The sequence below is a fragment of the Streptomyces sp. NRRL F-525 genome (assembly GCF_000716605.1).
Taxonomy (GTDB): Bacteria; Actinomycetota; Actinomycetes; order Streptomycetales; family Streptomycetaceae; genus Streptomyces.
This window is the reverse complement of sequence record NZ_JNXE01000031.1, coordinates 1-113,593: the sequence shown is the minus strand read 5'-3', so window position 1 is coordinate 113,593 and position 113,593 is coordinate 1. Positions and strand designations below refer to the sequence as shown.

Annotated in this window: 103 protein-coding genes, 1 tRNA gene and 6 pseudogenes (1 of these 110 cut by a window edge); 38 read left to right on the top strand and 72 right to left on the bottom strand. The window is 69.7% G+C overall.

Annotated elements, in window-relative coordinates:
• On the bottom strand, positions 1–804 hold the start of the coding sequence (locus OO69_RS34560) for a bifunctional metallophosphatase/5'-nucleotidase (RefSeq protein WP_033284830.1). 1,014 nt of this gene lie to the left of the window's left edge; the window shows 804 of its 1,818 coding nt (coding positions 1–804); it begins with the start codon at positions 802–804; its stop codon lies off the left edge, out of view.
• A 175-nt stretch (positions 805–979) separates the two neighbouring features.
• Entirely contained in the window at positions 980–2,263 is a 1,284-nt protein-coding gene (locus OO69_RS34555; protein ID WP_033284829.1) for an adenylosuccinate synthase, read from the bottom strand.
• A gap of 186 nt (positions 2,264–2,449) precedes the next feature.
• On the opposite strand from OO69_RS34555, the gene OO69_RS34550 reads away from it, so the two are divergent.
• Entirely contained in the window at positions 2,450–3,337 is an 888-nt protein-coding gene (locus OO69_RS34550) for a hypothetical protein (RefSeq protein ID WP_033284828.1), read from the top strand.
• Here the strand turns inward: OO69_RS34550 and OO69_RS34545 are convergent.
• From OO69_RS34545 to OO69_RS34535, 3 genes are read right to left on the bottom strand one after another with little or no spacing between them, the layout of a single operon-like run.
• The gene (locus OO69_RS34545; RefSeq protein WP_033284827.1) at positions 3,318–3,926 is read right to left on the bottom strand and encodes a Uma2 family endonuclease; all 609 of its coding nucleotides are present in this window, start codon (positions 3,924–3,926) and stop codon (positions 3,318–3,320) included. The genes OO69_RS34550 and OO69_RS34545 overlap by 20 nt on opposite strands.
• Before the next feature lie 35 nt (positions 3,927–3,961).
• On the bottom strand, positions 3,962–4,729 hold the full coding sequence (gene eutC, locus OO69_RS34540; protein WP_033284826.1) for an ethanolamine ammonia-lyase subunit EutC: 768 nt from the start codon (positions 4,727–4,729) through the stop codon (positions 3,962–3,964).
• Positions 4,726–6,114, bottom strand: coding sequence for an ethanolamine ammonia-lyase subunit EutB (locus OO69_RS34535; RefSeq protein WP_033284825.1), 1,389 nt, complete (start codon positions 6,112–6,114; stop codon positions 4,726–4,728). Before OO69_RS34535 ends, eutC begins: the two co-directional genes overlap by 4 nt.
• A 160-nt stretch (positions 6,115–6,274) precedes the next feature.
• On the opposite strand from OO69_RS34535, the gene OO69_RS34530 reads away from it, so the two are divergent.
• Entirely contained in the window at positions 6,275–7,786 is a 1,512-nt protein-coding gene (locus tag OO69_RS34530) for an APC family permease (RefSeq protein ID WP_033284824.1), read from the top strand.
• Positions 7,787–7,894: 108 nt separating this feature from the next.
• Here OO69_RS34530 and OO69_RS34525 read toward each other — a convergent pair whose 3' ends face one another.
• Complete coding sequence (locus OO69_RS34525; protein ID WP_033284823.1) at positions 7,895–8,389, bottom strand: GbsR/MarR family transcriptional regulator; 495 nt, start codon at positions 8,387–8,389, stop codon at positions 7,895–7,897.
• Positions 8,390–8,463: 74 nt separating this feature from the next.
• Between OO69_RS34525 and OO69_RS34520 the strand changes: the two genes are divergently transcribed.
• From OO69_RS34520 to OO69_RS34500, 5 genes are all read left to right on the top strand, one after another.
• On the top strand, positions 8,464–9,369 hold the full coding sequence (locus OO69_RS34520) for an ABC transporter ATP-binding protein (RefSeq protein ID WP_033284822.1): 906 nt from the start codon (positions 8,464–8,466) through the stop codon (positions 9,367–9,369).
• On the top strand, positions 9,366–10,982 hold the full coding sequence (locus OO69_RS34515; RefSeq protein ID WP_033284821.1) for an ABC transporter permease: 1,617 nt from the start codon (positions 9,366–9,368) through the stop codon (positions 10,980–10,982). Before OO69_RS34520 ends, OO69_RS34515 begins: the two co-directional genes overlap by 4 nt.
• A 50-nt stretch (positions 10,983–11,032) precedes the next feature.
• Positions 11,033–11,248, top strand: a complete 216-nt coding sequence (locus OO69_RS34510) for a hypothetical protein (protein ID WP_033284820.1) — start codon at positions 11,033–11,035, stop codon at positions 11,246–11,248.
• 120 nt (positions 11,249–11,368) lie between these two features.
• The gene (locus tag OO69_RS34505; protein WP_234444602.1) at positions 11,369–12,178 is read left to right on the top strand and encodes a hypothetical protein; all 810 of its coding nucleotides are present in this window, start codon (positions 11,369–11,371) and stop codon (positions 12,176–12,178) included.
• On the top strand, positions 12,175–12,651 hold the full coding sequence (locus tag OO69_RS34500; RefSeq protein WP_199811086.1) for a hypothetical protein: 477 nt from the start codon (positions 12,175–12,177) through the stop codon (positions 12,649–12,651). Before OO69_RS34505 ends, OO69_RS34500 begins: the two co-directional genes overlap by 4 nt.
• Before the next feature lie 38 nt (positions 12,652–12,689).
• On the opposite strand, the gene OO69_RS34495 is transcribed toward OO69_RS34500, so the two are convergent.
• Positions 12,690–14,156 (bottom strand): MFS transporter, encoded by a 1,467-nt coding sequence (locus OO69_RS34495; protein WP_033284819.1) that lies wholly within the window; start codon positions 14,154–14,156, stop codon positions 12,690–12,692.
• Positions 14,157–14,253: 97 nt separating this feature from the next.
• Between OO69_RS34495 and OO69_RS34490 the strand changes: the two genes are divergently transcribed.
• Positions 14,254–14,811 carry a MarR family winged helix-turn-helix transcriptional regulator gene (locus OO69_RS34490; protein ID WP_033284818.1) on the top strand — a complete coding sequence of 186 codons (558 nt, stop codon included), beginning with the start codon at positions 14,254–14,256 and terminating at the stop codon, positions 14,809–14,811.
• 27 nt (positions 14,812–14,838) lie between these two features.
• Here the strand turns inward: OO69_RS34490 and OO69_RS34485 are convergent, their stop codons facing one another.
• The 4 genes from OO69_RS34485 to OO69_RS34470 all read right to left on the bottom strand — a co-directional run bounded on the left by OO69_RS34485 (position 14,839) and on the right by OO69_RS34470 (position 19,437).
• Positions 14,839–16,062: a cytochrome P450 gene (locus OO69_RS34485; protein WP_033284817.1), complete on the bottom strand. Its 1,224-nt coding sequence runs from the start codon at positions 16,060–16,062 to the stop codon at positions 14,839–14,841.
• A 227-nt stretch (positions 16,063–16,289) separates the two neighbouring features.
• Positions 16,290–16,958, bottom strand: a complete 669-nt coding sequence (locus tag OO69_RS34480; protein ID WP_033284816.1) for a response regulator — start codon at positions 16,956–16,958, stop codon at positions 16,290–16,292.
• Positions 16,955–18,355 carry a sensor histidine kinase gene (locus tag OO69_RS34475; RefSeq protein ID WP_199811085.1) on the bottom strand — a complete coding sequence of 467 codons (1,401 nt, stop codon included), beginning with the start codon at positions 18,353–18,355 and terminating at the stop codon, positions 16,955–16,957. The genes OO69_RS34480 and OO69_RS34475 overlap by 4 nt, the downstream gene beginning before the upstream one ends.
• A gap of 200 nt (positions 18,356–18,555) precedes the next feature.
• Positions 18,556–19,437, bottom strand: coding sequence for an alpha/beta hydrolase (locus OO69_RS34470; protein WP_033284815.1), 882 nt, complete (start codon positions 19,435–19,437; stop codon positions 18,556–18,558).
• Between the two features lie 209 nt (positions 19,438–19,646).
• Between OO69_RS34470 and OO69_RS34465 the strand changes: the two genes are divergently transcribed.
• Entirely contained in the window at positions 19,647–20,309 is a 663-nt protein-coding gene (locus OO69_RS34465; protein WP_033284814.1) for a TetR/AcrR family transcriptional regulator, read from the top strand.
• A gap of 15 nt (positions 20,310–20,324) precedes the next feature.
• Here OO69_RS34465 and kynU read toward each other — a convergent pair whose 3' ends face one another.
• From kynU to OO69_RS34445, 4 genes are all read right to left on the bottom strand, one after another.
• On the bottom strand, positions 20,325–21,530 hold the full coding sequence (gene kynU, locus OO69_RS34460; RefSeq protein ID WP_033284813.1) for a kynureninase: 1,206 nt from the start codon (positions 21,528–21,530) through the stop codon (positions 20,325–20,327).
• Entirely contained in the window at positions 21,523–22,362 is an 840-nt protein-coding gene (locus OO69_RS34455) for a tryptophan 2,3-dioxygenase family protein (protein WP_033284812.1), read from the bottom strand. The genes kynU and OO69_RS34455 overlap by 8 nt, the downstream gene beginning before the upstream one ends.
• A 154-nt stretch (positions 22,363–22,516) precedes the next feature.
• Positions 22,517–22,930, bottom strand: coding sequence for a DUF3151 domain-containing protein (locus tag OO69_RS34450; RefSeq protein ID WP_033284811.1), 414 nt, complete (start codon positions 22,928–22,930; stop codon positions 22,517–22,519).
• A gap of 61 nt (positions 22,931–22,991) precedes the next feature.
• Positions 22,992–23,462: an ATP-binding protein gene (locus tag OO69_RS34445; protein ID WP_033284810.1), complete on the bottom strand. Its 471-nt coding sequence runs from the start codon at positions 23,460–23,462 to the stop codon at positions 22,992–22,994.
• A gap of 148 nt (positions 23,463–23,610) precedes the next feature.
• Between OO69_RS34445 and OO69_RS34440 the strand changes: the two genes are divergently transcribed.
• The gene (locus OO69_RS34440; RefSeq protein ID WP_033284809.1) at positions 23,611–24,477 is read left to right on the top strand and encodes a helix-turn-helix domain-containing protein; all 867 of its coding nucleotides are present in this window, start codon (positions 23,611–23,613) and stop codon (positions 24,475–24,477) included.
• Positions 24,474–24,698, top strand: coding sequence for a DUF397 domain-containing protein (locus OO69_RS34435; protein ID WP_033284808.1), 225 nt, complete (start codon positions 24,474–24,476; stop codon positions 24,696–24,698). The genes OO69_RS34440 and OO69_RS34435 overlap by 4 nt, the downstream gene beginning before the upstream one ends.
• Here the strand turns inward: OO69_RS34435 and OO69_RS34430 are convergent.
• Positions 24,686–25,549, bottom strand: a complete 864-nt coding sequence (locus OO69_RS34430) for a helix-turn-helix domain-containing protein (RefSeq protein ID WP_033284807.1) — start codon at positions 25,547–25,549, stop codon at positions 24,686–24,688. The genes OO69_RS34435 and OO69_RS34430 overlap by 13 nt on opposite strands.
• 21 nt (positions 25,550–25,570) lie before the next feature.
• Positions 25,571–26,323, bottom strand: coding sequence for a DUF6879 family protein (locus OO69_RS34425; RefSeq protein WP_033284806.1), 753 nt, complete (start codon positions 26,321–26,323; stop codon positions 25,571–25,573).
• 174 nt (positions 26,324–26,497) lie between these two features.
• On the opposite strand from OO69_RS34425, the gene OO69_RS34420 reads away from it, so the two are divergent.
• Complete coding sequence (locus OO69_RS34420) at positions 26,498–26,701, top strand: hypothetical protein (protein ID WP_033284805.1); 204 nt, start codon at positions 26,498–26,500, stop codon at positions 26,699–26,701.
• Positions 26,698–26,889: a hypothetical protein gene (locus OO69_RS34415; protein ID WP_033284804.1), complete on the top strand. Its 192-nt coding sequence runs from the start codon at positions 26,698–26,700 to the stop codon at positions 26,887–26,889. The genes OO69_RS34420 and OO69_RS34415 overlap by 4 nt, the downstream gene beginning before the upstream one ends.
• Before the next feature lie 24 nt (positions 26,890–26,913).
• On the opposite strand, the gene OO69_RS34410 is transcribed toward OO69_RS34415, so the two are convergent.
• The 8 genes from OO69_RS34410 to OO69_RS34375 form a co-directional block, all read right to left on the bottom strand.
• Entirely contained in the window at positions 26,914–28,389 is a 1,476-nt protein-coding gene (locus OO69_RS34410; RefSeq protein ID WP_033284803.1) for an MFS transporter, read from the bottom strand.
• A gap of 66 nt (positions 28,390–28,455) precedes the next feature.
• Entirely contained in the window at positions 28,456–29,487 is a 1,032-nt protein-coding gene (fbaA, locus tag OO69_RS34405) for a class II fructose-bisphosphate aldolase (RefSeq protein ID WP_033284802.1), read from the bottom strand.
• A gap of 132 nt (positions 29,488–29,619) precedes the next feature.
• Positions 29,620–30,168 carry an orotate phosphoribosyltransferase gene (pyrE, locus tag OO69_RS34400; protein WP_033284801.1) on the bottom strand — a complete coding sequence of 183 codons (549 nt, stop codon included), beginning with the start codon at positions 30,166–30,168 and terminating at the stop codon, positions 29,620–29,622.
• A 10-nt stretch (positions 30,169–30,178) separates the two neighbouring features.
• Positions 30,179–30,967: an aldose epimerase gene (locus OO69_RS34395; RefSeq protein WP_033284800.1), complete on the bottom strand. Its 789-nt coding sequence runs from the start codon at positions 30,965–30,967 to the stop codon at positions 30,179–30,181.
• A 43-nt stretch (positions 30,968–31,010) separates the two neighbouring features.
• The gene (locus OO69_RS34390) at positions 31,011–31,844 is read right to left on the bottom strand and encodes an SRPBCC domain-containing protein (protein ID WP_033284799.1); all 834 of its coding nucleotides are present in this window, start codon (positions 31,842–31,844) and stop codon (positions 31,011–31,013) included.
• A gap of 198 nt (positions 31,845–32,042) precedes the next feature.
• The gene (locus tag OO69_RS34385; RefSeq protein WP_033284798.1) at positions 32,043–33,638 is read right to left on the bottom strand and encodes a polyamine aminopropyltransferase; all 1,596 of its coding nucleotides are present in this window, start codon (positions 33,636–33,638) and stop codon (positions 32,043–32,045) included.
• Between the two features lie 113 nt (positions 33,639–33,751).
• Positions 33,752–34,288, bottom strand: coding sequence for a DUF2617 family protein (locus OO69_RS34380; protein ID WP_033284797.1), 537 nt, complete (start codon positions 34,286–34,288; stop codon positions 33,752–33,754).
• 424 nt (positions 34,289–34,712) lie between these two features.
• A complete protein-coding gene (locus tag OO69_RS34375) occupies positions 34,713–35,021 on the bottom strand; it encodes a hypothetical protein (protein ID WP_033284796.1) in 309 nt (102 codons plus the stop codon).
• 129 nt (positions 35,022–35,150) lie between these two features.
• Here OO69_RS34375 and OO69_RS34370 point away from each other — a divergent pair, with 129 nt between their 5' ends.
• Positions 35,151–36,341 (top strand): pyridoxal phosphate-dependent aminotransferase, encoded by a 1,191-nt coding sequence (locus tag OO69_RS34370; RefSeq protein WP_033284795.1) that lies wholly within the window; start codon positions 35,151–35,153, stop codon positions 36,339–36,341.
• 87 nt (positions 36,342–36,428) lie between these two features.
• Here the strand turns inward: OO69_RS34370 and OO69_RS34365 are convergent, their stop codons facing one another.
• The 14 genes and pseudogenes from OO69_RS34365 to OO69_RS34310 all read right to left on the bottom strand — a co-directional run bounded on the left by OO69_RS34365 (position 36,429) and on the right by OO69_RS34310 (position 58,209).
• Positions 36,429–36,962: a YbjN domain-containing protein gene (locus tag OO69_RS34365; RefSeq protein WP_033284794.1), complete on the bottom strand. Its 534-nt coding sequence runs from the start codon at positions 36,960–36,962 to the stop codon at positions 36,429–36,431.
• 76 nt (positions 36,963–37,038) lie between these two features.
• The gene (locus OO69_RS34360; protein WP_234444601.1) at positions 37,039–37,779 is read right to left on the bottom strand and encodes a 4'-phosphopantetheinyl transferase family protein; all 741 of its coding nucleotides are present in this window, start codon (positions 37,777–37,779) and stop codon (positions 37,039–37,041) included.
• Positions 37,776–39,335 (bottom strand): amino acid adenylation domain-containing protein, encoded by a 1,560-nt coding sequence (locus tag OO69_RS34355; RefSeq protein ID WP_033284793.1) that lies wholly within the window; start codon positions 39,333–39,335, stop codon positions 37,776–37,778. The genes OO69_RS34360 and OO69_RS34355 overlap by 4 nt, the downstream gene beginning before the upstream one ends.
• The gene (locus tag OO69_RS34350; RefSeq protein WP_033284792.1) at positions 39,328–40,956 is read right to left on the bottom strand and encodes an ABC transporter substrate-binding protein; all 1,629 of its coding nucleotides are present in this window, start codon (positions 40,954–40,956) and stop codon (positions 39,328–39,330) included. The genes OO69_RS34355 and OO69_RS34350 overlap by 8 nt, the downstream gene beginning before the upstream one ends.
• A complete protein-coding gene (locus OO69_RS34345) occupies positions 40,953–41,495 on the bottom strand; it encodes a flavin reductase family protein (RefSeq protein ID WP_051801392.1) in 543 nt (180 codons plus the stop codon). Before OO69_RS34345 ends, OO69_RS34350 begins: the two co-directional genes overlap by 4 nt.
• Entirely contained in the window at positions 41,492–42,541 is a 1,050-nt protein-coding gene (locus OO69_RS34340; protein WP_033284791.1) for a MupA/Atu3671 family FMN-dependent luciferase-like monooxygenase, read from the bottom strand. The genes OO69_RS34345 and OO69_RS34340 overlap by 4 nt, the downstream gene beginning before the upstream one ends.
• Before the next feature lie 35 nt (positions 42,542–42,576).
• On the bottom strand, positions 42,577–42,786 hold the full coding sequence (locus OO69_RS34335; RefSeq protein WP_051801389.1) for an MbtH family protein: 210 nt from the start codon (positions 42,784–42,786) through the stop codon (positions 42,577–42,579).
• Positions 42,786–44,114, bottom strand: a complete 1,329-nt coding sequence (locus OO69_RS34330; RefSeq protein WP_051801387.1) for an MFS transporter — start codon at positions 44,112–44,114, stop codon at positions 42,786–42,788. Before OO69_RS34330 ends, OO69_RS34335 begins: the two co-directional genes overlap by 1 nt.
• A 37-nt stretch (positions 44,115–44,151) precedes the next feature.
• Positions 44,152–48,093, bottom strand: a complete 3,942-nt coding sequence (locus OO69_RS34325) for a non-ribosomal peptide synthetase (RefSeq protein WP_033284790.1) — start codon at positions 48,091–48,093, stop codon at positions 44,152–44,154.
• A 43-nt stretch (positions 48,094–48,136) separates the two neighbouring features.
• The gene (locus OO69_RS53995; RefSeq protein ID WP_420707938.1) at positions 48,137–48,391 is read right to left on the bottom strand and encodes a phosphopantetheine-binding protein; all 255 of its coding nucleotides are present in this window, start codon (positions 48,389–48,391) and stop codon (positions 48,137–48,139) included.
• A 78-nt stretch (positions 48,392–48,469) separates the two neighbouring features.
• Positions 48,470–50,279 (bottom strand): annotated as a pseudogene (locus tag OO69_RS53990) (amino acid adenylation domain-containing protein); the annotation flags it as partial.
• A 36-nt stretch (positions 50,280–50,315) separates the two neighbouring features.
• Positions 50,316–54,851 (bottom strand): annotated as a pseudogene (locus OO69_RS52130) (condensation domain-containing protein); the annotation flags it as partial.
• On the bottom strand, positions 54,848–57,964 hold the full coding sequence (locus OO69_RS34315) for a non-ribosomal peptide synthetase (protein WP_033284789.1): 3,117 nt from the start codon (positions 57,962–57,964) through the stop codon (positions 54,848–54,850). The gene OO69_RS34315 and the pseudogene OO69_RS52130, both read right to left, overlap by 4 nt.
• The gene (locus OO69_RS34310) at positions 57,961–58,209 is read right to left on the bottom strand and encodes a phosphopantetheine-binding protein (protein ID WP_078652688.1); all 249 of its coding nucleotides are present in this window, start codon (positions 58,207–58,209) and stop codon (positions 57,961–57,963) included. The genes OO69_RS34315 and OO69_RS34310 overlap by 4 nt, the downstream gene beginning before the upstream one ends.
• 409 nt (positions 58,210–58,618) lie before the next feature.
• Here OO69_RS34310 and OO69_RS34305 point away from each other — a divergent pair, with 409 nt between their 5' ends.
• The gene (locus OO69_RS34305) at positions 58,619–59,551 is read left to right on the top strand and encodes a helix-turn-helix transcriptional regulator (RefSeq protein ID WP_051801384.1); all 933 of its coding nucleotides are present in this window, start codon (positions 58,619–58,621) and stop codon (positions 59,549–59,551) included.
• Positions 59,552–59,668: 117 nt separating this feature from the next.
• Here OO69_RS34305 and clpB read toward each other — a convergent pair whose 3' ends face one another.
• Positions 59,669–62,278 carry an ATP-dependent chaperone ClpB gene (gene clpB / locus OO69_RS34300; protein ID WP_033284787.1) on the bottom strand — a complete coding sequence of 870 codons (2,610 nt, stop codon included), beginning with the start codon at positions 62,276–62,278 and terminating at the stop codon, positions 59,669–59,671.
• Positions 62,279–62,399: 121 nt separating this feature from the next.
• On the opposite strand from clpB, the gene OO69_RS34295 reads away from it, so the two are divergent.
• Entirely contained in the window at positions 62,400–62,825 is a 426-nt protein-coding gene (locus tag OO69_RS34295; RefSeq protein ID WP_033284786.1) for a pyridoxamine 5'-phosphate oxidase family protein, read from the top strand.
• 141 nt (positions 62,826–62,966) lie between these two features.
• Here OO69_RS34295 and OO69_RS34290 read toward each other — a convergent pair whose 3' ends face one another.
• Both OO69_RS34290 and OO69_RS34285 read right to left on the bottom strand, forming a co-directional pair.
• Positions 62,967–63,302, bottom strand: a complete 336-nt coding sequence (locus tag OO69_RS34290) for a hypothetical protein (RefSeq protein WP_026151350.1) — start codon at positions 63,300–63,302, stop codon at positions 62,967–62,969.
• Positions 63,299–63,499: a hypothetical protein gene (locus OO69_RS34285; protein WP_078652686.1), complete on the bottom strand. Its 201-nt coding sequence runs from the start codon at positions 63,497–63,499 to the stop codon at positions 63,299–63,301. The genes OO69_RS34290 and OO69_RS34285 overlap by 4 nt, the downstream gene beginning before the upstream one ends.
• Positions 63,500–63,680: 181 nt before the next feature.
• Here OO69_RS34285 and OO69_RS34280 point away from each other — a divergent pair, with 181 nt between their 5' ends.
• The 3 genes and pseudogenes from OO69_RS34280 (at position 63,681) to OO69_RS49015 (ending at position 66,363) form a co-directional block, all read left to right on the top strand.
• Positions 63,681–64,625 (top strand): helix-turn-helix transcriptional regulator, encoded by a 945-nt coding sequence (locus OO69_RS34280; RefSeq protein ID WP_234444607.1) that lies wholly within the window; start codon positions 63,681–63,683, stop codon positions 64,623–64,625.
• 25 nt (positions 64,626–64,650) lie between these two features.
• Positions 64,651–65,528: pseudogene (locus OO69_RS49020) on the top strand (helix-turn-helix transcriptional regulator).
• Positions 65,525–66,363 (top strand): annotated as a pseudogene (locus tag OO69_RS49015) (helix-turn-helix transcriptional regulator). The pseudogenes OO69_RS49020 and OO69_RS49015 overlap by 4 nt, the downstream one beginning before the upstream one ends.
• Here the strand turns inward: OO69_RS49015 and OO69_RS34265 are convergent.
• Positions 66,326–67,387 (bottom strand): helix-turn-helix transcriptional regulator, encoded by a 1,062-nt coding sequence (locus OO69_RS34265; protein WP_033284783.1) that lies wholly within the window; start codon positions 67,385–67,387, stop codon positions 66,326–66,328. The pseudogene OO69_RS49015 and the gene OO69_RS34265 sit on opposite strands and share 38 nt — an antisense overlap.
• A gap of 262 nt (positions 67,388–67,649) precedes the next feature.
• On the opposite strand from OO69_RS34265, the gene OO69_RS34260 reads away from it, so the two are divergent.
• From OO69_RS34260 to OO69_RS34250, 3 genes are read left to right on the top strand one after another with little or no spacing between them, the layout of a single operon-like run.
• On the top strand, positions 67,650–69,194 hold the full coding sequence (locus tag OO69_RS34260; protein WP_033284782.1) for a circularly permuted type 2 ATP-grasp protein: 1,545 nt from the start codon (positions 67,650–67,652) through the stop codon (positions 69,192–69,194).
• The gene (locus tag OO69_RS34255; RefSeq protein ID WP_033284781.1) at positions 69,191–70,123 is read left to right on the top strand and encodes an alpha-E domain-containing protein; all 933 of its coding nucleotides are present in this window, start codon (positions 69,191–69,193) and stop codon (positions 70,121–70,123) included. The genes OO69_RS34260 and OO69_RS34255 overlap by 4 nt, the downstream gene beginning before the upstream one ends.
• Position 70,124: 1 nt before the next feature.
• Positions 70,125–70,967: a transglutaminase family protein gene (locus OO69_RS34250; RefSeq protein WP_033284780.1), complete on the top strand. Its 843-nt coding sequence runs from the start codon at positions 70,125–70,127 to the stop codon at positions 70,965–70,967.
• A 30-nt stretch (positions 70,968–70,997) separates the two neighbouring features.
• On the opposite strand, the gene OO69_RS34245 is transcribed toward OO69_RS34250, so the two are convergent.
• Positions 70,998–72,104, bottom strand: coding sequence for a substrate-binding domain-containing protein (locus OO69_RS34245; RefSeq protein WP_033284779.1), 1,107 nt, complete (start codon positions 72,102–72,104; stop codon positions 70,998–71,000).
• A 294-nt stretch (positions 72,105–72,398) separates the two neighbouring features.
• Here OO69_RS34245 and OO69_RS50620 point away from each other — a divergent pair, with 294 nt between their 5' ends.
• Positions 72,399–73,787 (top strand): fibronectin type III domain-containing protein, encoded by a 1,389-nt coding sequence (locus OO69_RS50620; protein ID WP_078652684.1) that lies wholly within the window; start codon positions 72,399–72,401, stop codon positions 73,785–73,787.
• Between the two features lie 100 nt (positions 73,788–73,887).
• Positions 73,888–75,594, top strand: coding sequence for a PA14 domain-containing protein (locus OO69_RS34235; RefSeq protein WP_033284778.1), 1,707 nt, complete (start codon positions 73,888–73,890; stop codon positions 75,592–75,594).
• Between the two features lie 59 nt (positions 75,595–75,653).
• On the opposite strand, the gene OO69_RS34230 is transcribed toward OO69_RS34235, so the two are convergent.
• The 5 genes from OO69_RS34230 to OO69_RS34210 all read right to left on the bottom strand — a co-directional run bounded on the left by OO69_RS34230 (position 75,654) and on the right by OO69_RS34210 (position 80,997).
• Positions 75,654–76,106, bottom strand: a complete 453-nt coding sequence (locus OO69_RS34230) for a heat shock protein transcriptional repressor HspR (protein ID WP_033284884.1) — start codon at positions 76,104–76,106, stop codon at positions 75,654–75,656.
• Between the two features lie 5 nt (positions 76,107–76,111).
• Positions 76,112–77,302 carry a molecular chaperone DnaJ gene (dnaJ, locus tag OO69_RS34225; RefSeq protein WP_033284777.1) on the bottom strand — a complete coding sequence of 397 codons (1,191 nt, stop codon included), beginning with the start codon at positions 77,300–77,302 and terminating at the stop codon, positions 76,112–76,114.
• A 60-nt stretch (positions 77,303–77,362) separates the two neighbouring features.
• Complete coding sequence (grpE, locus tag OO69_RS34220) at positions 77,363–78,037, bottom strand: nucleotide exchange factor GrpE (RefSeq protein ID WP_033284776.1); 675 nt, start codon at positions 78,035–78,037, stop codon at positions 77,363–77,365.
• Positions 78,034–79,878, bottom strand: a complete 1,845-nt coding sequence (dnaK, locus tag OO69_RS34215; protein WP_033284775.1) for a molecular chaperone DnaK — start codon at positions 79,876–79,878, stop codon at positions 78,034–78,036. Before dnaK ends, grpE begins: the two co-directional genes overlap by 4 nt.
• 96 nt (positions 79,879–79,974) lie before the next feature.
• The gene (locus tag OO69_RS34210; RefSeq protein WP_033284774.1) at positions 79,975–80,997 is read right to left on the bottom strand and encodes an MraY family glycosyltransferase; all 1,023 of its coding nucleotides are present in this window, start codon (positions 80,995–80,997) and stop codon (positions 79,975–79,977) included.
• 240 nt (positions 80,998–81,237) lie between these two features.
• Between OO69_RS34210 and OO69_RS34205 the strand changes: the two genes are divergently transcribed.
• The 6 genes from OO69_RS34205 to OO69_RS34180 all read left to right on the top strand — a co-directional run bounded on the left by OO69_RS34205 (position 81,238) and on the right by OO69_RS34180 (position 88,504).
• Positions 81,238–83,529 (top strand): (Fe-S)-binding protein, encoded by a 2,292-nt coding sequence (locus OO69_RS34205; RefSeq protein WP_033284773.1) that lies wholly within the window; start codon positions 81,238–81,240, stop codon positions 83,527–83,529.
• A 186-nt stretch (positions 83,530–83,715) separates the two neighbouring features.
• Entirely contained in the window at positions 83,716–84,117 is a 402-nt protein-coding gene (locus OO69_RS34200; protein ID WP_033284772.1) for a hypothetical protein, read from the top strand.
• Positions 84,118–84,161: 44 nt separating this feature from the next.
• The gene (locus tag OO69_RS34195; RefSeq protein WP_033284771.1) at positions 84,162–84,593 is read left to right on the top strand and encodes a hypothetical protein; all 432 of its coding nucleotides are present in this window, start codon (positions 84,162–84,164) and stop codon (positions 84,591–84,593) included.
• Positions 84,594–84,641: 48 nt separating this feature from the next.
• Entirely contained in the window at positions 84,642–85,418 is a 777-nt protein-coding gene (locus tag OO69_RS34190) for a phosphotransferase family protein (RefSeq protein WP_033284770.1), read from the top strand.
• Positions 85,419–85,902: 484 nt separating this feature from the next.
• Positions 85,903–87,387: an FG-GAP and VCBS repeat-containing protein gene (locus OO69_RS34185; protein WP_033284769.1), complete on the top strand. Its 1,485-nt coding sequence runs from the start codon at positions 85,903–85,905 to the stop codon at positions 87,385–87,387.
• Between the two features lie 88 nt (positions 87,388–87,475).
• The gene (locus OO69_RS34180) at positions 87,476–88,504 is read left to right on the top strand and encodes a Yip1 family protein (protein WP_078652683.1); all 1,029 of its coding nucleotides are present in this window, start codon (positions 87,476–87,478) and stop codon (positions 88,502–88,504) included.
• Positions 88,505–89,460: 956 nt separating this feature from the next.
• Here OO69_RS34180 and OO69_RS34175 read toward each other — a convergent pair.
• The 3 genes and pseudogenes from OO69_RS34175 to OO69_RS34170 form a co-directional block, all read right to left on the bottom strand.
• The gene (locus OO69_RS34175) at positions 89,461–89,931 is read right to left on the bottom strand and encodes an SMI1/KNR4 family protein (RefSeq protein WP_051801382.1); all 471 of its coding nucleotides are present in this window, start codon (positions 89,929–89,931) and stop codon (positions 89,461–89,463) included.
• A gap of 180 nt (positions 89,932–90,111) precedes the next feature.
• Positions 90,112–90,237 (bottom strand): annotated as a pseudogene (locus OO69_RS53985) (IS5/IS1182 family transposase); the annotation flags it as partial.
• A gap of 56 nt (positions 90,238–90,293) precedes the next feature.
• The gene (locus OO69_RS34170) at positions 90,294–91,973 is read right to left on the bottom strand and encodes a pentapeptide repeat-containing protein (protein WP_033284767.1); all 1,680 of its coding nucleotides are present in this window, start codon (positions 91,971–91,973) and stop codon (positions 90,294–90,296) included.
• Between the two features lie 504 nt (positions 91,974–92,477).
• On the opposite strand from OO69_RS34170, the gene OO69_RS53625 reads away from it, so the two are divergent.
• A complete protein-coding gene (locus tag OO69_RS53625; protein ID WP_267885230.1) occupies positions 92,478–92,600 on the top strand; it encodes a DUF6221 family protein in 123 nt (40 codons plus the stop codon).
• Positions 92,601–93,318: 718 nt separating this feature from the next.
• Here OO69_RS53625 and OO69_RS34165 read toward each other — a convergent pair.
• Positions 93,319–93,828 (bottom strand): phosphoribosyltransferase, encoded by a 510-nt coding sequence (locus OO69_RS34165; protein WP_405842312.1) that lies wholly within the window; start codon positions 93,826–93,828, stop codon positions 93,319–93,321.
• A gap of 2 nt (positions 93,829–93,830) precedes the next feature.
• Positions 93,831–94,406, bottom strand: a complete 576-nt coding sequence (gene dcd / locus OO69_RS34160; protein ID WP_033284765.1) for a dCTP deaminase — start codon at positions 94,404–94,406, stop codon at positions 93,831–93,833.
• A gap of 540 nt (positions 94,407–94,946) precedes the next feature.
• Here dcd and OO69_RS34155 point away from each other — a divergent pair.
• Positions 94,947–95,020, top strand: a tRNA-Gly gene (locus tag OO69_RS34155).
• Between the two features lie 49 nt (positions 95,021–95,069).
• Here the strand turns inward: OO69_RS34155 and OO69_RS34150 are convergent.
• The 13 genes from OO69_RS34150 to OO69_RS34090 all read right to left on the bottom strand — a co-directional run bounded on the left by OO69_RS34150 (position 95,070) and on the right by OO69_RS34090 (position 103,603).
• A complete protein-coding gene (locus OO69_RS34150) occupies positions 95,070–96,263 on the bottom strand; it encodes a tyrosine-type recombinase/integrase (protein WP_033284764.1) in 1,194 nt (397 codons plus the stop codon).
• Positions 96,263–96,478, bottom strand: coding sequence for an excisionase family DNA-binding protein (locus tag OO69_RS34145; RefSeq protein ID WP_033284763.1), 216 nt, complete (start codon positions 96,476–96,478; stop codon positions 96,263–96,265). Before OO69_RS34145 ends, OO69_RS34150 begins: the two co-directional genes overlap by 1 nt.
• On the bottom strand, positions 96,475–97,755 hold the full coding sequence (locus OO69_RS34140) for a replication initiator (protein ID WP_033284762.1): 1,281 nt from the start codon (positions 97,753–97,755) through the stop codon (positions 96,475–96,477). The genes OO69_RS34145 and OO69_RS34140 overlap by 4 nt, the downstream gene beginning before the upstream one ends.
• 152 nt (positions 97,756–97,907) lie before the next feature.
• Entirely contained in the window at positions 97,908–98,159 is a 252-nt protein-coding gene (locus tag OO69_RS34135) for a hypothetical protein (protein ID WP_033284882.1), read from the bottom strand.
• 17 nt (positions 98,160–98,176) lie between these two features.
• A complete protein-coding gene (locus tag OO69_RS34130; protein ID WP_033284761.1) occupies positions 98,177–98,371 on the bottom strand; it encodes a hypothetical protein in 195 nt (64 codons plus the stop codon).
• A 9-nt stretch (positions 98,372–98,380) separates the two neighbouring features.
• The gene (locus OO69_RS34125; protein WP_033284760.1) at positions 98,381–98,572 is read right to left on the bottom strand and encodes a mobile element transfer protein; all 192 of its coding nucleotides are present in this window, start codon (positions 98,570–98,572) and stop codon (positions 98,381–98,383) included.
• Positions 98,572–98,772, bottom strand: coding sequence for a hypothetical protein (locus tag OO69_RS34120; RefSeq protein ID WP_033284759.1), 201 nt, complete (start codon positions 98,770–98,772; stop codon positions 98,572–98,574). Before OO69_RS34120 ends, OO69_RS34125 begins: the two co-directional genes overlap by 1 nt.
• A 20-nt stretch (positions 98,773–98,792) precedes the next feature.
• Positions 98,793–99,380 (bottom strand): DUF2637 domain-containing protein, encoded by a 588-nt coding sequence (locus tag OO69_RS34115; RefSeq protein ID WP_033284758.1) that lies wholly within the window; start codon positions 99,378–99,380, stop codon positions 98,793–98,795.
• Positions 99,381–99,463: 83 nt separating this feature from the next.
• Positions 99,464–100,837, bottom strand: a complete 1,374-nt coding sequence (locus OO69_RS34110) for an FtsK/SpoIIIE domain-containing protein (RefSeq protein WP_033284881.1) — start codon at positions 100,835–100,837, stop codon at positions 99,464–99,466.
• Positions 100,838–100,842: 5 nt separating this feature from the next.
• Entirely contained in the window at positions 100,843–101,199 is a 357-nt protein-coding gene (locus tag OO69_RS34105; protein ID WP_033284757.1) for a hypothetical protein, read from the bottom strand.
• Between the two features lie 134 nt (positions 101,200–101,333).
• On the bottom strand, positions 101,334–102,062 hold the full coding sequence (locus OO69_RS34100) for a GntR family transcriptional regulator (RefSeq protein ID WP_033284756.1): 729 nt from the start codon (positions 102,060–102,062) through the stop codon (positions 101,334–101,336).
• Between the two features lie 86 nt (positions 102,063–102,148).
• On the bottom strand, positions 102,149–102,586 hold the full coding sequence (locus tag OO69_RS34095; RefSeq protein ID WP_033284755.1) for an ATP-binding protein: 438 nt from the start codon (positions 102,584–102,586) through the stop codon (positions 102,149–102,151).
• Positions 102,587–102,862: 276 nt separating this feature from the next.
• The gene (locus OO69_RS34090) at positions 102,863–103,603 is read right to left on the bottom strand and encodes a GntR family transcriptional regulator (protein WP_033284754.1); all 741 of its coding nucleotides are present in this window, start codon (positions 103,601–103,603) and stop codon (positions 102,863–102,865) included.
• Positions 103,604–103,684: 81 nt separating this feature from the next.
• On the opposite strand from OO69_RS34090, the gene OO69_RS34085 reads away from it, so the two are divergent.
• From OO69_RS34085 to OO69_RS53980, 4 genes are all read left to right on the top strand, one after another.
• Positions 103,685–104,803, top strand: a complete 1,119-nt coding sequence (locus tag OO69_RS34085) for a DUF1152 domain-containing protein (RefSeq protein ID WP_078652681.1) — start codon at positions 103,685–103,687, stop codon at positions 104,801–104,803.
• Positions 104,800–105,024, top strand: a complete 225-nt coding sequence (locus OO69_RS34080; RefSeq protein WP_033284752.1) for a hypothetical protein — start codon at positions 104,800–104,802, stop codon at positions 105,022–105,024. The genes OO69_RS34085 and OO69_RS34080 overlap by 4 nt, the downstream gene beginning before the upstream one ends.
• Positions 105,025–105,398: 374 nt before the next feature.
• Positions 105,399–105,770 (top strand): hypothetical protein, encoded by a 372-nt coding sequence (locus OO69_RS52120; RefSeq protein ID WP_158713457.1) that lies wholly within the window; start codon positions 105,399–105,401, stop codon positions 105,768–105,770.
• 35 nt (positions 105,771–105,805) lie between these two features.
• On the top strand, positions 105,806–106,636 hold the full coding sequence (locus OO69_RS53980) for a zeta toxin family protein (protein WP_420707937.1): 831 nt from the start codon (positions 105,806–105,808) through the stop codon (positions 106,634–106,636).
• Between the two features lie 182 nt (positions 106,637–106,818).
• Here OO69_RS53980 and OO69_RS34075 read toward each other — a convergent pair whose 3' ends face one another.
• Together OO69_RS34075 and OO69_RS52115 are read right to left on the bottom strand one after the other, a co-directional pair.
• Positions 106,819–108,195, bottom strand: a complete 1,377-nt coding sequence (locus tag OO69_RS34075; RefSeq protein ID WP_158713456.1) for a sugar transferase — start codon at positions 108,193–108,195, stop codon at positions 106,819–106,821.
• Positions 108,195–108,827 (bottom strand): hypothetical protein, encoded by a 633-nt coding sequence (locus OO69_RS52115; RefSeq protein ID WP_033284751.1) that lies wholly within the window; start codon positions 108,825–108,827, stop codon positions 108,195–108,197. Before OO69_RS52115 ends, OO69_RS34075 begins: the two co-directional genes overlap by 1 nt.
• 1,100 nt (positions 108,828–109,927) lie before the next feature.
• Between OO69_RS52115 and OO69_RS52110 the strand changes: the two genes are divergently transcribed.
• Positions 109,928–110,530, top strand: a complete 603-nt coding sequence (locus OO69_RS52110) for a hypothetical protein (protein WP_158713455.1) — start codon at positions 109,928–109,930, stop codon at positions 110,528–110,530.
• Between the two features lie 235 nt (positions 110,531–110,765).
• Here OO69_RS52110 and OO69_RS34065 read toward each other — a convergent pair whose 3' ends face one another.
• Complete coding sequence (locus tag OO69_RS34065; protein ID WP_051801378.1) at positions 110,766–111,179, bottom strand: very short patch repair endonuclease; 414 nt, start codon at positions 111,177–111,179, stop codon at positions 110,766–110,768.
• Between the two features lie 84 nt (positions 111,180–111,263).
• Positions 111,264–112,226, bottom strand: a complete 963-nt coding sequence (locus OO69_RS34060) for a DNA cytosine methyltransferase (RefSeq protein WP_234444600.1) — start codon at positions 112,224–112,226, stop codon at positions 111,264–111,266.
• 453 nt (positions 112,227–112,679) lie between these two features.
• On the opposite strand from OO69_RS34060, the gene OO69_RS52105 reads away from it, so the two are divergent.
• Positions 112,680–113,486, top strand: coding sequence for a DUF6602 domain-containing protein (locus tag OO69_RS52105; RefSeq protein WP_158713454.1), 807 nt, complete (start codon positions 112,680–112,682; stop codon positions 113,484–113,486).
• Positions 113,487–113,506: 20 nt separating this feature from the next.
• Here the strand turns inward: OO69_RS52105 and OO69_RS51500 are convergent.
• Positions 113,507–113,593, bottom strand: a pseudogene (locus OO69_RS51500) (IS5/IS1182 family transposase); the annotation flags it as partial.

Here is a 113,593-nt window from a genome sequence, read left to right as displayed (position 1 = left end):
GTAGGACGAACTGCCGTCCAGGCCCGAGTGGTCGGTGAGGAAGACGACGTCACAGCCGAGGGCGCGCAGCCGCGGGACGTACTTCTTGGCCTGCTCGACGAGGCCCGGGAAGACCATCTTGCCGCTGACGTTGTCCTTGTCCCAGAGCGCGATGCCCGGGTTGGTGAGGCCGAGGATGCCGACCTTGATGTCGGGGGCGCCGGGGACGCGGATCTTCTTCACGGTGTACGGGGCGAACGCGGGGCGCAGGGTCTTCGCGTCCAGCGCGTTGGCACCGAGCAGCGGGAAGTGACACTGCTGCTCGAACTTGCGCAGGGTGTCGATGCCGTAGTTGAACTCGTGGTTGCCGAGGGCGGCGGCGTCGTAGCGCATGTGGTTCATGGCCGTGGCCATCGGGTGCTTGGAGCCGCTGGTGATGGGGTCCACGCGCGCGAAGTAGTAGCCCAGCGAGGTGCCCTGGATGATGTCACCGGCGTCGACGAGGAGGACATGCCCCTCGCCCTTCGCCTTGCGCTGCTGCTTGATGAGGGTGGCGACGCGGGCGACGCCGACGGAGTTGCCCTTGGCGTCCGAGTACGCCTTGTCCGAGTAGTAGTCCCAGTCGAAGACGTGGCTGTGCAGGTCGGTCGTGCCCAGGATGGAGAACGACCAGGTCTTGTTCGGCTTCGGGTGCGGGTGCGGCTTGGGGTGCCGGTCGGCGGCCTCGGCCGGGGTCACCGCCGCCGTTCCCGCGACGGCCGCGACAGCGCCGGTGACGGCGGACTTCTGCACGAACTCACGGCGATTCATAGGATTGACGGGCATTCAGGACTCCTGGGAGGGCGCGGAAGGCGGGTGTGTCATGCGGGGCGCGGCGGGCTACCCGCGTAGATGTTGGCCTCCGCCTGTTACCGGCGTAACCACGGACAGCCCAAGGGCCGGTCAAGGATTCCCAAGACCGGCCCAAGGACCTCAGTCGGTTGCCGTGCCAACCGCCGCTCTAGATGAACGAGTTGATCTCGATCGTCTCCGTACGGCCGGGGCCGACGCCGATCGCGGAGATCGGGGCGCCCGACATCTCCTCCAGTGCCTTCACGTACGCCTGCGCGTTCTTCGGAAGGTCCGCGAAGGTCTTGGCCTTCGTGATGTCCTCGCTCCAGCCGGGCAGGGTCTCGTAGATCGGCTTCGCGTGGTGGAAGTCGCTCTGCGAGTACGGGAGTTCCTCGACGCGCTTGCCGTCGATCTCGTACGCCACGCAGACCGGGATCTCCTCCCAGCCGGTCAGGACGTCCAGCTTGGTGAGGAAGAAGTCGGTCAGGCCGTTCACGCGGGTCGCGTAGCGGGCGATGACCGCGTCGAACCAGCCGCAGCGCCGGTCACGGCCGGTGGTGACGCCCCGCTCGCCGCCGATGCGGCGCAGCGCGTCGCCGTCCGCGTCGAACAGCTCGGTCGGGAACGGGCCCGAGCCGACGCGGGTCGTGTACGCCTTCAGGATGCCGATGACCCGGCTGATCTTCGTCGGGCCGACACCCGCGCCCGTGCACGCACCACCGGCAGTGGGGTTGGAGGACGTGACGAAGGGATACGTGCCGTGGTCGATGTCGAGGAGGGTGCCCTGGCCGCCCTCGAAGAGGACCACCTTGTCGTCCTCCAGCGCCTTGTTGAGGATCAGCACCGTGTCGGCGACGTAGGGCTTGAGGCGGTCCGCGTAGGACAGCAGCTCCTCGACGACCTGCTCGATGGCGATCGCGCGCCGGTTGTAGAGCTTGGTGAGCATCTGGTTCTTGATGTCGAGGGAGGCCTCGACCTTCTGCGTCAGGATCGACTCGTCGTAGAGGTCCTGGACCCGGATGCCGACGCGGTTGATCTTGTCCGCGTAGGTGGGCCCGATACCGCGGCCCGTCGTCCCGATCTTCCGCTTCCCGAGGAAGCGCTCGGTCACCTTGTCCACCGTCACGTTGTAGGGCGTGATGATGTGGGCGTTGCCGCTGAGCAGGAGCTTGGACGTGTCGACGCCGCGCTCGTTCAGCCCGTCCAGCTCGGAGAACAGGACCGACGGGTCGACGACGACACCGTTGCCGATGACCGGAGTGCACTCCGGTGTGAGGATCCCGGAAGGGAGCAGGTGAAGGGCGTACTTCTGATCGCCCACGACTACCGTGTGGCCGGCGTTGTTGCCGCCCTGGTAGCGCACCACATAGTCGACGGACCCACCCAGCAGGTCGGTCGCCTTTCCCTTGCCTTCGTCACCCCACTGAGCACCGAGCAGCACAAGTGCGGGCACGCGCGTACACCCCTTCCGGGCGGGGCATGTCCAAGGTCAGAGGCGTACGCGGCACGTGTGTGCCTCGTACGCCGGCGACCCTCGTCGGCCGCAACCCGTCGGACCGGATGCCCCGGAATAGACGAAGCCCCTGGCGCAATAGCGCAAGGGGCTCTTGCACAAAGATGCTACCCGAGGAAGCGAGGCATGGCCGAGGTGGCGACTTTCGCGACTTCCGATCAGCTGCTGATCGTCATCGATCCGGCCGCCCGGCGCACCGACGCGGAGTCCGTCCGTATCGCGAAAGACGTGCTCAGCGCGGGTGCGGCGACGAAGGTGTGCCTTCCGGAGGGGCCCGAGGAATTCGCCCGGGTCCTGGCCCGGCGGGGTTCGCGCCGACCGGTGCTGGTGGGCGACGACCGGGCGCTGATGCGGGCGGTGTCCCTGTTGCACCGGCAGCGGGAGCTGGCCGGATGCGCGCTGTCGATGGTGCCGGTGGGGGGCGGGCTGTCCCTGGCGGGGGCGCTGGGCGTCCCCACGGGGGCGGTGGCGGCCGCGCGCGCGGTGCTCGACGGGGTCGTACGGCGGATGGATCTGCTGGTCGACGACAGCGACGGGGTGGTGCTCGGCGCCCTGCGGATCCCGTCGCTTCCGCCGATGCGGGAGGCTCCGCCGGTGGGAGCGACGCCGCTGCCGTCCGGTTCCGGCTCCGCGCACGCGTCGTGGCTGCGGACGTGCCAGTCGTTGGTACGGACGCTGGTACCGGTACGCCCGTCCCGCGAGCCCCTTGCCCGCGTGACCCGGCCCGGTCCCGCCCGACTGCGGGTCGAGGTGGACGGCGTGACACTCGTCGACCTGGACCAGCCTGTGGAGGGGGTGTCCGTGACGCCGGGGGCCTCGGGGCTGGCCGAGGTGGTCGTACGGCCGGTGTCGGTGGGTGCGGAGGCGTCTCCGCTGTGCGCGCGGGGTCGGTCGGTCACCGTGTCCGGGGCGGATTTCCGGTACCGGGCGGACGCGGTGGTGAGCGGACCGGTGCGGACGCGGACGTGGGTGGTTCGGGAGGGGGCTTGGGGGCTTACGTTGCCGGTGGGGTAGGGGGCTCGAAGCCGGTGGTGTCGAGGGTGCAGTCGAAGGGGGCGGGGATGGGGAGTTCCTCGCCGAACGGCACCGTGCAGTGCGAGTCGTATCCCTTGTCGGAGGGCGTCCAGAAGACGGTCGCCTGCTCCTCCTGCATGTCGAGGACCAGGTAGACGGGGACGCCCGCCTTGCCGTAGACGCGAACCTTGTCGGTCAGGTCGTCGCCACGCGTGGACGAAGAGGTCAGCTCGGCGACGAAGGCGAGGGCCTCGCCGTCCAGGTGATTGCTCAGCGACTCGAACGTCCGCTGGTGTGCGACATAGATGTCGGGCCCGTAAGCCCGCTCATCACCCGGAAAGACGTACAGAAACGGGCTGGAACCGATGCGGTGCTCCTGCGGTGCATGCGGCCTCAGCCGATCACACACCAGATCCATGACACGGAAGTAATACGCCCTCGACCACGGCGACACGACGATGCTCCCCCTGATGATCTCGGCCTTGTAGCCGTCCGGCACATGCAGCTCGTCGAGGACGTCCAGAAGCTCCTCGAAGTCGCTGTGGGGCTCAGTGCCGTCAATCACCGGTCGCTCTGCCATGAGTGTCATGATGCGCCCTCCCCTTGATGCGGACCAGCCGCAACTCAGAGTAGTCGCTCACTTACTTCCATGGGATCGGAATCATCCTTCAGCCCCACCCCCGTGATCTCCAACTCCCGCGCCCTGCCCATCAACCCCGCCAACTTCCCCGCCGCCGTCTCATACGTCAGCCCCAACGGCGGGCGGATGTTGCTGAGGCAGTTCCGGTCCGCGTCTGTCGTAACCCCCGGCTTCGGCCGGTACGTCAGATACGCCCCCAACGAGTCCGCCGCCGACATCCCGGGCCGCTCCCCGACGAAGACCACGACCATCGCCGCACCCATCGCCGAGGCCACGTCGTCGCCGAGGGCAACCCGCGCCTGCTCGGCCAGCACCACCGGGGCCACCTGCCAGGCCGTGGGCAACAACGCCGTCGTCGCTCGGACCATCGCCGCGCCGTGCTCGTGCACCGCCCGGCTGGACAGGCCGTCCGCGACCACGAAGACCACGTCCCACTCCCCCACCGGGAGGTGTGCGCGGTCGGCCGGGTCCAACCGGCGTCCCAGGTCGGGGCGTTGGAGATAGGTGAGCCGGTCGGGAGCCGCGCTGCGGACCCGTACCGTCGGCTCGCCCCGCAGCGCCGCCGCCACCACGTCCGGCTCGAACGGCGAGTGGACCGCGTCCCGCGCCGCCGCGTGCGCCGCCTGCAACTCCAGCCGGTGGTGGGTCGGCAGACCCGAGCCCGCCCGGCCCAGGCCGATCCGGGCTTGCGTGTACTGGCGCAGCGGCGACCACAACTCGCGCTCCACCGAAGCAACGTGACTGAGTGTCATGCCGCCAGTTCCCTTCCGATCGCCGTCAACGGGTGGGCCGTACCGGACACGTCCCTGATCTCGCCGCCCTCGCCCAGCAGGCCGATCGAGGCGAGCCAGGTCTCAAACTCCGGTGCCGGGCGCAGCCCGAGGACCTCGCGGAGGTACAACGCGTCGTGGTACGAGGCGGATTGGTAGTTGAGCATGATGTCGTCGCCGCCCGGGGTGCAGATCACGAAGGACGCACCGGCCACACCGAGCATGGTGAGCATCGTGGCGATGTCGTCGTCGTCCGCGTCGGCGTGGTTGGTGTAGCAGATGTCCAGGCCCATCGGGAGGCCCAGCACCTTGCCGCAGAAGTGGTCCTCCAGCGCCGCCCGGAGGATCTGGCGGCCGTCGTACAGGTACTCCGGGCCGATGAAGCCCACCACCGTGTTCACCAGCAGCGGGTCGTAGCGGCGGGCCACCGCGTACGCCCGTGCCTCCACCGTCTGCTGGTCGACGCCGTGGTGCGCGTCCGCCGACAGCGCGCTGCCCTGGCCCGTCTCGAAGTACATGACGTTCTGCCCGACCGTGCCCCGGCGCAGCCCCTTCGCCGCCTCGTACGCCTCGTCCAGCAGCCCCAGCGTCACGCCGAAGGACGCGTTCGCCGCCTGCGTGCCCGCGATGGACTGGAAGACCAGGTCCACGGGAGCGCCGGCCGCCATCAGGTCCATGCTCGTCGTGACGTGGGAGAGGACGCAGGACTGGGTGGGGATCGCGTACCGCTGGATCACGCCGTCCAGCAGTTCCAGCAGGTCCCGTACCGCCTTCGGGCTGTCGGTCGCCGGGTTGATGCCGATCACCGCGTCGCCGGAGCCGAGGAGCAGCCCGTCGAGGAGGGCGGCGGCGACACCCGCCGGGTCGTCGGTCGGGTGGTTCGGCTGCAGGCGGGTCGCCAACCGCCCCGGCAGACCGATCGTCGACCGGAAGGCGGTCACCACCGTCACCTTCCGCGCGACCGCGACGAGGTCGGCGTTACCCATGAGCTTCGAGACGGCCGCGACCATCTCCGGCGTCAACCCCGGCGCCACGGCGGCCAGTTCACCACTGTCCGCCGCCAGCAGCCACTCCCGGAACCCGCCCACCGACAGCCCCGCCACCGCCGCGAACGCGCCCGCGTCATGCGTGTCGAGGATCAGCCGGGTCACGTCGTCGGTGTCGTAGGGGATCACCGGTTCGGCGAGGAACGCGGTCAGCGGTACGTCCGCCAGCGCCCAGCGTGCCGCGACCCGCTCCTGCGCGGACGCCGCGGCCAGCCCCGCCAGCCGGTCGCCGGAACGCTCCGGGCTCGCGGCGGCGAGCAGACGCGCGAGGGAGCCGAAACGGTAGCTGTGGCCGCCGAGCGTGGAGGTGTACGTACTCATGTCGGCGACCGTACGAGGCGCGTGTTGCCCCCAGATTTCCTCAGATTTCTAAAGGTCTGGTTGACAAACATTTAACGCGCCGCAACCCTTTCCCGACTCATTCGGCCTACAGAGTTCCGGTTCGACACACCAGCCGAGCAGCAGGAGAGGAGCCATCCCGATGGCAGTGGACGAAGGAGTCGCCCCCGCGGCGAACACAAGCGAGGACGGCGCCGTTCACCGGCTCAAGCCCAACGCCATCGGCCTGCTGGGCGTGGTCTTCATGGCCGTCGCGACGGCCGCCCCGATCACCGCGATGACCGGCAACGTGCCCTTCATGGTCTCGTCCGGCAACGGCATCGGCGCCCCGGCGAGCTACCTCGTCGCAATGGTCGTCCTGGCAATCTTTTCCGTCGGCTTCACCTCGATGGCCAAGCACATCACCTCCACGGGCGCCTTCTACGGCTTCATCTCCTACGGCCTCGGCCGCACCGCGGGCCTCGCGTCGGGCCTGCTCGCCACCTTCGCCTACGCGGTGTTCGAGCCGGCCCTCATCGGCATCTTCTCGACCTTCGCCACCGGAACCTTCAAGGACCAGACGGGACTTGACATCCCGTGGTGGGCCTTCGCGCTGGTGATGCTCGCCGTCAACGCGACGGGAACGTGGTTCGGCGTCTCGGTCGCCGAGAAGCTCCTGGTCGTCCTGCTCGGCACCGAGGTGACCGTCCTCGCGGCGATGGCGATCTCGGTCGCCCTGCACGGCGGCGGCCCGCACGGCTTCACCTTCGGACCGGTCAACCCGGTCAACGCGTTCAAGGGGACGTCCGCCGGTCTCGGCCTCTTCTTCGCCTTCTGGTCGTGGGTCGGCTTCGAGTCGACCGCGATGTACGGCGAGGAGTCCCGCGACCCGAAGAAGATCATCCCCAAGGCCACGATGATCTCCGTCCTGGGCGTCGGCGTCTTCTACGTCTTCGTCTCCTGGATGGCCATCATCGGCAACGGCGAGACGGAGGCCGTGAAGGCGGCCTCCTCCGCGAACCCCCTCGCCCTCTTCTTCAACCCCACCGAGCACTACGTCGGCCACTGGGCGGTCGACCTCATGCAGTGGCTGATGATCACCGGCTCGCTCGCCTGCGGCATGGCCTTCCACAACTGCGCCAGCCGCTACATGTACGCCCTGGGCCGCGAGGGCGTCCTGCCGAAGCTCAAGAACACGATCGGCCGCACCCACGCCCGGCACGGCTCCCCGCACATCGCGGGCCTGGTCCAGACGGTCGTGAGCGCGGTCCTGATCCTCGGCTTCTGGGCCACGAGCAAGGACCCGGCCAACGCGCTGTACGTCCTGCTGGCCATCCTCGGCACGATGGCGATCCTCGTCGTGCAGGCGGTCTGTTCCTTCGCGGTACTGGCCTACTTCCGCAAGAACCACCCCGAGAGCCGTCACTGGTTCAAGACGTTCACCGCTCCGCTGGTCGGGGGCGTGGCGATGCTGGCGGTGGTCCTGCTCCTGGTCTCCAACATGAGCGTCGCGGCGGGCTCGGAGTCCAACTCCCCGGTCCTGAAGGCAACCCCGTGGCTGGTACTCCTGGTCGCGGCGACGGGCGTGGGCTACGCCCAGTACCTGAAGCGCCGGGCACCTGAGCGCTATGCGCTGCTCGGACGCACGGTCCTGGAGGAAACAAAGGAGCGCTGAGGATCTTTTTAGGGGCGCGGGGAACTGCGCGACCAGCCCACCACCGCCTGCAGACAAGTACGAATCTGCGGGAGCGTCGTGGCTGGTCGCGCAGTTCCCCGCGCCCCTTTAGGGCGCGCTGCCGAACCGCTCGTCTCGATAGACCCGCCAGCGTTCCATCATGGCCGAGATCTCGCCGTCGACGAATTCAAAGAAGGCCAGGGTCTCGGCCATGCGCCGCCCCGCCGGAGTCTCCGCACCGAGGCTCGCGACCCCCTCACTCAACGCCGCCTCCCACCGCTTGAGAACAGCCTCGCGATTCGTCAGCGCCTCGTACCACTGGTTGCCCTGAACCCGATACCGCTCCCGCCGCGAACCGGGTTCACGCTCACGCGAAACCATGTGCGTCTGCGCCAGATACCGCACCGCCCCAGAAACCGCCGCCGGACTGATCCGCAGCTGCGCCCCCAGCTCACCGGAGGTCATCACACCGGCGTCGGAGGACAGAAGCGCCGCGAAGACCCGAGCCGGCATCCGCTGCATCCCGGCCTCGACAAGCTGCGCCGCGAAACTCTCCACGAACTTCGAGACCGCCTCTTGGTCCCGCTCCGCCTCATCCGTCATGGACTCACCCTAACCCGCGCTTCACACACTTCCTTAACTTCACAAATTTCTGAAAGAAGCGTACGTTCGGCTCCATGACGAAGGCAATCACCGTCTCCGGACTGCACAAGGCGTTCGGCAGGACGCAAGCCCTCGCGGGTCTCGACCTGGACGTCGAGGCCGGCGAGGTGCACGGCTTCCTGGGCCCCAACGGCTCCGGCAAGTCCACGACGATCCGCGTCCTGCTCGGCCTCCTCCACGCGGACTCCGGCGCGGCCCAGCTCCTCGGCCGTGACCCCTGGACCGACGCCGTCGAACTACACCGCCGGGTCGCCTACGTCCCCGGCGACGTCACGCTCTGGCGCAACCTCTCCGGCGGCGAAGTCATCGATCTCTACGGCAAGTTGCGTGGCGGCCTCGACACCACCCGCCGCGCCGACCTGATCGACCGCTTCGAACTCGACCCCACCAAGAAGGGCCGCACGTACTCCAAGGGAAACCGCCAGAAGGTCGCCCTCGTCGCCGCGTTCGCCTCGGACGTCGACCTGCTGATCCTGGACGAACCGACGTCCGGCCTCGACCCGTTGATGGAGGAGGTCTTCCAGCGCTGCGTCGAGGAGGAACGCGACCGGGGCCGCACGATCCTGCTCTCCTCCCACATCCTCAGCGAGGTCGAGGAGTTGTGCGACCGGGTGAGCATCATCCGCAAGGGCCGCACGGTGGAGAGCGGTTCGCTGGCCGACCTGCGCCACCTCACCCGCACCAGCGTCACCGCCGAACTCACCGGCGCACCCAACGGGTTGGCGTCCCTCCCCGGCGTCCACGACCTCGCCATCCAGCAAATTCAGAACAGCCAAGGTCATCGCGTCCGCCTCCAGGTAGAGGCGGACCAACTCACCGCCGTACTCCGGTCGTTGAGCGAGTCGGGCGTACGGTCACTCACCTCCAGGCCGCCGACGCTGGAGGAGTTGTTCCTCCGTCACTACCAGGAGTCGGCATGACGGCCGCAGCGTTCCCCGCACGCACCGGCACCAGGACCGGCACCTCGCGCCAACTCGCGGGAACCAGCGCCCTGTTGAGGTTCAACCTGCGCCGCGACCGGGTCGTGCTCCCGGCCTGGGTGGCAGTGACGGGCCTCCTTGTCCTCTCCCTCCCCGGCTCACTGCGAAGCGTCTACTCCACCCCCGCCGAACGCGCCGACATCGCCCACCAGATGCTCACCAACAGCTCCCTGCGCGCCACCTACGGCCCGGTGTTCAGCGACTCGCTCGGCGGCCTCACCGCGTGGCGCATCGGCGGCTACGCGGCGATCCTCGCCGGGGTCATGAGCCTGATCGTCGTCGTTCGGCACACGCGTGACGAGGAGGAGAGCGGCCGCCAAGAACTCATCTCCTCGGCGATGGTGGGCCGCAGGGCACCGCTGACGGCAGCCCTGTTGACGGCGCTGGTCGCCAACTCCGCGCTGGCGCTGCTGATTTCGGGAGGCATGGCGGGTCAGGGCTCGGCGGGAGCGCTGGCCCTCGGGCTCGGCATCGGCGGCGTGGGCATGGCGTTCGCGACACTCGCGGCGATCGTCGCGCAGTTCACGGACAGCGGCCGCCTGGCGAAGGGCCTGACCGGCGGACTGCTGGGAGCAGCCTTCGTCCTCCGCGCCGTAGGAGACTCGACCACCAACGACGGCTCCTCCCCCGCGACTTGGATCTCCCCGATCGGCTGGCTGGAGAACCTGCGCCCGTTCGCGGCCGAACGGTGGTGGGTACTGGCCCTGTTCGCGGCGGCGATCCTCGTACAAGGCTCGCTGGCCTACGAGTTGGCGGGCCGCCGGGACGTGGGAATGAGCTTCTTCCCGGCCCGCCCCGGCCCGGCCCACGGCCGCCTCGGCACGGCGGGCGCGCTGGCCTGGCGCCTCCAGCGGGGCAGTGTGCTGGGCTGGAGCCTCGGATTCCTCGCGGCCGGGGTCGCCTTCGGCGGCATCACGAAGGGCGCGGCGGACCTGGTCGGGGACAACGCCAAGACCCGCGAGATCATCGAGCGGATGGGCGGCCGGTCCGGCATCGAGAACGCGTTCCTGGCCACGATGGTCGGCATGTTCGGCATGCTCGCCGCGCTGTACGCCGTCTCCTCGGTCCTACGCCTGCACAGCGAGGAGACCGGCCAGCGCGCCGAACCGGTCCTCGCGAACGCGGTCGGCCGCCTGCGCTGGGCGGCGGGCCACCTGACGATCGCCTTCGGCGGCGCGGTCGTCATCATGCTCCTGAGCGGCCTCGGCCTGTCCCTCGGCTACGGCGCCGACCTCGGCCCCATCCTGGCCGCCACCCTGGTCCAACTCCCGGCGATCTGGACGCTGGGCGCGCTCGCGGTCCTCCTCCACGGCCTCTCCCCGCGCCTGTCCCCGGCATCCTGGGCGGCGGCCGGACTGGCCCTCGCGCTCGGCTGGATCGGCCCCGCCCTGAACCTCCCCCAGGCGGTCCTGGACATCTCCCCCTTCGGCCACCTGCCCAAGCTCCCGGGCGGAGACATGGCCTGGGGCCCGGTGATCGCCCTCACCGCGATCGCCGCCGCCCTGGTCGCCGTAGGACTGACGGGTCTACGGCGCCGCGACCTCACCACCTGACCGACGGCGGCACGGGAACCTCCGGCGGCCCGCGCGCGTCCGTCCCGGGCATGGGACAACGCGCGCAGGCCGCCGGAGGATGTCTGACTGCCGTACTCGGCGCGGGAGTTGGGCTCGCGGTGTGGTCGTACGGCGTCCGGGACCGCTTCCACCGCTTCGAGGCGAGCCCCGACTGGAGTGTCCTGTACGCCGAGTTGCCGCTGGCGGTGCTGGGCGGGGTCCTGGTGTCGCTCGGGGTCTGGGCGCTGGTGCAGCGGGCCAGGTAGAACGGCCGGGGCCGCGCCACCCCTCGAACGGACGTTCCGGCCCGGTCGGAGGTGGAGAGCGGGAGCGGTACGGAGACGATCTGGTCGACCGAGTTCCCCCGCCTCCCCCGGAGTTGCCCCTTGCGCGCACACCACCTCGTCGCGGAAGCGGCTTCGGGCACACGTCCGGTGGACGACGTGGAGGACCCCGTCGACCCCACGATGACCGCCGAGGTCTACGGCGTGCTGCGCGAGCACCCCTGGATCGGGCAGGTCAGCGCGGACCACGACCTGGACGAGGACCTGTTCGCACTGGCGGTCAAACGGGCCGCCGCCTACGGCTGGAGTTCCACCCGGTTCAGCGCCGGTGCCGAACTCGGCGGGCAGCGCTGGGGTCACGCGGACGCGGGCGGGGACTGGTCGCAGGACGGCCGGGTGCGGCAACTCGCCTGGCTGACCGTGTATCCCGCGACCGGCCTGCGCGAACAGCACCTGCCTGTGCTGCCGTTGACCCGGGTGATGGTCGATTCCCTGGGCCGGGTCGGCGAGTTGGACTTCACGGGGCTGACGGTGCGGGTGCCGGTGCGGCTCGCGCCGGACACCCGGTTCGACCTGGTGGGGGACGCGGACTGGTTCGCCCTGGCCGCGCCGGACGCCCGGACGGAGGCGGCCGTCTCCGTCCTCGGCGCGGTCGGCACCGAGGCGGAGCAGCTGCGCGAACTCGTCGTCCGGCGCGGGCACGGACAGCTCCGCGCGGAACTCCGGGCCGGCGCGCACGACCGTACGGCCTTCGCGTGCGACCTGCCCGAGTGGACCCCGGACGCGGCGGCCTGGCTCGCGGAGGTCTTCGTCGACGCGTTGCGCGCGGCCGGCGTACGCGACACGGTGGAGATCGCGATCACCCGAGAGCCACGAACTCCCCATCGCCCAGCAGGAGTCAGCCACCCATGAGAATCGGGATCACCGGACACCGCGGCCTGTCCGGCGAGGTCGAGCGGAAGGTGCGCGCGCTCATCGCAGAGGCGGTCACGTCGTACGGCAACACCGGTCTGGTGGGCGTCAGTTGTATCGCCGACGGCCCGGACGTCTGGTTCGCCCGGGCCGTCCTCGACCACGGCGGGCAGCTCGAAGTGATCCTGCCCGCCCGGCAGTACCGCGCCGGCCTGCCCGTCTGGCACCACCCCGCCTACGACGACCTCCTGCACCGGGCCACGCGGGTCCACCACACCGGTCTCGACGTCTCCGGCCCCCACGCCTACATGGCGGGCAGCGAACTCCTCGTGGACAAGGTCGACGCACTCCTCGCCGTCTGGGACAGCCGCCCGGCACGCGGCTACGGCGGCACCGCCGACGTCGTCACCTACGCGCGGCGGCACGACGTACCCGTGACAGTGCTCTGGCCCGAGGGCGCCACCCGCGACTGACGGGCGGGGCCGGGTGACGGACCTCCCTCGTTCGGGGATCAGGGGGTGGTGGGCTCGGCCTGGTTGCCAACTGCCTTGCGGGGCAGGGCCAGGCACAGGGCCGCGCAGAGGACGTAGGCGCCGATGGCCCAGGGAGCCGCGTGGGTCAGCGCGTCCGTGAGGCCCTTGCCGGTGTGGGAGAAGAAGGCGTTGCCGATGACGGCGACTCCGAGGGCTCCGCCGAACTGCTGGGCGGTGGAGAGGATTCCGGACGCGCCGCCCGCGAGATGACCGGGGACCGTGCTCAGGATCGTGTTGACCAGCGGGATGATCAGGAGGATCAGGCCGACACCGGCCAGCACCAGGCCGGGGACCAACGGCCAGGCGCCGGTGTGCAGTTGGGCCGCGTGCTGGGTCGCGTGCCGGACCCAGAACAGGCCGCCCGCCATGACCAGGGCGCCCAGGATCAGTACGTTGCGGCCGAACTTGGCCACCAGCGGGTCGACCCCGGGCGCGGCCAGGATCGAGCCCGCGCTGAAGGCGACCATCAACAGACCGGCCTGCGTGGGGGTGTAGCCCTGGCCGGACTGCAGCCAGATGGTGAAGACCAGGAAGAAGCCGGACATGCCGCCGTAGAAGAGGAGTTGGACAAGCAGGCCCGCGCTGAAGGCGGGCTTCTTGAACAAGTCCGTGGGGAGCAGGGGGTGTTCGAGGCCGCGCCGTTTCTCCGAGGCGGTCAGCGCGGCGATCGCGGCGACACCGGCCGCCAGGCAGAGCCAGCCCCACAACGGCCAGCCGTAGGAACGCCCTTGGACCAGCGGGAGCACGATCGCGACCAGGCCCGCGGCCAGGACGAGGTTGCCGGGCAGGTCGATGCGGCCGGTGAAGGCGCGGTCGCGGGAGGCCGGGATCCACCGGGTGCCGAGGACCAGGACGACGGCCGCGAGGGGGAGGTTGATGACGAAGATCGTGCGCCAGCCCCAGCCGAACAGGTCCCAGTCGGTCAGGACCCCGCCGAGCAGGACGCCCACGGCGGTGGAGATACCGGCGATCGCGCCGTACAGGGCGAACGCCTTGCCGCGTTCCTCGCCGTCGAACATCGTGCGGAACGAGGCCAGAATCTGCGGCATGATCACCGCCGCGGCCACGCCCTGGAGTCCGCGCGAGGCGACGAGCACCCCGGCCGAGGCCGCCAGCGCGCTGGCCAGACTCGTGAGCGCGAACGCGATGACGCCGGCCAGGAACAGTTTCTTGCGGCCGTAGCGGTCGCCCAGGTGCCCGGCGATGATCAGCGTGGCGGCGAAGCCGAGCATGTACGCGGACACGGTCCACTGCAGATCGGCCGGGGTGGCCTTGAGGCCCTTGCCGATGGAGGGCAGCGCGGTGTTCACGATCGAGCCGTCGATCATGTCCAGCAGCGCCGCGAGGATCATCACGAAGGCCGCGGCCCACCGTTTGGGATAGGGCACCGGCCCGCTGCCGCCGTCAGCGGATACGTTCATGGGGTTGGTCGTGCTGGACGACATGGCGTGGACTCCTTGGTCCGGTCAGTTCTGCTTGACTTTCATACATCTTGGCTTTCAAGCTAATAACCGATAGTTACGATGCAGGGAGATATCTCGAATGTCAAGCGGAACGGGGTCAGGCTCGGGCGGCTCGGGCGCAGAGGCGGTCGAAGCGCGGCTGGGCGCGGCCGTGCAGGCCTACCAGAGCGCCGTGGACGACTTCGACCGCGAACTGGCCCGTCTGATGGGCGTCAACGAGACCGATCTGCGCTGCCTGGAGATCCTGCTCTCGGTCGAGGAGACCACCCCCCGCGAGCTGAGCCGGCAACTGGGCCTGACCACCGGGAGCGTCACCACGATGCTCGACCGGCTGGAGAAACTCGCCTACCTCACCCGCACCCCGCACCCCGGCGACCGGCGCAAGACCCTGATCCGCGTCACCCCGGAGGCCGCCCGGCGCGCCTTCGGCCTGCTCGGGCCGTTCCTCGACGACGCCGGCGGGCGGGTGCGCGCCCGCTACACCGCCGACCAGCTGGAACTCGTCATCGACTACCTGACGTTCACCCGCGACGTCCAGCAGGAACACGTCGAACGGCTGCGGAAGACGCCCGCCGCCCACCCGGCCCGGACGGGCGGCCGCCAGTCACCGGGACCGCGGGGCGGGTCGGCGACGTAGGCCCAACTCTGGTCCTACGAGGGGGTGTTACCCCACCTCGACGCTCAGCCCCTCCAGCCCCCGGATCACGAAGTTCGGCTTGCGTTCCGGCTCCGCCGCCAGCCGCAGCGTCGGGGCCTTCTCCAGCAACGCCCCCATGGAGGCGGCCAGTTCGATACGGGCCAGGGGTGCGCCGATGCAGTAGTGGATGCCCGCGCTGAAGCTGATGTGCGGGTTGTCCGCGCGCGTGACGTCCAGGCGCTCGGGGTCGGTGAAGACCGCCGGGTCGTGGTTCGCGGAGCCGAAGAGCATCGCGATCTCCGCGCCGCGCGGGATCGTCGTACCGTCGATCTCGATCTCGTCCAGCACCCACCGCTCGAAGAGCTGGAGCGGGGTGTCGTAGCGCATCAACTCCTCGACGGCGGTGGGGATCAGGGAGTGGTCCGCGCGGAGGGCCGCCAGCTGCTCCGGGTTGCGGAACAGAGCCCACCAGCCGTTCACCGTGGAGTTCACCGTCGCCTCGTGGCCCGCGTTCAGCAGGAGGACGGCGGTGGAGATCAGCTCCTGTTCGGTGAGGCGGTCGTCGTCCTCGTCGTGGGCCGCGATCATGCCGGAGATGAGGTCGTCGCCCGGGTTCTTGCGGCGGGCCGCGATCAACTCGCGTAGATACGAGGAGAATTCGTCCGACGCGCGGACCGCCTTCGCCGCCGTGTCCTCGGACGGGCTCAGTTCGTACATCCCGCAGATGTCCGCCGACCAGGGGCGGAGCGGGGCGCGGTCCGACTCCGGGATGCCGAGCATCTCGGCGATCACCGCGACGGGGAGGGGCTCCGCCACGTCCGTCAGCAGGTCGCCGCCGCCCTTCGCCACCAGGCCGTCCACCAGCTCGGCCGCCAACTGGCTGACGTACGGCTTCAGTTGCTCGACCGTGCGCGGGGTGAACGCCTTCGAGACCAGGCGCCGGATGCGGGTGTGGTCCGGGGGTTCCAGGTCGAGCATGCCGTGGTCGTTCAGGGTGTGGAAGGGCTCGTGCTCGGGCGGGGGTGCCGTACGGCCGAAGTCCTCGTGGGTGAAGCGGTGCTGATAGGTGCGGCCGAGGCGGCGGTCGCGGAGCAGTGCCGAGACGTCCGCGTGGCGGGGGACGAGCCACTGGTCGGTGGGCTCGTAGTACGTGACCCGGCCGCGCTCGCGCAGTTCGGCGTAGGCGGGGTACGGGTCGGACACGAACGTCGGGTCCCAGGGGTCGAAGGCGAAGTCGTCAGCAGCTGCCATGGACGGACGCTAACCCTTGGACGAGCTTCTGACCAGGGGTGTCTCGCGTGGTGTCCACCGCCTTGTGGAGGCCGGAGCCGTACGACGGCTCGCGCACGAGCTGCTCGGCGGCCGGTGGTGAACGGCTGCCGTCGCTCGCCGTGGTGCGGGCTCACGCGCAGGCGTGCGGGGCTGTCCCGCTGCCCGCAGGGTCTCCGCGTCCTGCCCGGACCGGCGGGGGTCTGTCCCTATCCCGGTCTCACCAGCCTCGCCTCGTACGCGAACACCGCCGCCTGCGTCCGGTCCCGCAGCCCCAACTTCACCAGGATCCGGCTGACATGGGTCTTGATCGTCGACTCGGCGACCACCAGCCGTTCGGCGATCTCCCCGTTCGACAGGCCCTGCGCGATGAGGACCAGCACCTCCGTCTCCCGCTCGGTCAGATCCCCGTACGTCCCCTGCTGCGCGGCCGACATCAGACGGGGTGTCTCGGACAGCTTCGAGAACTCCGTGATCAGCCGCTTGGTGACGGAGGGGGCGAGCAGTGCCTCGCCGGCGGCCACCACCCGTACCCCGTCGGCGAGTTGGCGTGCCGAGGCGTCCTTGAGGAGGAACCCGGAGGCTCCCGCCCGCAGCGCCTGGTACACGTACTCGTCCAGGTCGAAGGTGGTGAGCACCAGCACCTTCGCCGCGCCGTCCGCCGCGACGATCTCCCGGGTCGCCTCGATGCCGTTCATCTCCGGCATCCGGATGTCCATCAGGACGACGTCCGGGGCCAGTTCACGCACCCGCTCCACCGCGTCGCGTCCGTTCACCGCCTCGCCGACGACCTCGATGTCCGGCATCGCGCCCAGCAGGACCGAGAAGCCCTCGCGCACCATCATCTGGTCGTCCGCGATCAGTACGCGGATCGTCATGCGTCACCTTCCCTCGCGCCCGGCGCCGGTTCGCCCGTGCCCGGCACCGGTTCATCCGCACTGGGGACCGGCAGGAACACCGTCACCTCGTAGCCGCCGTCGTCCGCCGGGGCCGCCGTCATCTCGCCGTTCAGCATGGAGACCCGCTCCCGCATCCCGGTGATGCCGTGCCCCGCGCCCGGTGAGGGCTTCACCAGGCTCGGCTCGGGCATCGGGCCGTTGACTATCCGCAGGCCCAGCCCGCCCAGCACATAACCGATCTCGACGCGGGCACTCGCACCGGGCGCGTGCCGCAGGGTGTTGCTCAACGCCTCCTGCACTATCCGGTACGCCGACAGCTCCACGCCCTGCGGGAGTTCACGCACCGCCCCCGTCATCGCCTTGTCGACGCTCAGGCCCGCGTCGCGCACATTGGCGAGCAGCGCGTCCATGTCGGCGAGGGTGGGCTGCGGGGCGTCGGGCGCCTCGTAGTCCTCCGCGCGGACCACGCCCAGGACCCGGCGCAGCTCGGTCAGGGCCGCCACCGCGTTCTCCCGGATCGTGACGAACGCGCGCTCCAGCTCCGGCGGCGGGTTCTCCACGCGGTAGGGCGCGGCCTCCGCCTGGATGGCGACCACCGACATGTGGTGGGCGACCACGTCGTGCAGTTCGCGGGCGATGGTCGTGCGCTCCTCCAGGAGGGTGCGGCGGGACCGCTCGTGGGCCGTCACGGTCTGCTGCGCGGTCACCTCCTGCTGGGCGTCGCGGCGGATGTGCCGGACCGTGACGCCGAGCAGGACCATGGCGGAGAGGAACAGCATCTCCGCGGTGTCCGAGCCGAAGGAATGACCGCCGGCGACAGTGGTGGCGCCGATGCCGTAGAACGCCGTCAGCGCCCACATCCAGGCGGCCGTGCGCGGTCGGGTGCGTATCGCCACGATCGTGAGCACGGCCAGGTGGCAGAGGAAGCTGCCGTTCCGCCACGGCCACGAGTCGTCGAACTCCGTCGCCAGGGCGGTGGCGATCGGGGTCGCGGCCATGGACAGCCAGAACGCGCCGACCGGCCGCACCATCGTCAGCAGCACCGGCGCCAGGGCGAGCAGGCCGAGGACCAGGTTGCTGCCCGCGCTGCGGGCCTCGTCGTTCGTCGCGATGTACATCGCGAGCAGACCGACCGCGACGATCAGGGCGTGCGGGCCCCAGGCCGCGTACTCCCGGAGCCGCCCCCTCAGCCGCCGGGTCAGCGGGCCGTCGGCGGTGGAGCGGGGCAGCGGGCGGTAGGCGAAGGCGTCGTGGAACAGGTCCTGCCGCATCCCGCGCAGCGCGTCCACGGCCGCCCGGAATTCCGGGCTGCGCGGCTGATAGGCCTCGAACGCGCTGTCCTGCGGCGTCATCTGCGTGTGGGTCGTCTCGGTCACGTTCAAAACGGTAGGCGGCGGGGCGGGTAGCCGTCGTCACCTGTGAGAAGGGTCCTGGGGCGTCCGTCTCAAGTACTACGGGGCCGACTGACGGGCTGGTCCGGGCGGGGAGACCGTGCCCGGGGTGAAGCAGTCGTGACCGGGCCAGGAGACCACCGCCGTACGGGAGTTGGGGACGTCCCGGGTCGGGCGGAGGCCGCTCACCACGCCAGCTGGGCGATCTCCTCCGCCACCACCGCGCACGCGTCCGCCGCCGGGTCGATCAGCGGGAAGTGGCCGACGTCCTCCAGCAGCGTGAGGCCCACGACCTCGCCCGACTTCGCCGCCGCGTCCGCGTAGGACTCGGCGACCGCCTGCGGGACGTCGATGTCGGCGCGGCCCTGGACCAGGGTGGTCGCGATGCCGGTGGGGAGGAGGAGCGACGGGTCCGCGTACGGCAGGCGCTCGGCGAACTTGGCTGCTCCGCCCAGGAGTTGGGCGGCCGCTCCCTCGCACACGGCCAGCTTCTCGGCGACCGTGAAGTCGGCGATCGGGGCGAGGGCGACGACGCCGCGCAGTGCGGCGGGGGCGGGGGTGCGCCAGGGGGCGTCCTTCGGGAGGACGTGCCGGGCCGCGGCCCAGAGGGCGAGGTGGCCGCCCGCCGAGTGCCCGGTGACCACCGTGCGGCGCGGATCGGCCTGCGGCAACGCCTCCCGTACGAGCGCGGGGAGCGCGTCCAGCGCCGCCGCGACGTCGTCGAAGGTGTCCGGCCAGCGCCCCGCGACCGGGCTCGTACCGCCCTGCGCGGGCAGGGCCGCGCCCCGCCGGTACTCGACGTTGGCCACCGCGAACCCCCGGCGCGCGAGGAAGTCCGCGAACGGGGTGAGGTGCCTGCGGTCGTACGGGGCGCGCCACGCGCCCCCATGAAGTACTACGACCAGGGGTGCGGCCTCGCCCGGCATGCGTTCGCCACGCGGGGCGTAGAAGTCGATCACCTGATCGGGGTGGTCGCCGTACGCGGCGGTGCTGTCGGGGTCGACGGCGGGGTGCGAGAAGGCCGACTCCTCTTCTGCGGCGGCACGTGCGGCTACGTCGTCCGGCATGCTCCAACCTCTCAGCGAAGAAACGGACTTGGATGGTTCGGATGTGACGGACCTGGAGAAGATTGCGGCCGTGGGCGGGACGCTACCAGGCCGGTGACGTGCGCGGACACGCGGATGTCACGCTGGGTGAGGGTTAAACGGTTCTGCTGTTTCGTTACGCTGACGCCGTGCCCGTCACGGCGCCTCATCAGCACCCTCAGGAGCCCATCATGTCTGCCGAACCCGACCCCGACCCCGAACCCGGCACCCTGCGCCCCGGCGGCCGCACGGCACGCGTGCGTACGGCGGTGCTGCGGGCGGCGGGTGACGTGCTGGCCGAGCAAGGCGTCGACCGGCTCGACCTCTCGGACGTAGCCCGGCGGGCGGAGGTCGGCAAGACCACGGTGTACCGGCGCTGGGGTTCGGTGACCGCGCTGGTCGCGGACCTCCTCGTCGACATGGCCGAACAGTCGCTGCCGCGCGAGGAGACGGGCTCGCTCCTCGGCGACCTGCGCGCCAACGCCCTGCTGGTGCAGCGCACCCTCGCCGATCCCCGCCAGGGCGCCCTGTTCCGCGCCGTCATCGCCGCCGCGACCTGCGACGTCCGTACGGCCGAGGCCCTGCGCCACTTCTACGAGGTCCGGGTCGCCGAGTGGGCACCCTGCGTCGAACAGGCCGTAGCGCGTGGGGAGTTGCCCGCCGACACCGATCCCTCCCAGGTCGTACGGGCCGTATCGGCGCCCCTCTACTACGAGTTGCTGACCACCGGGACCGCCCCGGACACCCCCGCCGCGGAGCGCGCCGCGCGAGCCGCGCAGGCCGCTGCCGTGGCAGGGGTGTATGTCATCAGCCTCTCCCCAAATCTAACCACTCCCGTCTCCTACGACGGTTAGATCGAGGTACGGCTTCTAGCGGACCAGGTCTCCGAGCGTCCGGGCCGCCCGCTCCACGTCCCCGAACCCGACGTACAACGGCGTGAATCCGAACCGCAGCACGTCCGGGTGCCGGAAGTCGCCGACCACGCCCCGCTCGATCAGCCGTTTCATCACGTCCCCGGCATCCGCGCACCGCAGCGCGACCTGGCTGCCGCGCTCCGCGTGGGCCACCGGAGTCACCGATTCCACCCGCCCGTCGGGGACGTACGCCCCCACGCACTCCAGGAAGAAGTCCGTCAGGGCAAGGGACTTGGCCCGCACCGCCTCGATCGAGACACCACCGCCGTCGCCATCGCCGTCCCACACGTCGAGGGCCGCTTCCAGGGCGAGCATGGACAGGATGTCCGGCGTACCCACGCGACCGCGCAGAGCACCGGCGGCGGGTTCGTACGCGGCCCGCATACCGAAGGGTTCGACGTGCGAGTTCCAGCCGGGCAGCGGCGAGTCGAACCGCTCCTGCAACTCCCGCCGCACATACACATACGCGGGTGAACCCGGGCCGCCGTTCAGATACTTGTAGGTGCAGCCGACCGCGAGGTCGACCCCGTGCTCGTCGAGCCCGACCGGCAGGGCGCCCGCGCTGTGGCACAGGTCCCAGACGACCACGGCACCCGCAGCGTGCACCGCGGCCGTGAGCCCGGGCAGGTCGTGCAGCCGCCCGGTGCGGTAGTCGACGTGGTTGAGGAGCACCGCCGCCGTACGGTCGCCGAGCGCGCCCGGCACCTCGGCCGGGGCCACCGGCCGCAGCGTGCACCCGGTCATCCGGGCCGCCGACCCGGCGATGTACCCGTCCGTGGGAAAGGTCGTGGCGTCGACGACGATCTCGTCCCGCCCCGAGCCGGACGTCATCCGCACCGCCGCCACAAGTGCCTTGAAGACATTGACACTTGTGGAGTCGCCGACGACGATCTGCCCGGCCGCCGCCCCGACCAACGGGGCGATCCGGTCGCCGATCCGCTCGGGCGCGGTCCACCAGCCGCTCTCGTCCCAGGAGCGGATACGCAGCTCGCCCCACTGACGCCGTACGACGTCCTCGACCCGTCCGGGGACGCCGATCGGCAGCGCGCCGAGCGAGTTCCCGTCCAGGTAGACCACGTCGTCGAGGACGAACCGCGCACGCACACCGGCCAGTTCGTCACCGGCGTCCAACTTCTCGGCCTTCAGAGCGAGTTCAGACATGGGACCGCGCCGTCCACAGCTCGGGGAACACGTTCTTCTGCGCGCGCTTCTCCAGCCAGGCCACGCCCGCGGAGCCGCCGGTCCCGGTCTTCGCGCCCATCGCGCGCCGGGTGGCGACGAGATGGTCGTTGCGCCATCGCCAGACGAGTTCGGCGACATCGGTCAACGCCTCGCCGAGCCGGGCGAGTTCGTCGCCGTCGTCACCGGAGTAGAGGGAGGTCCACGCCTCCTCGACTGCCTCCGACGGCTCGTAGCGCAGCGACACGTCCCGCGTGAGCACGGCCTCGGGGACCGCATACCCCCGCCGGTCGAGAAGCCTCAACACCTCGTCGTAGAGGCTGGGTTCGTGCAGGGCCTTCTCCAACTCGGCGTGCACGCGCGGCGCTCCGCGGTGCGGGACGAGCATGGACGCGGACTTCTCGCCGAGCAGGAACTCCATGCGGCGGTACATCGCGGACTGGAAGCCGGAGCCCTCGCCGAGGGCGGCGCGGTAGGAGTTGAACTGGGCCGGGGTGAGCTGGCCGAGGGGCCGCCAGGAGGCGTTGAGCGCGTCGAGTTCCCGTACGGAACGCTTCAGCGCGTCGACCGCGACCGGCACCCGGTCCTCGCGCAGGGCGCGCGCGGCGGTCTCCCACTCGTGGACGATCACGGTGAACCACAGCTCCATGACCTGGGTGGTGACGAGGAAGACCATCTCGCCGGGGTCGTCGGAGCGGGTGTGCTGGAGGTGGGTGAGGACGTCGGCCTGGACGTAGTCCTCGTACGGGGTCGTCCCCTGGAAGTCGAGATGCGGGGCCTCGGGCTCCTGAGTTTCCTGAGCCGGTTGGGACATCGCTGTCTCCTGATGCGTACTCCGGGTAGCGGTCCGCCCCTGCCGAATTCCGACACGGGGGCCCCGGTCCCCACCGGGCATCCTCCCCAATGGTCCCCCGAGACCGCAAGGTCCGCCTGGTCACACCAGGCGGACCTGCATCAACGTCCCCGGACTAGCCGAGCGTCTGGGCCGCCGTGGGCGAGGAGTCCTTCAGGAACTGCGAGCACCGCGCGTACTCCTCCTGCTCCCCGATCGCCTGCGCGGCCCGGGCGAGGGCGTGCAGCGCGCGCAGGAACCCGCGGTTCGGCTCGTGCTCCCAGGGCACCGGTCCGTGCCCCTTCCATCCGTTGCGCCGCAGGGAGTCCAGCCCGCGGTGGTAACCCGTACGCGCATAGGCGTACGACTCCACGACACTCCCCCGCTCGAACGCGTCGTCGGCCAGCAGCGCCCAGGCCAGCGAGGAGGTCGGGTACTTCGCGGCCACATCGGCGGGCGTAGCACCACTCGCGAGGAGGTCACGCGGCCCGGGGTCTTCGGGGAGGTGGGTCGGGGGCGGTCCCCCGAGAAGGTTCTCGTGAATCGTCATGGGTTCCAGTCTCCCCTAGGGGCGGGGAATGGCCGGCATCGTGCCCGCACGTCGGCTCGCCTCAGCCCCACCCCGGGTCAGCAGGCACCCGGCAGCGCACCTGCTTCCCGATCGCCGACCTCCGCACCTGCCACCCCGGCGCCAGCAGCTCGACCAGCCCGAGCCCCCGCCCGCTCTCCGCCTCCGCGCAGTCGAGCGCCGTCGCCCGTCGCATCGGCAGCGCGCCCGGATCCGGATCATGCACGTTCACCGCGATGCCGTACGACGTCACGTACACCTCGACCACAAGGGGCACGTGTGGCCCACAGGCCCGCACCGAGTTCCCGACCAGCTCGGACAGCACGAGCTGCGCGGAGTCGACGGCGTCACCCGCGATGCCGTGGCCGAGGAGTTCGTCGCGGGTCAACGCCCGTACTGCGCCCAGGTTTTGGGGCGAGGCACAGATGTGGGCGGCGAAGCCCTGGGGGCGGGGGCGGAGGTAGTAGCCGGGGGTGGGCTGTGTGGTGAGCGTAGGGATCGACGCGGGCTGCATGGGAGTGCCTCCTTGCGGTCATCGGGAACTGCTCACAGCCTGCACCCTCAGGGAAGTTTTCCCCCTTGGGTAGAAAACTTTCCACTCGTGTGAGTGAATTGCTCGCGACGGTGTGCGATCCACACCCCGGACTTGCGACACTCCGCACATGCCCAACTCGCCACTGGTACCGACCGTTCGACGCCGCCGCCTGGGCGCGAGCCTGCGCGGCCTCCGCAACGAAGCCGGGATGACGCTCGATGTCGCTGCCACGGCCATGGGCTGGAGGGGCCCGAAGTTGTCGAAGATCGAGGGCGCCACGCAAGCGATCCGGCCGGCCGACGTGGGGGCGCTGCTCAGCGTCTACGGCGTGGGGGACCCCCAAGTGAGGGACGCGCTGGAGGACTTGGCGCGGGACGCCGGTAAGAGGGGCTGGTGGCAGACGTACAGCGGGGTGGTTTCGTCGGCCTATGCCGACTACATCTCCCTGGAGACGGACGCCGACACCATCAGCGCCTGGTCACCACTCGTCGTTCCGGGTTTGCTGCAGACGGCCGCCTACGCCCGGGAGACGATCGCCGGCGTGACGACCTCGCGCACCCCGGACGAGGTGGCCGCCCTGGCCGAGGTGAGGATGGCCAGGCAAGCCGTCCTCTCCCGCCCCGGCACGGCCCCTGAGCTGTGGGCCATCATCCACGAGGCGGCACTGCACCAGCGCTTCTCCGCACGGTCCTCGACCATGCGCGAGCAACTCCGTCGGCTGCTCGACGCCTCGGACATGCCCAACGTCACCGTGCAGTTGATGCCCCTGGACTCCACCGCACATCCCGGGGTGGTCGGTGGCTTCACGCTCACTGGCTTTCCACCGCCCATGCCCTCCGTAGTGCTCTTGGAGAACCTCGGCGGCGCGACGTACGTTGAGGGCGACGATGCGACCCCCTTCGCCAAAGCCTTTGAACGCATCCGTGCAACGGCCCTTCCGGTGGAGGACTCGCTCGCGAGAATCGCCGAGCTGGAAGAGAGCCACCGGAAGTGAATCACCTCAGAGCTGAGCTGTATGCGTACGACCTCACCGAGGCGATATGGCGGAAGGCGTCCGCCAGCGGCGCGGAGCACGACTGCGTCGAGATAGCCCAACTCCCGGCCGGAGCAAAGGCAGTTCGCGACTCCAAGGACCCGGATCGAGGCTTGCTGCGCTTCACCGCTTCCGAGTGGGCCGCCTTCCGCGCGGGCGTTCTCGGCGGTCATGCCGAATAGGGGCTCAACGCACGCTGCGCCGCATTGATCACGTTGTGCGCGTCGTTGCCGTACACCGCCGACTCCTCCAAAGTCGCCCAGACGCGCAGGTACGTAGCAACACTGTCGGCGTCGTCGATCCACAACTCCGCGTGCCAGTCCTCGACGATGACGAGGCGTTCGTCGTAGACCCAGAAGCTGTTGCCGGGCCAGATCTTCAGTGGGGCGCTGAACGGGACGATGCCGAGTTCGACGGTGTCCAGGCCGATGGTGGCGGCGAGATGGTGGAGTTGCGCCGCGAGGACGGACGGCGGGCAGACCAGGGAGCGGAGTGCGCCCTCCCACATCACGATCCGGTGGGTGCGGCCACGCTGGTACAGCCGTTCCTGCCGCTGGATCCGGGCGCGCACGGCGTCCTCGGTGTCGCGTGGTGACCGTAGGAGATCGGCGTGCCGGGCGAAGACGTGGCGGGCGTAGTCCGCGGTTTGCAGCAGACCGGGGATCAGGCAGTTCTCCCAGATCGTGAGGACCTGCGTGCGCTCGTGCTCCGCCGCGGCGGCGTCCTGGACCGTCTTGTGCCCCGCGGCCAACTGGCGACGCCATGAGCGGATGTGCGACTCGAACCCCCGGAGTTTGGCGAGCAGTTCATCGATGGCCTCGGGCTGACCGGTCCCGTTCGCCCAGGCCCGCAAGTCGTCGGCCGTGGCCGTCTGCCTGCCGTTCTCCAGCTTGCTGACCTTGACCTTGGTCCATCCCGGGCCGAGCCGTTCCGCGAGCCGCGTACCGGTGAGCCGGCCGTCAGGAGCCGTCAGGCGGAGCTCCCGGAGACGTACTCCGAGTGCTTCGCGGGCCTGCTGATAATCCGTGCTCACCGATGGGCACCTGCCTTACCTCTACCCCCTGGCGTCGGCCAAGGTCTTGAACCGCTCGTACGGGACGGCGTAGTGCATCGCGACGTCACGCAGCCGGTTGTACTGGTTGACGCGTGCGGGCTCCGTGATCAGTTCGGCACCCGTGAGATTGTCCTCGTCGTCCCAGCGGCACAGGGCGACGATATGCGAGTCGAAGATCCAGAAATCCTCGTCCGGCAGGTGCACGCGCTCGGCGTCCTCACGCCACATGTTCCGCACCTCCTCACCCAGCGCCGCGTTGTGTCCGGCGTGCGCGAGAAGGTACAACTGCCCTTCCGTCGGCGGGTTGTCGACGATACGGACCCGGCCGACGTAGGCGCCGTCGCGCGTCTTGGCGCCGATGGTGCGCGCCCACGGCGAGTCCATGTCCCATGTCGGCGCCCCGCCCCGGACGAACTGGGCGTAGGTGTCGGTGGCCCGGTCCACGGCGTAGCCCTTGCGCATCTCCAGATGCCAGGCGCTGTGCCGGAAGTTCTCGAAGAGCCGGGCGAACGTCTCCGGGTCGAGGATGCGCGGCTCGGTGTCGCGGGCCTTCGGGCCGAAGTCGATGATCGTGTTGCGCGGCACCACGACGGGGATCTCGTCCTCGTCCAGGTGCTGAAGCTGGGCGAGGGCGTCCGGGTCGGTGAGCCGGGGACTGTGCACGATGATCTCGCCCGTGTCCAGGTCTTCATGGATCGCGGGGCATGAACCTCCGCCGCTACCGGTGCCGTTGAAGCGCAGACGTCGCGTCATGACCAGTTCCTTTCCTCGGGAGGACTGATCCATCAAGCATCACGGAGGGCAACGGCCTGTGTACCGGGTCCGGTTGGCCCGCGCGGCTGACATCGCGCAACTTCACCACACCGTCAAGAAACTCCGAGCAACTCCCCTCGTGCCGCGCAACTCCCCACTCCTACCGTCCTGTTCATGGCTACGACGGAACAGCGGGACGTCGACCCGCGTACGGCAGTGAAGTCCCTCCGGCAAGCACTCGCCGAGGCCGGGATCGTCCTCCCGTCCCTCGGCGTCGACTGCGTGCACCCCGGCCTGAAGCTCGTCGAGCTGGGGAGAGTCCGCGCCGATGTCGCCGTACGTCTGGCGGAGGCAGTTCGGCGAGGAGTGCGTGCGTGAACGCGTCGGCGACCGATGACATCTCAACTCGCTCCGCGGAATGTGCCGTTGCCGCCCGGGCCGACTATCAGGACCTGCACCAGGACTGCCGCCAGACCAACGACATCCCGCTGCCTCACGGGGACGGCATGGTCCTGATCGCGCGGTGCACCTGCCCCTGCCACCCCTGCATCGCGACGGAGGCGTAGTGCCGCACCTTCACCGCCGAACCCCTACCCCGCGTCGAGAGGCCCCTTCCCCACCCGGGGCTCCAGCGGCGGAGCCGTCACCCAGCCGTGCGTGAGGCATTCCGGGCGGCGGCAGTCCGGGGCCGGGCGGCGTACGGTCGCGTAGGCCAGGATCGAGCCGATCACCAGGACCCCGGCGCACCACAGCATCGCCCGGTCGAAGGCGTGGTCGAAGGCGGGGGCCGAGAGGTACGCGTCCGGGCCCATGCCCGCCAGCAGGGGCAGGGCCGCCACCGCGATGAGGCCGGCCGCGCGGGCCGCCGCGTTGTTGATGCCGCTGGCCAGGCCCGCGCGGGCGGTGTCCACGGAGGCGAGGACCGTGGCCGTGAGCGGGGCTACCAGGATGACCATGCCGGTGCCCATCACCAGGAGGGCCGGTACTACGTCGGCCAAGTAGGAGGCGTCCGGGCCGACGCGGAGCATCAGGAGCATCGCCGTCGCGCAGAGCAGCGGGCCGACCGTGAGGGGGATGCGGGGGCCGATGCGCTGGGCCAGTTCGCCGGAGCGGGCCGAGAACAGGAGCATCAGGGCCGTTGTGGGGAGGAGAGCCGTGCCGGCCTGGAGCGCCGAGTAGCCCGCCACCACCTGGAGTTGGAGCGCGGTCAGGAAGAAGAAGCCGCCGAAGGCCGCGTAGACGCAGAGGGTGACGAGGTTGACCGCCGTGAACTGGCGCGACGCGAAGATGTCCGGCGGCATCATCGGATCGGGGTCGCGCTTCTCGACGTAGACGAAGGCGATGCCCGCCGCCACGCCCGCGACTGCGGTCAGGACGACCACCAGTGAGCCGTTGCGCGCCTCGATCAGGGCGTACGTCACGAGCGCCAGCGACACAGCGCCCAGCGCCGCGCCCAGGACGTCGAAGCGGCCGTGCTTACGGCCGTCCGCCGACTCGGGGACGTGGCGTACGGCGATGGGGGCGCAGATGAGGGCCATGGGGACGTTGATCAGGAACACCCAGCGCCAGCCGGGACCGTCCACCAGCCAGCCGCCCAGGAACGGGCCGACCGCCGCGCCGATGCCGCCGAAGCCGGACCACAGGCCGACCGCTTTGGCCCGGTCGTCGGGGTGGAAGGAGGCCTGGATCAGGGCGAGAGAGCCGGGGGTGAGGAGTGCGCCGCCGATGCCCTGGAGCGCGCGGGCCGCGACGAGGACAGCGACGTTGGGCGCCAGTCCGCAGAGCAGGGAGGCCGCCGCGAACCAGATCACGCCCAGGACGAAGATCTTGCGGCGGCCGTAGCGGTCGCCGAGGGAACCGCCGAGCAGGATCAGGCCGGCCAGCGTCAGCATGTACGCGTTGACCGTCCACTGGAGGGCGGCCAGGTCGGCCTGGAGGTCGCGGCCGATGCGGGGCAGGGCGACATTGACGACGGTGGAGTCCACCATGGCCATGCTGGAGCCGAGCACCGTGGTCAGCAGGATCCACTTGCCCTGGGGCGAGGCGAGCCGGACGTCGGAGGACATGCCCCAGGTATACAACGAGCCCGGTGCCGTAGCACCGGGCTCGCGAAACAGGCGTCTCAGAAGGCCTTACTTGATCTTCGTGCCCGTCGAGCGCAGGTTCGCGCACGCCTCGGTCACACGCGCCGCCATCGACGCCTCGGCGAGCTTGCCCCAGGTGCGCGGGTCGTAGGTCTTCTTGGAGCCGACCTCGCCGTCGACCTTCAGGACACCGTCGTAGTTGCGGAACATGTGGTCCGCGATCGGGCGCGTGAACGCGTACTGGGTGTCGGTGTCGAGGTTCATCTTCACGACGCCGTTCTCCAGCGCGGTGGCGATCTCCTCCGGCGTGGAGCCGGAGCCGCCGTGGAAGACGAAGTTGAACGGCTTGCTGCCGGCCGGCTGGCCGTACTTCGCGGCCACGCCCTCGTTCAGCTCCTTGAGCAGCTCGGGGCGGAGCACGACGTTGCCCGGCTTGTACACGCCGTGCACGTTGCCGAACGACGCGGCCAGCAGGTAGCGGCCCTTCTCGCCGAGGCCCAGCGCCTCGACCGTACGGATCGCGTCCTCGACCGTGGTGTAGAGGGAGTCGTTGATCTCGTGCGAGACACCGTCCTCCTCGCCGCCGGTCGGGGTGATCTCCACCTCGAGGATGATCTTCGCGGCGGCCGCGCGGGCCAGCAGCTCCTGCGCGATGGCGAGGTTGTCGGCGAGGGTCTCCGCCGAGCCGTCCCACATGTGCGACTGGAACAGCGGGTTGCCGCCGGCCTTCACGCGCTCCTCGGAGACGGCGATCAGGGGGCGGACGTAGCCGTCGAGCTTGTCCTTGGGGCAGTGGTCGGTGTGCAGCGCGACCGTGACCGGGTACTTCTCGGCGACGATGTGCGCGAACTCGGCCAGGGCCACGGAACCCGTGACCATCTCCTTGGCGTACTGGCCGCCCAGGAACTCCGCGCCACCCGTGGAGATCTGGACGATGCCGTCGCTCTCGGCCTCCGCGAAGCCGCGCAGCGCAGCGTGCAGGGTCTGGGTCGAGGTCACATTGATGGCCGGGTAGGCGAACTTGCCTGCCTTCGCCCGGTCGAGCATCTCGTTGTAGACCTCGGGGGTTGCGATGGGCATCTGTCCGCTCCTTGGTATGTGCGGGTTGGCGATCTTCGCGATCTGCGTGCTACGGCCCTGACCTAGACCTTGGGTGCGACGTCATCGTCGGCCCCATCTTTCCAGACGCGGCCGGATGCTAAGAGTGGGCGGTCAGTCCAGGCCCAGCTCGTCCTTGGAGTAGGCGAAGAGATACGGCACCCCGGCCCCGGCCTCGATCTTCTCGGCCGCGCCGGTCGCCCGGTCCACGATGGTCGCGACGGCGACGACCTCCGCACCGGCCCTGCGCACGGCCTCGACGGCGGTGAGCGGGGAGTCGCCGGTGGTGGAGGTGTCCTCGACGACCAGGACCCGGCGGCCCTTGATCTCGGGGCCCTCCACCTGACGCTGCATGCCGTGCGCCTTCGCGGCCTTGCGGACGACGAAGCCGTCCAGCTTCCGGCCGCGCGCCGCGGCGGCGTGCACCATCGACGTGGCGACCGGGTCTGCGCCCATGGTCAGCCCGCCGACCGCGTCGAAGTCCAGCTCGGCGGTCAGGTCCAGCAGCACCTGCCCGACGAGCGGGGCGGCCTCGCCGTCGAGGGTGACGCGGCGGAGGTCGATGTAGTAATCGGCCTCCAGCCCCGACGACAGGGTCACCTTGCCGTGCACCACGGCCTTGTCCTTGATCTGCTGCAGCACCACGCCGCGTACGTCCGTCATGCCGCCCAGCTTAGAGGCGCCTCCAGGCCCAGGTCATCGTGGCTTCCAGCGGCTCGATCGGGGTGACCAGGCGGGGCAGGGTGTTCAGTCCGTTCGGCGGGCCGGTCTGCGGTTCCACGCACACGGCGGCCTCCTGCTCGTCGTAGACGACGACCCATTCCTCCGGGCTCGTCACCTTCAGCTCCAGCTGCCCCGGCCAGGTCAGCGTGACGTCGACGCCGTCCGGCATGCCGAAGCAGTCGTCCCAGGGGCCGGGCTTCACGTCGATGCGGTTGCCGGTGGGGAGGTGGTCGTCGCCGCGCTCCTCCTGCCAGGCGGGGCTGAAGTCGACGGTCACGTCCTCGCCGCCGAGGTTCCGGTGGAACCACGGGTGCCAGCCGATCTGCGCCGGGAAGGAGTCGTCGTACGCCTCCACCGCCATCGTGAGCGTCAGGGCGTCGGCGGTCAGCGCGACGGCCTGGGTGACGCGGCCGGGGTGGGGCCAGGGCTCGACCAGGTCGTACGTGATGACCGCCTCGTCGGCCGACCTGCGGGCGGTGCGCCAGGCGCCGTCGCGGACGGTGCCGTGGATGGCGTGCGGCGGGGAGTTGAGGGGCATCTGGCGGACGGTCCCGCCGTCGAGGAAGCGGCCGTCACGGATCCGCCCGCACCAGGGGACCATCGGGAAGCACCCGAACCGCTCGCCCTGGCGCAGGAGTTCGGTGCCGCCGACGCGGAGCCCTCCGATACGGCCGCCGTTGCCCGGCTGCACTGTCACTTCCGCGTCACCCGCGGTCAGCGTGATCTCTTCGTTACTCACGGCACGACCCTACTGGGCTGATCGGAAGCGCGGGCGCCGACCCTCAACGGCGTTTGCGCAGCACCCTGTTGACCACGATCGCCGAGGCCACGATCACCGCCGCCGCGGGGGCCGCCCAGCGGAGGGTAGCGTTCGTCGACACGGTCTGCGGGGCGGGGACGGGGGCGTAACGGCCGCGCGGGGGCGCGTGGTCGACCTCCTCCGCGCTGCGGCCGATCATCGTGCGGCGCGCGTGCGCGGCCTCGGCGGGGGGTTCGGGGGTGTCGGCGAAGGTCTCGGAGACGTGGGGTCCGGGTTCGTCGAGGCCACCGATGTCGGCCACGGGCTCGTCGATGTCGTCGATCTCATCGGGCTCGTCGGGCTCGGCGGCCAGGGAGTCCAGCGGGTCCAGGGGTGGAGGCGGAATCTCGGTCTCCGGTGTCTCCAACACGGCGGTGGGGTCCGTGAGTTCGGCCGGGTCCGGTTCCGCCGCGGCCGCCCCCAGGTTCTCCGCGAAGCGGTCCAGCAGCCTGGTCGTCGCGGACCTCACCGCGTCCGGCGCCAGTTCGGTGATCCGGCCGTCCGCCGTCGCCGTACCGTCGAAGACGAGGGTGGAACCGCCGTCGGTCTCGCGGACGCGCAGGTTGAGCGCGAGTTTCACGGAACCGGTGCCGCGGGCCTCGGTCGCGTCGCCCTCCACGGCGTACGTGCCGTCGTCCTGCGCGGAGACGCGCGCGGAACCCCGGTAGGTGATGGAGTGGCTGCCGACGCGGACCTTCAGGCGTCCGGCGACGGGTCCGGAACCGGCGTCCTGCTGGAAGCCGGGGATTGCGCGGGCGACCCGGGCGGGATCCGCGAGTGCGTCCCGCAGGTGATCGGGGGTAACCGGAACGTGCACCTCATGCTCCATGCTTGCCGAGCCTACCCAGGTTGGGCGGGGGTGTACGTGCCGTTGCCCGGAAGTGCGGCCGTGTTGGTGCGGGCGTCCCTGGGGGCTGCGCCCCCAGACCCCCTTCGGCCTGAACGGCCTCGTCCTCAAACGCCGGACGGGCTGGATATTGCCGACCTGCGTTGAAATGCGCCGCCCTCCGCGAGATCAGTACCGCGGATGCACCAACGTGGAAGCCGCCAGCCCCGGCACCCGCGTCCGCTCCGCCGCCCGTTCCTCGCTCGCCAACCCCGGCTCCGCGGGCGCCACCCCCCGGGTCGCCAGCACGAACCCCCAGTCCCGCGGAGCCCGCGACGTCCCGGTCGCCCGGTCGGGCCCCGCCGCGAACCCCGAGGCTCGGCCGCCCACCCGGTACGGGACGGCGTGGAGCCCGGCCGCGCGGACCGTCGAGACCACCGTCCAGAAGACCTGGCGCCGGGAGGACACGGGACCGGCGTGCACGACCAGCCGTCCCCGGCCGGTGAGGGCCCGGCGGGCGAGGCCGTAGAACTCCTGGGAGTACAGCTTCGTGCTGGCGGTGATGCCGGGGTCGGGGAGGTCCGCGATCACCACGTCGTACGACCCCGGGCGGACCGCGCGCAGGCGGTCGAACGGGTCGCCCGTGGTGACGTGGACGCGCGGGTCGTCGTAGACATGGCCGTTGAGGGCGGACAGGGCGGGGTCGTGGCGGGCCAACCGGACGACGCCCGCGTCGAGTTCGACGATGTCGACGCGGCGCACGCCCCGGTGGCGCAGTACTTCCCGCGCCGCGAGGCCGTCGCCGCCGCCGAGGACGAGCACGCGCGCGTGGGGGCCGTTCATCGCCGGGGCGACGAGCGCCTGGTGGTAGCGGTTCTCGTCGCGGCCGCTGACGCGGAGGCGGCCGTCGAGGAAGAGGTCGAGGGGGCGGCCGTGGTCGCCGCCGGTGAGGACGACCTCCTGGACGTCGGTCTGGAGCGCGACCCGGACGTCCTTGCCGTAGACCGCGTGCCGCGCGGCCCGTTCGAAGTCGTCGACCAGGACCGCGGCGGAGGCGAGCAGGCCGAGCACCATGAGGTTGGTGATGATCAGGAGCCAGCGGCCCCGGCGGGAGAGATCGCGGCGGAACAGGCCCAGGACCAGGGAGCCGCCGGCGACCACGTTGACCGTGCCGGTGAGCAGGGTGCCGGTCAGCTGGCCCAGGAAGGGGAGCAGGAGGAAGGGGAACGCCAGGCCGCCGACCAGCGCGCCCACGTAGTCCGCCGCGAACAGGTCCGCCACCGCGCCGCCCGCGTCCTGGCGGCGGATCCGCTGGATCAGCTCCATGAGCAGCGGGACCTCCGCGCCGATCAGCAGGCCGATCGCCAGCGAGAAGGCGACCAGGAGGCAGCGCGGGCCCTGGGCCCACAGGCCGCCCCAGTTCCCGGTCCAGGCGAAGACCGCGTACAACGCCATCGCGCTGCAGCCGCCGATCAGCGCGAGGGCCGCCTCGACCGCGCCGAAACCGGCCGCCGCGTGCCAGCGCAGACGTTTCGCGGCGAGCGAGCCGATGCCCATCGCGAAGACCATGACGGAAAGGACGACGGACGCCTGGGTGACCGAGTCGCCGATCAGGTACGAGGCGAGGGCGACGAGTTCGAGTTCGTACACGAGTCCGCAGGCCGCGCAGACGAAGACGCCCGCGAGCACCAGGAACCGGCCCGTGCCCGGCCGTACGGGCAGCCGCGCGGGGCCTGCCCACGGTGGCTGGGTACCCGGCCGGGCCGGCGCGTGCGGTTCGATCACGCTGCGACGTTACGTCACATGATGGGCACGCTTCGTCACCCACACGTGTGGAATGTGTTTACAGCGACCGGGGTCGGTGTCGGCCGCGCAGGCCCACCCGGCCTCATCCAGGTTTATACGGGCGACGGCACCGCGTGCCCCACCGGCACCCGCACCCCCACCCGCGTCCGTGTCGCCACCAGCTGCCCGTCCTGCGGATACGCGTGCCAGGTGCGCCAGAGCACCTGGCCCTCGTGCCGCTGGGCGAGCATCGCGGTGAAGGCGTGCGGGCTGCCGGGGAAGACCCCGGCGAGGCCGTTGGGATGGTCGGCGACGAGGGCCAGCAGTTCCTGGGCGCGGCCCGCGAACTGTCCCGGGGACAGCACCTCGACCCGGGCCGCGAACTCGTACTCCCAGTCGCCGACCCGCTTGGCCACCCCGAGCGGCAGCGGTGTGCTGGAACCCGGGATGCACGCGACCGTCTCCGAACAGCTGCCCCGCTCCTCGTCCAGGAGTACCTGGTGGGACGCGCCGAGCAGTCTCAACTGGAGCTTGGCACCGGCCAGTTCGAGATCGAGCGTGGCCAGGGCGGGAAGCGGCTCGAGCCCCAGGGTCCAGGCGAGGTCGGCCGCGCGCGTATCGGTGTAGGAGGTCTTCAGGGTCGTGAGCATGGATCGGCTCCGCTAGCACGCAAAGAAAGGGGAGGTGAGGGGAGGTGTGGGGGTCCGGCACACCCCGGCCGACACCGGGACGTCGGCCCGGTCGGCCCAGTGAGGAGATGGTGTCTGCAGGCGCCCGAGGGGTTGCGTTGGGGCTGCGTTGGTGTTTTAGAGGGAATCATGAGCGGTGGCGCCACCACAGCGTTTTTACCCAACTTCGTGGGGTTTCCATCCCTCAGGGGGCTGCACAGCTCAACTGTTCAACCAAGGCGTACGCCCAGGCGTGTCAGGCGCGCGCCGGAGCGCCCGCCGGGAGCGGTCTCCCGACGGGCGCCCCGACCCCCCGTGCCATCCCGTCGGCGGTGCTCAGCTGCCCCGTGTCAGCTGTCACCGCGTCCGGCTCACCCGGTATCCGCGTCCGCTCACCGCGTCCGGCTCAGTTGCCGCCGCCGCAGCCGCCCCCACCCCCGCAGGACGATCCCCCGCCGCACGACGAGCCGCCCCCGCAGGACGAGTGCCCGCCGCCGCAGGAGTGGTGGCCCCCGTGGTGCCCGCCGGAGTGCCCGCCCGAGGACGACGAACCCCCGTCCCCGGCCCACCAGCTGCTGCTCGTACCGGCGGCGCTCCCGCCGTAGAACCCGGACCGGCGGCCCGATCCCTTGCCGAGCTTGTCCTTGCGCCCGGCGCGGACCACCGCGCCTACGAACGCCACTGCGATGACCGCCAGGATGACGAAGAAGAACATGACGTCACCCTCCTTCCAGTTCCCCCGAAGCGGCCCCCCGTGGGCGCCCCGGTTGGTGCGTGAAGCAGGGATGCCCGGCCGTCTCACCTGCCAAAGCAGAGTTGAGGAAGTCCAGAGCTTGAGCGCAGGATGGCGGGCATGACCTCCACCGCACGCCCCCTCCTCAACCGCCGGCTCGCCGAATTCGGGACGACGATCTTCGCCGAGATGTCCGCCCTGGCCCTGAAGACCGGTTCGATCAACCTCGGCCAGGGTTTCCCCGACACGGACGGCCCCGAGGAGATCCGCGAGGCGGCGGTCCGCGCGCTGCGCGACGGACGCGGCAACCAGTACCCGCCGGGCCCCGGCGTCCCCGAACTCCGCACCGCGATCACCGCCCACCAGCAGCGCCGCTACGGCCTCTCCTACGACCCCGACACCGAGGTCCTGGTCACGGCGGGCGCGACGGAGGCGATCGCCGCGGCGCTGCTCGCCCTGGTGGAACCCGGCGACGAGGTCATCGCCCTGGAGCCGTACTACGACTCCTACGCGGCCTGCATCGCGATGGCGGGCGGCACCCGCGTACCGGTCACCCTGCGCCCCTCGGAAGGCCGCTTCCGCCTCGACCTGGACGAGCTGCGCGCCGCCGTCACCGACCGCACCCGCCTCCTCCTGATCAACACCCCGCACAACCCGACCGGCACCGTCCTCACCCGCGAGGAACTCGCCGCCATCGCCGAACTCGCCGTAGAACGCGATCTGTTGGTGATCACGGACGAGGTGTACGAGCACCTGGTCTTCGACGAGGCCGAGCACATCCCGCTCGTCACCTTCCCGGGGATGCGGGAGCGGACGGTGTCGATCGGTTCGGCGGGCAAGACGTTCTCGTTCACGGGCTGGAAGGTCGGCTGGGTCACGGGCACCCCCGCCCTCGTCACGGCCGTACGGTCGGCGAAGCAGTTCCTGACGTACGTGGCCTCGGGCCCGTTCCAGTACGCGGTGGCGGAGGCGCTGGCCCTCCCCGACTCGTACTTCGACGCCTTCCGCGCGGACATGCTGGCCAAGCGGGACGTCCTGGCGACGGGCCTGGCGGAGGCGGGCTTCGAGGTCTTCCGCCCGGCGGGCACGTACTTCATCACGACGGACATCCGCCCCCTAGGAGAGACGGACGGCTTCGCGTTCTGCCGCGCGCTGCCGGAACTCGCCGGTGTCGTCGCCATCCCGAACGCGGTCTTCTACGACCACCGGGAGGAGGGCGCGCCCTTCGTACGGTTCGCGTTCTGCAAGCGGGTGGGTGTCCTGGAGGAAGCGGTGGACCGGCTGAAGAAGCTGGCGGGCTGAGAGAGACGGACAGAAAAGACCGGCGCCCGTCCACAGGCTGTGGACGGGCGCCGGTCGTACGTGGTCTTACGGGACCGAGGAGAACTACTACTCCTCGTCGTCCTCAGGCTTCTCGACGGCCTCGTCGACTTCCTCGGTGAGGCCGAGCTGCTCGACGAGCCAGCGGTCGAACTCGATCGCCGCGCGCACCCAGCTCACCGTCGAGGACACGAAGTGGTTCAGGTCGACGCCGGTGCCGATCAGCATCTGCGCCTCACCGATGAGACGGACGGTGCCGTCGTCATGGGTGTGCGTGTAGACCTTGGGCCACAGGGTGCGCCGGTTCCAGTCGTCGATCGACTCCAGCAGCTGCGGCTTGACGTCGATGTCGTGCGGACGGTCGTAGAACGTCCGCACCGAGAAGACCAGCTGGTCGTCCTCGCCACGGAACATGAAGTACGTACGGAACTGCTCCCACGGCGCCGCGAGGTCACCCTCGTCGTCGACGACATACTTCAGCTCCATCTGGTCGAGGAGCTGCTTCACGAGGTCCTGATCCGGGACGACGGGGCCCGCCGGTCCTTGGGGGTTCGGCTCGGGCTGGCCCCCGAAGTTCGGAATCGAGGACGGGTCGATGCTCACCGTGTATTTCCCTTCGTACGGATTCCGCCATCCTCCCCCATCCGGGGAGGGGGGTGGCAACCCCTGCCGGATCCCGTCAGTGGACGGCTGACGGGATTCCGCCGTCCCGGGCGGCACCACGGACCGGCGGGGTGGCGATCGACACGGCCGTCAGCAGCAGGCCGTCGCGGCGCGCCCAGCGGCCGGGGGCCAGGTCGAAGGGGAGCCGGCCCGGCTGCAGCACCCGCGCCGTGAACGTCGGGCGGCCCGCCGCGAAGGTCAGTTCGGCGTCCAGGAAGTCCAGCCAGCGGCGGGCCCTGGGGAACCACGCCTTGTAGAGGGACTCCTTCGCGCTGAACAGCAGCCGGTCCCAGTGCACGTCCGGCTCGGCGACGGTCAGCTCGGCCACCATCCGCCGCTCGGCCGGCAGCGCGATGTGGCGCAGGACGCCCTCGGGCATCGGACCGTCGGGCTCGGCGTCGATGCCCAGCGTCCACACGTCCGAGGCCCGGGCGACGGCCGCCGCGCGGTAGCCGTCGCAGTGGGTGAGGCTGCCGACGAACCCCGCGGGCCAGCACGGCTCCCGGTGCGGGCCGACCGGAATCGGACCGGGTGCCTGCCCGAGCGCGGCCAGGGCCCGGCGGGCACAGGAACGGGTGGTGAGGAACTCCCGTCGCCGCGCCACCGAGGCGGACCCGACCTGGGCCGCCTCCTCCGGGTGGACCGGCCCGGCCGCCTCGTCGCCCCGCGCCTCGGCCACGACGACGCCGACGGGCAACAGGCCCGACAGCAGAGCGCACCCGTTCACCGGGCCGGGCCCGGACGCGGCGGTCCTCACCGGGCCGGCCCCGGGGCGGCGAGACGGCTCGCGACCGCCCGGCGGTCGATCTTCCGGTTGGCGTTCAGCGGGAACGCGTCGAAGTGCGTGAAGCCGCGCGGGAGCATGTAGACGGGCAGCCGGTCCGCAAGGTGGCCGCGCAGCGCGAGAGGTTCTCGGGGAGTGCCGGTGTACGCGGCCTCCAGGGCCGGCTCGGATCCCTCGGCCGTACAGACCGTGACGACGGCCTCGGCGACACCGTCGGCCGTGCGCAGGGCGGCCTCGATGTCGCCGAGCTCGATGCGGTGGCCGCGGATCTTCACCTGCTGGTCGAGCCGCCCCAGGTGCAGCAGGGCGCCGTCCGCGCCGCGCCGCACCCGGTCGCCGGTGCGGTAGTACAGCTCCGTGCCGGGCGCCGCCCGCTCCTCGTGCACGGTGGCCCGTCCGCCGTCGAAGCGGAGGAACCGGCCGGGGTTCTCGGCGGGGTCGAGATAGCCGGGGAAGCGCTGCGGGCCGCGCAGGCACAGCTCGCCCTCGTCCGCCGGCCGGCCGGAGTCGTCCAGGACGAGGGCGTCCAGGTGCGGGTAGGGCGTGCCGATGGGCACGGTGCCGTTGGCGGTGGCGGGCCAGTCGGCGAGGTCGGCGGGCAGCCGGTACTGGGTGCAGGAGACGGTGACCTCGGTGGGGCCGTAGAGGTTCTCCAGGACGCTGCCGGGGGCCGCGGCCCGCCAGGCGGCGGCCTGTTCCAGGGTGAGCGGTTCGCCGCCGAACAGGGTCCAGCGCAACTCCGGCATGCTGCCCGGGGCCAGGTCGCGCAGCCGTCGGGCGTAGGAGATCACCGAGGGGACGGAGAACCAGTGGGTGACGCGGTGCTCGCGGACGAAACGGGCCGGGCGGACCAGTTCGGCGCGGTCGGGTACGACGAGGGCCGCGCCGGCGCTCCAGGCGGTGAACATGTCCCACGCGGTCGGGTCGAAGGTCAGGTCGAAGGTCTGCGAGACCCGGCTGTCGGGTCCGATGCCGTAGCGGTCGACGGCGTGGTCGAGCACGGCCGCCACGTTGCGCTGGAGCACCGGGACGCCCTTGGGGGTGCCGGTGGAACCGGAGGTGAAGACGATGTAGGCGACCGCGTCGGGGCGCGGTGCGTACGGCGGGAGGCCGACGGCCGACTGCGCGGGGCCGGGCTCGGTGAACGGCAGGACGGGGCAGGGGAACCGGGTCGCCCGGTCCGTCTCCGCGGCTTCCGGTCCGGCGAGCACCACGTCCAGCCCGGCCGCCCCGGCGATCGCGGTGAGCCGGGCCGGGGCGACCTCCGGGCCCAGCGGTACGGCGGCGGCGCCCAGCCGTTGGGCGGCCAGGTACGAGGAGTACGCGGCGACGCTGCGGTTGGCGAGGACACCGACGCGCTGCGGGCGGCGCCCGCCGAGGACGTCGAGCACCCGGGCCGCGGTGTGCTCGGCGAGGCGGCGCAGGGCCGCGTAGTCGAGGGCGCGGCCGGCCGTCTCCAGCGCGGTCCGGGCCGGATGCGCGTCGGCGGACGCGGCGAACCGCTCGTAGAGCGTGCGGTGGTCAGCCACGGGCGCCGTCCTCCGGACCCGTGACGTACGCGTCGTAGTACACCGGTGTGCCGAGGAAGGACGAGGTGAACACCCCGCCCACCCGCGAGCCGGAGACCGCGAGATAGGTGTAGGAGAAGACCGGCACCAGCGGGATGTGACGGGTCGTCAATGTCTCGTCCAGCGCGGCCCATTCGGCCGCCGCGCGGTCGGCGGGCAGCGCGGAGACACGGGCGATCTCGGCGTTGACGTCCGGGTCGTCGAGGTAGGTGTAGTTCGCGTTCCCGGTGGCGCGCAGGGTGCGGCCGTCGAAGCCGGTGAGGAGGGTCGAGGCGCCGGGCCAGTCGGCGGCCTGGCACATCAGGTAGAGGTCGTACGCGTGGCCGCGGGTGAGGACCGCCGTGTTGTGCCGGGGCCGGTCTATTTCCACCAGCTCGACGTCGAAGCCCGCCGATTCGAGGGAGCGGGCGACCTCCCGGGCGCCCGCGGTGAAGTACTCGCCGTCGCGGCTGAGCAGCCGCAGCGTACGGCCGTCCCAGCTGTCCGGCAGGCCGCGCGGGCCGCCCGTGTGCGGGTCGGGGTAGGGGCGGTGGCCGATGGTGGCCGGGGACAGGACGGTGTGGGTGATCTCGCCCTGGGTGGCGCCCGCCATCGCGTCCCGCACCGCCTCCTTGTCCAGCGCGCGGGCGATCTCCCGGCGGACCTCCACATCCGTCACCCGGGCCGTGTTGATCGCCAGGTACCAGACGAGCGGGGTGCGGTCGCGGCGCAGGCGCGGTGCCAGGGACGGGTCGGCGAGCAGCCGCGCCGCGACCTCGTCGGGAGCGTTGTTCTCGGCGACGGCGAAGGCGTCCGTGCCCTCGTCGACCTGGGCGCGCCGGTTCTGGACGGCGGCGGCGACGCCGAGTTCGATCTCGATCCGGTCCGGGTGGTCGTGCCGTACGGCGTCGGTGGCCGGGTCCCAGTGCGGGTTGCGCTCCAGGACCAGCCGCTCGCCGGGTACGTGCGCGGCGACGCGGTACGGTCCGGAGGCGAGCGGCGCCTTGCCGTACGACTCACCGGTGTCGGCGTCCTCCGGTACCGGCACGCTCGTCACCAGGGCAGCGGCGAACGGCAGGTCGGGGCGCGGTTCGGGGAAGCGGAACACCAGCGTGCGCGGGTCCACCACGTCAAGACCCGGCACCTCGTCGGTGCCGTCCGTGAAAGGGCCCGCGTAGGGGCCGCCCGCGCGCAGCCAGTCCTGGAGGTGCTGGGGGCCGCCGGCGAGGCTCTCCTCGAAAGAGCGGGCGATGCCGTGGGCGACGTGGGCCGCCGTGATCGCGCGGCCGTCCTCGTAGCGCAGTCCGGGCTTGAGGGTGAACTCCCATACGCGGCCGTCGCCTTCGACGTCCCGGCCGGGCTGCTCGGCGAGGTCGCCGACCAGCCGCCAGCCGCCCTCGCCGTCCTCGGCGAACATCGTCAGGGTGCGGAAGAGGAGGTGGCCGAGCGCGACTCCCTGGAGGGTCTGGATGCGCTGCGGGTCGAGGTGGTCGTAGTCGCCGTCGCGCAGGACGCGCAGGGTGCCGCCGCGCACCGCGCCCGGCACCGAGCGGGCCGGGCCTCGTGAATCGCGCGGGTCCCAGGCGATGGATGCCTTGCTCATGTACGTCCTCCGAAGGGCCCGGACGGGCTGAGGGAAGGGTCGGGGGCGGTGAAGGAGCCGTCGGCGAAGACCAGCGGCCGTTCGCCGCCGAGCGGGCCGAAGTCCTCGACACGGCCGACGACGAGGGTGTGGTCCCCGGCGGGGTGCGCGGCCTGCACCGAACAGTCGAACCAGCCCACGCCGTCGGGCAGCACCGGGCAGCCGGTGACCGGTCCCGCCATCCAGTCGTCGGCGGCGAACGCCGCGGCGCCGACGGGCCGTTCGGGGTCGGCGAACCGGCGGGCGGTGCCTGTCTGCCCGTCGCTGAGCACGGTCACGGCGAACCGGCCCGAGCGCAGCACATGGGCGTGCGCCCGGGAGCCGGCACCGATACCGACCGCGACCAGCAGCGGATCGAGCGACAGGGTCATGAAGGCGTTGGCCGTCATGCCGTACGGCTCCGAGCCGGCGAACGTGGTGAGCACGGTCACCCCGGTCGGGAACCGGCCCGCCGTGCGCCGGAACAGCGCGGTGCGCCCGGACGTCGCGGGTGCCGTCACGAAGACGCCTCGCGCAGCGCGTCGAGGTGGTCCAGGCCGGTGAGCACCTCGGCCTTGCCCACCCCGAAGTCGATCAGGCAGGCCAGCTCGTCGACTCCGGCGGCGCGGGCCCGCTCGACGACGACGGCCGCCTGCTCCACCGTCCCGAACAGGCCGCTGCTGTGGTAGTAGGTGTCGAAGGAGCGCCGTACCAGGAAGTCGATGTCGGACTCACGCAGCTTGTCGGGGTCGAAGCCGGACAGGATGCTGCCCGCCGAGCGGGCGATGAGCCCGAAGGAGCTCTTCAGGTACGCGGTGAACGGCTCGCGGACGGTCTCCTTCACCTTCTCCGGGTCCTCGCCCAGGTAGGTGTGGAGCATCAGGGCCACATGGCCGGGCCGGCCGTCGTGACCGGGGCGCTGTGCGAGTGCCTCGCGGTACAGGGCGATCTTCTCGGCGAGCTGGTCGACGTCCTGGCCCAGCAGGTGGGTCAGCACGCCGGCGCCCGCCGCGCCGGCCGCGCGGAACGTCTCGGGGCCGCCCGCGCTGGTCACCCAGACGGGCAGCTCGCGCTGGACGGGCGGCGGGAAGACGCGCACCTCGGCCGCGTTGCCCGCGCCGTCGGTGACGGCCAGGGGCTCGCCCCGCCACAGGGCGCGCACCTGCTCCACGGCCTCGATGACGGCGGTCTTGCGGCCCGCGTAGCCCTCGGGGCGCAGCGCGAAGTCGACCGCGTTCCAGCCGGAGGCCAGCGACAGACCGGCCCGGCCGCCGGAGAGGTTGTCGACGACCGACCACTCCTCGGCGATGCGCAGCGGGTGGTGCAGCGGGGCGACCACGCTCCCGGCGCGGATCGCGACCCGCTCGGTGACGGTGGCGACGGCGGCGCCGGTCACCGACGGGTTCGGGTAGAGCCCGCCGAAGGGGTGGAAGTGGCGCTCGGGTGTCCACACGGCCGAAAAGCCGTGCGTGTCGGCGTACTTGGCGCCTTCGAGCAGCAGGTCGTAGCGGCCGCCGCCGCTCTCGCCGCCGCTGCCGTCGGCGAAGTAGAAGAGACTGAAGTCCATCGCGGGTGCCTCTCGGGGCGTGTCGTCGGGGGCGGTCAGCGCAGGCTGAGCGGGCGCAGGTCGGTCCAGACGGTCTCGATGTGCGCGAGGGCCTCCGCGCGCGTGCCCTCGAAACCGGCGGCGCGCCAGCCCGCCGGCAGGGGCAGCGGGGCGGGCCACACCGAGTACTGCTCCTCGTGGTTGACGACCACGAGGTGACGGGGCTCGGTGCCGGGGGCCTCGTGCGTGTCGTACGGCTGGGACATCAGGCTGTTTCCTTGCTCTGGGACGGGAGGTCGATCTGGGGCGGGAGGTCGAACCGGATCCGGGCCAGCGAGGACAGGCCCAGCGGGACCAGTGCCGAGGACAGGCCGATCGCGGAGATCAGAACCGTGGTGCGCAGGCCGAGGGCGCCGCCGAGGAAACCGCCCAGGAGCGCGCCGACGGGCGCGATGCCCATGGCGACGAAGCGGTTGGTGGCGGCGACCCGGCCCTGCAGGGCGTCGGGAGTGAGGGTCTGCCGGATGCTGAGCACGGTGACGTTGTTCGCGACACCGAACGAGGCGAACAGGAAGTTGATCAGCATCAGGGTGCCCACGGCCAGGAACCCGGAGCCGTGCACGGCGGCGAGGCCGAGCATGACGAGGTTGGCGATCGAGGCCGTGACCAGCATGGTGCGGCCGTAGCCGAAGCGCTGCGGCAGTCGGCCCGCGAAGGCCGCGCCGACCAGGAAACCGGGCCCGAGCGCGGCCATCACCAGGCCGATCCCGCCGGCCGACAGGCCCAGGGTGCGCGGCATGAACTGGACGAAGGCCACCTCCAGCGCGGTGAAGGAGAGGTTGAAGATCGAGGCCATGATCGTCATGGCGCGCAGCGGCTCGTTGCCGAAGACGAACCTCAGCCCGGCCCACACCTCGCGCAGTGTCCCGGCGGGCGTGGCGCCCCCGGCGTTCTCGGCCCTGTCCTCCTTGTGCCGGATGGTGGCGATGGTCAGCGCGGACACGAGGTACGACACCGCACCGGCCAGCACCGCGACGGGCGCGGTGAGCCACTGCACCAGCACACCGCCGAGCGCGGGTCCGCCGATGGTGGCGGCGGACTGGCTGGCGCCGAGCGCCGAGTTGCCGCGGGTGAGCTGGTCGCGGCCCACGATCCGGGGCAGATAGGCCTGCCCGGCCACGTCGAACAGCACGCTGCCGCAGCCGGCGAAGAAGCCGAGGACGTACAACCAGCTGATGCCGAGCCGGTCCGTCCAGTACAGAACGGGCACCAGGGTCAGCACGAGCGCGCGGCCGAGGTCGGTGGCGATGAGGATGTTCCTGCGCCGGACCCGGTCCACGAGCACGCCCGCGAACAACGAGACCAGCAGGTACGGCAGTTTGACCACCGAGGTGAGCAGGCCGACCTGTTCGGAGCTGGCGGCCAGGGCCAGCACCGCGACGAGGGGCAGCGCGAGTTCGCTGACCTGGGCGGCGAACAGGGAGGCGGTCTGCCCGGTCCACAGCCGGGTGAAGTCGGCGTTGCGCCACACGCTCGGGGCGGGCGGGGCGGCCTCCTCCCCGACGGGGGCGGCGTCGGTCGTGGCATCGGTCATGGGGGTACTCCGTAACTCCTGGTGCGGGGTGGGCTGTTCAGGACTCGGCGAGGATGCCGCGCGGGTGGCCGAGGGCCGCGTCCTCCAGGCGGCGCGCGACCTCGGGGACGTTCGGCTGTTCGAGCATGCTGAAGTGGTTCCCGGGCGACTCGTCGATCATGAGCATGCCACCGACGCGGGGCTGCCATCCCATGTGCCAGCCCTCGAACAGCTCCGTCTCGGCGCGGATCAACACCGCGTCGGCGCGCAGCGGTTCGCGCGGGGTGTCCCGGTAGGCCAGCAGGGCGCGGGCGTGCCGGGTGTACAGCCGCACCAGTCGGCGCAGGTCCTCCACCGACCGCGCGTCGGCCCGCTCGTGTCCGGTGCCCTGGGTGAGCCGTACGACGTGTTCGATGCGGGCCTCGGGGTCGAGAGCCTCCAACTCCGCCTCGGTGACGTCGAGCCGGCCGGCGAAGGCACCGAGGATGGCGGCGGACTCGCTGGTGGCGTAGCGCGGCGGGACCGGGTCGTCGATGCTGGCACTGATGATCGTCAGCATGCCGATCTCCTCGCCGGCGGCCTCCAGTTGGCGGGCCATCTCGTAGGAGACCATGCCGCCCATGCACCAGCCGCCCAGGAAGTACGGGCCCTCGGGCTGGATCGCGCGCACCTCCGACAGGTACAGCGCGGCGATCTCCTCGACACTGCCCGGGCGGGGCACCTCCGGGCCGGCGTACTCCGGTGCCTGGAAGGCGTAGAGCGGACGGTCGGGGTCGAGTACGTCGACGAGTTCGGAGTAGCAGAAGACGCTGCCGCCGAGCGGATGCACCAGGAAGAAGGGGGACTTGGCGCCCGTCGAGCGCAACGGCACCAGGGTGGACGCGGCCTGCTGACGCTCCCCGCTGACGATGCCGGCCAGCTTCTCGATCGTGCCGCCCTCGAACAGCGCGGCCACCGGCACCTCGACGTCGGTGATGTCCGGCAGCCGCATGATGACGCGCAGGGCGGAGATGGAGTTGCCGCCGAGGTCGAGGAAGGCGTCGGTGACACCGACCTCCGGCACGCCGAGGACGTCCCGCCAGATCGCGGCGACGGCCTCCTCGACGGGGGTGCGGGGCGCGACGAACACGCCCGCCGTGGTCTCGTCGCGGCCGGGGGCGGGCAGCGCGAGCCGGTCGACCTTGCCGTTGGGGGTGAGCGGGAAGGCGTCGAGGACGACGAAGGCGCTGGGCACCATGTACTCGGGCAGCGCGGCGGCGGCCAGCTCGCGCAGTTCGGCCGCGGTCGGGGCGGCGCCGCCCCCGGGGGTGAGGTAGGCGGCCAGGCGGGCGTCGCCCGGCTGGTCCCGGCGGGCCATGACGACGACCCGGCCGACACCCGGATGCCGGGCCAGCACGGTCTCGATCTCGCCGAGTTCGATGCGGAAGCCGCGCACCTTGACCTGGTGGTCGGACCGGCCCAGGAACTCCAGCCGGCCGTCGGGCAGCCATCGGGCCACATCACCCGTGCGGTACATGCGGGCGCCCGCGCCGTCCGCGTACGGGTCGGGCACGAAGCGGTCGGCGGTCAGGTCGCCGCGCCGCGAGTAGCCGCGGGCGAGACCGTCGCCGGCGATGTAGAGGTCGCCGGGGACGCCCTCGGGGACCGGGGCGAAGGACGCGTCGAGGACGTACACGCGGGTGTTGGCGACGGGACGGCCGAGGGTGACGGGCTCGGCGGGGCGCACCCGGTCCAGGCAGGACCAGATGGTGGTCTCGGTCGGGCCGTACGCGTTCCACACCACCGGGAAGCGGGCGGTGAGCTCCTGGGCGAGGTCCTCGGGCAGCGCCTCGCCGCCGGAGACCACCCGCAGCCGGCGGTCGCCGCCGAGACCGGCCTCGACCAGCAGCCGCCAGCTGGACGGGGTGGCCTGGACGACACTCGCGCCGGACCGCTCGACCGCCTCCCGCAGCCGGGGCCCGTCCACGGCGATGTCCGGGGCGACGATCAGCTCGGCGCCGCTCAGCAGCGGCAGGTAGACCTCCAGGGCGGCGATGTCGAAGGACAGGGAGGTGACCGCCAACAGCCGGTCCTCCTCGGTCAGTTCGAGGTCACGGCCGAAGGAGAACAGCAGGTTGAGCAGCGCGCGGTGCGGGATCTGCACACCCTTGGGGCGGCCGGTGGAGCCCGAGGTGTAGATCGTGTACGCCAGGTGCCCGGGCCCGGCCTGCGGCAGCGGGTCGGTCTCCGGGCGGCCCGCGGCGACCGTGCGGTCGACCTCGACGACGGCGGTGTCCTCGGGGACCGCGGGCGGGGCGAGCCCGGCGCCGGTCAGCAGGACCGGGACGCGGGCGTCGTCGAGCATGTACTCCAGGCGCTCGCGCGGGTATCCGGGATCCAGCGGGACGTACGCGCCGCCCGCCTTCAGCACCGCGACCAGCGCGACGATCAGCTCGGCGGAGCGCTCCAGGTGGACGCCGACCAGGGTGTCGGGGCCGACACCGAGGGCGCGCAGCTCGTGGGCGAGGCGGTTGGCCCAGGCGTTGAACTCGCCGTAGGTCAGGGCGGTTTCACCGAAGCGTACGGCGACGCGGTCGGGGTGCTTGGCGGCGCGCTCGGCGAGCAGCTCGGGCAGGGTGCGGTCGAGGTCCCAGCCGGCCGCGGTGTCGTTGTGCCCGGTCAGCAGCCGGTCGAGGTCGGCGGGGGCGAGCAGCGGGGTGGCGTGCACGGCCGCGTGGGGGTCGGCGACGAGGGCGGCGAGGGCGTCGGCGTAATAGCCGCCGACGGTGTCGATCCAGGTGCCGGTGAACTCGGCCGCGTCGTAGTTGATGCGCAGCCGGACCTCGCCGGTGACCGGGTCGGTGCCGAAGTTGGCGGTGAAGGGGAAGTTGGTCTGCTCGAAGAACTCGCCGCCGGTGACCGCGAGTTCGGCCAGCTCCATGTCGTAGCCACGGAAGCTGCGGTGGTCGACGACGGTCTCGAAGAACTGCGGCCGGCGCTGGTCGGTGAGCATCTGGGCCATCGGGTAGCGGCGGTGCGGGAGCGCTCCGCTCTCCGCCGCGTGGATACGGCGGGCCAGGTCGGTCCAGGTGGTGGCGGTGACGTCCACGACGAGCGGCAGGGTGTTCAGGAACAGGCCCACCACCTCGTCGCCGTCGGCGGTCTCCGGGCGACCGTTGCCGACCAGGCCGGTGACGACCCGGGCGCGGCCGGACAGCAGGGACAGCACCCGGGCGTGGGCGGCGAACATCACCGACTTCACGGGCACCCGCGCCTCGGCGGCCACCGCGCGCAGCTTCTCCCCGAGGCCGGCGGGCAGCGGTACCTCGTGCACGCGGGCCTCGCGTACGGCGGCGAGGCCCGGGTCCGCTCTGCGGGGCAGGGCGGTGAAGTCGGTGTCCTCCAGCACGTCCGCCCAGTACGCGCGGGACTCCTGGCCGGCCAGGGCCTCCTGCTCCAGTGCCAGGTAGTCGCGGAACCGGGTGGCCGGTGCGGTCGCCCGGTCGGGACGGCCGGCGAGCCGCGCGTCGTAACCGGTGATCAGCTGCGAGGTGACCAGGGACAGGCTCCAGCCGTCCAGGATCGCGTGGTGGAAGCTCAGGTTGAGCCGGAAGTCGTCCTCGGCGAAGACGTGCACGTGCAGGGTGAGCAGCGGGGCCCGGGTCAGCACGAACGGCGTCGCCTTCTCCCGCTCGGTCCAGGCGGCCACCCGCCGCTCCTGCTCGGCCGGGTCCAGCCCGCGCAGGTCCTCGACGGTCAGCGGGGTCTCCACGGACGCGTGCACCAGCTGCATCGGGGTGCTGAAGCGGGTGAGGTCGAAGGAACTGCGCAGGATGTCGGAGCGCTCGATCACACCGGCGAGGGTGGCGTGCAGGGCCGCCTCGTCGAAGCGGCCGGACAGCCGGACGGCGGAGATGTCGTGGTAGGTGGGGGTGTCGCCGTCGGCGTGGCTGTGGAACAGCATGCCGGACTGGAGCAGGGTCAGCGGATAGGCGTCGATGATGTCGTCGTGGGACGGCACGGGTTTCCTCCGGGGTGCGGACGTCTGGTGGGCCGGGACGGCTTCAGGACCTGAGGCGGGCGAGGTCCTCCGGGGACAGCAGCCCGAAGGCGGAGACCTCCTGCCGGGCGGGCCCCTGGTGGGTGTTCTCGGCCGGCCAGTGGGCGAGCGCCTCGACGGTCCGGGCGGCGAACAGCCGCTGGAGCGGTATCTCGTGACCGGCCTCGCGGGCCAGCCCGACGATCCGCACGGCATGCATGGAATCGCCGCCGATCTCGAAGAAGTCGTCCCGGACACCGACCCGCTCCAGCCCGAGCACGCGCTGCCACAGCCCGGCCAGGAGCTCCTCCTGAGCGGTGGTCGGCGCGACCTGCTCGGCGGCGGTGCCGGCGGCACGGTCGGGGACGGGCAGCGCCTTGCGGTCGACCTTGCCGTTCGGGCTGAGCGGCAGGGCGTCGAGGGTGACGAAGGCGCTGGGGACCATGTGCTCGGGCAGCCGTCGGCTCAGCCCGGCACGGAGATCGGCGACAGTCGGCACGCCGACGGCGGCCACGGTGACCGCCGGGGCGGGCGGGTTCGCGGTGGTGGGCGCCGAGGCTGACCGCCGGGGCGGGCGGGTTCGCGGTGGTGGGCGCCGAGGCGGGCGGGATTGCGGCGGCGGACTCGGTCGTGGCTCCTTGCTCCGGCGGATCGGCGAGGGTCGGGACGCCGACGGCGGCCACGGCCGAGCGGCCGCTCACGGAGACCGCCGGGACCGGGGCGACGGGACCGGTGACCGCCGGGGCGGGTGGGTTCGCGGCGCTGGATGTGGTCGTGGCTTCGTGTTTCGTCGGATCGGAAGGTTCCGTCGTCGCCGTCAGGTATGCCACGATCCGCCGGTCGCCCGGCCGGTCCTCCCTGACCACCGCGACCGCCTGGCCCACGCCGTCGAGGTCGAGCAACGCCGCCTCGATCTCGCCGAGTTCGATGCGGAAGCCGCGGACCTTGACCTGGTGGTCGGTGCGGCCGAGGTACTCGATGTGGCCTTCGGCGTTCCAGCGGGCCAGGTCGCCGGTGCGGTAGAGGCGGGCGCCGGGCGGGCCGAACGGGTCGGGGACGAAGCGGTCGGCGGTCAGGGCGGGGCGTCCGCCGTAGCCGCGGGCCAGTTGGACCCCGCCCAGGTGCAGCTCGCCGGGGACACCGACGGGGGCCGGCCGGAAGCGGGCGTCGAGGACGTAGGCGCGGGTGTTGGCGATCGGGGTGCCGATGGGTACCGTCGCGCCGGTCCAGTCGGGGCGCGACGTCCAGCGGGTGACGTCGACGGAGGCCTCGGTGGGGCCGTACAGGTTCTCCAGCCCGGCCTGCGGCAGCGCTCGGTGGAAGCGGCGGGCCAGGTCCGCCGGGAGGGCCTCGCCGCTGCACACGACCAGTCGCAGCGAGCCGCAGTCGGCGGCGCGGCCGGCGGCCAGGAACGTGTCCAGCATGGGCGGCACGAAGTGGCAGACGGTGACCCGCTCGTCCCTGACCAGGGTGGCCAGGTAGTCGGGGTCACGGTGCCCGCCGGGCGCGGCCAGGACCATCCGGGCGCCGGTCAGCAGCGGCCAGAACAGCTCCCACACCGACACGTCGAAACTGATCGGCGTCTTCTGCAGCACCGTGTCCGCGCCGGTCAGCCCGTACATGTCCTGCATCCACCGCAGCCGGTTGACAATGCCCCGGTGCGGCACCTGCACGCCCTTGGGGCGGCCGGTGGAGCCGGAGGTGTAGATGACGTACGCCAGGTGGTCGGGGCCGGCGAGCGGTTCGGGTTCGGTGCCGGGGAAGCCGTCCCCGGCGTGCTCGTCCACGGCGACGACGGTGAGACCGTCGACCGCGAGGGCCTCGCCACCGCCGGGGTGCGTGAGCAGCACCGGCACCCGGGCGTCGGCGAGCATGAACGCCAGCCGCTCGTGCGGGTATCCGGTGTCCAGCGGCAGATGGGCGCCGCCCGCCTTGAGCACCGCGAGCAGGGCCACCATCAGCTCCGGTGAGCGCTCCAGATGGACGCCGACGACAGTGTCGGGGCCGACCCCGAGACCGCGCAGCCGGTGCGCCAACGCGCTTGCCCGGCCGTGCAGTTCGGCGTACGTCAGCTCGCGGTCCCCGCACCGTACGGCGACCGACCCGGGATGCCGGACGGCGGCCTCGGCCAGCAGAGCGGTCAGGGTGTCGCCCTCGGGCCAGGCCACCCCGGTGTCGTTCCAGCCGTCGAGGAGCCGACCGCGCTCGGCGGGACCGAGCGGGTCGACGAGGGAGACCACGGCGGACGGGTCGGTGGCGACGGCGGTCAGCACGTTGGTGAAGTGCTCGACGAACCGTTCCACGGTGGCCGCGTCGAACAGCTCCACGTCGTAGTCGAGCCAGCCCACCAGCTCGCGTCCGGTGTCGATCATCCGCAGGTTCAGGTCGAACTGGCTGTTGGCGGCCGACACGTCCACGAACTCGCCGGTGACGCCCGGTAGTTCGAGCATGCCGAGTTCCACGTTCTGCAACGCGAACAGCACCTGCACCAGCGGGCCGCGCGACAGGTCGCGCTCCGGCGCCAGTTCGGTGACCAGCCGGCCGAAGGGGACCCGCTGCCGGGCGAACGCCGCCAGGGCGCTGTCGCGGACCCGGCCGAGGAGTTCACCGAACTCCGGGTCGCCGTGCAGGTCGACGCGGAGCGGCAGGGTGTTGAGGAAGCAGCCGAGCAGGTCGTCGAACTCGGCGCGCGGCCGGTTGGCGACGGGCGTGCCGACCAGCAGCCGCTCCTGGCCGCTCCACCGGGACAGGACGACGGAGTAGGCGGAGAGCAGCGTCATGAACAGCGTCGAGCCGTGCGCCAGGGACAGTTCGCGCAGGGCGGCGGAGGTGGCCGCGTCCACGGTCAGCCGGCGGCGCGCGCCGCGGTGGGCGCTCACGGCCGGGCGCGGCCGGTCGGTGGGCAGCTCCAGCACCCGGGGCACCCCGTCGAGGTGGCCGCGCCACCAGTCGAGCAGCCCGTCGAGCACCGGCCCGTCCAGGTCGGCGCGCTCCCAGCGCGCCACGTCCGCGAACTGGAGCCCCGGCACGGGCAGTTCGCCCTCGCGGCCCTGGTAGGCGGCGGACAGCTCGCGCAGCAGAACACCGAACGACCAGCCGTCGAAGGCGATGTGATGCACCGTCAGGGCGAGTACGTGGTCCGCGTCGGCGATCGTCAGCACGGCCGCACGCAGCAGCGGGCCACGCGTGAGGTCGAAAGGCTCCTTGACGCTGTCCATCGCCGCGGCGACGGCGCCGCCGTGCGGGTCCGGGTGCTCCGACAGATCGGTGACGCGTACGGCGACCCGGGCGCCGGGGACGGCCCGTTGGCGCGGGGTACCGTCCTGGCCGGTCTCGAAGACGGTGCGCAGCACGGCGTGCCGCGCGACGACCGTGTCCACGGCACGCTGCAGTGCGGCCGGGTCCAGCGGGCCGCGCAGCCGCAGCACGACGGGCATGTTGTAGGCCGCGTCGCCGGGGCGCAACTGCTCCTCCAGCCACAGGCGTTCCTGCGTCCAGGACAGGGGGGCGGGCTCGGCCGGGTCGGTGCGGGGAATGTCGGCGGGGCGGACGTCCGTGACGGGCCCGGTGTCGCCGCTGTCGTCCCTGTCGTCCCTGTCGCCCAGGAGGCCGGCGAGCGCGGCGATCGTGGGGTGCGCGAACAGGTCCTGGAGGGTGAGCAGTTGGGCCGCGGCGCCGGGGAACTCGCGCCGGACCCGGGCCAGCAGCCGGGTCAGCAGCAGCGAGTGGCCGCCGAGGGCGAAGAAGTCGTCGGTGGCGCCCACGCGTTCACGGCGCAACAGCACCCGCCACTGCTCGGCGAGGCGTTCCTGGACCGGGCCCTGCGGGGCTACATGGCTGCCGGTGGCGGCCTCCGCCCGGTGTTCCAGTGCCAGCAGCGCCGACCGGTCGGTCTTCCGGTTGGCGGTGAGCGGCAGGGCGTCGAGGACGACGTAGGAGGAGGGCACGAGGTGATCGGGCAGCCGCCGGGCGAGGGCGGCGCGTATCCCGGTGAGGTCCGTGGGCCCGGTTCCGGTACCCGTGCCGGTGGCGACGAAGGCCACGAGCCGGTGGTCGCCGTCGCCGTCCGCGACCGCGAGGACGGCGCTCTGCCGTACCCCGGGCAGCGCGTCCAGCGCGGCCTCGACCTCGGCCGGCTCCACCCGGAAGCCACGCACCTTGACCTGCTGGTCGGCGCGGCCGAGGTGGTCCAGCAGGCCGTCGGGGCGCAGCCGGGCGAGGTCCCCGGTGCGGTAGAGGCGGTCGCCCGGCCGTCCGGCGAACGGGTCGGGAACGTATCCGTCGCCGTCGCCCCCGTCCGCGTACCGCGCCAAGTAGGGCGTCCGGACGACCAGTTCGCCGATCTCCCCGAGTCCCGCCGGCCGGTCGCCCGCGAGGACGAGGAGCTGCACACCGTCGATGCCGGGGCCGAGCGGTACCGGACCGGCCGGGATCGCGTCGAGGGGGGCACCCGCGCGGTGGGCGAGGTACGTCGACACCGCCTGCGGGGTCTCGGTGGCGCCGTACAGGTTCAGGAGGTCGGCGCCGGGGGCGAGCCGGGCCCAGGCGCGCAGGGTGCGGCCGGTCAGGGTGCCGCCGCCGAAGCCGACCAGCCGCAGCGCGGGCCAGCCGGCCGCCCCTGTCCCGGCCAGGGCGCGGGCGAGGGCCGGGGTGAGATGGGCGACGGTCGGCGCGGCCTCACCGAGCCAGGCCGCGAGGGCGGCGGTGTCCCGTACGTCGGCGTCGGGGAAGACGGCGGTGCCGCCCGCCCACAGCGGGGCGAGGACATCCCGCAGGAACGGGTCGTGCCCGAGCCCGGACAGCACGGCGAACCGGTCACCGGGCCCGAGACCGAAGGCACGCGTGTACCAGTCGAGGAAGTGCCCCAACGGCCGATGCGTACCGACGACCCGACGGGGCCGGCCGGTGGTACCGGAGGTGAAGGTGACGTACACATCGTCGTCGGGGTCGGGAGCACCGTCGGACAGTCCGACCCCGGCCGGTGCGTCCTCGATGACCTCAGGGGACTCCACGGCCAGGACCGGCCCGGTGACGCGTCCCGGCAGCGGCCGGCCGGGGGCGCAGTCGATCCACGCGTGGGGTGCGAGTGCCTCGGCGCGGGTGCGCAGGACGTCCTCGGGGTGGTGCGCGTCCAGTACCGAGAAGACCGCGCCCGCCTTGACGGCGGCCAGGACGCCCAGGACGACGGCCGGGTGGCGGGCCGCGTGCAGGGCCACCGCGTCGCCCGGCCGGACGCCGCGCTCGTGCAGCAGCCGGGCCAGCCGGTCCGTCGTACGCGCGACCTCGGCGTACGACCAGACGCGGTCGCCGGCGATCAGGGCGGGCGCGTCCGGGGTGGCCGCCGCGTGCTTCGCGAGCCGGTCGGCGAGCGGCTCGGGCGCGGTGGGCGGGAGGTCGGCGGTGGGGTCGGGCAGCAGGGTGGTGGAGCGGGGGGTGGCCAGGTCGAAGTCCCGTAGGGAGCGGGTGGGGCGGGCCGCCGCCTGGGCGAGGACCGCGCGCAGCTGACGCAGCAGGTCGTCGACGCGCTCGCCGTCGAACAGCCCGGCGTCGTGGACGGCTTCCAGTGTGTAGCCGCCGTCCGGGCGGGCACCGGCGTACAGCGTGAGGTCGAACTTGTTGTCGATGTCGCCGAACGGCAGCTGCTCCACCGTGCAGCCGGTCAGTTCGGCCGGGACGGCGGGCGGCAGCATGTTGAAGAAGACCTGCACGAGCCGGCCTCGGGACAGGTCGCGCTCCGGGGCGAGGTCCGCGACCAGCCGGCCGAACGGCACCCGCTGCCGGCCGAAGGCCTCCAGGGCGTCGTCGCGGACCCTGCCGAGGAGTTCGGCGAACGCCGGGTCGCCCGCCGCGTCCACCTTCAGGGGCAGCGTGTTGAGGAAGCAGCCGACCACGTCACGGCTGCCGGCGCCGCGGGTGGACGCGGGGGTGCCGACGACCATCCGTTCCTGGCCGGTCTGTCGCGCGAGCACCACGCCGAACGCCGCGAGCAGCGTCATGAACGGCGTCGCCTCGTGGCCCCGGGCCAGCTCCCGCACGGCCGCTCCGGCCGCCGGGTCCAGCTCCAGCCGACGGCTCGCGCCGCGGTGACCGCGTACGGCGGGGCGCGGGCGGTCGGCGGGCAGGTCGAGCACCCGGGGAACGCCGTCCAGGTGCCCGCGCCACCAGGCCACCAGTTCGTCCGCGGCCGTCTCGCCGAGCCGGGCGTGCTCGGCGCGCACGGCCTCGACGAAGCCGCGCCGGGGCGGCTTCAGGACGGTGTCCGGGGCGCCGTACAGCCGGGACAGCTCGTCGAAGACGATCGCGAACGAGTGGCCGTCCGCGATCAGATGATGGGCCGACAGCAGGAGCAGCCACGCGTCGTCGGCGTACCGCACCGCCAGCACCCGCAGCAACGGCCCGTGGGCCAGGTCGAACGGCTCACGCGCGGTCCGCCGCAGCGCCGTGCGGGCCGCCGCCTCCGGGTCGGGGAGCCCGCGCACGTCCTGGGTGCGGACGGTGACGGCGGCCTCGTCCAGGACCCGCTGCCGCGGCTCCCCGTCGGCCGTGGTGAAGACGGTGCGCAGCGCGTCGTGGCGGGCCACGAGGGTGTCCACGGCGTGCTGGAGCGCGGCGATGTCGAGCGGGCCGCGCACGCGCAGGGTCACCGGCATGTGGTAGGCGGTGTCGCCCGGGCGCAGCTGCTCCTCGAACCAGATCCGCTCCTGGGTCCAGGAGAGCGGGTCGGCCAGGTGGTCGGTCATGTGAGGTCCTCAAGAAGGTCGGTGCGTCCGGTGAGGTCGGCGAGGCCGGTGGTGAACAGGGCCGCGGTCTCGGCGAGCGCGGCGGTGTCCAGCAGGCCCTCGGGCGCGGTGACGGCGCCGGTGAAGGACCTGCCGTCGTCCCAGAGTTCGCAGCACAGTTCGGCCTGGGGGCCGAGGGCGGGAGCGGGCAGCGGCGTGAACCGGACGCCGTCGGCCTCGGCCGGGGCCGCGACGCGCTGCAGCACCAGCAGGTTCTGGTAGAGCGGGGTGCGGCCGCCGGGCGGACGAGGGGCGAGCGCGGCGATCTCGTCGGTGCCGAGCGCGGTGTGCGCGAACACCTCCAGGAGCCGTTCGCGGACCAGCGCCAGCAGGGCCGGGGGGTCCAGCGCCGGGTCGGCGGCGATCCGTACCGGCAGGCCGTTGGCGAGGTAGCCGACGGTGCGTTCGTGGGCGGCCTCGCGGTCCTCGACGATCGTGCCGACGGCGAGGTCGCTCTGCCCGGTCACCTTGGCCAGCGCCCTCCACCAGGCGGCGAGCAGCGGCACCAGCACCGGGTGACGCTCGCGGGCGGCGAACTCCCGCAGCCGGGCGGTCGTTTCGGCGCCGAGGTCGAGGGGGTGCGCCACGAGGGGCCGTGTCCACAGCTCCCGCGTCCCGAGCGTCGCCCCGCCGGGCCACTCGGGCGCGGTCAGCCCGGTCAGCCGTGCGCGCCAGAACTCCCGGTCCTCGGCGGCGCCTTGGCGCGGGGCGGCGGCGGGCGGCGCGGGCGCGGGGGCCGGGGTGCGGCCCGCGTAGGCGGCGGCGAGGTCCGCCACGAGGATCTCCTCGGACCGGCCGTCGTAGACGATGTGATGGACGGCGAGCAGCAGGTGCCGCCCCTCCCCCGAACCGGCCAGCCCGGCGGCGAACAGCGGCCCGGCGTCCAAGTCCCCCACCAGTGCGGCGAGTTCGTGGACCAGGGCGGATTCCTCGTCCGGGCGGATCAGCAGCGGGGGCGGCGGCGGATCGTCGGCCACCGACCGGTGCGGCCGGCCCGCCTGCCGGGGGAATGTGGTGCGCAGCGCCGGATGCGCGGCGGCGACCGCGCCCAGGGCGTGCCGCAGCCGCTCCGGGTCCAGCGCCCCGTCGACCGAGACCCGGCTGACCGCGACATGACCGGGAGCACCGGGCGCGAGCCGCGAGGCCAGCCAGAACCGGCGTTCCCCCGGGGAGAGTCCGGTGCCGCCCGCGACATCGGCGCTCGGGGCGTCCTCGTACGGCTCCCCGGCCCGCCGGGTGGCGGCGAGCGCGTCCAGAGCGGCCGCGCTCGGGTGCTCGTACACATCACGCGCCGACAACCGCACCCCGGACACCCGCGACAGCCGCGCGGCGATCCGCAGCACGTGCAACGAGCTCGCCCCGGCCGCCAACAGGTCGGCGTCGGCGGGCAGTTCGGGCCGGGAGAGAATCGCCCGGGCTTCCCGCAGGGCGGGGGTCACGGCGCCGGTACCGGTACCCGGGGAACACGCGCTCCCCACCGGAACCGCGGCCCCGGCCCCCTCCTCCGCCGCCGTCCGCGCCCGCACCCACGCCTCCACCGCCCGCAGATCCGCCTTGCCTGTCGGGCCCAGCGGTACGGGACGCAGGTGCAGGAAGCGGTCGGGGCGCAGGTACGAGGGGAGGGCGCCGGTGGCCGCGCGGCGCAGCGTGTCGTCGGGGCGGGGTGCCGCGTCGTCGGTCGTGTAGGCGCAGACCGTCCCGGTGACCGTGCCGCGCTCGTCGCGCAGCGGGACGAGGAAGGCGTGCCGTACACCGGGGAACGCGGCGACCCGGCGTTCCACCTCGCCGGGCTCCACCCGGTGGCCGCGGATCTTGAACTGGCGGTCGGCCCGGCCGACGTAGGACAGGCGGTCCTCGTCGTCCATGCGGACGCGGTCGCCGGTTGCGTAGGCGCGCAGGGTGCCGTGTCCGGGCAGCGCGACACGGGCGAAGCGGCGGGCGTTCTCCTCGGGCCGGTCGAGATAGCCGAGGGCCAGTCCGTCGCCCGCCGCCCACAGCTCGCCCTCGGTGCCGCGGGCCACGGGGCGCAGGGTCTCCGGGTCGAGGACGGCCAGGACGGTGCCGCGGACCGGACGGCCCACCGGGATGCCGTGCGAGTCGGCGGTGTCGGCGCGGCGGATGTCGTGCGTGCTGACGAAGACCATGGACTCGACGGGTCCGTAGCCGTTGGTGACCCGCAGGCCGGGGTGCCGGTCGAGCAGGGCCGCGATGTGCGGCGGGGACAGCCGCTCGCCGCCGCACAGCAGGTGCCGCAGGCCGGTGAACGCGTCGAGGTCCTCGTCGACGATCAGGTTGACCACGGAACTGGTGAGCCAGAGCGTCTCGACTCCGTGCCCGGCGACGAGGGCGCGCAGGCCGTCGGGGGTGATCAGCGGCTCGTCGGGGGTCACACAGGAACCCCCGTTCATCAGCGGGCCGAAGACCTCCAGCGCGCCCGCGTCCCAGTACGGCGCCGCGAGCAGCGGCATGACCGTGCCGGGTCCGAACGCGGCGTAGCCGCCGTCGACGAAGGTGCGCACGAAGGCCCGGTGCGGCAGGACCACCCCCTTGGGGCGGCCGGTCGAGCCGGAGGTGAAGAAGACACAGGCGGGGTCGTCGGCGCCGACGGCCGGAGCCCCGGCGCGCCGGGGGCGGGCGGCGGTACCGTCCGGCAGCGGTACGACCCGTACCCCGGCCGGGAGATGGGCCGTGGCGCCGGTCGTGTCGAGGACGACGCGTGCGCCGAGGTCCTCGACGACTCCGCGCAGCCGCTGGGCCGGCCAGGCGCGGTCCACGGCGGCGTAGGCGGCGCCGGCCAGCAGCACGCCGAGTGCGGCGACGGCGAAGTCCGCGCCGGCCGTGGCCTGCACCGGCACGAAGTCGCGGGCCCGGACGCCCGCCTCCACGAGCAGGTCGCGTACCGCGCCGGCCCGCGCCACCAGTTCGCCGTAGGTGACGCGGACACCGCCCGGTCCGCGCAGGGCGATGGCCCGCGGGGACCGGGCGGCCTGCCGCAGCACCGCTTCGTGGGCGGTGGCGCCGGCCGGGACGGGAAGCCCCGGGCCGACCGCGACCGAGGGCCGCGGGCGGCTCATACGGAACGGGGCGCCGCGTTGAGCGCCGCCGCCAATTCGACGGGGGTCGACCGAAGTACCACGGTGAAGTCGGCCTCGATTCCCCAGAGCTCTTCGACGCGTTCGACGACCAGTACCGCTTGGAAGGAATCGCCGCCTTGGGCGAGGAAAGTCGAGTCGTCGAGGATTTCGGCACCCAGGATGTCGGCGAGGAGCACCCGGACGCTTTCTGTGTCTATTCCATGAGTGACGTCGAGTTGATTCATGTCGTCTTCTCCACTGATCCGCGGGCTGGACAGGTCGGCCGGATTTCTATCCCCAGCCGCTGTCGCCGAGCGGGATCAGGGCGGTGTGGACGCCACTGACGAGCCCGGCCACGACCAGAAGAACAAAAACGACGAAAACTGACCTACTCATGAAAATCCCCCACCGGATCGGGACTCTGCGTGACCGGCCGTACGCATGGCCGCTCGTTTCATGATGTTGTAATCCCGGCCGCATGGCCGTCCAGGGCACTGGCCGCGCATGATGATGCGAACAGGAAACTGCAGGGGGGAAGAAGTGGACAAAATCCTAGAAACCGACCCTTCGTTGCTCCTTCAGGGATTCACGCCGGACCACATCCGGCTTTATCGCTGGGGAGCGACCCAGGCCTTTTTCACCACGAAAGAAGTCGTGGAGGCACTGGACATCACCGAAGCCGCCGCGGCCGAGGCGATCGAGGCGTTGGAGGAATTCCATCTGATCGACCGGGCGAACGGCGCGGAAAACCTCGGCGAGCTGTGCGCATACGGCCCGTGGTGGCGCACCGTCCATCCGCACATGGCCGCCGCCCACATGGCCGGCGCGGAATCGCGGTTGCGCCGACGGCTCTTCGAACTGAACGTCCGGCGCGACTCGTTGACCGCCCTCGCCTCGATATACGCGACCCGCCCGCCGGAGGAGACCGAGACGGTCGAGGTCGTCGACCTGCTCGACGATGTGGTCACGCTGATCGAACAGGCCAGCGCCGAGTGCCGGGACGAGATGCTCGCCTGCCAGCCGGGCGGCGGCCGACCCACCGAGGAGCTGGAGCAGGCGGTCGCCCGGGACACCGCGCTGCTGAACCGGGGCGTGCGGATGCGCACGCTCTACCAGCACTCCGCCCGGCGGCACGGGCCCACCCAGGCCTATGTGGAGCGGATCGCTCCCGCGGGCGCCCAGGTGCGGACGATGACCGACCTGTTCGGGCGCATGATCGCCTTCGACCGCAGGATCGCCTTCGTCCCGCACCCCCAGCGCCGGGGCGGCGCGGTGGTGGTGCGCTCCCCCGCCGCCGTGGCGTTCCTGTGCGAGGCCTTCGACCGTGCCTGGGACCACGGCGCCCCGTTCAGCGAACCCGAACGCACCCCGGTCGCCGTCGACGACCTGCGCCAGGGCATCCTGCGGCTGCTGAGCAGGGGCCTGAAGGACGAGGTCATCGCCCGCCGCCTGGGCATCTCACTGCGCACCTGCCGCAAGCACATCGCGGACCTGTTCCAGGAGCTGAACGCCGACAGCCGCTTCCAGGCGGGCTACCTCGCGGCCACTCGCGAACTGCTCCGCGGCACCCCCGCCATCCCCGAGTAGGAGGCGGGAGACGGGAGGCGGGCGGACCGCTCACGCGAAAGACCGGGGTGCCCGTGACCCCGTTTCGGGTCAGCGGCACCCCGGCCTCGCCACACCGGCCGTTCCGCGGCCGTCGGTTCAGAGCGTCTTGGCAGGCCGCTCCGCCGTCGCCGGTCCCACGATCAACCCCTCCCCGAACGCGTCCACCCGCACCGTGTCCCCGTCCTTGACCTCGCCCGCCAGGATCTCCTTGGCGAGCCGGTCGCCGATCGCCGTCTGCACGAGCCGCCGCAGCGGGCGCGCCCCGTACGCCGGGTCGTTGCCGTTGTCCGCGAGCCAGGTCAGGGCCTCGTCGCTGATCTCCAGGGTGAGGCGGCGTTCCGCGAGGCGCTTGGCCAGGCGGCCGATCTGGAGGGCGGCGATGCGGCCGAGCTCCTCCCGGTTCAAGGCGGAGAAGACCACCAGGTCGTCCAGGCGGTTCAGGAACTCCGGCTTGAAGGACGCGCGGACCACCTGGAGGACCTGGTCCTTCTTCTCGTCCTCGCCCGTGGTCTGGTCGATCAGGAAGTTGCTGCCCAGGTTGGACGTGAGGATCAGGATCGTGTTGCGGAAGTCGACCGTGCGGCCCTGGCCGTCGGTCAGGCGGCCGTCGTCCAGTACCTGGAGGAGGACGTCGAAGACCTCGGGGTGCGCCTTCTCCACCTCGTCGAGCAGGATCACCGAGTACGGGCGCCTGCGCACCGCCTCCGTGAGCTGCCCGCCCTCCTCGTAGCCGACGTAGCCGGGCGGGGCGCCGACCAGCCGGGCCACGCTGTGCTTCTCGCCGTACTCCGACATGTCGATACGGACCATGGCCCGTTCGTCGTCGAAGAGGAAGTCCGCCAGCGCCTTCGCAAGTTCCGTCTTCCCTACGCCTGTTGGGCCCAGGAAGAGGAACGAGCCGGTCGGGCGGTCCGGGTCCGCGATGCCCGCGCGGGTGCGTCGCACGGCGTCCGAGACCGCCTCCACCGCCTCGCGCTGGCCGATGAGCCTGCGGCCCAACTCCTCCTCCATGCGCAGGAGTTTCTGGGTCTCGCCCTCCAGGAGGCGGCCTGCGGGGATGCCGGTCCAGGAGCCGACGACGTCCGCGATGTCGTCGGGGCCCACCTCCTCCTTCACCATCGTGTCCTTGGAGGCTTCCTCCTCGGCCTGGGAGGCTTCCTCCAAGTCCCGCTCCAGGGAGGGGATCTCGCCGTAGAGCAGCTTGGACGCGGTGTCGAAGTCGCCGTCGCGCTGGGCGCGTTCGGCCTGGCCGCGGAGTTCGTCGAGCTTCTCCTTCAGCTCGCCGACGCGGTTGAGGGACTGCTTCTCCTTCTCCCAGCGGGCGTTGAGGCCCCGGAGTTCCTCCTCGCGGTCGGCGAGGTCGCGGCGCAGCTTCTCCAGACGCTCGATCGAAGCCGCGTCCGTCTCCTTGTCGAGGGCCAGCTCCTCCATCTTCAACCGGTCGACGGAGCGCTGGAGTTCGTCGATCTCGACGGGGGAGGAGTCGATCTCCATGCGGAGGCGGGACGCCGCCTCGTCGACCAGGTCGATCGCCTTGTCGGGGAGGAAGCGGGACGTGATGTAGCGGTCGGAGAGGGTCGCGGCCGCCACCAACGCGCTGTCCGCGATGACGACCTTGTGGTGCGCCTCGTAGCGCCCCTTCAGGCCGCGCAGGATCGCGATCGTGTCCTCGACGCTCGGCTCCGCGACCAGCACCTGCTGGAAGCGGCGCTCCAACGCCGGGTCCTTCTCGATGCGTTCGCGGTATTCGTCGAGGGTCGTCGCGCCGACCATGCGGAGTTCGCCGCGGGCGAGCATCGGCTTCAGCATGTTGCCGGCGTCCATGGAGGAGTCGCCGCCGGCGCCCGCGCCCACGACGGTGTGCAGCTCGTCGATGAAGGTGATGATCTGGCCGTCGGAGTCCTTGATCTCGGCGAGGACGGTCTTCAGGCGCTCCTCGAACTCGCCGCGGTACTTCGCCCCCGCGACCATCGCGCCGAGGTCCAGCGAGACGAGCCGCTTGTTCTTGAGGGACTCCGGCACGTCCCCCTTGATGATCCGCTGTGCCAGCCCCTCGACGACGGCGGTCTTGCCGACGCCGGGCTCGCCGATGAGGACCGGGTTGTTCTTCGTGCGGCGGGACAGCACCTGGACGACCCGGCGGATCTCCTGGTCCCGGCCGATGACCGGGTCGAGCTTGCCCTCGCGCGCGGCGGCCGTGAAGTCCGTACCGAACTTCTCCAGCGCCTTGTACTGCCCCTCGGGGTCGGGTGTGGTCACCCGGCGCCCTCCCCTGCTCTTCTGGAACGCGTCCAGCAGCTTCTTCGCGCCGGCCCCCTGCTGGGAGAGTACGTCCCCGGCCGCGCCGCCCTTCGCGGCGATACCGATCAGCAGGTGCTCGGTCGAGAGGTAGTCGTCGCCGAGCTCCTTCGCGCGCTCACCGGCGTCCGCGAGGACCGCGAGCAGCTCGCGGCTGGGCTGCGGCGGCGCGACGGTCGACCCGGTGACGCTGGGCAGCGAACCGAGCACCCGCTCGGCCCCGGCCCGTACCGCGGCCTGGTCCGCGTCGACGGCGGCCAGCAGGTCGGTGATGTTCTCGTTGTCCTGCCCCTCCAGCAGCGAGAGCAGCAGATGCGCCGGGGTCAGATCGGCGTGCCCCCCGGTCACGGCACGGTTGCTGGCCGCGTTGATCGCGTCCCGGCTCCTGTTGGTCAGCTCGGCGTCCACGTTCGCGTACTCCTCCTCCTACGACCTTCGTGCACGGAATGACACGGTCAACGTGCACAAAGTTGAGTCTATTCCACTCAAGGCAGTGGCGGGGAGGATCCAGGGACTAAGTTCCGGGACCATGGCCGCATATCCGGTGGACCCGGGCGATCCCGACCCGTCGTATCTCAGCTTCTGGCGGGAACGGCACCTGTGCACCCTCACCACCCTCCGCCCCGACGGCACCCCGCACGTCGTCCCTGTCGGAGTGACATACGACCCGGAGGCACGGCTGGCTCGGGTCATCGCGAACAAGTCGAGCACGAAGGTGCTGAACGTCCTGGCCGCCGGCCCCCAGGGCGCCCGGGTCGCCGTGTGCCAGGTGGACGGGCGGCGCTGGGCCACGCTGGAGGGCCGGGCCGTCGTACGCGTCGAACGCGACCGGGTCGCCGAGGCGGAGCGCCGGTACGCGGAGCGTCACGAGCGGACGCCGTCGCCGAACCCGTCCCGGGTGGTGATCGAGATCGAGCTGACGCGGGCGATGGGGAAGGTGCCGGGGAAAAGCTGAAGCGGCGATTTTCGGCCACCCGGGATCGGCTGATACCCGGAGATTCCGCACAAACTGCAGCGGCGTCACCGTGTTCAGGTCACGGTGACGCCGCTGCGGGGGGGAAGCACCTGAGCGATCTGTTACGACGGGGGAATCGCGTCAGGCACTGCGGGGGGTGGCTGAGATGGTCTGGATGTCGGGGGCATCCGTTTCCACCAGCCGGTGGTCTCGCTGGTCAAGATTCACAAAGATCATTCCGTACCGGATGGCACATCGCACTGGCTGCGGCGCCCCCCGAGGCCGCCGCAGACACCGGTACGCCCGTACGTCCTCGTCCTCGTCCCGCGTCACGACGACCGGCTCACCGAACACGGTCACCATGAGCGAGTCACCGCTGTGGGGGATGGCGGTGGCCAGGTCGATGAAGTGCCAGCCGGAGCGGTAGGCCGTGGCCATTTCGCGGCGGAAGGAGCGGTCGTCGGGTGGGGTGGTCATGACTCGGCGACCCACGTGCTGTCGCTCGGAGCCACCCAGGTGCTGTCACCCGGTACGTCGGACGCCGTGACGACCCAGGTGCTGTCGCCGGCGGACACGTTGGTCGTGCCCCAAGTACTGTCGTCGGTCACCGCAAAGCCACTCAGCGCCCCGAAGGCCACAACGGCGGAGAAGGCGGCAAGCGCCGAGCGAAGCATTCTCTTATGCATAGTCGGCTTCGTCCTCATTTGAAGGTCACCTCTCCCCCGTCGACTACGACGATGGCGCATTCCGGCACGTCGTGGCCACACAATCGATGCATCATGTTCCTGCACGTTCAGGACCCTGGGGGGTGGAGATTTGGTGACTAACGAGACTAATCAGACACATCCTCACGAGCTGACCGATCTGTGCGAGGACGGGCGCCGCCTCTACGGGAACGCTCTCCGGACTGGGCGCGTCGCCCGTGCGGATGTGGAACCGGCGCCCTGTTTGATGGAGTTCGCCCTCCTTCATCCCGATCCTGACGATCCGAACTGGCTGCGCCCGGTGCCCCCGTCGATCGCCCTCGCCCAGCGGCTCAACCCGATCGAGAGCGAGATCACCCAGCGAAGGCGGATGTCGATCGAACTCGCCGACGCTTTCGGGCCGTTCATGGCCCTCAGCGCGCAGTCGACGGCGACCACGCACTCGATCACGGTGCTGGAGGGCCTCGACCGGATCAACGCGGCACTCGATCTGGCCACCACCCAGTGCCAGACCGAGATGCTCACCGTGCAGCCGAGCCGACGCCGGCTGGAGCACACCCTCGCGCAGGGGCTGAACCGCGACAGGCCGCTGATCGAACGCGGCTGCCGCATCCGGACGCTCTACCAGCACCCGGCCCGCTACAGCCCCGAGACACTGGCCTACGTGGCCCAGTTCACCGACGGCAAGGTGGAGTACCGGACCATCGACGAACTGGTCGAGCGGCTGATCATCTGCGACGAGACCGTGGCCTTCATCCCGACCCGCGACGACGGGGAGATCGCCCTCGAACTCCGTCATCCGGGGCTCGTCCGCTACCTGATCAAGGTCTTCGAGTTCATGTGGAACCGTGCGGTCCCGCTGAGCGCCGGCGCGCCGTACGAGACCGCCCCCGACGGCATCACCGAAATCCAGCACTCGATCGCCAAGCTCCTCATCGAGGGCCACGTCGACGAGGCGATCGCCCGGCGCCTGGGCATGAACGTCCGTACCTGCCGCGCCCACATAGCCAAGCTCGCGACGGCTCTGGGCAGCGGCAGCCGCGCCCAGCTCGGGTTCCTCATAGCGCAGTCGGGGATCCTGAAGCAGGAGCCCTGACCCCACGCCAAGAAGAAGGTCACACGTGACGACACAGCCTCACCGGCACGGTCCGGAGGAACTGTGCGAAGAAGGCCTGGAGCTGTACGGCCGAGCGCTGCGCGCGGGGCACGTCACCAGTGCGGACGTCCAGGTGGCTCCCTGTCTCGTCGGCCTGGGCCTGTTGGATCCCGCCGTCACGGACCCCGACCGTCTGGAGCCCGTCGCCCCGGCCCTCGTCCTGCACCGCCGGCTGCGCGCCTCGGCGGACCGCATCGCCGACGAGCGGCAGCGCGAGCAGAGGCTGGCCGAGACCTTCGAGCCGCTCATGCGCATCGACGGCCGGCGCACGGCCACGGCGGACCCGCCGGCCATCAGCCTCCTCGGCGGACTCGACCGGATCAACGAGGCCATCACCACCGCCATGGCCGACGCCTCCAGCGAGCTCCTGGCCATTCAGCCCTACGACGGCCACAATCCCGCCTCACGCCTGGCCAGAAGCCTGGGCCGCGACCAGGCCCTGCTCGACCGCGGCGGCCGCATCCGCACCCTCTACCAGCACACCCAGCGCTACTCGCCCGCCGTGACGGCCCGCTACGAGCGGCTGGACGGCGACGCCGAGGCACGGACCCTCGACCAGGTCACCGAGCGCCTCGTCGTGATCGACCGCACGGTCGCCTTCATCCCGGCCAGCAAGGACCGCACGCTCGCCCTCGAAGTCCGCCACCCGGTCCTGATCGACCACTTCGCCATCACCTTCGACCGCCTCTGGCACATGGCCGCCACCGCCTCGGCCTGAACATCCGCACCGCCCGCGTCCACATAGCCAAACTCGCCACCACCCTCGGCAGCGAGAGCCGGGCCCAACTCGGCTACCTCATCGCGGAGTCGGGAATCCTCAAGCAGGAGGGAGCGGCGCAGTGACATCCGCGCCTCACACGGAGCACAGGGTGGAAGACCTGTGCCCCGCCGGATCGGAGCTGTACGCACGCGCCCTGCGGGACGGGTGGGTGCTCCGTGCGGACGCCGACGCGACCCCGTGCCTGGTCGACCACGGCCTGCTGCACCCGGCCGCCGAGGACCTGGGACGGCTGGAGCCGGTCGCCCCCACCGTGGCCCTGCACCGGCTGCTGCGCGTGTCGGAGTCACGCATCGCGGACGAACGGCGGCGCGAGGAGCGACTGGCCGAGACCTTCGAACCGCTCATGCGGATCGACAGCCGTCGCGCGCCGGAGACGGGCACCCCGGCGACCATGGTCATCAGCGGCAAGGAACGCATCAACCAGGCCATAGAGGAGGCCATGTCCGAGGCGACCCGGGAGCTGCTCTGCATCCAGCCCAACTCCAACTACCACACCCAGCAAGGTGAGAACGCCCAGGTCGTCGCCCTGAGCCGCGACCAGGCCGTGCTGGACCGCGGCGCCAGCATCCGCACCCTCTACCAGCACACCCAGCGCCATCTGCCGCTCGTCTTCGCCCGCTACGAGCGGCTGACCGGCGACACCCAGGCCCGCACGCTGGACGAGGTCACCGAGCGCACCATCATCGTGGACCGCACGGTCGCCTTCGTCCCGGCCAACAAGGACCGCACCCTCGCCCTGGAGATCCGCCACCCGGCCCTGGTCGAGACCGCCTCGGCCTGAACATCCGCACCGCCCGCGTCCACATAGCCAAACTCGCCACCACCCTCGGCAGCGAGAGCCGGGCCCAACTCGGCTACCTCATCGGGCAGTCGGGGATTCTCGATCCGCCGGGGTGAGCTGGACGGGGACGTCCGGGAGGCGTGACGAGGCACCGTCCAGGCCCACCTGCGCTATACGGACGCCCAGTTGGGTACGGCTCGCCGCGCCCAGGGTCTCCGACAGGCGGGCGATGTGGGCGCGGCACGTGCGGACGCTTATGCCGAGCCGTTCCGCGATCACCGCGTCCTGGTGGCCGTCCGCGAGCAGGGCGGCGATGGACTGTTCGCGGTGCGAGATGCCCTCGATGCCGGTGTCCGGCAGGGGCGCCCCGACGGGGATCGCGAGGCGCCACAGGCGGTCGAAGACCGTGACGAAGTACTCGATCAGCGCCGGGTGGCGCAGCTCCAGGGCCATCGTGTGGTCGGCGTTGGCAGGGATGAAGGCGACCGTGCGGTCGAAGAGGATCAGCCGGTCGACCACCTCGTCGAGCGTCCTCGCCTCCACCGCGTCGCCCATCAACTCCAGGTAGTTCAGCAGGCCTTGGCCGTGGCGGGCCACGTGGGTGTACAGGTCGCGCATCCGCACCCCGCGCGAGCGCAGGGCGACGGCGCGGTGCAGGCCCTCCGTCAGTTCCGGTTCGCGGCGGATGCCGCCGGGCTGGACGGTGAGGACCTCGCGGGTGCAGGCCTCCGTCGCGTCGTCCATCGCCGCCTGGATGCGGGCGAGCCCGTCCAGGACACGGATCGCGGCACCGCCCTCCAGCGACGCCGACGCCATCGCGGACGCCTGGATACGGCGGCCGAGACCGGCGTACCACTCGAAGGCGGCGACCGCCGAACCCACCCGCCGGTGGCTCTCGCTGACCTCGTCGTAGACCCCGCGCAGCAGCCGGGTCATGACCTCCTGCGGGGCGGTCGGGACCAGCCAGTCCATGTCGTCGGGGTCGGGGTGGAGGAGGGCCAGCTCCAGCAGGCACGGCACCGGTTCGGCGTCCGTGCGCGGTACGCGGCCCCGCCGTACGGCCCGGGAGTACACACGGTCCCCGGCGTCGCAGAGTCGGTCAGCACCGTGTGGATGCTCGTCCGTCCCGTGCCCGGCCATCGCCCATCCCACCCCCGGTTCCCGGCTCTTTGCAGCGCAACTATGCGCGGACCGGTCCTGCTCCGCAACACGGCTTCCCCTCGAACAGCCCCCGAAAACCGCCGGTATCACCCTCTATCTCCCCGCCTCCGTGCCTCGCCTTGCAACAAGCTGGGGGGTGTCCGGCCGGTAGCACCGAGTCCCTCGGCGTATCACTTTCCGCGTGAGCTGCCGGAAATCACTCAGAGATCACCGTGTTACGTATCGCACTTAACGTCCCCTCATGGCGGACATATTTGACGCATACGCATTGGCCGATGCGTGGGACGAGATGTTTGTGCGGCCGGGTGAGGTCAGAACCGCCTACGAGCCGGTACTGGCGGCACTCCAGCCCATCGAGCCGAGTGAACTGCGCTTCCGCGCGGACCAGATGGCCCGCGCGTTCACCGACCGCGGCGTGACCTACGCCTTCGCGGGCGAGGAACGGCCCTGGCCCCTGGACCTGGTGCCGAGGATCATCGACGCGCTGGAGTGGGACCTCATCCAGCGCGGGGTGGCGCAGAGAGTGCGGGCCCTGGAGGCCTATCTCTCCGACGCCTACTCCCACTGCCGCGCCTTCGAGGACGGGGTCGTGCCCTGGCGGCTGCTCCTCAACTCGGCCCATTTCCATCGGGCCGCGCAAGGGGTCGAGCCACCGGGCGGGGTCCGCATCCACGTCGCGGGCATCGACCTCGTGCGCGACGAGGCCGGCGACTTCCGGGTCCTGGAGGACAACGTCCGGGTGCCGAGCGGCGTTTCGTACGTCATCGAGAACCGGCGCGCCATGACGCGGATCTTCCCCTCCCTCTTCGCCGAGCAGCACGTGGTCCCCGTCGACGGGTACGCGCAGAAGCTGCTCGCCGCGCTGCGGGCCGCCGCGCCCGCGGGCACCCAGGACCCGCGCGTCGTGGTCCTCACCCCGGGACCGGGGAACGCCGCCTACTTCGAACACGCCCTGCTCGCACGGCTGATGGGCGTGCAGCTGGTAGTGGGGCACGACCTGATGTGCCGCAACAACCGGGTGTGGATGCGGACCACACGCGGCGAGGTGCCCGTCCATGTCGTATACCGGCGGCTCGACGACGACTTCCTCGACCCGCTGCACTTCCGCCCCGACTCGGTGATCGGCTGCCCGGGCATCATGAACGCCGCGCAGGCCGGGAACGTCACACTCGCGAACGCCGTAGGGAACGGCATCGCGGACGACAAGCTCCTCTACACCTACGTCCCCGACCTCATCCGCTACTACCTCTCAGAGGAACCGATTCTCCCCAACGTGGAGTCCTACCGCCCCGACGAGCCGGGGCAGTTGGAGGCGGTCCTCGACCAGATCGACCAGCTGGTCGTGAAGCCGGTGGACGGCGCGGGCGGCATGGGCATCGTCATCGGGCCCAAGGCCGACGCGAAGACACTCGAACGCACTCGCAAAGCCGTGGCCGCCGACCCGCGCGGCTGGATCGCCCAGCGCCCCGTCGCCCTCTCCACCTCCCCCACCCTCGCGGGCGAACGCATGGCACCGCGCCACATCGACCTGCGCCCGTTCGCCGTGAACGACGGCACCGACGTCTGGGTGCTGCCCGGCGGCCTCACCCGCGTCGCCCTCCAGGAGGGCAACCTGATCGTCAACTCCAGCCAGGGCGGCGGCTCCAAGGACACCTGGGTGCTCGCGGAGGGCCCCACCGAACAGCCCGCGTCGCTCTTCCCGGAGAGCGGACTGCCCGAGGTGGCACCCCGTCAACTCGGCCCCGACGGCAACCCCATGGTCGTACAGGAAGGGGCGCAGCAGTGAACGACGTGATCCTCTCCCGGATAGCCGAGGCCCTGACGTGGACGGGCCGTTACGTCGAGCGCGCGGACGCCACCGGGCGCATCCTCGACGCCTATCTGCACCGCCTGCTGGAGGACCCCTGGCGCGACGAGGACGCGGCCTGCCGGTCGCTGTACGCGATCCTCGGGGTCGACGCGGGCGGTCAACGCGTGGACATGCAGCAGGTGTTGGACCAGTTGGCCTTCGACGCCCGGTCCACCTGTTCCATCGAGGGCGCGCTCGGCGCCGCCCGCCTCAACGCCCGCAGCGCCCGGGAAGCCGTCTCCTCGGAGATGTGGGAGTGCCTCAACTCCACCTGGCACGCCCTGGCCGACCAACGCCTCGCGGCGCGCCGTACAGGCCCCTACGCCTATCTCGAACTCGTGCGCAGACGCGCCGCGTTGTTCTTCGGCCTCGCCGACTCCACGATGAGCCGCGACGACAGCTGGCGTTTCGTCGTCCTCGGCCGCAGCCTCGAACGGGTGGACATGACCGTACGGCTGCTGTCCGTCCGGGTGTTGGACGCGGCGCACGCGCCCGACTGGCCGACGCTGCTGAGCGCTTCGGGCGCCGACGAGGCGTACGCGCGGGTGTACGGCGGTTTCGGGGACACCCCGCGTGTGGCCGAATTCCTGCTGCTGGACCGGGACTTCCCGCGCTCCGCGCTGCACGCGCTGACGACGGCCGAGGAGTGCCTGACCGCGCTCGGCCGCCAGCGCCAGGACCCCGCCCGCCGCCCGATAGGCCGCCTCCGCACCCGTCTCGAATACCTGGACTCGCACGCCTTGGAAGAGCAACTGCCCGCCCTCCTCAAGGACTTGCAGCACGCCTGCATGGACTCGGCGGAGGCGGTCGCGGAGTTGTTCTTCCCGTACCAGGGGCCCGTCGAGTGGGCCCAGGAAGGAGCCTGAGATGACCCGTAGGCTTCGCATCCGCCACACCACCCGCGTCTCGTACGCCCAGGCGGCCGTGTCCTCCCACAACGAGGTCCGGATGACCCCGCTCACGCTGCCCGGCCAGACGACACTGGACGCGCGCGTCACGGTGAACCCCACGACGCCGACGTGGTCGTACTGGGACTACTGGGGCACCCAGGTCACCGGCTTCGACCTGATGGACCCGCACGCGGACCTCACGATCACCGCGTCGAGCCTGGTCGAGACGTCCCCGCCGGAGCTGCTCGGCCCCTCCCCCAGCTGGCAGGAGGTGACCGAACGGACCACGAACTCACGCCTGTTGGAGTTCATCGGCCCCACGGTCCGTACGACGGTCCCGCCCAAGCTGCTGAAGAAGGCGCGCAAGGCGGCCGCAGGACTCGATCCGCACGGGACGGCGATCGCGGTCTCCGCGCTGGTCGCCGACCGGGTGGCCTACCTCCCCGGCGTCACCGGCGTGAACACGTCGGCGGCCGAGGCCTGGGAGCAGGGCGCCGGCGTCTGCCAGGACATCGCGCACGTCACCATCGCGCTGCTGCGGGGGCTCGGTCTGCCCACGCGCTATGTCTCCGGATACCTGCATCCCGAGCGCGAAGCGGAACTCCACCGCCCCGTGGCCGGGCAGAGCCACGCCTGGATCGAGTACTGGGCGGGCGACTGGTGCGGCTACGACCCCACCAACCGGACCCGGCCCGACGAGTCCCACGTGGTCGTGGGGCGCGGGCGCGACTACGACGACGTGACCCCGCACAAGGGGATCTACCGGGGAGTGGCGGGCGGACCGCCGGAGGTGACGGTGGAGTTCACGCGGGTGGCGTGAACTCCCGTGCGGGGCGGGCGGGTTACGGGGTTACTTCAGCCCGTGCGCCTCGCACGCGGACTTGTAGTCGGCCGTGCAGATGTCGGAGATCTTGTAGATCCCGTCCGCGACCACCGTCGACTTGATGTTGTCCCGCGTCAGCGCGACCACGGAGACCAGCTGCGAGGGGATCTTCTTGTTCGTGGGGCTGTCGACCGTGTCACGGGTCAGGGCGTCGAACTCGATGTCCCTGCCCTGGACCTTGGCGACCGCGATCTTCGCGGCGGCCTCGGCGAGGTCGGGGTAGGGCTTGTAGACGCTCATGTACTGCTCGCCGGTGACGATCCGCTGCACGGCGCTGAGTTCGGCGTCCTGGCCGGTGACGGGCGGGAGCTTCGTCAGGCCCGACGCCTTCAGGGCCTTGATGATGCCGCCGGCCATCGCGTCGTTGGCGGAGTACACCGCGGCGATGTTGTTCTTGCCGAGCTTGTTGATCGCCTCGGTCATCTCCTGCTGGGCGATGACCGGGTCCCAGGCCTTGGTGTTGTAGCTCTCGGCGATCGTCACCTTGCCCTGCAGCTCGGTCAGCGCCCCGCCCTTGAACACCGCGGCGTTCGGGTCGGTCGGCGAGCCGTTGATCATCACGATCTTGTCGGAGGTGTCCACGTTGCTGCCCAGCGCCTCGACCAGGGAGCGGCCCTGCACCTCGCCGACCAGTTCGCCGTCGAAGGAGACGTACGCGTCGATCGGGCCCTCGGCCAGCCGGTCGTAGGCGATGACCGGGATGCCGGCGGTCTTGGCCTTCGCCACCATGGTCCGGATGGCGTGCGAGTCGACGGCGTCGAGCACGATGATGTCGACCTTCTCGTCGATCATCTTCTGCATCTGCTTGTCCTGCGTGGCCGCGACGCCACCGGCGTTCTCGTACTCGGCCTTGCCCTTGTTCGCGGTGAGCTCCTGGATCTTCGCCTTCATGATCGGGAAGTCGAACTCCGCGTACCGCGTGTTCGTCTTCTCCGGCATGAGGACACCCACCGTGATGTCGTTGCCCTTCGCCGGAGTCGCGTCCGAGCTGCTCCCCGACGAGTTCAGCACGCCACAGGCGGCCAGGGGGAGGGCCAGCGAGGACGCGGCCACGGATATGGCGATACGACGCATTGGGAGCTCACTTCTGGTGCCGTGCGGACGTGGGTGCAGCATTGCAACCCAGGTGACTGAAAAGCCAACGCGGCCGCGACCACCGGCGTCAAGCGGAACTACTTAACGAGATGGCAACGCCACGTTCCGTTTGGTATGTGGAGACGCTGCGGAACCCCATCCAAACGCTCTTTACGGACCCTCCACTCAACGGGAGTTCATGAACGGGCAAAGATAAGCACAACCAACTCCCGTCTTCACAAGTCGTGATCAGCGACGGCCACCCCCTGCCACGCCGATCCGACAGAGGACCGAATGAACCCAGCCAGACACGCGACGGCCGCCGCCGTCGTGCTCTCCGTCGCGGGAAGCCTGCTCGCCGGCGCGACAGGTTCCGCCTCCGCCGCGACGAGTTGCGCCTCACCCGTCTTCAAGCGGCAGTTCTTCGCGAACACCGCCTTCTCCGGTACGGCGAGGAAGACGGACTGCGACAACGCGATCGACCAGACCTGGACCGGCGCCCCCGCCTCCGGCCTCCCCAAGGACAACTTCGGCGTCCGCTGGACCGTGACAAGGGACTTCGGCTCGGGGGGTCCGTTCTCCTTCGCGGCCTCGGCGTCCGACGGCATCCGCGTCTACCTGGACAACAGCCGCAAGATCAGCCTGTGGTCCAACACGTCCGGTTCACGCGCCAAGACCGTGAACGTGACGATCCCCAAGGGCAAGCACACCCTGCGGATCGACTACGCCAACTGGACGGGCTCCGCCAAGGTCAAGTTCACGTACACGCCCCGCACCGCGGCGACCGTCGACAGGGTCAAGCCGCTCACCCCGACCGGCACTTCGGTGTCGTACACCTCCTCGACCGGCAAGGCGAAGCTCACCTGGTCGAAGAACAAGGAGATGGACCTCTCGGGCTACCGGGTCTACCGGCGCCTGAAGGGCACCTCGTTCGGCACCGCGCCGCTCGCGACGACCACCTCCACGACGTACACCGACACCCCGCCCGCGACCGGCGACACGTACTACTACGAGATCCGCGCCCGCGACAAGGCGGGCAACGAATCGACCGGCACCGCGGACAAGCCCGTCACGACGGTCGACGCGGCCCCCGCCCGAGTGACCGGTCTCGCGGGTGGACACTCCGGATTCACCGGGCTCACCACCCTCACCTGGCACGCGAGCCCGGAGACCGACGTCAAGGGCTACCAGGTGTACCGCGACGTCGACGGCACCTGGACGCTCGTGAGCGGCACCGCGCCGCTCACCACCGCCTCGTACACCTCGGCGTACCTGGCGGCCGGTGACACCCGGAACTACTACGTCGTCGCCGTCGACAAGGCGGGACACACCTCCGCCCCGTCGGCCACCGTCGCCCCCCTCGCCGTGCGGGCACCGATCGGGCTGACCGGCAGCGGCAGTTACAGCGGAGTGTCGCTGTCCTGGACGTCGACCGGGGCCGCGGGGACGACCTACAACGTGTACCGGGTGTCCATCGAGTACTACGGCTCGGTGTCCTGGCCCTGGGAGAAGATCGGCAGCACCGCGGAGACCTCGTTCGCCGACCTCACCGGTACCGCGGGCCTCACCTACATCTACGCCGTGACCGCCTCCGACACCCACGGCAACGAGTCCGAGAACGACGGCCACACCTTCGCCACCAGGACGAAGCCCACCGGCCCCGTCGAGGTGACAGTGGAGTAGCGGGGCGGTACAACCAAGCCCCTCCTTCGTGAGTCCTGATCGTCGACAGCGTCTCTTTACCTGTCTTTGACGCTATGACGATCAGGACTTGAAGGACCGAATGAACCCAGCAAGACGCACGACCGCCGTCGCGGCCACGGCCGTGGTGCTCGCCACCGCGGGCGGGCTCCTGGCCGCCACCGCCGCCCCGGCCTCCGCCGCCACGACCTGCAACTCCCCGGTCTTCAAGCGGCAGTTCTTCGCCAACACCGCCTTCTCCGGTACGGCGAAGAAGACGGACTGCGACAACGCGATCGACCAGACCTGGACCGGCGCCCCCGCCTCCGGCCTCCCGAAGGACAACTTCGGCGTCCGCTGGAGCGTGACGCGGGACTTCGGCTCCGGCGGGCCCTTCGCCCTCGCCGCGTCCGGCCTCGACGGAATCCGCGTGTACGTCGACGGCGTCCGCAAGGTCGACCTGTGGAAGAACACCGCCAAGACGGTGAGCAAGACCGTCAACGTGACGATCCCCAAGGGCAAGCACACCCTGCGGATCGACTACGCCAACTGGACGGGCTCCGCCAAGGTCAAGTTCACGTACACGCCCCGGACTTCGGCCACCGTCGACAAGGTCAAGCCGCTCGCGCCGACGGGCACGGCGGTGTCGTACGCCTCCGCGACCGGCAAGGCGACGCTCACCTGGTCGAAGAACAAGGAGATGGACCTCTCGGGCTACCGGGTCTACCGGCGCCTGAAGGGCACGTCCTTCGGCACCAAGCCGCTCGCGACGACCGCCTCGACCTCGTACACCGACGCCACCCTCCCGGTGACCGGCGAGGACACGTACTACTACGAGCTCCGCGCGATCGACGCGGCCGGCAACGAGTCCGCCGGGACCGCCGACCACCCCGTCACCACCGCCGACCGCACCGCCCCGGCCGTGCCCACCGGTCTGGAGACCTCCCTCTCGGTGGGCGGAATCCCGGTCGAGTGGACCGCGGTCGCGGGAGCGGCGTCGTACCGCGTGTACCGGGCGCCGGACGGGAGCAGCTCGTACGCCAGGATCGGGGACACGGCCAAGGCCTCGTACCTGGACACCTCGGCGGTGGAGGAGAGCACCTACACCTACAGGGTGACCGCCCTGGACGCGGCGGGCAACGAGTCCGCCCGCTCCGCCGCCCTCAGGGCCACCCGCCCGGACAGCACCGCGCCGCCCGCGGTGACCGGGCTGACGGTCACGCCGACCGGGTACGGCTTCTCGCTGGCCTGGGACCCGAATCCGGCGCCCGACCTCGCGCGGTACGTCGTCTACCGGGGTCAACTCCTGGGCGACGAGGAGAAGGTCTGCTCCGTCCACGAGGTGGCGTGGCTGTCCGCCGCCACCACCTCGTACGAGTACGCGACCCTGCCCGACGGCGAAGAGGCCTGCCTCTTCGTCGACGCGTACGACGACAACTGGCTCTCCGCCTGGAAGTGGACCGGCAAGGTCAACATCGTGACGGCGACGGAACTCGACGTGAGGCCGGGCGTCGCGACGCCCGAGGACTCCCCGCTGGAACTGAACGCGTCCGCGACGGAGGGCGGCGCGGGGGTCGACCTCGACTGGAACTGGAGCTACGACCGCCAGGAGACGACCGGCTTCCGCGTCTACCGCTGGAGTCCCGCCACCAAGGCGTACGAGAAGATCGCCGACCTCGGCGGCGACGTCAGCACCTACCACGACACCGGTGCCCCGCGCGGCGCCACGTCCTTCTACTGGGTGACCACCCTGGCCGCGGACGGCACCGAGTCCGTACCGGCGGGCGACTGGGCGGCCCTGACGCCCTGAGCACACAGAAAGGGGCCCGGAGGTCGAACCTCCGGGCCCCTTCCGCGTGTGAGTGGACGTCAGTCCGAGGACTGCTGCCGCTTCGGCCGCCACACCACCAGCGCGCTGGTCTGCTGGACCTCCTGGTACGGGACCAGGTCGCGCCGGTACGACGCGTGCACCGCGGCCTCGCGCTGCTGCATCGTGGCCGCCGCGCCCTCGACCGCCGACTGGAGCTCGGCGACGCGCTGCTGGAGCGCGACCACCTGGTTCTCCAGCTCGATGATGCGCTTGATGCCGGCCAGGTTGATGCCCTCGGTCTGCGACAACTGCTGGACGGTGCGCAGCAGTTCGATGTCGCGGGCCGAGTAGCGCCGGCCGCGCCCGGCCGTGCGGTCCGGGGAGACCAGGCCGAGGCGGTCGTACTGGCGCAGCGTCTGCGGGTGCAGGCCGGAGAGCTGGGCCGCCACCGAGATGACGTAGACCGGGGTCTCCTCGGTCAGCTCGTACGGGTTGCGTCGACGGCCGTCCATCACTCTCATGCTCCCTTCGCGGCCTGGAACAGCTCCGCCCGCGGGTCCTCGCCCGCGGTCGCCTCTCGATACGCCTCCAGTGCGTCACGAGCATTCCCCGTGACGTCCTTCGGGACACTCACCTCGACGGTCACGAGGAGGTCACCCCGGGTGCCGTCCTTGCGGACCGCGCCCTTGCCGCGGGCGCGCATCGTCCGGCCGTTCGGCGTGCCCGGGGGCAGCTTCAGCGTCACCGGGGGGCCGCCCAGGGTGGGCACCCTGACCTCGCCGCCCAGTGCCGCCTCGGCGAACGTCACCGGGACCGTCACCGTGAGGTTGTCTTCCTTGCGGCCGAACACGGGGTGCGCGTCGACATGCACCATGACGTACAAGTCCCCTGCGGGACCGCCCCGTTCACCCGGTGCGCCCTTGCCGCGCAGCCGGATGCGCTGGCCGTCCGTGACCCCCGCGGGGATCCGGACCTGCATGGTCCGGGACGACTTGGCGCGGCCGCTGCCCTTGCACTCGATGCACGGGTGCTCGGCGATGAGGCCGCGGCCCTTGCAGTCGGGGCACGGGTCCGTGAGCGAGAAGCCGCCGCCGGAGCCGCGCGCGACCTGGCCGGTGCCGACGCAGGTCGGGCACACGCGCGGTGTGCCGTTCTTGTCGCCGGTGCCCGAACAGGCCTTGCAGGGCTGCTGCGAGGACATCCGCAGCGGGACCGTGGCCCCTTCGATCGCTTCCGTGAAGCTGAGCGTGACCTCGGACTCGATGTCCTGGCCGCGCCGGGGCTGCGTACGGGTCGTGCCCGTGCCGCCGCGGTTGAACAGGCCCCCGAAGACGTCACCGATCCCGCCGCCGAAGCCGCCGGCACCCCCGGCGCCACCGCCGCCCTGGGCGCCGCCTCCGAAGAGGTCGCCCAGGTCGAAGTTGAAGTTGCCGCCGCCCGCGCCGCCCGGCCCCGGGCGGTAACCGCCGTTGCCGAAGAGGGAACGGGCCTCGTCGTACTCCTTGCGCTTCTTGGGGTCACCGAGGATGTCGTTGGCCTCGGAGATCTCCTTGAAGCGCTCCTCGGCCTTGGCGTTGCCCTTGTTGGCGTCCGGGTGGAACTCGCGGGCGAGCTTCCGGTACGCCTTCTTGATCTCGGCCTCGGTGGCGTCCTTGGGGACGCCGAGGACCTTGTAGTAGTCCTTCTCGATGAAGTCCTTGGTGCTCATCCTCGACGTCCCTCCTTTCCCTTGGTGCTACTCGCTGTGCGGGTCCCGTGGGGTGCGATGTCAGCCCTCGTCCGGGCCACCGCTCTCCTTGTCGTCGTCCGCGCTCTCGGCGGCGTCCGAGGACTCCGCCTTGCCGGTCCCTGCGGCGCCGGGCTGGGGCTCCGCGACCGCCACCCGCGCGGGGCGGATGGTGCGCTCGCCGATGCGATACCCGGGCTGCAGGATCGCCACGCAGGTCGTCTCCGTGACGTCCGGCGCGTACGAGTGCATCAGGGCCTCGTGGATCGTCGGGTCGAAGGGCTCGCCCTCCTTGCCGAACTGCTGCAGTCCCATCTTCGCCGCGGCGGTCTCCAGGGATTCCGCCACCGACTTGAAACCGCCGACGAGTTCACCGTGTTCCCGCGCGCGGCCGATGTCGTCGAGCGTGGGCATCAGCTCGGTCAGGAGGTTCGCCACGGCGATCTCCTTGACCGCGATGCGGTCCCGCTCGACCCGGCGGCGGTAGTTCTGGAACTCGGCCTGGAGCCGCTGGAGGTCCGCGGTGCGCTCTTCGAGCGCCTTGCGCACCTGGTCCAGCTGGGCCGTCAGACCGGCGATCTGTGCACTTGCGTCCCCTGCCGGGGCCGCCCCCTCCCCACTGCTGGAGGGGGAGGCGGCCTGCGGCTCGGCGTCGTCGGGGGTGGCGCCGGAAGGGACATCAGGCTTCTCTTCGAAGCCCGGGGTCTCCTCCGTCACGCGGCACCGTCCTTGCGCTCGTCGTCCACGATCTCGGCGTCCACCACGTCGTCGTCCGCCTTGGGCGCCTCGGCACCCGGGGCGTCGCCGCCGGCGGCCTGACCGGCCTGGGCGTCGGCGTACATGGCCTGGCCGACCTTCTGCGAGACCGCGGCGACCTTCTCGGTGGCGGTGCGGATCTCGGCGGTGTCCTCGCCCTTGAGCGCGGCCTTCAGCTCCTCGACGGCGGCCTCGACCTCGGTCTTGACCTCGCCGGGGACCTTGTCCTCGTTGTCCTTGAGGAACTTCTCCGTCTGGTAGACGAGCTGCTCGCCCTGGTTGCGGGACTCGGCGGCCTCGCGACGGCGGTGGTCCTCGTCCGCGTACTGCTCGGCCTCCTGGCGCATGCGGTCGACCTCGTCCTTCGGCAGCGAGGAGCCGCCGGTGACGGTCATCTTCTGCTCCTTGCCGGTGCCGAGGTCCTTGGCCGTGACGTGCATGATGCCGTTGGCGTCGATGTCGAAGGAGACCTCGATCTGCGGGACACCGCGCGGGGCCGGCGGCAGACCGGTCAGCTCGAACATCCCGAGCTTCTTGTTGTACGCCGCGATCTCGCGCTCGCCCTGGTAGACCTGGATCTGCACGGAGGGCTGGTTGTCCTCGGCGGTGGTGAAGATCTCGGACCGCTTGGTCGGGATCGTGGTGTTGCGCTCGATGAGCTTGGTCATGATCCCTCCCTTGGTCTCGATACCGAGGGACAGCGGGGTGACGTCGAGGAGCAGGACGTCCTTGACCTCGCCCTTGAGGACACCGGCCTGGAGGGACGCGCCGATGGCGACGACCTCGTCCGGGTTGACGCCCTTGTTGGCGTCCTTGCCACCGGTCAGCTCGCGCACGATCTCCGCGACGGCCGGCATACGGGTGGAGCCACCGACGAGGACGACGTGGTCGATCTCGTTGATCGAGATGCCGGCGTCCTTGATGACGTTGTGGAACGGCGTCTTGCAGCGCTCCAGCAGGTCGGCGGTCAGCTGCTGGAACTGGGCGCGGGTGAGCTTCTCGTCCAGGTGCAGCGGGCCCTCGGCGGAGGCCGTGATGTAGGGCAGGTTGATCGAGGTCTCGGTGGAGCTGGACAGCTCGATCTTGGCCTTCTCGGCAGCCTCGCGGAGACGCTGGAGGGCCATCTTGTCCTTGCCCAGGTCCACGCCGTGGCCGGACGCGAACTGCTTCACCAGGTAGTCGACGACCCGCTGGTCCCAGTCGTCACCACCGAGGTGATTGTCGCCGTTCGTGGCCTTCACCTCGACGACGCCGTCGCCGATCTCCAGGAGGGACACGTCGAAGGTGCCGCCACCGAGGTCGAAGACGAGGATCGTCTGGTCGTCCTTGTCGAGGCCGTACGCCAGCGCCGCGGCGGTCGGCTCGTTCACGATGCGCAGGACGTTCAGGCCCGCGATCTCGCCGGCCTCCTTCGTCGCCTGGCGCTCGGAGTCGTTGAAGTAGGCCGGGACGGTGATGACCGCGTCCGTGACCTTCTCGCCCAGGTAGGCCTCGGCGTCGCGCTTCAGCTTCTGCAGGATGAAGGCGCTCATCTGCTGCGGGTTGAAGTTCTTCCCGTCGAGCTCGATCTTCCAGTCCGTGCCCATGTGGCGCTTCACGGAACGGATGGTCCGGTCAACGTTCGTGACCGCCTGGCGCTTGGCCACCTCTCCGACGAGCACCTCGCCGTTCTTGGCGAAGGCGACGACGGACGGCGTGGTCCTGGCGCCCTCTGCGTTGGTGATGACGGTGGGCTCGCCGCCTTCAAGAACGCTGACGACGGAGTTAGTCGTGCCCAGGTCGATGCCGACCGCACGTGCCATGGTTGATTCCTCCAGCAATGACTTGAGTGGAACGGACTCAAGTGTGCACGACACTCACCGCTGGGTCAACAGAGCTGAGTCGAGCAGGCTCAACTCTTATCCGTTCCTTACACGCAACTGGCCCCTGACCTGCGTCGATTCGGCCCGCCGCACCCCGTAGACGTTGACTTTAAGCAGCCCGAACACGACGACCAGGGCCCCGCCCGCCACCCACGCGACGGCGGATTCGCCCGCCCACCCGTTGTGCACGAGCACCCCGACGAGCACTCCGGAGAACCCGCCGGCGCCCAGCACCACCACCGCCCCCTGCGGAGTGAGCCCCAACCGCCGCAGCCGGTGGGCGAGATGGTCGGGCCCGCCCCGCAGCAGGGCCCGCCCGGCCAGCCGCCGCGACAGCAGCACCAGTACGGCGTCGGCACTGGCAACCGCGGTCAGCGCGAACAACACCCCCGCGCTGGACGCGAACCCGCGCCCGGCCTGCGTGACGACGGCGGCCGAGGCGAGCAGAAACCCCGTGAACAGCGACCCGCACGCGCCGAGCGCGATCCGGGCGGGATGCCAGTTGTGCATCAGGAACCCGGTGAGCGCGGCGGCCAGCACACTCAGCAACACCGCGAGCCCGTCCATCACTTCCATCGCGGCACAGGCCCCGACCCCGAAGGCGGTGACCACCCCCACGGTCCCCGCGAGCCCGTCGGCGTGATCGAGCCCCTTGAAGGCACCGGCGACGAAGACGATCCACACCACCGCCAACACCCCACCAGGCACGCCGATCTCCCCGTACGGCACGACACAGGCCGCCGCCACGGCCGTACCGAAGACGAGGAACCGCGTCTTCAGCCGCCACACGTCGGCGACGAGCCCGAGCGCGGCGACGGCGGACCCGGCACCCAGCAGCCCGCCGACCCCGTCACCGAGCGGGGCGACACCGGTCCAGTCGCACGCCCAGGTCACCGACACGACGGCGAGGACGACGGCCAGTCCCCCGAGCAGCGGCACCGGGCGCGTCCGCCGTCTGCGGTCGACGATCCTCGCCCGCAGTGCGGGCACCCGGAGCAGGGCGGCGAGAACGGCGGCGAGGAGCAGGGCGGTCGTGGCGGCGAGAATCCCGTAGAGCACGGATCCAAATTAGACGCAAATGTACCAATTCAGTACGAATAACACGATCAGACCGTAACAAGCTTGGGAACAAGCCCGGAGCAGGTCTTTTTAGGCAACCCTCAGCGACACACATCACCGCACGGCTGGCTACAGTGCGACGCAAGATAGGGGTAGTCTCGGTCGAACCGATTAAGTTACCGCTTAGTAATGTGCTGAGCGGTGATGCCATGACCCCTCGCAGGCCCGAGGAGCCCTGAAATGCAACTCGCCGCGATCATCGTGTCGCTGGTACTGATCGTGGTCGGTGTGGCGCTGTTCGCCCGCGCCGTCCTGCAGATCTACACCTTCATGCGACTCGGCCAGAACGTGCCCAAGGGCACCCGCACCGACGAGCCCGTCCAGCGCACCGTCACCGTGGCCAAGGAGTTCCTCGGCCACACCCGGATGAACCGCTGGGGTGTCGTCGGCGTCGCGCACTGGTTCGTGGCGGTGGGCTTCTTCTCGCTGCTGCTGACGATCGTCAACGCCATCGGCCAGCTCTTCCAGGCCGACTGGCTGCTGCCGGTCATCGGCGAATGGGCGCCGTACAACGTCTTCGTCGAGTTCATCGGCACGATGACGGTCCTCGGCATCCTCGCCCTGATCGTGATCCGCCAGCTGAGCAAGCCGAACAAGCCGGGCCGCAAGTCCCGCTTCGCGGGCTCGAACTTCGGCCAGGCGTACTTCGTCGAGGCCGTCATCCTCATCGTCGGCGTCTGCATCTTCATGCTGCACGCGCTCGAGGGCGCCCAGCACCACGTGGACGCCTACGAGGCCTCCTTCTTCATCTCGTACCCGGTGGTCTCGGCCCTGCGCCACCTGGACGTCTCCACGCTCCAGAACCTCACGTACCTCTTCGCCGGCGTGAAGATCGCGACCTCCTTCATCTGGATGATCACGGTCGCCCTGAAGACGGACATGGGCGTGGCCTGGCACCGTTTCCTGGCGTTCCCGAACATCTGGTTCAAGCGCAACGCGACCGGCGAGACCTCGCTCGGCGCCCTGCTCCCGATGACGTCGGGCGGCGAGCCGATCGACTTCACCGACCCGGGCGACGACGACGTCTTCGGCGTCTCCCAGGTCGAGCAGTTCTCCTGGAAGGGCCTGCTGGACTTCTCCACGTGCACGGAGTGCGGCCGCTGCCAGTCGCAGTGCCCGGCCTGGAACACCGGCAAGCCGCTCTCCCCCAAGCTCCTGATCATGTCCCTCCGCGACCACGCGCACGCCAAGGCCCCGTACCTGCTGGCGGGCGGCGGCAAGTCGATGGAGGGCGAGGAGAAGGCGACCGAGGAGCAACTGAAGGACGTCCCCGCGGCGGCTCTGGCGGAGGCCGAGCGCCCGCTGATCGGCACCTTCGAAGAGAACGGCGTGATCGACCCCGACGTCCTGTGGTCCTGCACCACCTGCGGCGCCTGCGTCGAGCAGTGCCCGGTCGACATCGAGCACGTCGACCACATCGTCGACATGCGCCGCTACCAGGTGATGATCGAGAGCGCGTTCCCGTCCGAGGCGGGCACGATGCTCAAGAACCTGGAGAAGAAGGGCAACCCCTGGGGCCTGGCGAAGAAGCAGCGCCTGGAGTGGCTCAAGGAGGTCGAGTTCGAGGTCCCGGTCGTCGGCCAGGACATCGAGGACCTGACCGAGGTCGAGTACCTGTACTGGGTCGGCTGCGCAGGCGCCCTGGAGGACCGCGCCAAGAAGACGACGAAGGCCTTCGCGGAACTCCTCCACATCGCGGGCGTGAAGTTCGCGATCATGGGCGGCGACGAGAAGTGCACGGGCGACTCGGCACGGAGGCTCGGCAACGAACCCCTGTTCCAGGAGCTCGGCATGGAGAACGTCATGGCCCTGAACATGGCGTTCGGCGAGGAGTTGGACGACGACGGCAAGGTGGTCGCCGAGTCCGCGAAGCCCAAGTCGGCAAAGAAGATCGTCGCGACCTGCCCGCACTGCCTGAACACGATCGGCAACGAGTACCCGCAGCTCGGCGGCGACTACGAGGTCATCCACCACACCCAGCTGCTCCAACACCTCGTGGACGAGGGCAAGTTGGTCCCGGTGACCCCGGTCGAGGGCATCATCACGTACCACGACCCCTGCTACCTGGGCCGCCACAACAAGATCTACACGCCCCCGCGCGAGATCATCGCCAGCGTCCCCGGCCTGCGCAACGAGGAGATGCACCGCCACAAGGAACGCGGCTTCTGCTGCGGTGCCGGCGGTGCGCGCATGTGGATGGAAGAGCGCATCGGCAAGCGCATCAACAACGAGCGCGTAGACGAAGCCCTCTCCCTGAACCCGGACATCGTCTCAACGGCCTGCCCCTTCTGCCTCGTGATGCTGACCGACTCGGTCAACGGCAAGAAGAACGAAGGCAAGGCCAAGGAATCGATCCAGGTGGTCGACGTGGCCCAGCTCCTCCTCGACTCGGTCAGGAAGCCGACCGACGACGAACCCCCGGCAGGCACCTCGGAACCGGAGAACGCCCCGGAGCCCCAGCCGGTGAAGTGACAACCGGCAAGTCCGCTACGACGACGCCCCGCACCCTCGCTGAAGGGTGCGGGGCGTCGTCGTAGCGGGAGGGGGTGTAGCGGGCTACACCTCGTATCCGGGAGAGCGGTCCCTCGTGACGGCGAGCGCGCGACGGAATCGTGGAGGGCAGAGAGCAAGCCCCCTACACCTCCCCGAGGACATCCCGTGAAGTCGCTGCTCGCCACCGTGAAGTCGTTCGTCGCCAACCTGCTGCTGTGGTCGTTCTTCGTCGGCGGCCTCGCCGCGAGCACGGCCTCCGGGGCAGTGCTGGACGGCACCGCGAAGAGCGCGGCCACCTACACCGGTATCGCCGTCTCGCTCCTGGCCGGTTCGCGCATCGCGAAGAAGCCGAAGATCAAGGCGTTCCTGTCGAAGCGGTCGACGCTGTGGTTCCTGTTCCTCTTCAACGGCGGTGTGGCCGCGTTCTGCTACCTCTCCATGGACGGCGTCAAGGGCATCGCGACCGCGGCCGGAATGGGCCTGGTCTCCCTGGGCGCGGCGGGCGGCCTGATAACGGGCCGCCGCGAGTCGGCCGCCAAGGCACGCGTGGAAGAGCCCTGGGCCTGACCCCGCAGCCCCCTCACCCGGAACTAACCCCGAAGGACCCAGCCATGCCCTCCAAGCCCGCGAACCGCCACCGCATCCGCGACCGCATCCGCCTCCGCCGTACGGCCACCCTCGCCACCACGGCCGCGGCCATAGCCCTCACAGCCGGACTACTGACGGCCTGCGACCCGACCGACCCGACCGACCCCTCCAACACCTCGGACGTCTCCAACTCCCTGAACTGCCTGCAGAACTGGGACACGATCTCCGACAGCCTCAAGGCGATCCACGACGCGGCGGTAGACCCGACCCGGACCCACGAATCCCTCGCCAGGATCGACGCGGACTCGAACAACACCAAGGTCGACAAGGCGGTCGACAACCTCAACAAGGCAATCTCCGACTACAACAAGTCCATCCTGAACGGCGACACGAACCCCGACTCCAGCAAGATCGACGCGGCGGCAACCCAACTCAAGGACGTCTGCACGCCGTAAGAGAACACGTAGGGACGCAGTCGACCGCCCCCGGAATACTGCTGGCCCATGGATGAGGTCGAGGTCGAGGTCGAGAACGAGGTCAAGGTCGTTGTCGCACACTCCGAGCGGGCGACTCTGCGCGTAGGTGACGTGTTCTTGAAGGTGGACGCGGATCAGGCGCGCCTGGACGCCGAGGTCGAGGCGATGGCCCTGGTCCCGGTCCCGACCCCGGAGATCCTGTGGCGCAAGCCGCCCGTCCTCGCGCTCGCCGCACTCCCGGGAACGACGCTAGGACGCCTCGGCGGCCCGTCGACAGACTCACCGGCGGCCTGGGCCGCGGCGGGCGCCGCCATCCGAAAACTGCACGAAGCCCCCCTGCCGCCCTGGCCCGCCCGGGGAAAGCCCCTAGAGGAACTGACAGCTGAACTAGACGCCGAATGCGAGCAGTTGGTGTCGAACGACGTCCTGCCCGCCGCCCTCGTCACCCGCAACCGCCAGGTAGCCGAAGCCGCACTCCGCCCCTGGACTCCGACGTTCACCCACGGCGACCTGCAGATCGCACACATCTTCGTCGACGACGCCAACGAGGTCACCGGCATCATCGACTGGTCCGAGGCCGGCCCGGGCGACCCCCTCTACGACCTAGCCACCTTCACACTCGGACACGAGAAACACCTCCCCGACGTCATCACCGGCTACGGCACAGACCTCGACCCCGACCTCGACGTCATCCGAGCCTGGTGGTCCCTGCGCAGCCTGCTCGTGATCCGGTGGCTAACCGACCACGGCTGCGACCCCTTCGCACCGGGTTGCGAGGTAGACGTACTCAAATCCCGAATGTGAACCCGCCCACCGCCCGGCTCACGGCTAGGGGTTGCTGCAAGCCGGGGGTAAATCTAACCACTGTCACAACAGATGACTGGTTAGAAATCCCCCCGGCTTCCAGCAACCACCCACCGAGGGTTGGCCGCTAAGCCCACCCGGCGTGCTGTGGCCCGCAGGGCCATCGCCGCAGGCGACGCGACCGCAGGGAGCGCCCTTTACTCGGCTCCCGCAATCCCGACACTGACAAGAAGCGGGCGGCCCAACCCGCACTTGCCAGCACAGTCACCTCAGAGTTTTACCGAGCCCATGCACAACCCTTACGCACCATCACAGGTCTCTTGATCGCCAACCACCCGTGAAGCCAAGAACAACTCCAGGCAAACACGGACGGCACGCACCCCGCGACACCCCTCAACACCCCTCAACACCCCTCAACACCCCTCAACACCTCACCGACGCGGATGCCCGCCACGCATCCCCCGCATGCCGCAGGAGACCCCGCATGCAGCAACACCTGCGCCTCACCCTCGCAACAGCCGCCGCAGCCGCCCTGACAGGCGGCCTGCTCACGCTCTCCGCGACGACAGCCACCGCCGCCGACTCCTTCAAGGTCGCGAAGGCCGACTTCAACGGCGACGGAATCGGCGACGCCGTAGTCTCCGCGCCCGGCGCGTACGTCACCGGCAAGGCCGACGCGGGCCAGGTCGTCGCGCTGTACGGCACCGCCACCGGCGTATCGTCCGCGAAGCGTTCGACGCTGAGCCAGAACTCCGGCAACGTCCCCGGCACCGCCGAGAAGGGCGACTACTTCGGCTACACCACGGCGTACGCCGACTTCAACGGCGACGGCTACGACGACCTGGCCGTGTCCTCGCCGCACGAGAAGGTCGGCACCGACACCGACGGCGGCGCGCTCGCAATCCTGTGGGGCTCCAAGAGCGGCCTCACCGGCAAGAGCAGCGACGTCCCGGACCCGGCCGTGTCCGGCCACGACAACTGGGGCCAGACCCTGGCCGCGGGCGACTTCGACGGCGACGGCAAGGCAGACCTCGCGGTCGGCAGCACGTCCGCCACGATCTACGTCTACAAGGGCGGCTTCAGCAGCACCACCGGCAAGCCCGGCGGCCGTTACACGATCAAGCCCCCGATCCACTCCGGCACGACCGGCTTCCCGTACGGCCCGGAGCACCTGACAGCCGGCGACGTGAACGGCGACGGCCGCACCGACCTCGTGGTCGACGGCTTCGAGACGCAGACGTCCAACGGCTGGAACACCAACTACTACGTGCCCGGCGCCGCGAGCGGCCTAAGCATCGCCGGCGTGAAGACCCTGAAGGCCGGCATCGTCACCGGCATCGGCGACATCAACGGCGACGGTTACGGCGACATCGTCACCGGCGCCGGCTGGGACGCCACGACCGGCGACGGTACGACCGTCCCGGACTCGGCGAACGGCGGCAAGGTCAACATCACCTACGGCTCCGCGTCCGGCCCCGCCTCCACCACGGGCATCACCCAGAACTCCGGGAACATACCCGGCAGTTCGGAGAAGGGCGACGCCTTCGGCTGGGACCTGGACCTCGGCGACGTCAACGGCGACGGCTACCAGGACGTCGTCGTCTCCGCCCCGAACGAGGACCTCGGCGCCGCCACCAACGCCGGCATGGTCACGGTCGTCTACGGCTCCGCGACCGGCGTGAACACCACCACCGGCGTCCAGTCCTTCGCCCAGAGCACGGCCGGCGTCCCCGGCGCGGACGAGAAGAACGACCTCTTCGGCGCCGACGTCAAGCTCGACGACGTCACCGGCGACGGCAAGGCGGACCTGCTCGTCGGCTCGTACGAGAACGACGGCAACGGCGCGGTCACCTACCTCCCCTCCAACGGCACGAAGATCACCACCACCGGCGCCCGCACGATCTCCCCGAGCACCTCGGGCGTATCGACCACGGGCACACCGCAGTTCGGCGCCCTGTTCGCCGACTAGCACCCACATCGCTTACGGGAACGCCAGAGCACACCCGGCGTTCCCGTAAGCGGGCCCCCTGAAGGCCCCCTTACGCGCCCCTTAGGGGATGTCACAGCTCGGCAGCAAAGCCCCACCCAGAGCCCCCGGCCCGACACGTGTCTCCCTGGAACCAGGTACGTTCGATGACGTGGCTGGATTCAGGATCGGACGCGGCGGCCGGGACGGCAGGGCCCCGCAAGCGCGCCCTCAACAACCTCCGTACGGGCAGCAGGCACCCCCTGCGCCGCAGGGACAGCCGTACGGCTACCCCGCGGCCCCGCAGCCGTACCCGCAGCAGCAACCGCAGTACGGAAGCCCCGCGGGCGGCGGCCGGCAGTGGTCCCAGGGGCACGGCGGCAACGGCGCCTACGGCGACGAGCCGGAGTACTTCGGCGACGGCGGCGGGTACGGACAGGGCGCCCACCCGGGCACCCCGGACCCGTACGCGGCGAACAACCCGGGCAGCACCCAGGCCTTCGCCGTAGGGGAGGACCCGTACACCCAGGGCGGTACGTACCGCGCGGGCTCGGCCCAGGCCCCCACGGGCCCGATCGGCCCCCGCCTGCACTGGAAGGACCTGCTCAGAGGCATCGTCCTCGCCCCCCAGCAGACCTTCCTCCAGATGCGGGACTACACGATGTGGGGCCCCGCCCTGATCGTGACGTTCCTCTACGGCCTGCTCGCGGTGTTCGGTTTCGACGGCGCCCGCGCGGACGCCATAAACGCCACCCTGTCGAACGCGGTCCCGATCGTGCTGATCACGGCCGTGGCGATGGTGCTGTCGTCCTTCGTCCTGGGCGTGGTCACCCACACCCTGGCCCGCCAGCTCGGCGGCGACGGGGCCTGGCAGCCCACGGTCGGCCTCTCCATGCTGATCATGTCCCTCACGGACGCCCCCCGCCTGGTCTTCGCCATGTTCTTCGGCGGCGACGCGACCTTCGTCCAGGCCCTCGGCTGGGCCACCTGGGTAGCAGCCGGCGCCCTCCTCACCATGATGGTCAGCCGCTCCCACGACCTCCCCTGGCCGAAGGCCCTGGGCGCATCGGCGATCCAGCTCATCGCCCTGCTGTCGATCGTGAAACTGGGCACGTTCTAGAGACTCCCCGGCTACGACAGTTTTTCCGCTACGACGACGAAGGGCTCCCGGCACACACCGGGAGCCCTTCGTCGTCGTAGGAGCTGCCCCGCCGCTCAGGCGTCGAGGACCTGCCCGGTGCGACGGACGACCGGGGGTTCGACGGACCACCGGTTCCGCCTACCCGTCTAGACGATCGCGCTCGGACTTGTGACGCTCGCGGTCGCCTTCGCTGCCTCGATCGTCCCTAGCATTGCCTTACCGATCAGCACGGAAGTCGCGGTGCTGGGAGCAGCCTCGCTTTTGGTACGGAGAACACAGCAGAGGAGGAGCCAGGCCGCGGAAGCACGAGTCGACGAGTAGGCCACCGGACTCCGACCCCTCTCAGAACAGCGACGAACGGGTCTGGAGCAGCTGGTCCGCCGCCACTTCGGTCACTATTCGGCCAGCTAACCCTGAGCAGGAGGACCGTACATGGTCGACATTGAGCTTCCACAGGCGTTTATCGCTCTGCAACTCAGCGTGTACTCAGCTCGGTTGAGGGTCGTCGAGCATGTTCGTGCGCACGGGCCGATAGGTGGCTGGAGCCCTGACGTCGATGCTGAGGGAGCCAGACTGCAACAAGCTATTGAAGCGCGTGAGGCTGCACTTCGGAGGGCGATCGAGGAGAGCGGCCTGGAACGAGAACATGGCCAGCGCGCGGTTCGCCGGGCGCTCATGGCGGCAGCCGCACCGCAGATGTCAGCTCGGCCCGGAATCACGACTACGCCAGATTCCACATGAGTGTCTAACTGCGTGACAACGCCGACGAATACCGGCGGACGCCCACGCACGACCATGGACCGTCCCGGCAGTTCATCGCCACACCACCCCAAGGCAGAGCCGTCACCCAAGTTGCTTCGGGACGAAGCGGTCATGGGTTCAAATCCCGCAACCTCGTAAGCGAGGTACCAGTTCAGGGCGGTGGGGCAGCTGGTCTACGAAGTGGGCTGGCTCTCCAGCAGTGTTTCCGCCGTCAGGGTTCCTACCAGCGTGCCCGTCAGCCATTCCGCGAGATTCATGCCTTGGGGCCAGCACTCGCCTTCATGGTTGCACCACATGGCGCCCGCAGGATCGCGGAAGTCGACCAGCGACCAGATGGTGCAGCCCCAGTCGTAGATCAGTACCAGGCCGGCCGGGATGCGGCCGGACGGATCCGGCCCGTCCTGGTACAACTCGGCGACGTCAACAAAGTTGCCCTGTGCGGCCCCACCGCTCACGCCCAGGATTCCCTCCCTCGGGCCGAATCCGCCGTTGGCGACCTCGACGTACAAGCGCCGCAGGAGAGGAGGCAACGAGAACCCGATGGCCTCTTCCGCCGCGGCGACAGCCTCCGGTGTTGCGGTCGGTGGCAAAGTCCCCGCCGACGCGATGATCCGCAACGCCTCGACAACCTCATCCTCAGTCACGGGCTCAGACTCTCAGCCCAGAGCCGTCGGACGTGCCAGATGCGTGCCAGATCCTGCTGACAACCACGGGGAGCAGCGGGGAACAAGCCGGCAACCGCCTGCACACCGTTCATGGTCCACCGCAGGACAGCGGACCACTCGCCGCCAAGGACCCCAAGTTTCCCAAGCTGAGGGCCCCGGAATGTGAGCCCCAAGTACCGTCACACCTTGGCCGTGCCAGCTCAGACCGGACGCGGGCCAGGCATGCGCGTCCGCAGTGGTGCCCGGTACCAGCCGTGCATCTGCGTCTGCAATGGCCTGCATGTTCTCCCGACAACAGGTTGTTGGGCTGGTCAGCCGTTCCAAGCCGGCCAAGTCACTTGCTAGCGCTTTACGCGGCCGCGGATTGCAAGGGCGGCGAGGCCTAGGAGGGCGGGTTCAACGAGTCGGGAGAGCATTTCGGTGTAGGTACCGGAAGTGGTCAACGTTTGTGGCGCTGAGCGGAACACGACTGAATTGATCACTACGCGCACGGATTTCTCGAACCGCTCGGACGTCATGCGCTGGGCGAGCGGCCCGTCGGGGTCGACCGGATCGGTCGTACCGCTCGCCTGCGACACGCTCTGGCCGGTCGAACGGCCACCGGTGCCGGTCGTCGGGACGTCCTTCGGAAGGCCCCACAGCATCATCACGAGCACGGTGGCGGCCATGGCCGCCAGCAGCCAGACCAGCGCCCGGGACGCGCGCAGCCCGTAGCCCGACACCGCCCAGTAGAGGGAGAGAAGCGCGCGCTCGCCGCGAGGGCGCTTCCGGTCATGGCGGCGCATCTCCATCTCGCCGTAGTAGAAGTCGGCGGCATCGGGCTCGTTCCTGCCGTCCTCGAAGGACTTGCGGAGCTGCCGGTACAGCGGAGCCAGCGCCGACGGCTCCAGCGCCTCCACGTCGGTGGGCGCCGCCGCCCACGCGCCGTAGCCCTGCGCGGCGCGCCAGTGCTGCTCCTCGGCCAGGGTTCGCCGTACGGTCCAACGCATCGGTATGCGCCCGCGGCGGAGCACGCCCGCGGGCGGAAGCGCGAGGGGGCAGTCGCCCTCCAGGCGCAGTTGATCGAGGTTCACGGCGCCGGAGAACAGGCAGTGGGTGAGGTCAACGTTGTGCAGCACCAGATGAGCGGCATCCACGCCGCGTAGGGAGGCTATGTGCACTCGCGCGTCCCGGCCGCCCAAGTCTCTCTCTTCCAGGGTGTCTTCGGTCCAGTCGGTTCCGGTCCGGTCATTGAAGGGAGCGGCCTGGGTGGTGATGCCCAAGGGATGCGCCAGAACTGATTCGCTGAGGTCGACGGTGGCGTACCGCAGCCGCAGGACCGCCTTCGCCTCCCATCGCGTACGGGTGCACCACACCTTCCCCGCCGCTGCCTCGATGATGACGGGAGCCGCGAAGACCACCGCCGACAGGTCCAGGGACCCTGCGCACACCAAGGGCCCCAGCCGCGCGTCGTTTTCGAACCTCGCTCCGTCGAACCAGGCATGGCCACCGAAGCTGGCTCCCTGAAGGCCGATGTTCCCCAAGAACTGCGCACCGTCGAACGCGGCGTTGTTCAAGAAGCCGACCAGACCGAACCTGGCGTAGCCGGAGAATCGTGCCCGGTCGAAACGCGCCTCTTCGGCGAACCGGGCCTCACCGAACCACGCGTCGCCGTCGAACCGCGCGTCACGGAACCGGGCACCGCGGAACCGTGCCCGTTCGAACTGAACGTTGCCGCTGAACGTCGTGGCCGCAAAGCGGGCGATGCCGGAGAACACCGCCTGCTCGAAGGCGGCTTCGTGCCTGAAGTAAGTGCCATCGAAGTCAGCGTCACCAAGGAACCGCGCGGCATCGAACCGAGCCGTCCCGAGGAGAGGTCGCCGGGTGTCGGGATCCCGGACGGCATCGAGAAGTCGGTTCAGGATGTCTTCGGTGAGCGAGGTGCCACGGTGGTCGAGGTCGCTGCCGGGCTCCAGACGCGTCAGGTAGGCAGCGCGGTGGCCGTCGCTGAGGTGGGCAAGACATTCGGCATAGGGGTCCACACGGCGACCGGGGCAACCCGTCGGAGAGTCGGCTGAGTTGGCGCCGTGTCCACAATGCGGCCAGGGCGGCGCAGCCTCGGAGGAGTGAGTTGTGGAGTCGGGAGGAGACGTCACACCAGAGAGGGACGTGCAGGCCGGGGCGAGAGTTCCGCGCTGCGAGCGGACTGACAACTACGGCTCAAAGCTCCAGGCCGCTCGACATGGTCACTCGCTGATGGCGTAGCCCAGCCCGAACTTGATGGTGGTTACACAGGACCCTACGGTGCCGGCGCCCGCAGCCCGTCTCAGTTTCCCTCTCATTCAGCCCCGTTCACGACCGTTCAGGCGAGACCCACAACCCCTCCCGACGCCGACGACCGACCGCCAATGAACCCAGGTGAACGCCCCCGCACACAACGCACCACCCCACCACCACAGTTGGAAAGCGTGTTGGTCCAACACTCGGAGATGAGCGACGGGCGTAAAGCAAGTGCCGGCGCAGGCCCCATCGTTGAGGATGCCGCCATGACCAACGACCTGGTGGCGTTCCTCAAGGCGCGCCTGGACGAGGACGCCGACCTGGCCCGGCGCTGTGACGGGGCCGAATTCTCTGCGGGGGGGGCGCCGTGCGCGGCTGCGGGCCCGTAGTGGCGTGCGTGGGGTGCTTCCATCCCGACCGCCATCGACCTAGGCAGGGCCGAGCAGACGAGGCCCATGGCGTCCAGGTCGTTCGTACAGTGGCGCGCTCCACCTGGACGGGATGGAAGCTGGGGCGAGTGGTGGGTTGAGGGGATCAAGGACGTCACCACGAGCGCAGCAACCCGATCGAGACGACCGGTCCGGTGTGATCACACATGCTTCTTGGACTTGTGCGGGAGTTATCTCCCGCTGTTCCATGTGCCCCATGACACAGCGATCTTTCGTGGGCGAGGTCAAGCGCCGCTTCAGCCCGCACCCTACTCAGATACCAAGAACGACCTGGCAGAAACTAAATCGAGCAAAAACAGACTCAGGCTGGCTGCTGCTGGCGCTCAATTTTTTCACTTTCGCCCTATTTGCTGCAATTTTCATAAATTCGGCAACTTCTATCTATGCGTTCTCAGTCTTCTATTGGTGGTTGGGTGTCGGTTGCATTCTTGGTCTGTTGCGGACTGGACAGGTAATGGTGTGCGTCGCCAGGGGCGGGGCAGGGCAGCTCGCACCACAGACGCCTGGGACCTCGTCAGGCCGGTACCGGGGTAGGCATACCTGAAGTCCGGACGTGGCCGGAGCGCTGTACAGCCCGCAGTTCGCATCGAGGAGTCGCGGCACGGTCCCACGGGCCGTTGCCTCTACAGCACGCCGTCCCTAGTCGCGGCAGTCGCAGTCAGAGCGCTTCCTTCGACGGGGTGAGCGGCTCCCCCGACTTACGTACTACAGGCAACACACTCCACGGGAAGTTGATCCACTCGTCGGTGCGCTTCCACACGTACTCGCACTTCACCAGCGACTGCGACTTCTCGTAGACGACCGCGCTGCGGACCTCGGCGACGGCGTCGAGGCAGAAGTCGCGGACCAGTTTGAGGGTCTTGCCGGTGTCGGCGACGTCGTCGGTGATCAGGACCTTCTTGTCGGAGAAGTCGATCACGTTCGGGACGGGCGCGAGCATGACGGGCATTTCGAGGGTGGTGCCGACGCCCGTGTAGAACTCGACGTTCACCAGGCTGATGTTCTTGCAGTCGAGGGCGTAGGCGAGGCCGCCGGCGACGAAGACCCCGCCGCGGGCGATGCTGAGGATGACGTCGGGCTCGTAGCCGTCGTCGGCGATGGTCTGCGCGAGTTCGCGTACGGCGACGCCGAAGGCCTCGTAGGTCAGGTTCTCCCGCACACCGGCCACGGTCACACCTGCGTCCGGTGGAAGTTGAGGAAGGAACGGGAGGCGGTCGGGCCGCGCTGGCCCTGGTAGCGGGAGCCGTAGCGCTCGCTGCCGTAGGGGAACTCGGCCGCCGAGCTGAGCTGGAACATGCACAGCTGGCCGATCTTCATGCCGGGCCAGAGCTTGATCGGGAGGGTCGCGAGGTTGGAGAGCTCCAGCGTCACGTGCCCGGAGAAACCGGGGTCGATGAACCCGGCGGTGGAGTGCGTGACGAGCCCGAGCCGGCCGAGGGAGGACTTCCCTTCGAGGCGCGAGGCGAGATCGTCGGGGAGGGTCACGACCTCGTAGGTCGAGGCGAGCACGAACTCGCCGGGGTGGAGGATGAACGGTTCGTCGCCCTCCGGCTCCACCAGCCGCGTCAGATCCGCCTGTTCGACGGACGGGTCGATGTGGGGGTAGCGGTGGTTCTCGAACACCCGGAAGTAGCGGTCGAGGCGCACGTCGACACTCGACGGCTGCACCATGGATTCGTCGTAGGGATCGATCCGGACCCGCCCGGCGTCGATCTCGGCCCGGATGTCCTTGTCTGAGAGAAGCACGCCCCGAGGATACGCAAGACGCGCGGACCGACCACAATCGGACGGACCCGCGCGCCAGCGACGACTACTGCGATACCGCTGCTACCAGTGCTGCATCTCCCGCTAGTTCTACTGCTTCTCCAAGGTCACCAGCACCACACTGCGGAGCCGGGCACACCGCGGACACCTCACGAGTCGGCCGGGGCCGAGCCGCTCCGCCTGCTGCATCGGGAACGAAGCGGTACTGAACACGTGCCCATCGGCACATCGGACGACGGTGCGCTCCATCAAGTCCATGAGTCCCTTCCCCAAGAGCCGCGCCCGACTGCTGCTCGCCGGACGCCAAATGCCACATTACGGGATGAAAGGAACGACTCTCCAGGCGGCACTCCGGTCCCACCCAGACCCTCTTCCACGCCTCCACCGTACGCCCCAACTCCGGCCCGCCGCAGCCCCGTCGCTCTCCCCGTAACGCACTCGAGCCCCACGGCTCCAGCGCCCGGGGCTCGACATGCGGTACAGTGACGGAGCGTTCCGACACCGGTTCAACCGGCGTTTTTCGCGGGTGTAGTTTAGTGGTAGAACATCAGCTTCCCAAGCTGAGAGTGCGAGTTCGATTCTCGTCACCCGCTCCATGACAAAGGCCCAGGTCACTGACCCGGGCCTTTTTGCTGTCCTCGGCGATCAGTCGCCGCGTGCCAGATTCGTGCCAGAACGTTGATCGTCGGGGTCGGCGGTCTCCGGTTCTGGCACGGCAGCAGCTTCCTGGCGTGCCTTGCGTACGGTCGCGTCGAGACCGGCTGCAACTTCCTGCTGTCGGTCGTCGTCGGAGTGCTGGTAAATCAGCGCGGCTTTCTCGGAGGACTGGCCGGCGCGAACCATCGTGTCCTTGAGGGTGGCGCCGGAGCGGGTCGAGAGCGTGTGTCCCGTGTGGCGAAGATCGTAGAACCGGAAACCCTCGGGCACGTCGACGACGGTACGGGCCTTGCGCCACTTGCGGCCGAAGGAGCTGCGCCGGAAGGCCGCGCCTTTCTCCCCGAGGAAGACGAGCCCGTTGGGGCCCTTGCCCGCGTACAGCTCCATGTGGAGGCGCAGTTCCGGGCGGAGAAACTCCGGGAGAACCACGGTGCGGGTACCTGCCTCCGACTTGGTGTCACCAGGGGCGCGGCGACCGTTCGTACGTTCCGGTTCGGCGACCCGTACCGTGATCTTCAGAGCCACGACGTCAACGTCCCTACGGCGGAGGCCTGCCAGCTCTTCGGGGCGGAGAGGGCCGTAGGCGCCGAGGTAGACCATGAGCCTCCAGCGCGGGCCGAGCTGGTCGGCGAGGGCATCGACCTGGGCGACGGTGGCGATGCGGCGTTCGGCCGCCTTCTCCTTTCCGGCGCCCTTGATCCGGCACGGGTTGCGCTTGATCAGGTCGTCGTCCACGGCCGTCTCCATGATGCTTTTCAGGAGTCGGTACGCCTTGGCTGTCGTGGTCTTTGCCTTGGTCGTACGGAGGCGTTCGGCGCGCCATTCACGGACCAGGGGCGCGGTGATCTCGTCGAGGTCCGACTCACCGAAGGTCGGAAGGATGTGGTCGTCCAGGAGGTAGTGGTACAGGTCCTCGCTGAGAACGGAGAGTTCTCGCTCCTCCACCCACTTCTCCGCGTAGACCTTGAAGTTGACTGACCCCGCCTCCGGGTCGCGCCAATCGCCGCGCCGAATCTCGGTCTGTTTCTCGGCGAGCCAGTCGTCAGCGTCCGCGATCGTCTCGAAGGTTTCCGGGGCCGGGCGCATCACGCCATCGGGTCCCGGATAGCGGGCCTGGTAGCGGCCGGAGGGAAGCCGTCTGATCGCGCCGAAACGGCGGCGCCTGCCCTTGCCATTGGCCATTAGGCAGCCCTCCTGTGTCGAGTGCGGGGGCGCCTGAGCGGCTCCACCGTGCGGGACTGGATGAACTCCTCCACCGCGCTCTTGGGGATGCGGATGTGCCGGCCGACCTTCACGTACCGGATGCGCCGCTCCTCAATCAGTCGCCGGGGGAAACGGGCGGTCGTGCCGAGCAGCTCGGCGACCTGGTCGACGGACAGGTAGGGGTCAGTCGTCATGTGGTCGGCTCCCCTTCCGTTCCAGGGGCGGGTTCGAGGGATGCGGCAAGCCAGGTCTCCACGGAGCTGAGGCCCGTGCCGGCGAACACCCAGTGCGCGAGGACGAGCGTGGAATCGCCGTCCTGCGGGACGGGTGGAGCCGTCTGGGCGCGACGCCAGTCGGCTCGGGCGGTGCGCAGTGCGCCGAGGGTGGTGGAGTAGCGGCGGGACTTGGTGGAGAAGTGGCCGCGGAAGCCGAGCATGTGGGCCCAAGCACGGAGGCGGAGGTGTTCCAGGCTCTTGCGGGCGCCGAGGGTCCAGGCGGTTCGGATCATGCGGCGTGCGTGGTCGCTGATACGGGCGTGGGCCAGTTCGGCGAGGAACCGAATCGGTCGGTCCAGGGCGCCCGTTGCCGTTTCGGCGCCCTTGGTGGCGTACTTCGCGATGTACGCGGCTACGGCCCGATCGGTGAGTTCCTGGCCACCGTCGAAGTCGGCAGAACGGATCGGACGGACGTCGAGCTGACGGCCGAACGCGAAGGTGTGCGGGCGGTCCTCGATCACTGGGCCCTCTACGCGGGCGGCGGAGGCGGCGGAACGGATGGCATCCGCCAGCAGTTCGGCCGTGGCCCATGCCGGAGGCGGAGTGTCGCCACCTTCCGGGCCGTCGAGGCGGATGACCGCATGGAAGTGGACGGCTCCGCGCTTCTGGTACTCGGCGACCTTGGCGAAGGAAATCCTGGCGTGATTGCGGAACGTGCGTTGGGTGAGGCCAGCGAGCTTGGCGACCTCACGGCGGAGGTAGATCGAGAAGCGCCGCCAAAGGGCACCGGCGTGCGCGTTCCAGAGAACGGCAGCTTCGTAGTCGTAAGTGTCGGGGTTGAGCGGGGTGCCGAGTTCGGTGTCGTCCTGGTCGTGGGAGACGCCGCAGCGGCAAGGGCGGCCATCGGTGCGGCGGTTGTGGACCGGGCCGAAGCTCGGGGCGGTGAAGGTCGCGAAGACGCGGGGGTGCGTCGCTACCCGGGCAGTTGTGCCCTTGCCGCCGCGAAGTCCGGCCGTGATCAGGTGGAAGGTGTCACGACGGTAGGTCTCGGCGCAGGCCGGGCAGCGGGATGCTCGGCGGTTGTTGCAGCGGACCAGGAGGTGACCGGCCGGGAGGGTGGCCGAGTCCAGTCGGCGGAGGAGGTTGCCGATCTCGCCGGTCTCGGTGTCGACGTCGTATTCGGTGCGGTGACCGTCGAGGCGTACGGGGTGGGTACAGCCGCCCAGGCCCGCGAGTTGTCGGGCGAGTCCGGGCATGTTGCCCAGGGCGGCGAGGGTGCTCAGCTCCGCCAGCGGGGGCGGGGTCGAGTGCGTAAGGATGGGAGTCCCTTTCGGCTGTTTCGGTGGTTGGGAGGGACGGCCCCCGGGGTGGCGGGATGCTTGGCGGCGTTTGCCACCCCGGCGGCCGGTCAGCGCCTGTTGGCGTTGCTGACGAGGGAGCGCAGGACCACGGCTGCTATGGCCACGGACACGGCCGTGACGGCGACGGCCGCCAGGAACGCGGTGAGGACGATGCCGACGACGACCACGGCAACGACCGCGCCCACGTAGGGGGTGAGCGGGCGACCGGTGGGCGGTACAGGGGCCGGGCTCTGGGCCTGGTGGTGCGCGGTGATCGTCGTACGCGGGTGCAGGGTTTCGGGGAGCTGCGGGCGGAACAACACGGTGTGCCTCCTTGTCACTTGCCAGTGCCGTCGACGACGCCGACCCCAGTGCGGGTGCCGGTCTCGATCGCGGGGGCGAGGAAGGTGTGCGAGAGCCAGAAGCCGAACAGAGCGATCACGACGGCGACCCACATGCGCACGCCGAGGAACTTGATCGCGGCCCAGGCGATGACGCCCAGGACGAAGACGAGTGGGAGAGAGACAGTCACGGGATCTCCTCAGCGGACGCGACAGCGGTGGGTGCGAGCAGCTAGTTCGGCGGCGGCACGGCTGTCGTAGTCGACGGAGGCACCGCAACGCGGGGCGGTGCAGGCGGCGATGTGCTTTTCGCGGCCACGGTCGTCGTTGTACGTGGCGACCTGGACGGGGCCGATCCGGACGACCCGGCGGAAACGAGGGTTGGCGGTCATCAGGGCAGTTCCTTCGGGTCGTCGTGGTTCTCGCCGGTGAAGTCGGCGACGTGGTCGAGCAGCCACCGCCGGATCTCCTCGCCCTCGACGTCGTCGGCGATGAGGATCACGGGTTCGGCGATGAGCATTGCTTCGGTGAGGCGGTTCTGGCGGGTCAGCTCGGCAGCGCGGTTCAGCGCGCGGAGCGTGGACGGACGCATGAGTGGAAGTGCTCCTGGGTTCAGGTGAGTTGGGCGGCGATGGCTTCGGCGAGCGGCAGCGGGACGCCGAGCCGAGCACGAAGGGTCGGGGTGTCGATCGGTGCTCCCGTCCGGGCCTGGTGTTCGTCGGCGACCTTGCGGGCGTGGGCGACGAGGGCGGGCGGAAAGGGAGTTGTCGACGGCGGAGCGGTTTCGAGTTCCGCGGTCGGCAGTTCGGCCGGAGGTGCTTGCGGCTCGGAAACGTCGTTCGAGCCATGGGCGAGGAGCGTTCCGCCGAGGAAGGCAACGGCAGGCCATCCGGCGACGAGGATGCGCAACCAAGCCGGTACGGCGTCCAGGTCGAGCAGCCCGGCCGTGGCGATGTTGGCGCCGAGCGACGTGGTCAGTGCGACCAGGAACCAGCACCAGCCAGCCGCTTTCGAACCACCGGAGCGCAGTCTCCGCCAGGCCGCGACCAACAACAGGTCGACGGAGACCGGGTAGGCCCAGGCTTTCCAGCCGTTCTGTCCAGCAGCGGCGGCCAGGTCGTGAAGGTGGGCGAAGGACAGTGCAGCGGCGATCAGAGCTTGGACGAGTACGGCGTCGGGGCGGACGGGCAAGGCACGCACGGCGGCGCTCCTTCCGGTTCCAGACATGGCAGGGGTAGGGACTTGGCGCGGGACGGCCGCGCCGGCCGATGGTTCGGAAGGAGCTACTCGGCGACCGGGTGGGGAGCAACAGCCGTTCCCGAGGCTGCTACAGGCACGGGCGGGACGTACGGCCGGAAGGACGCAAGCGCAGGAACGTCCGGGGCGAGGTGCGCCGACTCACGGCAGAGAGCCGAAGCGCCAGCGAGGGACAGGTAGGGGGTACGGATGCGTGACCAGCCGCCGGAGGTGTCACCGACGACGGCGAGGCCAGGCAACTCGGGGGCGATGGAACAGGCCGCGTAGACCGCTTCGGGCGCGATGTCGCCGAGTCCCATTTTGGCGGAGGCTTCATCGTTGACGCGGTGGCAGACGCGGCCGGTGAGCTGGGCGCGGAGCATGGTGGCACCCTTGCCGAGTTCGGCGCCGAAGCGCTGGCCGCACACCTCCAGGTAGATGCCGGCCGCGCGGCCGAGCTGGGCAAGCCGGATGAGCTGGGTGACCATCTCGTCGCGCCGTTCCTCGTCCTTGCGGGTGGCGACAAGGAAGAGTTCGGCCACCTCGTCGACGAACAGCACGATGGGAGCCGGGCGTTCGCTCTCGGGCAGGCCCCAGATGTCTGAAGTGATCTCCTCGTCGGGGGTGTTGGGGGCGATGCCCTGCCGGGCCTTGATCAGGTCGTAGCGATCCTCCATCTCCTTGACCAGGACCGGCAGCAACTTGGCTGCTTCGTCAGGGTCGGTGGCCAGTGCGGAGAGCCGCGAGGCGAAGGGCGCCAGTTCGACGCCGCGCTTGCAGTCAATGCCGACCAGGGCGACGGACTGGGCCGCGAGGCCGGAGATGAGGTGTCGGAGGTACATGGACTTGCCGGACAGCGTGGCGCCGAGGACGAGTTCGTGCGGTACGGCGCGGTAGTCACGGACGAACGCGGTCGCGTCCTCCCGTAGCGCCACCGGCACCCGGAGAAACCCGCTCTCGACGCGGCGCGGCATCCGCACCTTGCGCAGCACATCGAAGCCGATCAGCCGAAGTTCGACGACTCCAGGCTTGACGTCCCGTACGTGCACGGCGTGAACTCCCCATGCGTGCCGCAGCCGTTCGACTGACGCTGCCACATCCGCCGGTTCCTGCCCCGGGGCCAGCCGCAGCCGAACCCGGAGCCCCGTCGAAGTCGGCCGGATCATTCCCCGACGCGGGGGAACCGGTCGCACCTCCCGCCTGGTAGTGGCCCGGACGGCCAAGGCCCGCCAGCGAGACGGCTCGACGGTCAGCCCGCAGGCGTCCATGGTCGAGGAGTACGAGGCCAGTAGCCGGGCCACCGAGAGCGGCAGCCCGACCGTGGACCAGTACGCCGCCGGGTGGGCATGCCGGGCGTAGGCCGCGCCGCCTATCGCAGCGAGCGACCCACCCAACTCGGCGAACGTGATCAGATCCGTCACGGTGATCAACCCGCCTGAGCGACCGGAACCGGGAAGGCACCCGGTGCGATCGCAGTCGCGCGGTAGGCGATGCCGTGCCGCTGCTGGCCGTTGAACACGCTCTCCCACGGCCGGGCGATGAGGCCCGGCAGGGACACCGGAGCGCCAACGGTCAGGCCCTCCGTCACACCGCTTTCAGGAATGGTGACCTGGATGATCGACGAGTCCCCCTCGTCGATGAAGACGACGCCAACGGTCATGAGCGCCTCGCCGCTCACGGTGTCCTTCGCGATCTCACCGGTCTGCCGGTCGCGCACCTTCGGTGCCGGGGCTTCGGTGAGAAGGATCGTGGCGGACGCGGCGTCAACTCGGATTACACGCACAGAGAGTTCTCCTTCAGGTTCGATCAACTCGCCACCTGACAAGTTGACTTAGCAAGTTCGAAGTTAGAGATGACAAGTTGACTTGTCAAGTCAATGAGGCGTGGAAATCTCAGGCAACTGGCCCCAGACAGGGCTCAGTTCAGGCGATAGGTGTCTTCCAACTCCTGCCGATCGGCAGGAAGTAGGACGTCAGAGACCTGTAGCGCTTGCCCGGAGGCATCACACGCGACCACCAGGACACTGAGGACCGGCACGCCGTCCGGGACTTCCAGAAGCTCAGCCTCGTCGCGCTCGGGCAACCGAGCTGAGACCCGTTCCGTCACATGGTCGAAGCGGAGCTTCTTCCGTGTTTCCAAGTGCGCACGGGTACCACCACTCAAGGGGGTGGCACTCTCCAGGTCGGTGCCCTCGATCAGGCCGGCGGGGAAGTACGACGAGACCAGCTCGACGGGTTCGCCGTCCTCCTCGACCAGGAACCGGCGTACGAGAACCTTGGCGCGCTTCGGCAGCCCAAGCACACTGGCGACGCGCGCCGGAACGGGGACACGGCCAACCTCAACCAGGCGCCCCAAAGCACGAGACTCATCCCGCGTGAGCGCTTCAGTCCCCCGGCGATCCCTCTTCTCGACCACAGCAGGACGCCCGCGCACGATCGTGCCGTACCCCTGCCGCGACTCCAGCCAGCCATCACGCTTCAGCAGCTCCAGGGCCCGGACGACGGTCGGGCGGGACATTCCGAAAGCCTGCACCAGTTGGTTTTCACTGGGCACGCGGGTTCCGGGGGCGTATGTGCCGTCCTCGATGCGCCCCTGAAGGGTCTGCGCGAGGCGAACGTACTTCGGTGCCTCCACGTCATACGCCATCAACGCCGCCGCCTGTCGATATTGGCCAAGTCAACTGGTCAACCAGACTAGCGGCAGTGCATATAGAAAAGAACCCAGGCGCCCCTTCAGGCCGGCCAGGCATCGGCCACTACGAAGGAGACGACCGTGCCGCCGAAGCGACTGGGCCCGGAGTGCCACGACTCGGCGATGGAGTCGACCAGCAGCAGCCCGCGCCCGTGCGCATCGTTCGCGTCCGGGTGCCGCAACCGCACGTTCGCCGGGAATCCGGGGTTATGGACCTCGACCCGGAGCGAGGCGCCATCCCGGAACCATTCCACTCGCACAAGCCACGGGTCGTCGGCCCGCCCGTAGCGGATGGCGTTGGTCACCAGTTCCGAGACCATCAGCGCGCAGTCGTCGATCGAGCAGGCCGGGTTGTACGGGGCGATGAACTTCCGGAACCAGCGCCGGGCCCTGGGGACGGACTCCGGAGCCGGATGCAAGCTCATCGCGCCGAGTCGCGGTGAGCCCTCAGAGGGGTGGTGGTCGATCGCGTAAGTCATCCGCGTCTACTCCTTGCCGCTGCCGTCGCAGTCGAGGCAGCGCCGCTTCGATGTGGCACGGGTGCGGTCAGCAGCAGCGGCGAGCGTCAGGGACGTGCGCGAACCGACGCGCTTCCACCCACGCCCCCGACAACTCCGGCAAGGTGAGCGCGCTCCCTGATCCGGCCGCTGACTCGTCACTCCGTGCCCCCTTCCGATCAAGTGGCCTTAGCCACTTACTGGATAGTGGCATTAGCCACTTGCAGCGCGCAAGCGATTCAGCGAAGTGACGCACTATCAGGTGAGCGGATACCCCTGCTCGAACGCCCAGCGGTGCGGCGGATAGGTGGCTTCGGCGAACTCCAACGGCCGGTCCTGGAGGTCGAAGACGACGTGATGCACGACCAACACCGCAGAGCCGGGCTCAAGTTGAAGGTCAGCCACCTCCTCCTCCGTCCCGGGCCTGGCGCACATGCGATCCTCCGCGTAACTCCCCTGCCGTCCCGTCGAGTTCTCGACGTACATCAGGGTGCCCTCCTGGATTCGCTCCGGCTCCAGCAGCTTGGGCGCCCGCTGCCCGACGTCCGGCGCGAACCACGAAGTGGACAGCGAGAGCGGCCCGTCCTGGTTGTTGGTGACACGCCGACGATGCACGGCCCGCCGATCCTTCACCAGGCCCAACGCCTCAGCAACGTGATCCGGCGCGTCCAGCCACCCGGCCGACGTGATCACCGCATACTCACCGGACGTGTAGATCTTTCCGGTCTGCCGGGCTCGTCCGTACAACTCCCGCGCACGACGGTTCACTTCAAGGCTCCGCACATACGTGCCGGACCCCTGCCGCTTCTCTACGAGTCCCTGATGGCTCAGCGCCTCCAACGACCGCGCCGCCGTCGGCCGGGACACCTTCCAACTCACCGCCAACTGCCGCTCCGAAGGAACCTCGTCCCCCGGCCGTAGGTCACCCCGAAGGATCTGATCACGGATGAAGTGCGCGATCTGGAGATACTTCGGCTGAGCCTCCTCAATCTGAGGCATGTCCCCTCCTCGTCCAAGTGGCTATAGCCTCTAGCCACTATAGAGCGAGTGGTCAAGGACCGACCCCGTACGCTTGGGCCCATGACGCGGTTGATCGTCGCAGCAGGAGGAGGGGGCGACGCAGTCGCCGCCGCAATGCTTGACGCCGCCCTCTACGGCGACGGGGACCAGGCGGTGATCCTCACCTACGCGTGGGACCGCTTGCTGATCGACCCGATACCGGGCCCAAGAAGCGCCGACGACTTCACCGGCCTCGAAGTGATCACCCCTGCCGTCCGGAAGGTGCCGGCGGAGGCCCGCCCCATCGCTCCGGCAGGTTCGACGCTCCCCCGGCTCGCCTGGGAACTCCCGCACACAATCGCGTTGATCGACCCGCGGCACGGCGCCGAGGGTGTCACGCGCCAAGTCGAAGAACTGCTCACCCACTTGCAGCCGACCACAATCGACCTCTTGGACGTAGGCGGCGACGTGCTGGCCCGAGGCGGCGAACCGACGCTGAAAAGCCCTCTCGCCGACTCCTTGACGCTGGCAGCATGCGGCCAAGTGAACGCGCCGATACGGCTGTTGGTCGCAGGCCCCGGCCTGGACGGCGAGCTGTCACACGAGGATTTGCGCGGCTTGCTCGGTCCAGTGGTCCACACGTTCACCGCGAAGGACGTGGAACCGATCGGCTCGGTCCTGGAGTGGCACCCCTCCGAAGCAACCGGGATGCTCGCTGCAACAGCCCGAGGTGTACGGGGCACGTGCGAGGTCCGGGACGCGGGACTTCCCATCCCTCTCACCGACGAGAGCCCGACCGTCCACGAAGTCGACCTGGACGAGGCCCTGAGCCGCAACGAGTTGGCCCGCACCATCATGGCGACAACCACCCTGGACGAGGCAGAGGCCCTGAGCCGCGAAGTCTGCGGCTTCTCGGAAATCGACTACGAGCGCAACAAGGCCCTTTGGCTCAAGGAGCAACAGCCGGCGAAGCTCGACGCTGGCTCAGTACTGCCACAGCTGGCCCAATTCGAGGCCGAAGCACGAAGCCGCGGAGTCACCCACACGACGTTCCGCCACCTCACCGAGGTCTTGAACCTCGACGGCTCACAGCGCGATGACCTGCGCCAACTGCTCCTCCACAGCCACCCGGAGCAATACGCAGCCCCGTTGTGGAGCATTACGGCCGATGGCCCCCAGAAGCCGAGCCGGACACCATGAGTGCCTACAGCAGCGATCGGGACCTCAACGTGCACGACGTCACCGGCAACGGCACTGAAGTCGACGTCGCCACCAACCTGCTCAACGGTGACATCAGGCTCTCGATTCTGTGGACCCAAGAGATCCTCTTGTCCGCCGATGCCGCCGACCAGATAGCCGACGCACTTCAACGAGCCGCAGCACAGTCCCGCAGCATCACAGCCGCCCCAAGCGCCGACTGAGTAACAACCTTCTCTACTGGTTCAAGGCGGCTCGCTCCGCTCCCCGCGCGCGGCCCGGCCCCCGGCCGGGCCTGCGCTCCTGTCTCCGCCCCGCTCCAGCCCGGCCGGCGTCCGTGCCGCGCTCCAAGCATGCAGCCGCTTGGTGCCAGAGAAGGGGTACCTCGTGGCTGGGGCGGTCGGCTCCACGGCTTTACGGAGCCATGATCACTCGCGCCAAAGCAGCGCCACCCCAAAGCCGCTCCACCGACCTATGCGCAGTCCGGTGCCATTCGCATGGGCCGGTGTCGAGGAAACTTCCAGGACCGATACCCCACGTCCCTTTAATGCAGTTCACATGACCAGCCGGTTGGACGGTTTGGCATGACGCTGACGAGTTGCAGGCACGCACCAGCGGGATGACACTTGAACCGGGTGAGTGGGTTTTCTACGGACTGGAGAACGTAGTGAGGCGCAGGCAGCGAGATGCGTCTAAGTCATGGACTTATCACGACGAAGACAGCCTGGAAGAAGCTCGGGGGTCTCTCGGCGCCCTCGCATCGGCGTACACCCAGGCCATGAGCCAAACTTCTGACGCCACCTGGGGGAAGCTCAATAGCGAACGCCTTGGAGTTATGCGAACACTTCAACGACTGCAGGTGCATGATCACGATGAAATTGCAGCCATCATCAAGGAATACCCTGAACGCGTAAAGGAAATCAGGCGAACCGCTTCCGAGCGAAATAAATCTTCCGACGAGTCGAGTTAGGCTGGCTGGAGCACCTCGTGAGTGAGCAATACAGGATGACTGAAGATGAGGCACGTCGACGCTTCGAAGAAGAGATAGTCGAAGTTTTCGATTGGAGTCCCAGCGAGCAGCCCATCCTAAGTATAGTCGCAGCCCAACCCGGTTCGGGCAAAAGCGCTCTGCAGCAGCTAGTCGCCCACAAGAGGAGAGCCACCGTACTCGACATGGACAATCTTCGGCCCATGCATCCGGACCATGACCAGCTCAGCCACGATGACGACCGTAAGGCTGCTCACCTCACCCATGCGGACTGTCGCAGATGGCTAGACTGGGCATTTGAGCGCGCTCTGCAAAATAGCTCATCAATCGTATGGGCATGCACTCTAAGTAACATCGACAACGCGCGTGCCCGTCTTGAGCTTTTCGCTTCTGCCAATTACACGATTGAAGCGTACTACCTGTCAGTCCATGAGGCTAAAAGCAGGCTCGGAATCGTCCACCGTTACCTGCGGGAAAAAAGTTCTAATGGCTGGGGTCGATTCACTCCACGTAACATACATGACGAAGCTTACGAAAATCTCCCACTATCTGCCGTTAATCTTGAATCCGACGACTTGCTTGAGCGTGAATACATATACAGACGAGGGAATCGACGCATATTTTTCAACTATAGACACGAGGCAGGGCATTGGCGCAAGGAAACGAAGTGCGGACATAAGATTTTGCGAGAGCGGGAACGGTGCCCTTGGAGTGCAAATGAGCGCACCAAATTCAGTGATGACATAAATGAAACTACATACGGGGCGCCGTTCGACCTTCGCTCCGAGTTGGATGAGATTTCTGAAATCTCTATACCATTTCTAATCTCACGAGCGGAAACCGGATGAACCGGGGCACGTGACAATTCACGTGCCCGCCGGCACGAGACCGCACGTCTACAAGCTTGAAGCCGTGGCCGGCACCCTCAGGAGCGCGACGGTCGCGCTCATGAGGGCCTCAGCCTGCTCCTGGACGCCGTAATGAGCGCGGGCGATGTCGCGGATTGAGGTGTCGGCGGCCTGCCTGCACTTCAGTAGGCCCCGGATCCACGCAAGACTGCCGAGACCGTGCGAAACAAGATCACCACATCCAGGCTGATGGACCAGTTGTCGACGTACGCGAGGTCCAGGCGCACCGATTCCTCCCAGCTGAGATCGGATCGTCCGCTGATTTGCCACAGCCCGGTGAGTCCGGGCTTGACCAGGAGGCGCCGACGTTCATCGGGGCCGTAATGAGCGGCTTCTTCCGGCAAGGGCGGGCGGGGCCCGACTAGGGACATGTCACCGATCAGCACATTGATCAGTTGAGGGAGTTCGTCTAGCGAGTAGCGTCGCAACACTCTTCCCACCGACGTGATGCGCGGGTCGCGGCGCATTTTGAACAGCGGACCGTCGCCGCTGTAGTTCAGCTGGGACAACTCCGCTTCGAACTTTGCCGCCTCAACGTTCATGGTGCGGAACTTATACATGGTGAACGGTTTCCCGTCACGGCCCACCCTGTTTTGGCGGAACAGCACGGGGCCACGACTCGTAATCCGGATAAGCAGGCTAATGAACAAAAGCATCGGCAGGAAGAGGAACAGCAGCGCAGCGGCGAACACGCGATCAGCGATCGCCCGCAAACTGTGCTGAAGGCCCTGCCTCTTGTGACGGCCTACTTTGATCAATGCCAGTCCGGCAACCGATGCCGACGACTGTCGGCCCGTGCCCAGATCCACGATGCTTTGGGAGAGAAACAGATCAGCATCGATGCCCTCTAGCGACCAGACCAGCTGATGCAGAGCGGACCTGGACAGACCGCTGTCGGGGATGACGATCACCGTGTCGGCACCGCTGGCCGTAATGACTTGGCGGATGTCGGCGACGGTGCCCAGCACACTAATTCTCAAATCTTCCCACGTGCCAGCTTCAGAGATAGGTGTAGCAGGCACACACGCACCGACCACCGAGATCCCGGTCCCGACCGAGGCCGGCTCCCACAGTTTCACGAACTCCGCAGCGTGCTCGCCTGCTCCGACCAGGACAACGAGCCGCCCGCGATCCGATCCCAGGGCGTCTTTCGGCCAGGACCGGGTGTGAATCAGTTCGTTGAGGCACAGCACAGCGATCAGGCTCACGATCCAGATCCAGGATCCGAAGCTCGATGTGGCCAGCACCGCGATAATCACGAAGGCAGCAACCAGCAGCCCACGCACGACCGCATGAATCATACGCTTGACGGTGCGGCGGCGCTTCCGCCTACGGTAGCTCGCCGCCGACGGCTTCGGCGACCGCAAATGGCTGTATTCGCCAAAGCGAGAACGCAACAGGGCAGAGTCCGAGGACGCTCCGATCAGGTCCAGACGCCGGGCCATCTCCCGCTCCACGCGGCCCGCGTAGTCCTCATGTTCCATAGCCGTGTCGTTCACTACACCCCCGTGGTTCGAGATACCTCGGGAAAGGAAAAGCCCGTCAGGGCCAATTGGTCGCGAATGGGGGTCACCACACGCTGCTCCAGGATGGCGCGGATTCCAGGTCTCCGAAGATCGGAAGTCAGCGGCGGCCTGCGATCTTCGAGTAAGAGCACCGCACGCACCGCACCGACCGCGTCGATGAGAGGGAAAGCCGTCGCGGTCATGGATTTTCCTGCGATAGCCCGCCGTTGATCGTCGGTGAGCTGCCAAAGGGCAGGATCCCCAAGGAGGTCGGTGGGCAACCCCATGTCCTCCGGCGCCGACACCACGGTCTTCTCCTGCCATGCCTTCCCGGCCAAGCCCTGACCCTCCTGCCAGCGCAGCTCCTGCTCCAGGCGTGAGTAGGGGCCGAAGGCGTAGGCGATGCGCAGCGTCCCTTCATCCGTAAAGGTCAGCACGCAGGCGCGCAAATTGCTGGTGCCCGGAACTTCTTCCTCGAAGTTCTCGATCACCGGAAAGACCGTCTGGAGAACCCCGATGACGCTCAATTCAGCCTGGGCCGCTTGCAATCGCAGGGCGTCGTCCCGTGAAAGGCGCGTCGCACTGAATGATGCAGCCCCGGCCACGAGGAATCCGAGGACCAGCATGGGGGCGCTGATCGACGGTGGCAGGAGCGCGATCGAGCCGACCGCGGTGAGACCTGGTGCGGCCCAGTGGCGCCATACCATGCCCAGCAAACGACGGCGGCCCGACTGCCCAGCACGCGGACCTGCCACAAGGCCCCCAATGGATCCACGGACGGTAGGAATGTGGGACGAGTGTAGGACCCTCCCCGGCCGGGCGGGGAAGAATCTCTCATCCTTCACAGACAGGGCAAGTCAGCATGCACGACCACCCCGTCCGTTTACGAGAGACGGCCTGCGGAATGCACTGTTCCGGTGAATGGGCGGAGGAACCACCCGGCTAACCCCGGCTGCCCAGACGTATCCGCAGCTCAAGGGTACCAACAAACACAAGGGGATCGACCACTTCTAAGCGCTAGGACGCAGCTTTGGCGATCCAGTGCTAGTCGTAGGCGTAGGGCTATTCCCCAATGACCCAAGCATCGGACGCAGTTGATCGCCACGCGACGTATCCAGGTGGCATGGTGGCCAACTGGGCAAGCGATGGGGCCAGGTCCACGACGTGCTGGAGGTGGAGGACCGACGAGGCACCAGCACCGTTGGGATCGAGGGCGCCGTCGCTCACGAGCTAGTCGTCATCGTGGATCACGGTCAGGGCTGGGAACTCCCCAGCTGAGACAGTCCTTTGGATGATTGCGAGCAAGTCATGAGGGAAGACCTCCCCTACAAACGGCCAGCTTGGCTGAGGCTGCATAGATCCCATGCGGGTGATTCTGTATACAGCAGCAGCGAAGTACAGCAACTACAGCCACCGCCGCCGCTCGGCAGTGGTCGTCACGACCTCAACTTCGGCCGGTATGACCGTGATCGAACGTTCTCTCTAGAGCTACGGATCAGATGCTGCTCCTCCGCAAGCCCCCAGGACGCGTCAGCGGTGAGTGTCTAACTGCGTGACAACGCCGACGAACAGCGGCGGACAACCGCGGACGTCTGCGGACCATCGCAGCAGGTGAGAGGTACATCGGCTGGAGGTCAGGCACTCGCCGCAGTTGCTTCGGGACGAAGAGGTCGTGGGTTGAAAAGGCTTGGGCTGTCTGGCCTCGGAGCAATACAGTTCAAATGTGATGACCTGCCCCGACTGCGACACGAATCTGGACGAGACGCCCGTTGGGCAGCCATGCCCAAGCTGCGGTGGCGACCGACGCAGCGCGACGGTGTACGCAGAGGCCGCCTTGGTGGTCACTGTTGCCCTCGATGCCTCGGGGGGCATCGGGTATAACCCGCAACGACCATGGCAACAGAAGTGGCGCGACGTCATCAGTGGTCTAGATGCCATTCAAGCGACCTACCTACAAAATGACCTTGATAACGAAGCTGTGCGTCGGCAGGTAGAGACCTTCTTCAAGGACTGCTGTGAACTCGCAGACTGGCTACGGGAGCAAGCTGGTAAGGCCGACGCCATGGACTACGTCAAGGTCGACCGGGATCTAAAGCTCTGCGACGGTATGGCGCAGACGACGAAGCATCACACCAGGGCTCCCAGTAGCAAGCGTGACCCGATCACGGCAAGGATCTCTCGGGTGGACGGAGGGCAAGGAGTCCGAGCCGAGATTGAGTGGTCAACCCCCAGCGGATCAACCGGCACTGAAGACGCCCTCGACTTGGCCCAGCGTTGTAAGTCCGCATGGGAGCGGTTCTTTCAACAACATGGATTGACACCGTGGTGAGTCGACGAGGGAATCGCGAACCTCACGGTGACAGTGCTGGCGGTCTCACTTGTGGTCTCAATGGCGCTCCGATCCGGTGCGGTCCACGACCGTCCATGAGGGGACTGCGCCCGCTCTGAGCAGCAATTCCAACCGCGTTGCGGACGGGCCTGAACGCCCATGGATCAAGATCGGACAACTCGTAATGCGTTGGTCTCGGGTTCGGATCCTGGTGGGTGGCTCCACGGACCCCAGATCAGAACTTCTCGCTCCTGAGCCCTTCTAGTGACTGGCCATCCCCCCGACCCGCTACGCAAGTGGCGACCCGATGGGAAACACGCTCGGGGGACTCGTGCTCCCAAAACCGTAGGACAGTCCATCCCTCAGCCGTCAGGTGATCGGTCGTCTCAACATCCCGAGCCATGTTCTCGTCCAGCTTGGCTCGCCACCACTCCGCGTTTGCCTTCGGCTGTGTTGCGTGCTCGGGACAGCCGTGCCAGAAGCAGCCGTCCATGAAGACTGCGATCTTGTTCCTGGTGAAGACGATGTCGATCGTGCGACGGGGCAAACCGGGGACCGGAACGCTCACCCGGTAGCGCAGGCCCGCCGCGTGCAGGAGTCGTCGGACCGCAAGATCGGGAGTGGTGTCGCGGGAGCCCTGCCGACTCATGCGGGCGGAATCAGCCGGGGAGGAAGGGATGCCTTGAGTCACATCGGCATTCTGCCGGCATGGGCGCGTGCGGGCGAGGGGGCGTCAAGCTAGCGCGGCTGTGAGGATGTGGGCAGCCAGGAGGGGTGGGGTGGCGTTGCCAATTTGTTGGGCCATGTCAGTGCCTATCCAGGGGTAATCAGCCGGAAAGCTCTGCAGCTGACCTGCCTCAGCGCAAGTTAGACGCTCTTGGGCGGTGCCGTCTTCGGTCGTGATCTTGTACCGGGGGAACTTGCCGGTGACGGTGAAAGCTGGCTCTGCGGAGGTTCGCCGGCCGCGAGCCTTCGGGTCTCCACCGGTGCCGTAGTTGGTGGTCACGAAGAACGGTTCGGATCGGTCCAGTGCCTCGCCCATGGTCACGCACGGCGGAAGTGCGGGGTCGAGAGCAGCGAAGGCGCCATACGGCTGGTGTGTTGCCTTGGGAAGTGCTGCCGTTCCGCGGCGACGCGCGATCAGCACAGCGCGGCGACGCGTCTGGGGTACTCCAAACTCCTCGGCTCTCAGCACGCCGGACACCACCGAATAGCCTTTACCGGACAGCACGTCGCCCACGGCATGCCAGACCGGCAAGACGGCTGGCACCTGTTCCAGCACAACGGCTTCATAGGGGTAGCCGCCATCAACCGCGGCGAGAGCCCACCGGAGCGGCTCCAGTACCAGGCCCATGCGCTTGTCCTCCAGTTGAGCCAAGGGCGCCCTAACGTCCTCACCCAGCGCCATACGCTGCATGAAGTGCAGCACCTCCGTGAGAGCGCGGCGCCCCGCTCCGGAGCCGGCGACGCTGAACGTCTGGCACGGCGGTCCACCTGTTAGGACGTTGGCAGAGGGAAAGTCGCTGGGCTTGAACGCAAGAACATCGCCCTCTTCCGTTGCCAGTCCCGCGGCGCGACGTGTAGCGCAGACACTCGCTTCGTGTTCGATGCCAGCTCCCGGCACGCCCAAGTCGCGAGCAGCCTGCTCCAGCCCGCCTGCCCCGGCAAACAAGTTAACGAGCTCGTACCTTGTCACGATCCCTCACTCCCGGAGCGCCCCAACTGACGCCCGCGACAAAGGTAGTTGAAAGAAAGTCGGTCAGGTCCGCCCGGGGCGGCGTCATTGCCTCTTGGGAGGCTGCGCCCATGACCGGTGAAGTGCCTAGCACTCCAGTAGGCCAGGAGCGCGTCGCCTCGTCACACCCATGAAGCAGACATGCACAGGCCGTTGCACACCGGATTCACGGGACCATGAAGCCGGGGTCCAGTCCATCATCGTGCCAGTCGGCTGGAAGGACGCTTTGGACGCAACGTTGTCCATCGCCTGCGGGCCAGGGAGACGGCGAGAGCTGACTATATCCATGAATATACACCAAAACCTTGTAGATAACCGCAAGAACTCGCACAAGCTATGGTAAGTACCTGATTTTGGGCCGAACCGACACCGGAGCTAGCGCCGCGCCCAGCCGGAGCAACTTATGATCCATGGATGACTGTAGAAAAATTGGGAAAGATCCTCAGGTCCGTGGCAAAGAGAATGCACGCCGACTTTGAGCAGTCGCAGAACTTCAATCATAACGGCGAGGCTGGAACATCTCGCGAGTTACTCGTCCAACAATTTCTTTCTGGCTACCTGCCGGCTCACGTCGAAGCGGTACATAACGCAGAGGTCATCGCGGCCAACGGCGATGTTTCGCCGCAGTCTGACATCATCCTTATCGACCGCGGCACCCCGCCATTCACCAACCTCCAAGGCTTTCGGATCATTCCAAATGAATGCGTATACGGAATGATCGAAGTCAAAACTAATTTGGATGCAACTCAACTCACTGACGCCTGCGGAAAGATCAGCAAGTTGCGCAGGATGCCCAAGACTGCGTACCGTCCCATCTCCGGGCTGATTCCCCGCACGACGACGGCATACGGAACAAAACACAACTACTTCCCGACCTCGGGCATGATTGTTGCGTTCAAAAGTCTCCAACTGGAAACCATTGGAAACCATTTAGTGAAGTGGTGCCAGAGTCGCAACCCTAGTGAGTGGCCTGACAGCGTGTGGGTTATCGGGAAGGGGCACCTCCAGTGGGGTGATCCACGCACTGGAGCACTCTTCAGATCCCCGACAGCCGGGGCGTCGCTCTTTCAGATTGATGCCGACCCCGACCAAGACATCCTTCTCCCTCTAGCGATTCACCTCAACATCCATTTCTCTGATGCATGGATGAATCCACTCGATCTCCTCCCCTACTCCGGAGCCACACCGCTGGGGAAGAGTCGCAGGACCTGGACGATCTAGCCGAAAAGCAGTGAGCTCTTTCAGCGTTGCCGCTCCAGGGTGAGGACGGCGGCGGCGATTGACGTCATTCGATTCGGGCTGCACCGGGATCTGCGGAAGATGCGCCA

What these genes read in the sequence shown, in the direction of transcription:
- OO69_RS52110 (WP_158713455.1), top strand. Translation starts at nt 109,928, where the DNA reads ATGACCTGCCCCGACTGCGACACGAATCTGGACGAGACGCCCGTTGGG.
- OO69_RS34315 (WP_033284789.1), bottom strand. Translation starts at nt 57,964, where the DNA reads ATGAGCCGCCCGCGGCCCTCGGTCGCGGTCGGCCCGGGGCTTCCCGTC.
- OO69_RS34410 (WP_033284803.1), bottom strand. Translation starts at nt 28,389, where the DNA reads ATGTCCTCCGACGTCCGGCTCGCCTCGCCCCAGGGCAAGTGGATCCTG.
- OO69_RS34260 (WP_033284782.1), top strand. Translation starts at nt 67,650, where the DNA reads ATGGCGGACATATTTGACGCATACGCATTGGCCGATGCGTGGGACGAG.
- OO69_RS34080 (WP_033284752.1), top strand. Translation starts at nt 104,800, where the DNA reads ATGAGTGCCTACAGCAGCGATCGGGACCTCAACGTGCACGACGTCACC.
- OO69_RS34510 (WP_033284820.1), top strand. Translation starts at nt 11,033, where the DNA reads ATGGGACAACGCGCGCAGGCCGCCGGAGGATGTCTGACTGCCGTACTC.
- OO69_RS34095 (WP_033284755.1), bottom strand. Translation starts at nt 102,586, where the DNA reads ATGACTTACGCGATCGACCACCACCCCTCTGAGGGCTCACCGCGACTC.
- OO69_RS34465 (WP_033284814.1), top strand. Translation starts at nt 19,647, where the DNA reads ATGTCTGCCGAACCCGACCCCGACCCCGAACCCGGCACCCTGCGCCCC.
- OO69_RS52105 (WP_158713454.1), top strand. Translation starts at nt 112,680, where the DNA reads ATGACTGTAGAAAAATTGGGAAAGATCCTCAGGTCCGTGGCAAAGAGA.
- OO69_RS34350 (WP_033284792.1), bottom strand. Translation starts at nt 40,956, where the DNA reads ATGAGCAAGGCATCCATCGCCTGGGACCCGCGCGATTCACGAGGCCCG.
- OO69_RS34235 (WP_033284778.1), top strand. Translation starts at nt 73,888, where the DNA reads ATGAACCCAGCAAGACGCACGACCGCCGTCGCGGCCACGGCCGTGGTG.
- dnaJ (WP_033284777.1), bottom strand. Translation starts at nt 77,302, where the DNA reads ATGAGCACCAAGGACTTCATCGAGAAGGACTACTACAAGGTCCTCGGC.
- OO69_RS34525 (WP_033284823.1), bottom strand. Translation starts at nt 8,389, where the DNA reads ATGACGGATGAGGCGGAGCGGGACCAAGAGGCGGTCTCGAAGTTCGTG.
- OO69_RS34190 (WP_033284770.1), top strand. Translation starts at nt 84,642, where the DNA reads ATGGATGAGGTCGAGGTCGAGGTCGAGAACGAGGTCAAGGTCGTTGTC.
- OO69_RS34340 (WP_033284791.1), bottom strand. Translation starts at nt 42,541, where the DNA reads ATGGACTTCAGTCTCTTCTACTTCGCCGACGGCAGCGGCGGCGAGAGC.
- OO69_RS50620 (WP_078652684.1), top strand. Translation starts at nt 72,399, where the DNA reads ATGAACCCAGCCAGACACGCGACGGCCGCCGCCGTCGTGCTCTCCGTC.
- OO69_RS34330 (WP_051801387.1), bottom strand. Translation starts at nt 44,114, where the DNA reads ATGACCGATGCCACGACCGACGCCGCCCCCGTCGGGGAGGAGGCCGCC.
- OO69_RS34090 (WP_033284754.1), bottom strand. Translation starts at nt 103,603, where the DNA reads ATGCCTCAGATTGAGGAGGCTCAGCCGAAGTATCTCCAGATCGCGCAC.
- OO69_RS34515 (WP_033284821.1), top strand. Translation starts at nt 9,366, where the DNA reads ATGACGGCCGCAGCGTTCCCCGCACGCACCGGCACCAGGACCGGCACC.
- OO69_RS34065 (WP_051801378.1), bottom strand. Translation starts at nt 111,179, where the DNA reads ATGAGTCGGCAGGGCTCCCGCGACACCACTCCCGATCTTGCGGTCCGA.
- OO69_RS34290 (WP_026151350.1), bottom strand. Translation starts at nt 63,302, where the DNA reads ATGACCACCCCACCCGACGACCGCTCCTTCCGCCGCGAAATGGCCACG.
- OO69_RS34100 (WP_033284756.1), bottom strand. Translation starts at nt 102,062, where the DNA reads ATGGCGTATGACGTGGAGGCACCGAAGTACGTTCGCCTCGCGCAGACC.
- OO69_RS34120 (WP_033284759.1), bottom strand. Translation starts at nt 98,772, where the DNA reads ATGCGTCCGTCCACGCTCCGCGCGCTGAACCGCGCTGCCGAGCTGACC.
- OO69_RS34145 (WP_033284763.1), bottom strand. Translation starts at nt 96,478, where the DNA reads ATGACGACTGACCCCTACCTGTCCGTCGACCAGGTCGCCGAGCTGCTC.
- OO69_RS34085 (WP_078652681.1), top strand. Translation starts at nt 103,685, where the DNA reads ATGACGCGGTTGATCGTCGCAGCAGGAGGAGGGGGCGACGCAGTCGCC.
- OO69_RS34310 (WP_078652688.1), bottom strand. Translation starts at nt 58,209, where the DNA reads ATGAATCAACTCGACGTCACTCATGGAATAGACACAGAAAGCGTCCGG.
- OO69_RS34500 (WP_199811086.1), top strand. Translation starts at nt 12,175, where the DNA reads ATGAGAATCGGGATCACCGGACACCGCGGCCTGTCCGGCGAGGTCGAG.
- OO69_RS34375 (WP_033284796.1), bottom strand. Translation starts at nt 35,021, where the DNA reads ATGTTCTTCTTCGTCATCCTGGCGGTCATCGCAGTGGCGTTCGTAGGC.
- OO69_RS34140 (WP_033284762.1), bottom strand. Translation starts at nt 97,755, where the DNA reads ATGCCCGGACTCGCCCGACAACTCGCGGGCCTGGGCGGCTGTACCCAC.
- OO69_RS34420 (WP_033284805.1), top strand. Translation starts at nt 26,498, where the DNA reads ATGGCTACGACGGAACAGCGGGACGTCGACCCGCGTACGGCAGTGAAG.
- OO69_RS34470 (WP_033284815.1), bottom strand. Translation starts at nt 19,437, where the DNA reads ATGCCGGACGACGTAGCCGCACGTGCCGCCGCAGAAGAGGAGTCGGCC.
- OO69_RS34180 (WP_078652683.1), top strand. Translation starts at nt 87,476, where the DNA reads ATGTCACAGCTCGGCAGCAAAGCCCCACCCAGAGCCCCCGGCCCGACA.
- OO69_RS34205 (WP_033284773.1), top strand. Translation starts at nt 81,238, where the DNA reads ATGCAACTCGCCGCGATCATCGTGTCGCTGGTACTGATCGTGGTCGGT.
- eutC (WP_033284826.1), bottom strand. Translation starts at nt 4,729, where the DNA reads ATGACACTCAGTCACGTTGCTTCGGTGGAGCGCGAGTTGTGGTCGCCG.
- OO69_RS34265 (WP_033284783.1), bottom strand. Translation starts at nt 67,387, where the DNA reads ATGGCCGGGCACGGGACGGACGAGCATCCACACGGTGCTGACCGACTC.
- dnaK (WP_033284775.1), bottom strand. Translation starts at nt 79,878, where the DNA reads ATGGCACGTGCGGTCGGCATCGACCTGGGCACGACTAACTCCGTCGTC.
- OO69_RS34425 (WP_033284806.1), bottom strand. Translation starts at nt 26,323, where the DNA reads ATGACGCGACGTCTGCGCTTCAACGGCACCGGTAGCGGCGGAGGTTCA.
- OO69_RS34150 (WP_033284764.1), bottom strand. Translation starts at nt 96,263, where the DNA reads ATGGCCAATGGCAAGGGCAGGCGCCGCCGTTTCGGCGCGATCAGACGG.
- OO69_RS34125 (WP_033284760.1), bottom strand. Translation starts at nt 98,572, where the DNA reads ATGACCGCCAACCCTCGTTTCCGCCGGGTCGTCCGGATCGGCCCCGTC.
- OO69_RS34295 (WP_033284786.1), top strand. Translation starts at nt 62,400, where the DNA reads ATGGCCGCATATCCGGTGGACCCGGGCGATCCCGACCCGTCGTATCTC.
- OO69_RS34380 (WP_033284797.1), bottom strand. Translation starts at nt 34,288, where the DNA reads ATGCTCACGACCCTGAAGACCTCCTACACCGATACGCGCGCGGCCGAC.
- OO69_RS34520 (WP_033284822.1), top strand. Translation starts at nt 8,464, where the DNA reads ATGACGAAGGCAATCACCGTCTCCGGACTGCACAAGGCGTTCGGCAGG.
- OO69_RS34450 (WP_033284811.1), bottom strand. Translation starts at nt 22,930, where the DNA reads ATGACGATTCACGAGAACCTTCTCGGGGGACCGCCCCCGACCCACCTC.
- fbaA (WP_033284802.1), bottom strand. Translation starts at nt 29,487, where the DNA reads ATGCCCATCGCAACCCCCGAGGTCTACAACGAGATGCTCGACCGGGCG.
- OO69_RS34530 (WP_033284824.1), top strand. Translation starts at nt 6,275, where the DNA reads ATGGCAGTGGACGAAGGAGTCGCCCCCGCGGCGAACACAAGCGAGGAC.
- OO69_RS53625 (WP_267885230.1), top strand. Translation starts at nt 92,478, where the DNA reads ATGACCAACGACCTGGTGGCGTTCCTCAAGGCGCGCCTGGACGAGGAC.
- OO69_RS34440 (WP_033284809.1), top strand. Translation starts at nt 23,611, where the DNA reads ATGCCCAACTCGCCACTGGTACCGACCGTTCGACGCCGCCGCCTGGGC.
- OO69_RS34495 (WP_033284819.1), bottom strand. Translation starts at nt 14,156, where the DNA reads ATGTCGTCCAGCACGACCAACCCCATGAACGTATCCGCTGACGGCGGC.
- OO69_RS34245 (WP_033284779.1), bottom strand. Translation starts at nt 72,104, where the DNA reads ATGCGTCGTATCGCCATATCCGTGGCCGCGTCCTCGCTGGCCCTCCCC.
- OO69_RS34455 (WP_033284812.1), bottom strand. Translation starts at nt 22,362, where the DNA reads ATGTCCCAACCGGCTCAGGAAACTCAGGAGCCCGAGGCCCCGCATCTC.
- OO69_RS34285 (WP_078652686.1), bottom strand. Translation starts at nt 63,499, where the DNA reads ATGCTTCGCTCGGCGCTTGCCGCCTTCTCCGCCGTTGTGGCCTTCGGG.
- OO69_RS34230 (WP_033284884.1), bottom strand. Translation starts at nt 76,106, where the DNA reads ATGGACGGCCGTCGACGCAACCCGTACGAGCTGACCGAGGAGACCCCG.
- OO69_RS34195 (WP_033284771.1), top strand. Translation starts at nt 84,162, where the DNA reads ATGCCCTCCAAGCCCGCGAACCGCCACCGCATCCGCGACCGCATCCGC.
- kynU (WP_033284813.1), bottom strand. Translation starts at nt 21,530, where the DNA reads ATGTCTGAACTCGCTCTGAAGGCCGAGAAGTTGGACGCCGGTGACGAA.
- OO69_RS34370 (WP_033284795.1), top strand. Translation starts at nt 35,151, where the DNA reads ATGGCGGGCATGACCTCCACCGCACGCCCCCTCCTCAACCGCCGGCTC.
- OO69_RS34485 (WP_033284817.1), bottom strand. Translation starts at nt 16,062, where the DNA reads ATGGCAGCTGCTGACGACTTCGCCTTCGACCCCTGGGACCCGACGTTC.
- OO69_RS34535 (WP_033284825.1), bottom strand. Translation starts at nt 6,114, where the DNA reads ATGAGTACGTACACCTCCACGCTCGGCGGCCACAGCTACCGTTTCGGC.
- OO69_RS34250 (WP_033284780.1), top strand. Translation starts at nt 70,125, where the DNA reads ATGACCCGTAGGCTTCGCATCCGCCACACCACCCGCGTCTCGTACGCC.
- OO69_RS34545 (WP_033284827.1), bottom strand. Translation starts at nt 3,926, where the DNA reads ATGACACTCATGGCAGAGCGACCGGTGATTGACGGCACTGAGCCCCAC.
- OO69_RS34490 (WP_033284818.1), top strand. Translation starts at nt 14,254, where the DNA reads ATGTCAAGCGGAACGGGGTCAGGCTCGGGCGGCTCGGGCGCAGAGGCG.
- OO69_RS34480 (WP_033284816.1), bottom strand. Translation starts at nt 16,958, where the DNA reads ATGACGATCCGCGTACTGATCGCGGACGACCAGATGATGGTGCGCGAG.
- OO69_RS34335 (WP_051801389.1), bottom strand. Translation starts at nt 42,786, where the DNA reads ATGTCCCAGCCGTACGACACGCACGAGGCCCCCGGCACCGAGCCCCGT.
- OO69_RS34185 (WP_033284769.1), top strand. Translation starts at nt 85,903, where the DNA reads ATGCAGCAACACCTGCGCCTCACCCTCGCAACAGCCGCCGCAGCCGCC.
- OO69_RS34445 (WP_033284810.1), bottom strand. Translation starts at nt 23,462, where the DNA reads ATGCAGCCCGCGTCGATCCCTACGCTCACCACACAGCCCACCCCCGGC.
- OO69_RS34550 (WP_033284828.1), top strand. Translation starts at nt 2,450, where the DNA reads ATGGCCGAGGTGGCGACTTTCGCGACTTCCGATCAGCTGCTGATCGTC.
- pyrE (WP_033284801.1), bottom strand. Translation starts at nt 30,168, where the DNA reads ATGACGGACGTACGCGGCGTGGTGCTGCAGCAGATCAAGGACAAGGCC.
- OO69_RS52115 (WP_033284751.1), bottom strand. Translation starts at nt 108,827, where the DNA reads ATGCTGGTCCTCGGATTCCTCGTGGCCGGGGCTGCATCATTCAGTGCG.
- OO69_RS53980 (WP_420707937.1), top strand. Translation starts at nt 105,806, where the DNA reads ATGACTGAAGATGAGGCACGTCGACGCTTCGAAGAAGAGATAGTCGAA.